Source organism: Vibrio sp. Vb1554 (assembly GCF_033344235.1).
Genome location: NZ_JAWPOJ010000010.1, coordinates 1 through 115,343, shown reverse-complemented (window position 1 = coordinate 115,343; position 115,343 = coordinate 1). Strand labels below are relative to the sequence as shown.

Annotated in this window: 105 protein-coding genes and 1 tRNA gene (1 of these 106 running past the window's edge); 46 read left to right on the top strand and 60 right to left on the bottom strand. The window is 43.3% G+C overall.

The features are described from left to right. The 3 genes from R8N28_RS10840 to R8N28_RS10830 all read left to right on the top strand — a co-directional run. Positions 1-262, top strand: partial view of a hypothetical protein gene (locus R8N28_RS10840; RefSeq protein WP_318183374.1) — the final stretch only. Its footprint begins 386 nt before the window's first position; only the last 262 of its 648 coding nucleotides appear in the window; its start codon lies beyond the left edge, outside the window; its stop codon occupies positions 260-262. A gap of 93 nt (positions 263-355) precedes the next feature. Continuing rightward, positions 356-1,984 carry a relaxase/mobilization nuclease domain-containing protein gene (locus R8N28_RS10835; RefSeq protein ID WP_318183373.1) on the top strand — a complete coding sequence of 543 codons (1,629 nt, stop codon included), beginning with the start codon at positions 356-358 and terminating at the stop codon, positions 1,982-1,984. Between the two features lie 257 nt (positions 1,985-2,241). Further along, a complete protein-coding gene (locus R8N28_RS10830; protein WP_318183372.1) occupies positions 2,242-3,084 on the top strand; it encodes a hypothetical protein in 843 nt (280 codons plus the stop codon). 464 nt (positions 3,085-3,548) lie between these two features. Here R8N28_RS10830 and R8N28_RS10825 read toward each other — a convergent pair whose 3' ends face one another. The 5 genes from R8N28_RS10825 to R8N28_RS10805 form a co-directional block, all read right to left on the bottom strand. After that, positions 3,549-4,466 carry a thymidylate synthase gene (locus R8N28_RS10825; protein ID WP_318183371.1) on the bottom strand — a complete coding sequence of 306 codons (918 nt, stop codon included), beginning with the start codon at positions 4,464-4,466 and terminating at the stop codon, positions 3,549-3,551. A 5-nt stretch (positions 4,467-4,471) separates the two neighbouring features. Further along, positions 4,472-4,807, bottom strand: a complete 336-nt coding sequence (locus R8N28_RS10820; RefSeq protein ID WP_262602292.1) for a MazG nucleotide pyrophosphohydrolase domain-containing protein — start codon at positions 4,805-4,807, stop codon at positions 4,472-4,474. Continuing rightward, positions 4,804-5,685, bottom strand: a complete 882-nt coding sequence (locus R8N28_RS10815; protein WP_318183370.1) for a hypothetical protein — start codon at positions 5,683-5,685, stop codon at positions 4,804-4,806. The genes R8N28_RS10820 and R8N28_RS10815 overlap by 4 nt, the downstream gene beginning before the upstream one ends. 7 nt (positions 5,686-5,692) lie before the next feature. Beyond that, positions 5,693-6,478 (bottom strand): metallophosphoesterase, encoded by a 786-nt coding sequence (locus tag R8N28_RS10810; protein ID WP_318183369.1) that lies wholly within the window; start codon positions 6,476-6,478, stop codon positions 5,693-5,695. 325 nt (positions 6,479-6,803) lie between these two features. Further along, positions 6,804-7,262, bottom strand: a complete 459-nt coding sequence (locus R8N28_RS10805; RefSeq protein WP_318183367.1) for a hypothetical protein — start codon at positions 7,260-7,262, stop codon at positions 6,804-6,806. A 189-nt stretch (positions 7,263-7,451) separates the two neighbouring features. Between R8N28_RS10805 and R8N28_RS10800 the strand changes: the two genes are divergently transcribed. Both R8N28_RS10800 and R8N28_RS10795 read left to right on the top strand, forming a co-directional pair. Further along, positions 7,452-7,859: a translesion error-prone DNA polymerase V autoproteolytic subunit gene (locus R8N28_RS10800; RefSeq protein ID WP_318183366.1), complete on the top strand. Its 408-nt coding sequence runs from the start codon at positions 7,452-7,454 to the stop codon at positions 7,857-7,859. Next, positions 7,859-9,118 (top strand): Y-family DNA polymerase, encoded by a 1,260-nt coding sequence (locus R8N28_RS10795; protein WP_318183365.1) that lies wholly within the window; start codon positions 7,859-7,861, stop codon positions 9,116-9,118. The genes R8N28_RS10800 and R8N28_RS10795 overlap by 1 nt, the downstream gene beginning before the upstream one ends. A 134-nt stretch (positions 9,119-9,252) precedes the next feature. Here the strand turns inward: R8N28_RS10795 and R8N28_RS10790 are convergent, their stop codons facing one another. The 6 genes from R8N28_RS10790 to xseA form a co-directional block, all read right to left on the bottom strand. Then, positions 9,253-9,924 carry a hypothetical protein gene (locus tag R8N28_RS10790; RefSeq protein ID WP_143693470.1) on the bottom strand — a complete coding sequence of 224 codons (672 nt, stop codon included), beginning with the start codon at positions 9,922-9,924 and terminating at the stop codon, positions 9,253-9,255. 3 nt (positions 9,925-9,927) lie between these two features. Then, on the bottom strand, positions 9,928-11,040 hold the full coding sequence (locus R8N28_RS10785; RefSeq protein ID WP_048662307.1) for a hypothetical protein: 1,113 nt from the start codon (positions 11,038-11,040) through the stop codon (positions 9,928-9,930). Then, positions 11,033-12,013, bottom strand: a complete 981-nt coding sequence (locus tag R8N28_RS10780; RefSeq protein ID WP_318183364.1) for a hypothetical protein — start codon at positions 12,011-12,013, stop codon at positions 11,033-11,035. The genes R8N28_RS10785 and R8N28_RS10780 overlap by 8 nt, the downstream gene beginning before the upstream one ends. Before the next feature lie 253 nt (positions 12,014-12,266). Further along, positions 12,267-13,001, bottom strand: coding sequence for an NYN domain-containing protein (locus R8N28_RS10775; RefSeq protein ID WP_318183363.1), 735 nt, complete (start codon positions 12,999-13,001; stop codon positions 12,267-12,269). Between the two features lie 327 nt (positions 13,002-13,328). After that, positions 13,329-13,538, bottom strand: a complete 210-nt coding sequence (xseB, locus tag R8N28_RS10770; protein WP_318183362.1) for an exodeoxyribonuclease VII small subunit — start codon at positions 13,536-13,538, stop codon at positions 13,329-13,331. Next, positions 13,522-15,264 carry an exodeoxyribonuclease VII large subunit gene (xseA, locus tag R8N28_RS10765; protein WP_318183361.1) on the bottom strand — a complete coding sequence of 581 codons (1,743 nt, stop codon included), beginning with the start codon at positions 15,262-15,264 and terminating at the stop codon, positions 13,522-13,524. Before xseA ends, xseB begins: the two co-directional genes overlap by 17 nt. Positions 15,265-15,984: 720 nt before the next feature. Here xseA and R8N28_RS10760 point away from each other — a divergent pair. Beyond that, on the top strand, positions 15,985-16,485 hold the full coding sequence (locus R8N28_RS10760; RefSeq protein WP_318183360.1) for a hypothetical protein: 501 nt from the start codon (positions 15,985-15,987) through the stop codon (positions 16,483-16,485). A gap of 171 nt (positions 16,486-16,656) precedes the next feature. Here R8N28_RS10760 and R8N28_RS10755 read toward each other — a convergent pair whose 3' ends face one another. Both R8N28_RS10755 and R8N28_RS10750 read right to left on the bottom strand, forming a co-directional pair. Then, positions 16,657-16,947, bottom strand: coding sequence for a hypothetical protein (locus R8N28_RS10755; protein ID WP_318183359.1), 291 nt, complete (start codon positions 16,945-16,947; stop codon positions 16,657-16,659). Positions 16,948-17,184: 237 nt separating this feature from the next. Next, positions 17,185-20,133, bottom strand: coding sequence for a UvrD-helicase domain-containing protein (locus tag R8N28_RS10750; RefSeq protein ID WP_318183358.1), 2,949 nt, complete (start codon positions 20,131-20,133; stop codon positions 17,185-17,187). A gap of 943 nt (positions 20,134-21,076) precedes the next feature. On the opposite strand from R8N28_RS10750, the gene R8N28_RS10745 reads away from it, so the two are divergent. The 3 genes from R8N28_RS10745 (at position 21,077) to R8N28_RS10735 (ending at position 24,085) form a co-directional block, all read left to right on the top strand. Beyond that, positions 21,077-21,259, top strand: coding sequence for a hypothetical protein (locus R8N28_RS10745; protein ID WP_318183357.1), 183 nt, complete (start codon positions 21,077-21,079; stop codon positions 21,257-21,259). 245 nt (positions 21,260-21,504) lie between these two features. Continuing rightward, entirely contained in the window at positions 21,505-23,691 is a 2,187-nt protein-coding gene (locus R8N28_RS10740) for a hypothetical protein (protein WP_318183356.1), read from the top strand. A gap of 202 nt (positions 23,692-23,893) precedes the next feature. Then, complete coding sequence (locus R8N28_RS10735) at positions 23,894-24,085, top strand: helix-turn-helix transcriptional regulator (RefSeq protein ID WP_017069162.1); 192 nt, start codon at positions 23,894-23,896, stop codon at positions 24,083-24,085. A 466-nt stretch (positions 24,086-24,551) separates the two neighbouring features. Here the strand turns inward: R8N28_RS10735 and R8N28_RS10730 are convergent. After that, positions 24,552-24,628 (bottom strand) — tRNA-Arg (locus R8N28_RS10730). A 203-nt stretch (positions 24,629-24,831) separates the two neighbouring features. Between R8N28_RS10730 and folD the strand changes: the two genes are divergently transcribed. Beyond that, positions 24,832-25,692: a bifunctional methylenetetrahydrofolate dehydrogenase/methenyltetrahydrofolate cyclohydrolase FolD gene (folD, locus tag R8N28_RS10725; protein ID WP_005382297.1), complete on the top strand. Its 861-nt coding sequence runs from the start codon at positions 24,832-24,834 to the stop codon at positions 25,690-25,692. A 67-nt stretch (positions 25,693-25,759) separates the two neighbouring features. Here folD and R8N28_RS10720 read toward each other — a convergent pair whose 3' ends face one another. The 4 genes from R8N28_RS10720 to R8N28_RS10705 all read right to left on the bottom strand — a co-directional run bounded on the left by R8N28_RS10720 (position 25,760) and on the right by R8N28_RS10705 (position 29,551). After that, positions 25,760-26,959, bottom strand: a complete 1,200-nt coding sequence (locus tag R8N28_RS10720; protein ID WP_005382298.1) for a NupC/NupG family nucleoside CNT transporter — start codon at positions 26,957-26,959, stop codon at positions 25,760-25,762. 257 nt (positions 26,960-27,216) lie between these two features. Then, on the bottom strand, positions 27,217-28,161 hold the full coding sequence (locus tag R8N28_RS10715) for a LysR family transcriptional regulator (protein ID WP_005382299.1): 945 nt from the start codon (positions 28,159-28,161) through the stop codon (positions 27,217-27,219). An 88-nt stretch (positions 28,162-28,249) separates the two neighbouring features. Then, positions 28,250-29,221 carry a lytic transglycosylase domain-containing protein gene (locus R8N28_RS10710; protein WP_005388330.1) on the bottom strand — a complete coding sequence of 324 codons (972 nt, stop codon included), beginning with the start codon at positions 29,219-29,221 and terminating at the stop codon, positions 28,250-28,252. A gap of 48 nt (positions 29,222-29,269) precedes the next feature. Next, positions 29,270-29,551 (bottom strand): YcgL domain-containing protein, encoded by a 282-nt coding sequence (locus tag R8N28_RS10705; protein ID WP_005382303.1) that lies wholly within the window; start codon positions 29,549-29,551, stop codon positions 29,270-29,272. 197 nt (positions 29,552-29,748) lie between these two features. On the opposite strand from R8N28_RS10705, the gene minC reads away from it, so the two are divergent. From minC to minE, 3 genes are read left to right on the top strand one after another with little or no spacing between them, the layout of a single operon-like run. Further along, complete coding sequence (gene minC / locus R8N28_RS10700; RefSeq protein WP_005382304.1) at positions 29,749-30,411, top strand: septum site-determining protein MinC; 663 nt, start codon at positions 29,749-29,751, stop codon at positions 30,409-30,411. 17 nt (positions 30,412-30,428) lie between these two features. Further along, positions 30,429-31,241, top strand: a complete 813-nt coding sequence (gene minD / locus R8N28_RS10695; RefSeq protein WP_005388331.1) for a septum site-determining protein MinD — start codon at positions 30,429-30,431, stop codon at positions 31,239-31,241. A 2-nt stretch (positions 31,242-31,243) separates the two neighbouring features. After that, complete coding sequence (gene minE / locus R8N28_RS10690) at positions 31,244-31,507, top strand: cell division topological specificity factor MinE (protein ID WP_005388332.1); 264 nt, start codon at positions 31,244-31,246, stop codon at positions 31,505-31,507. Positions 31,508-31,584: 77 nt separating this feature from the next. Here minE and rnd read toward each other — a convergent pair whose 3' ends face one another. The 7 genes from rnd to R8N28_RS10655 form a co-directional block, all read right to left on the bottom strand. After that, a complete protein-coding gene (gene rnd / locus R8N28_RS10685; RefSeq protein WP_031777213.1) occupies positions 31,585-32,703 on the bottom strand; it encodes a ribonuclease D in 1,119 nt (372 codons plus the stop codon). A gap of 79 nt (positions 32,704-32,782) precedes the next feature. Next, positions 32,783-34,474: a long-chain-fatty-acid--CoA ligase FadD gene (gene fadD, locus R8N28_RS10680; protein WP_065274268.1), complete on the bottom strand. Its 1,692-nt coding sequence runs from the start codon at positions 34,472-34,474 to the stop codon at positions 32,783-32,785. A 106-nt stretch (positions 34,475-34,580) separates the two neighbouring features. Then, a complete protein-coding gene (locus tag R8N28_RS10675; RefSeq protein WP_005382215.1) occupies positions 34,581-35,435 on the bottom strand; it encodes an alpha/beta fold hydrolase in 855 nt (284 codons plus the stop codon). A 6-nt stretch (positions 35,436-35,441) separates the two neighbouring features. Further along, the gene (locus R8N28_RS10670; protein ID WP_005382214.1) at positions 35,442-35,999 is read right to left on the bottom strand and encodes a Slp family lipoprotein; all 558 of its coding nucleotides are present in this window, start codon (positions 35,997-35,999) and stop codon (positions 35,442-35,444) included. A gap of 41 nt (positions 36,000-36,040) precedes the next feature. After that, the gene (locus R8N28_RS10665) at positions 36,041-36,346 is read right to left on the bottom strand and encodes a hypothetical protein (RefSeq protein WP_017819942.1); all 306 of its coding nucleotides are present in this window, start codon (positions 36,344-36,346) and stop codon (positions 36,041-36,043) included. Positions 36,347-36,406: 60 nt separating this feature from the next. After that, a complete protein-coding gene (tsaB, locus tag R8N28_RS10660; protein WP_017819943.1) occupies positions 36,407-37,108 on the bottom strand; it encodes a tRNA (adenosine(37)-N6)-threonylcarbamoyltransferase complex dimerization subunit type 1 TsaB in 702 nt (233 codons plus the stop codon). A gap of 29 nt (positions 37,109-37,137) precedes the next feature. Continuing rightward, positions 37,138-39,078: an ATP-dependent DNA helicase gene (locus tag R8N28_RS10655; RefSeq protein WP_005382210.1), complete on the bottom strand. Its 1,941-nt coding sequence runs from the start codon at positions 39,076-39,078 to the stop codon at positions 37,138-37,140. Positions 39,079-39,296: 218 nt separating this feature from the next. Here R8N28_RS10655 and purU point away from each other — a divergent pair, with 218 nt between their 5' ends. From purU to R8N28_RS10640, 3 genes are all read left to right on the top strand, one after another. Further along, positions 39,297-40,130 (top strand): formyltetrahydrofolate deformylase, encoded by an 834-nt coding sequence (gene purU / locus R8N28_RS10650; protein ID WP_065274267.1) that lies wholly within the window; start codon positions 39,297-39,299, stop codon positions 40,128-40,130. A gap of 206 nt (positions 40,131-40,336) precedes the next feature. Continuing rightward, a complete protein-coding gene (locus tag R8N28_RS10645) occupies positions 40,337-41,956 on the top strand; it encodes a serine protease (RefSeq protein ID WP_065274266.1) in 1,620 nt (539 codons plus the stop codon). Between the two features lie 4 nt (positions 41,957-41,960). Continuing rightward, positions 41,961-42,329: a hypothetical protein gene (locus R8N28_RS10640; protein WP_017819944.1), complete on the top strand. Its 369-nt coding sequence runs from the start codon at positions 41,961-41,963 to the stop codon at positions 42,327-42,329. A gap of 72 nt (positions 42,330-42,401) precedes the next feature. Here R8N28_RS10640 and R8N28_RS10635 read toward each other — a convergent pair whose 3' ends face one another. After that, entirely contained in the window at positions 42,402-42,998 is a 597-nt protein-coding gene (locus R8N28_RS10635; RefSeq protein ID WP_065274265.1) for a VOC family protein, read from the bottom strand. 220 nt (positions 42,999-43,218) lie between these two features. On the opposite strand from R8N28_RS10635, the gene argS reads away from it, so the two are divergent. From argS to R8N28_RS10620, 3 genes are all read left to right on the top strand, one after another. Then, complete coding sequence (argS, locus tag R8N28_RS10630; protein ID WP_054576704.1) at positions 43,219-44,952, top strand: arginine--tRNA ligase; 1,734 nt, start codon at positions 43,219-43,221, stop codon at positions 44,950-44,952. 146 nt (positions 44,953-45,098) lie between these two features. Then, the gene (locus tag R8N28_RS10625) at positions 45,099-45,527 is read left to right on the top strand and encodes an HIT family protein (protein WP_005446436.1); all 429 of its coding nucleotides are present in this window, start codon (positions 45,099-45,101) and stop codon (positions 45,525-45,527) included. 150 nt (positions 45,528-45,677) lie between these two features. Continuing rightward, entirely contained in the window at positions 45,678-46,199 is a 522-nt protein-coding gene (locus R8N28_RS10620) for a YqhA family protein (protein WP_042523163.1), read from the top strand. 108 nt (positions 46,200-46,307) lie between these two features. Here R8N28_RS10620 and R8N28_RS10615 read toward each other — a convergent pair whose 3' ends face one another. From R8N28_RS10615 to znuA, 5 genes are all read right to left on the bottom strand, one after another. After that, complete coding sequence (locus tag R8N28_RS10615) at positions 46,308-46,538, bottom strand: FeoC-like transcriptional regulator (RefSeq protein ID WP_005382192.1); 231 nt, start codon at positions 46,536-46,538, stop codon at positions 46,308-46,310. Next, positions 46,535-48,811: a Fe(2+) transporter permease subunit FeoB gene (feoB, locus tag R8N28_RS10610; RefSeq protein ID WP_065274264.1), complete on the bottom strand. Its 2,277-nt coding sequence runs from the start codon at positions 48,809-48,811 to the stop codon at positions 46,535-46,537. Before feoB ends, R8N28_RS10615 begins: the two co-directional genes overlap by 4 nt. Then, positions 48,793-49,038 carry a FeoA family protein gene (locus R8N28_RS10605; RefSeq protein ID WP_065274263.1) on the bottom strand — a complete coding sequence of 82 codons (246 nt, stop codon included), beginning with the start codon at positions 49,036-49,038 and terminating at the stop codon, positions 48,793-48,795. The genes feoB and R8N28_RS10605 overlap by 19 nt, the downstream gene beginning before the upstream one ends. Before the next feature lie 833 nt (positions 49,039-49,871). After that, positions 49,872-53,249 (bottom strand): AraC family transcriptional regulator, encoded by a 3,378-nt coding sequence (locus tag R8N28_RS10600; RefSeq protein ID WP_065274262.1) that lies wholly within the window; start codon positions 53,247-53,249, stop codon positions 49,872-49,874. Between the two features lie 202 nt (positions 53,250-53,451). Next, positions 53,452-54,339, bottom strand: a complete 888-nt coding sequence (gene znuA, locus R8N28_RS10595; protein WP_065274261.1) for a zinc ABC transporter substrate-binding protein ZnuA — start codon at positions 54,337-54,339, stop codon at positions 53,452-53,454. 78 nt (positions 54,340-54,417) lie between these two features. Here znuA and znuC point away from each other — a divergent pair, with 78 nt between their 5' ends. Together znuC and znuB are read left to right on the top strand one after the other, a co-directional pair. Further along, positions 54,418-55,206, top strand: a complete 789-nt coding sequence (gene znuC, locus R8N28_RS10590) for a zinc ABC transporter ATP-binding protein ZnuC (protein WP_017634809.1) — start codon at positions 54,418-54,420, stop codon at positions 55,204-55,206. After that, a complete protein-coding gene (gene znuB / locus R8N28_RS10585) occupies positions 55,199-55,984 on the top strand; it encodes a zinc ABC transporter permease subunit ZnuB (protein ID WP_005382183.1) in 786 nt (261 codons plus the stop codon). The genes znuC and znuB overlap by 8 nt, the downstream gene beginning before the upstream one ends. Positions 55,985-56,103: 119 nt before the next feature. Here znuB and sucD read toward each other — a convergent pair whose 3' ends face one another. The 8 genes from sucD to sdhC all read right to left on the bottom strand — a co-directional run bounded on the left by sucD (position 56,104) and on the right by sdhC (position 65,813). Then, complete coding sequence (gene sucD / locus R8N28_RS10580) at positions 56,104-56,976, bottom strand: succinate--CoA ligase subunit alpha (RefSeq protein WP_005382181.1); 873 nt, start codon at positions 56,974-56,976, stop codon at positions 56,104-56,106. Further along, positions 56,976-58,142 carry an ADP-forming succinate--CoA ligase subunit beta gene (sucC, locus tag R8N28_RS10575; protein ID WP_005382179.1) on the bottom strand — a complete coding sequence of 389 codons (1,167 nt, stop codon included), beginning with the start codon at positions 58,140-58,142 and terminating at the stop codon, positions 56,976-56,978. Before sucC ends, sucD begins: the two co-directional genes overlap by 1 nt. Before the next feature lie 213 nt (positions 58,143-58,355). Then, positions 58,356-59,564 (bottom strand): 2-oxoglutarate dehydrogenase complex dihydrolipoyllysine-residue succinyltransferase, encoded by a 1,209-nt coding sequence (gene odhB, locus R8N28_RS10570; protein WP_318183355.1) that lies wholly within the window; start codon positions 59,562-59,564, stop codon positions 58,356-58,358. 28 nt (positions 59,565-59,592) lie between these two features. Beyond that, positions 59,593-62,418 (bottom strand): 2-oxoglutarate dehydrogenase E1 component, encoded by a 2,826-nt coding sequence (gene sucA / locus R8N28_RS10565; protein WP_005382176.1) that lies wholly within the window; start codon positions 62,416-62,418, stop codon positions 59,593-59,595. Between the two features lie 171 nt (positions 62,419-62,589). Next, positions 62,590-63,300, bottom strand: coding sequence for a succinate dehydrogenase iron-sulfur subunit (locus R8N28_RS10560; RefSeq protein ID WP_005382174.1), 711 nt, complete (start codon positions 63,298-63,300; stop codon positions 62,590-62,592). 15 nt (positions 63,301-63,315) lie between these two features. Continuing rightward, the gene (sdhA, locus tag R8N28_RS10555) at positions 63,316-65,082 is read right to left on the bottom strand and encodes a succinate dehydrogenase flavoprotein subunit (protein ID WP_005382172.1); all 1,767 of its coding nucleotides are present in this window, start codon (positions 65,080-65,082) and stop codon (positions 63,316-63,318) included. Then, positions 65,083-65,427 (bottom strand): succinate dehydrogenase, hydrophobic membrane anchor protein, encoded by a 345-nt coding sequence (sdhD, locus tag R8N28_RS10550; RefSeq protein ID WP_005382169.1) that lies wholly within the window; start codon positions 65,425-65,427, stop codon positions 65,083-65,085. After that, positions 65,421-65,813: a succinate dehydrogenase cytochrome b556 subunit gene (gene sdhC, locus R8N28_RS10545; protein WP_017634811.1), complete on the bottom strand. Its 393-nt coding sequence runs from the start codon at positions 65,811-65,813 to the stop codon at positions 65,421-65,423. The genes sdhD and sdhC overlap by 7 nt, the downstream gene beginning before the upstream one ends. Before the next feature lie 396 nt (positions 65,814-66,209). Between sdhC and R8N28_RS10540 the strand changes: the two genes are divergently transcribed. Next, a complete protein-coding gene (locus R8N28_RS10540; protein WP_017819951.1) occupies positions 66,210-67,499 on the top strand; it encodes a citrate synthase in 1,290 nt (429 codons plus the stop codon). Positions 67,500-67,591: 92 nt separating this feature from the next. On the opposite strand, the gene R8N28_RS10535 is transcribed toward R8N28_RS10540, so the two are convergent. After that, positions 67,592-68,350 (bottom strand): Nif3-like dinuclear metal center hexameric protein, encoded by a 759-nt coding sequence (locus R8N28_RS10535; protein ID WP_005382162.1) that lies wholly within the window; start codon positions 68,348-68,350, stop codon positions 67,592-67,594. A 232-nt stretch (positions 68,351-68,582) separates the two neighbouring features. Here R8N28_RS10535 and R8N28_RS10530 point away from each other — a divergent pair, with 232 nt between their 5' ends. Further along, positions 68,583-69,356, top strand: a complete 774-nt coding sequence (locus R8N28_RS10530; RefSeq protein WP_065274260.1) for a DUF1853 family protein — start codon at positions 68,583-68,585, stop codon at positions 69,354-69,356. A gap of 61 nt (positions 69,357-69,417) precedes the next feature. Here the strand turns inward: R8N28_RS10530 and pgm are convergent, their stop codons facing one another. Next, complete coding sequence (pgm, locus tag R8N28_RS10525) at positions 69,418-71,064, bottom strand: phosphoglucomutase (alpha-D-glucose-1,6-bisphosphate-dependent) (protein WP_065274259.1); 1,647 nt, start codon at positions 71,062-71,064, stop codon at positions 69,418-69,420. A gap of 93 nt (positions 71,065-71,157) precedes the next feature. Next, positions 71,158-71,700 (bottom strand): replication initiation negative regulator SeqA, encoded by a 543-nt coding sequence (gene seqA / locus R8N28_RS10520; protein WP_005382149.1) that lies wholly within the window; start codon positions 71,698-71,700, stop codon positions 71,158-71,160. Between the two features lie 92 nt (positions 71,701-71,792). Here seqA and R8N28_RS10515 point away from each other — a divergent pair, with 92 nt between their 5' ends. From R8N28_RS10515 to fldA, 3 genes are all read left to right on the top strand, one after another. Then, positions 71,793-72,560: an alpha/beta fold hydrolase gene (locus R8N28_RS10515; RefSeq protein WP_017819953.1), complete on the top strand. Its 768-nt coding sequence runs from the start codon at positions 71,793-71,795 to the stop codon at positions 72,558-72,560. A gap of 112 nt (positions 72,561-72,672) precedes the next feature. After that, positions 72,673-72,894 (top strand): DUF2788 domain-containing protein, encoded by a 222-nt coding sequence (locus R8N28_RS10510; protein WP_005393038.1) that lies wholly within the window; start codon positions 72,673-72,675, stop codon positions 72,892-72,894. A 48-nt stretch (positions 72,895-72,942) separates the two neighbouring features. Beyond that, on the top strand, positions 72,943-73,476 hold the full coding sequence (gene fldA, locus R8N28_RS10505) for a flavodoxin FldA (RefSeq protein WP_005382146.1): 534 nt from the start codon (positions 72,943-72,945) through the stop codon (positions 73,474-73,476). A gap of 52 nt (positions 73,477-73,528) precedes the next feature. Here fldA and R8N28_RS10500 read toward each other — a convergent pair whose 3' ends face one another. Continuing rightward, positions 73,529-74,032: a DUF4442 domain-containing protein gene (locus R8N28_RS10500; protein WP_005382144.1), complete on the bottom strand. Its 504-nt coding sequence runs from the start codon at positions 74,030-74,032 to the stop codon at positions 73,529-73,531. Between the two features lie 200 nt (positions 74,033-74,232). Between R8N28_RS10500 and fcrX the strand changes: the two genes are divergently transcribed. Next, entirely contained in the window at positions 74,233-74,682 is a 450-nt protein-coding gene (fcrX, locus tag R8N28_RS10495) for a ferric iron uptake transcriptional regulator FcrX (RefSeq protein WP_005382141.1), read from the top strand. A gap of 222 nt (positions 74,683-74,904) precedes the next feature. Here the strand turns inward: fcrX and glnS are convergent, their stop codons facing one another. Both glnS and nagE read right to left on the bottom strand, forming a co-directional pair. Continuing rightward, a complete protein-coding gene (glnS, locus tag R8N28_RS10490) occupies positions 74,905-76,575 on the bottom strand; it encodes a glutamine--tRNA ligase (RefSeq protein WP_005382124.1) in 1,671 nt (556 codons plus the stop codon). A gap of 276 nt (positions 76,576-76,851) precedes the next feature. Continuing rightward, on the bottom strand, positions 76,852-78,345 hold the full coding sequence (nagE, locus tag R8N28_RS10485) for an N-acetylglucosamine-specific PTS transporter subunit IIBC (protein ID WP_065274258.1): 1,494 nt from the start codon (positions 78,343-78,345) through the stop codon (positions 76,852-76,854). Between the two features lie 489 nt (positions 78,346-78,834). Here nagE and nagA point away from each other — a divergent pair, with 489 nt between their 5' ends. The 4 genes from nagA to asnB all read left to right on the top strand — a co-directional run bounded on the left by nagA (position 78,835) and on the right by asnB (position 84,754). Continuing rightward, positions 78,835-79,971: an N-acetylglucosamine-6-phosphate deacetylase gene (gene nagA / locus R8N28_RS10480; RefSeq protein WP_065274257.1), complete on the top strand. Its 1,137-nt coding sequence runs from the start codon at positions 78,835-78,837 to the stop codon at positions 79,969-79,971. A gap of 2 nt (positions 79,972-79,973) precedes the next feature. Next, positions 79,974-81,188, top strand: coding sequence for a DNA-binding transcriptional regulator NagC (gene nagC / locus R8N28_RS10475; protein ID WP_053307520.1), 1,215 nt, complete (start codon positions 79,974-79,976; stop codon positions 81,186-81,188). Positions 81,189-81,269: 81 nt separating this feature from the next. Continuing rightward, positions 81,270-82,859 (top strand): cation:proton antiporter family protein, encoded by a 1,590-nt coding sequence (locus tag R8N28_RS10470; RefSeq protein WP_005384981.1) that lies wholly within the window; start codon positions 81,270-81,272, stop codon positions 82,857-82,859. Positions 82,860-83,089: 230 nt separating this feature from the next. After that, a complete protein-coding gene (gene asnB, locus R8N28_RS10465; RefSeq protein ID WP_005382100.1) occupies positions 83,090-84,754 on the top strand; it encodes an asparagine synthase B in 1,665 nt (554 codons plus the stop codon). A gap of 115 nt (positions 84,755-84,869) precedes the next feature. On the opposite strand, the gene rfaH is transcribed toward asnB, so the two are convergent. Next, entirely contained in the window at positions 84,870-85,370 is a 501-nt protein-coding gene (gene rfaH, locus R8N28_RS10460) for a transcription/translation regulatory transformer protein RfaH (RefSeq protein ID WP_054701866.1), read from the bottom strand. A gap of 334 nt (positions 85,371-85,704) precedes the next feature. Between rfaH and R8N28_RS10455 the strand changes: the two genes are divergently transcribed. After that, complete coding sequence (locus R8N28_RS10455) at positions 85,705-87,093, top strand: peptide MFS transporter (RefSeq protein WP_065274256.1); 1,389 nt, start codon at positions 85,705-85,707, stop codon at positions 87,091-87,093. Between the two features lie 49 nt (positions 87,094-87,142). Here the strand turns inward: R8N28_RS10455 and hemH are convergent, their stop codons facing one another. The 3 genes from hemH to htpG all read right to left on the bottom strand — a co-directional run bounded on the left by hemH (position 87,143) and on the right by htpG (position 91,142). Then, positions 87,143-88,105 carry a ferrochelatase gene (gene hemH / locus R8N28_RS10450; protein WP_053303297.1) on the bottom strand — a complete coding sequence of 321 codons (963 nt, stop codon included), beginning with the start codon at positions 88,103-88,105 and terminating at the stop codon, positions 87,143-87,145. A gap of 167 nt (positions 88,106-88,272) precedes the next feature. Next, complete coding sequence (gene adk / locus R8N28_RS10445; RefSeq protein ID WP_005382094.1) at positions 88,273-88,917, bottom strand: adenylate kinase; 645 nt, start codon at positions 88,915-88,917, stop codon at positions 88,273-88,275. 320 nt (positions 88,918-89,237) lie between these two features. Continuing rightward, positions 89,238-91,142: a molecular chaperone HtpG gene (gene htpG / locus R8N28_RS10440; RefSeq protein ID WP_053303298.1), complete on the bottom strand. Its 1,905-nt coding sequence runs from the start codon at positions 91,140-91,142 to the stop codon at positions 89,238-89,240. A gap of 271 nt (positions 91,143-91,413) precedes the next feature. Here htpG and R8N28_RS10435 point away from each other — a divergent pair, with 271 nt between their 5' ends. From R8N28_RS10435 to R8N28_RS10420, 4 genes are read left to right on the top strand one after another with little or no spacing between them, the layout of a single operon-like run. Beyond that, on the top strand, positions 91,414-92,292 hold the full coding sequence (locus tag R8N28_RS10435; RefSeq protein WP_005382092.1) for a transcriptional regulator: 879 nt from the start codon (positions 91,414-91,416) through the stop codon (positions 92,290-92,292). An 11-nt stretch (positions 92,293-92,303) separates the two neighbouring features. Then, positions 92,304-92,819, top strand: coding sequence for a transmembrane regulator ToxS (gene toxS / locus R8N28_RS10430; RefSeq protein WP_005382091.1), 516 nt, complete (start codon positions 92,304-92,306; stop codon positions 92,817-92,819). Positions 92,820-92,865: 46 nt separating this feature from the next. Continuing rightward, on the top strand, positions 92,866-93,621 hold the full coding sequence (locus R8N28_RS10425; RefSeq protein WP_053307523.1) for a sulfite exporter TauE/SafE family protein: 756 nt from the start codon (positions 92,866-92,868) through the stop codon (positions 93,619-93,621). A gap of 21 nt (positions 93,622-93,642) precedes the next feature. Further along, positions 93,643-93,921, top strand: coding sequence for a SelT/SelW/SelH family protein (locus R8N28_RS10420; protein ID WP_005382088.1), 279 nt, complete (start codon positions 93,643-93,645; stop codon positions 93,919-93,921). 39 nt (positions 93,922-93,960) lie between these two features. Here the strand turns inward: R8N28_RS10420 and yfcE are convergent, their stop codons facing one another. The 6 genes from yfcE to R8N28_RS10390 form a co-directional block, all read right to left on the bottom strand. Next, positions 93,961-94,506, bottom strand: a complete 546-nt coding sequence (gene yfcE, locus R8N28_RS10415; protein WP_065274255.1) for a phosphodiesterase — start codon at positions 94,504-94,506, stop codon at positions 93,961-93,963. Between the two features lie 75 nt (positions 94,507-94,581). Beyond that, positions 94,582-94,791 carry a hypothetical protein gene (locus R8N28_RS10410; protein ID WP_005382086.1) on the bottom strand — a complete coding sequence of 70 codons (210 nt, stop codon included), beginning with the start codon at positions 94,789-94,791 and terminating at the stop codon, positions 94,582-94,584. 149 nt (positions 94,792-94,940) lie between these two features. Then, the gene (locus R8N28_RS10405) at positions 94,941-95,348 is read right to left on the bottom strand and encodes a CBS domain-containing protein (protein WP_031781352.1); all 408 of its coding nucleotides are present in this window, start codon (positions 95,346-95,348) and stop codon (positions 94,941-94,943) included. Next, positions 95,345-95,695 (bottom strand): P-II family nitrogen regulator, encoded by a 351-nt coding sequence (locus tag R8N28_RS10400; protein ID WP_005382084.1) that lies wholly within the window; start codon positions 95,693-95,695, stop codon positions 95,345-95,347. The genes R8N28_RS10405 and R8N28_RS10400 overlap by 4 nt, the downstream gene beginning before the upstream one ends. After that, complete coding sequence (locus tag R8N28_RS10395; protein WP_005382078.1) at positions 95,685-96,476, bottom strand: DUF1538 domain-containing protein; 792 nt, start codon at positions 96,474-96,476, stop codon at positions 95,685-95,687. Before R8N28_RS10395 ends, R8N28_RS10400 begins: the two co-directional genes overlap by 11 nt. Further along, positions 96,473-97,207 carry a DUF1538 domain-containing protein gene (locus R8N28_RS10390; protein WP_005382077.1) on the bottom strand — a complete coding sequence of 245 codons (735 nt, stop codon included), beginning with the start codon at positions 97,205-97,207 and terminating at the stop codon, positions 96,473-96,475. Before R8N28_RS10390 ends, R8N28_RS10395 begins: the two co-directional genes overlap by 4 nt. Before the next feature lie 255 nt (positions 97,208-97,462). On the opposite strand from R8N28_RS10390, the gene R8N28_RS10385 reads away from it, so the two are divergent. From R8N28_RS10385 to R8N28_RS10365, 5 genes are all read left to right on the top strand, one after another. Next, the gene (locus tag R8N28_RS10385; RefSeq protein ID WP_065274254.1) at positions 97,463-98,377 is read left to right on the top strand and encodes a TIGR01777 family oxidoreductase; all 915 of its coding nucleotides are present in this window, start codon (positions 97,463-97,465) and stop codon (positions 98,375-98,377) included. A gap of 44 nt (positions 98,378-98,421) precedes the next feature. Further along, complete coding sequence (locus tag R8N28_RS10380) at positions 98,422-99,249, top strand: SDR family oxidoreductase (protein WP_025766996.1); 828 nt, start codon at positions 98,422-98,424, stop codon at positions 99,247-99,249. A 472-nt stretch (positions 99,250-99,721) separates the two neighbouring features. Next, positions 99,722-100,576: a co-chaperone YbbN gene (locus R8N28_RS10375; RefSeq protein WP_005388628.1), complete on the top strand. Its 855-nt coding sequence runs from the start codon at positions 99,722-99,724 to the stop codon at positions 100,574-100,576. 159 nt (positions 100,577-100,735) lie between these two features. Continuing rightward, positions 100,736-101,653 carry an SPFH domain-containing protein gene (locus R8N28_RS10370; RefSeq protein WP_047102903.1) on the top strand — a complete coding sequence of 306 codons (918 nt, stop codon included), beginning with the start codon at positions 100,736-100,738 and terminating at the stop codon, positions 101,651-101,653. A gap of 3 nt (positions 101,654-101,656) precedes the next feature. Next, positions 101,657-102,118, top strand: a complete 462-nt coding sequence (locus R8N28_RS10365) for an NfeD family protein (protein WP_047102904.1) — start codon at positions 101,657-101,659, stop codon at positions 102,116-102,118. An 840-nt stretch (positions 102,119-102,958) separates the two neighbouring features. On the opposite strand, the gene R8N28_RS10360 is transcribed toward R8N28_RS10365, so the two are convergent. The 3 genes from R8N28_RS10360 to zipA form a co-directional block, all read right to left on the bottom strand. Next, complete coding sequence (locus tag R8N28_RS10360) at positions 102,959-104,368, bottom strand: hypothetical protein (RefSeq protein WP_005382055.1); 1,410 nt, start codon at positions 104,366-104,368, stop codon at positions 102,959-102,961. 510 nt (positions 104,369-104,878) lie between these two features. After that, complete coding sequence (gene ligA, locus R8N28_RS10355) at positions 104,879-106,891, bottom strand: NAD-dependent DNA ligase LigA (RefSeq protein WP_065274253.1); 2,013 nt, start codon at positions 106,889-106,891, stop codon at positions 104,879-104,881. Positions 106,892-106,981: 90 nt separating this feature from the next. After that, on the bottom strand, positions 106,982-107,938 hold the full coding sequence (zipA, locus tag R8N28_RS10350; RefSeq protein WP_065274252.1) for a cell division protein ZipA: 957 nt from the start codon (positions 107,936-107,938) through the stop codon (positions 106,982-106,984). A gap of 251 nt (positions 107,939-108,189) precedes the next feature. On the opposite strand from zipA, the gene cysZ reads away from it, so the two are divergent. From cysZ to crr, 5 genes are all read left to right on the top strand, one after another. Then, the gene (cysZ, locus tag R8N28_RS10345) at positions 108,190-108,933 is read left to right on the top strand and encodes a sulfate transporter CysZ (RefSeq protein ID WP_025998633.1); all 744 of its coding nucleotides are present in this window, start codon (positions 108,190-108,192) and stop codon (positions 108,931-108,933) included. Positions 108,934-109,097: 164 nt separating this feature from the next. Then, positions 109,098-110,066 carry a cysteine synthase A gene (gene cysK / locus R8N28_RS10340; protein WP_262635451.1) on the top strand — a complete coding sequence of 323 codons (969 nt, stop codon included), beginning with the start codon at positions 109,098-109,100 and terminating at the stop codon, positions 110,064-110,066. A gap of 300 nt (positions 110,067-110,366) precedes the next feature. Next, the gene (locus R8N28_RS10335) at positions 110,367-110,624 is read left to right on the top strand and encodes an HPr family phosphocarrier protein (protein ID WP_005382043.1); all 258 of its coding nucleotides are present in this window, start codon (positions 110,367-110,369) and stop codon (positions 110,622-110,624) included. 140 nt (positions 110,625-110,764) lie between these two features. Further along, the gene (gene ptsI / locus R8N28_RS10330; RefSeq protein ID WP_065274250.1) at positions 110,765-112,489 is read left to right on the top strand and encodes a phosphoenolpyruvate-protein phosphotransferase PtsI; all 1,725 of its coding nucleotides are present in this window, start codon (positions 110,765-110,767) and stop codon (positions 112,487-112,489) included. Positions 112,490-112,610: 121 nt separating this feature from the next. Continuing rightward, on the top strand, positions 112,611-113,120 hold the full coding sequence (gene crr / locus R8N28_RS10325; protein ID WP_005382041.1) for a PTS glucose transporter subunit IIA: 510 nt from the start codon (positions 112,611-112,613) through the stop codon (positions 113,118-113,120). A gap of 94 nt (positions 113,121-113,214) precedes the next feature. On the opposite strand, the gene R8N28_RS10320 is transcribed toward crr, so the two are convergent. Continuing rightward, complete coding sequence (locus tag R8N28_RS10320) at positions 113,215-114,339, bottom strand: flagellin (protein WP_065274249.1); 1,125 nt, start codon at positions 114,337-114,339, stop codon at positions 113,215-113,217. 116 nt (positions 114,340-114,455) lie between these two features. Then, positions 114,456-115,343, bottom strand: an 888-nt coding sequence (locus tag R8N28_RS10315; protein WP_318183354.1) for a flagellin, incomplete at its 5' end; no start/stop codon positions are given.

Sequence of the window (115,343 nt, the reverse complement as noted above, 5' to 3'; positions counted from 1 at the left end):
ATCAATATATGAAGATATTCAGTTCTCAAGCATTCAACTGATGCAAGCCTTACAGGAAAATGTACTAGATAAAGAGACAGTAAGCCTCATCATCGAATACCTATCTCTGATTCAACAAAAGCTTGCAAAGCGAGAACAACAGGAGTTAGCAGAATACAACTCAGATTTCGCTTTGGTGCTAGCGAATAGACACTTGACCCAAGAGCAGCTTCAAAAACTCGCTGACTTTAAAGAGCTACGCCAAGAAGCAACTTACATATAAACCCGTGGGCGACTCTGTCGCTCCCTTCCGACCCCGTCGGGTCGAACCTACCGATTCCACTCACCACATTACAATTATAAAAAAGGTGTAACCATGGCTATTCACAAAATTTTCAAGACTAAAAATCCAAGCAAAAAGCAATCCATTGAAGAACAGTCTGCTGCAACTACCAGCTATGCAGCAGGCACAACCAAAGATCTCCAGAAATGCGTACGAGTCGAATACTCTTCTGGCAAGTTCAAACCCCACGAAGAGAACGACATCATCAGCGAAAAAACACAGTTTCTTATGGCTCATAATATATCCTCACAGCTCCCAACCTTAAAAACACCACACCTTAAAATCCATGAAATGGACTGGTCTGAAATTGGACGTGAGATAGCGAGCTATAAAAGCAAAACTGGCATGCAAAAACCAACCAGCCACCGAATGATATCTCTTCAAAAAGGCGAGCAGCTTAGCCATAACCAATGGCGCAAGCTCGTGAAGAAGTATATGAGTAGGATGGGGCTTCAACACACAAAATATGTTGTGTTTATTCACCATGACACTGACCATAGCCATATCCACATCAACTGCGGCGCTATCGATGTTAAAACCAAGAAAGTCGTTAACGAATGGCAGAATCACCGTAAAGCCACGACGGTCATGCGTGAAATTGAAAAGGAATTTGGACTCGGTAGCATCGCCAATCCAGGCGATAAGATTAACAAAAGGGATGAGAACTCTAAACTAAAGTCCATTCACATTACACCAAACAAACAAGCTAAACGGGGCGATAAAGCGCAAATACTACGCAAACTAGACTTTGTTCTTGAGCAAAACAGACTTCTTAATGCAAGGCCAACCCTCCCTGTTTTTCTAGAGCAGTTAGAAGCCGTTGGTGTGCAAGTTAGGCTTAGTTACAAATCTCAAACAGACAAGTTACCCAACGGTATGTCCTATCGTTTGAGTAAGTCCAATAAATCACGAAACAAGACTAACAGGCCAGCCTTGTACTTTCCTTCTTCAAAGATGGGACACGGCAACGCATACTCCCTAAAAAACCTGCTGAATAACGGCCGATTTACAATGACTGAAAGTGACAGTCAAAGCCTTAAACAGTTAAATATTCTTGAATCTAAGCGTGCTTATGCCATTGTCAAAGACCCAATCCAGACCATAGAGAATGAGCACGGTCATCTTCTGAGCCATGATGACCGTCACTGCAACGTGGTGCTTCGCTTCAAAGCGAGAGACTTCACAAAAATCAATAAAGCTCTCAAGTACTCACACCTCCGCACTTACCTTCAACTTTACAACGAGGGCGGTTCTAGGGAATACAACTCCAAGCTTCATGCCTTTGTTTTCAGGGTGAAAATCAATCAAAAATGGCATAAGGAACGCTACAGCAAATCTTGGTTCAATTCTCCCAAAATGACTCGTGATGAATACTCTGCATTGGTCAATCAACATCTGGCAGAGCTATTGATTGAGTTCATTGAATCATTGCTGCATATGTTGGGCTTTGGCTCCCCTTCTATTGATGCAGAAAGCCATCTGGGAGACTACAAAGAGCAACAAGACTTCCAGTTAAGGCGCGACGATGGACTACATACCATCCACACCATCCCCCAAATTCTAAATGCCATACAAGATGCAAACGCAAGCGGACATATCGAACGCTACTTAGAGATGTGCAAGGAGCAAGGGCTAGATCTAACCTTAAAAAGTAAGCTCTAGCTGACTAATTTTAGTCAACTTATTATGGCTCATAATCAGAATAATAAGTTGACTAAAATTCTTTTTCAAATATAAATAAATTAATTACCAAACAAAATAATACAGAGTAATCATTAACTTAACAATCCAAGAATAAAAACATCTACGAATTCATATTCAATAATAAAAATATGTCAAATAACTTTTTATTGCATAGATAAAAATAAGAATTTACTATTTAAATAACCTTAAAATAAATATAATAAAAAGGACAACTTATGCTCAGTGTAATTGAAGCAAATAAAATCATTTCCGACATGAGAGAAGAAAACGCAAATACTGCAAACATTAAGGTATGGTATCAATTGCGTCTACCACGTGATAATGGTAAGTCTATATCCGTAAGAGGCACTGTTATTGATAGAGACTCTGTCGTCTCATCTGAGGTTATCTTCCAGATCCCACTTGATACCGCTACTAAAATACCAAACTCAAAGTACGACATAGAGCGTAGATACGCCACAGAGCACTTTCAACCGCACATCATGTCTCTAAAAGACAGCTACTTCGAGAAAATTCAGGTGTATCTCAAACTAGCAGTCAAAGAAAACCTCGAACGCGTGGCAAACATTGAACGAGGAACTGTTACTCTCGAAAACGGCGATGACGTCCATCAATTTGCGTCCCCTATCCACCATTTGTGTGAAACCATTGGCCAGATCGAGCGTGTTGATGGCAGTCGCACTATTGAGTCAAGAGGATTAGAACTAAAAGCGGATGAGGCCGAAGACATTCAACAAGCTCTGGCTCGTCTAGAATCAATACTGGCGAATATGGGGTACGGCTGCAAAAGCTTCAATGTAGAGAAGTATCAAAATGACGAGATTGCCCAGTTTATGGATAACAAGTATGACATGGGCCGAATGATTGGAGGCCTAGATAAGCTTGAGAAGCAGTCAAAGTTCGAACAAGACTGCTTAGCCCGTTTCAGTAACTGCGATGAAAGCTTATTGACGCCGCTTTCAGAGAACGCTACTTCCAACACTACATCTCGCGTTAGAGCAATCTTTGAAGCGTTAAGGGGAAGAGCCGTAAAAGTAGGCAAAAAGTCTAATCCATGACGATACATGGGGCTCTTTCGAGCCCTTATTTCACACAGTGCAGTAGGTTCAATACGTTTTTGGACAAAACTGAGTCAGCGTATTTTCTAATTTGGAAAATAATGGATTAGCTAAGATATGGTGAAGCTCTCAATGAAGTCACTTTATATCTATCAAAAGATAGATATAAAGTGAAAGTTATGCCATATAACAGATAGAGGAAAGCTGATGGCTTGAAGTTCGTTACTAAATCCACGTTTTTTTGTAAATCAGCTTACTGAAACTCGTGATGTGGTCACAAAGAGCACATCAAATACGTTACAAAGTTGCTCATACCCAATCATATGCCACCTGTAGAGCAAGTGTCACATTAACTCCATTATAGGGAGTCAATGTGAGTTTTATTTTAGTGCAACATTTCAATCATATAAACAATATATAGGCTGTAAGTGTACGAAAAAGAGTTGTATGAAATATGACAAAATCTACTTTGCGTACTTCATCGACCAATCTTCAACAAGGAAGTTTAGCCATTGGTTCCCAGTGTCTGTATTAAAAGCTGCTTTGCTTCCTTCGTTTTTGTACGTGCTATACATCAACATTGTTTCTTTGAGTGCGTTGTCGTTGATAGCAGAAAAATCTCTTTGGTTTATATTCTCTATGTTGTCAATAATTGCATATAAGAGTTCGATAGAGTCAGATTCAAAATCTGGAATTACGACATTGTCTAAAATGGCCGTTGCTTCATTAATGCTGTGTTCATATAAATGTAATGAATCAGTAAAATGTCGTTGAAAACCTAATTCAACACCGATTTTACGAGCTAAGTAACAATGTAATACTTGAAAAACAAAAATGTTATAAGGAATGCCCCAATGCACATCGTTTGAACGATTAATCACTGTTAAATCTAGAGCGCCTTCCCTAATTTTTAGCATTATAGAAGTGTTACACGGTATATCTTTAGAAGTGCTATTCCGTAAGTCATCAACTGAGTACATATTTAGAACACAGCGTCTAGAGCCAGGTGAATTTTTTAATTCTTGAATAGCAAAATCAAGCTGGTCATAACCTAAACAACTTCTCAGCCTAAAACCATATGCACCGTTCAAAGTCATTCCATCATCCGAAAAAGCGTCATATTTTTTTAGGTAATAGCTAAGTATATCTAGCTCATTATGTCCACCAATTACCCAAGCAGCTTCTGCAATAGCAAAAAACGGGTTCAAAGCCCTATTTTTTAAGGTAAGTAGGTTGAGTTTTCCAGGCTCAAATTCAAAGGCTACAGGGCCAAGATCATAAACATTACCGACTCTAGAAGGAGTGGTTGATGAAACGGATAGACAGTCTTTAAGCGCCTGAACATAGAGCTGATTACACGCATTATTCTGATATAGCTTCATATCTATTAACCAAACCTATTTTTGTTTTTAGACAATTTTTCTAGGAATCCTTTTTCTAGGTCTACATCAAATTGATTAGCAATCTTTATCAAATAAATAAATGTATCAACTAATTCTTCATCTAAGTTACTTTTCTCTTCACTAAAAAACTTATCACCTCTAACTATTTTCTTTGTTAAATTGGAGAATTCCCCTAGCTCTCCAACCAAGCAAACTATTAAATGCTCCAATTCTTGGATGTTTTCTTCATTAATTTGTGTATAGAAAGATTTTCCGTTTATAGATGTCTTCTTATCAAAATTCTTCTGTTTTTGACAAATTTCTTTCAATGTTAAACTCATCTAGAAAACTCCTCAGCTAAAGTTCTAAGTTTTTGTGATATCTCCGCACCAAGTGAGCTAACACGCGTATCATGTGAGTGTTGCTTTCTTAGTTCAATTAGCTCATCTATTGAAGAAATCGTTTCTGTAAGCAACGATACAAGCCTAACTTTGTTTGCACCAGGCCATTCACCTTCTACTAGCTCCAAAATATGCTTTATAGATCGACTACTCATTACTGTGTGAACTTCTGACATTTTCCGCAAATTTCGAATAAAGTCTTCACGATCGTCGTTCATCATCTTCATGATTTGATACTGACTCATCAAATCTAATTTTGGCTTTTCCAGAGGATTGAAGTTTGGAACATGATGAGCTCGACATGCAAGTATAACTAATCTTACCTTCGAGAATCTCAAAGTTGATTGAGATATCTTGTTAATATTGAGCCTAATTTCCTCCAAGTTAATTCTTAGAAATTTACTAACCTCAAGTGCTCTTAGATACACATTACAGTACAAAGTATCATCATCTAATATACTCTGAAAAATCATAAAGGATGGGATAGGTTTATCTCCTGAATCCATTATTGTACTTTGATCAATCAAAGAATATAGAGCCCTGTTACTAGAAGGCTTTTCTTTCAATTCATTGATGATGTTATCTACACCGCCTACTTTGTACTGACCATGATTGAAGTATAAATTGTCAGGACATACATCGGCAGCCCATTGTTTAGCCGTTTCTTGAACATCTAGTAGTGAATGTTCAACAATAGCTTGTGTTGGAAGTTCATATGCTAAAAGCAAGTTAATTTCATATTGATTAGCAGCTATTCGTTCACATGCTTCTGACGCAATAGCTTCTAAAGAATGTACTTCTTTGTATTGTATTTCCATATTCTAATTACCCAGTTACTCTTCTAACAATTACAGTTCGACTAGAACGTTCAAAGACCAAACTTGCAAAGAAAATGTCTTCACCAGTTAGCGAGTAATGATTGAATGCGTTTAAATACCCAGATTGGTTGAAGTTGCCACTACGAGCGGATACAACTGGTGTCGCATTCTTACCAACGTGATAATGCTGATCAGTATGCTGGTGTCCATGCACAGCTAAACAAAATCCATTTTTTTCAATGAATTGAACTAGATCGTAGCCATTTCTTATTGCAGATGTATCACCATTAAACTGGTTTAGAACATGGTGGTGGAATACTAAGACTTTTCGCTTGTCTTGGTATGCACTTAGATCTAAGTTGAAAACACCATCATCGATCAATCCAAACTGATGGTTCAGATGATAAGAGCTGTTCAATGCGAGCAAAATAGTATTCTGACTTTCCATTAATCTGTAACTTGCGTTGCTGAAAGTAAACTCGTGATCTCTTCTTGCTCCATAAGAAAACGTGTCAAACTCATTAAAGCTATTGTTGACAATGTCATGGTTTCCTGGGCAAAAAAGCAAATTACTCCTTTTTACACCTCCCTCAGAAACTAATCTCTCAATAAATGTTGTAGCATGAGCATACCCATCCTTTTGCCCTCTACTTGTTACATCACCACTCAATATTATGATTGGTTCATCAGTATTATCCGTTATGTAGCTACATAGAGCTCCCGATAACTCATCCTCGTTAAACAGTGCTTGCGAATCCCCAAAATGCAAATCTGATAAATGTATGATATCCAATGAAATAACCTCCAAAATCGATGAGTTATGATAACACAAAATCATAGTTGCATAAGCAATTAAGGGATTAAGTTAACTCTTGAATAAAGGATATGGATTATTGGCTTTAATAGGCTATTCAGTGGCGGTAGATCAGAATGTAGTGGTTACATAGTTAGATTAGAAAAAGCAAGTCAGATGAAGCTTTGGTGATGTGCGTGCTGAATCAGTTGAAACAAGGAATGGGGCAAAGGTGTGTTTGCTGTGAGTGGCTTCAGGCAACAATGAGCCAGCAACTCCCCCACAGGCTCAAAGTTACGCTTCGATGTTTTCTGCTTCAGCTCCACTAACCCGAAATGCCCCTAACCGCTTTCCTAGGGATCATTCGATAGTCCCCTAGCTTCCAATCGTCGACAAATACGTCGAATTCGTCCCTACCAAGCAAATCAATAGGACGAGTGGTCAAATATTCACTCTGGCTAGCTTCTGCCGAAACTAACGCATCGTAAGATTTTAGATCACCATTACCCAAAGCTTTCTTTACCAACTGGTAAGGCGCAACCGCTTTGCACATCAGCACGGTTTTCTCAGCCAATAGCCAGTAGAGGACATCAATGTCATCTCGGCCTCTTCTTAAGTCATCGAGACGTCTCTTTAGTTGACTTTGTAATTCCATGTTTTCATCAAACTGAAACACTGGGTAAAGGTGCCAACCGTTTATATCTATACACAACCCTTTTCGCCCCCCCTCTTCGATCACCTCACCAGTGTAAAACTCGAGCTGATTAAGCAAATTCTTAACCACTATAAGTCGCCTTTGATCTAATTCCATCACTACGTTTGTCCTCATAAAATACCGATTATCAGAAACATAGAAACAAACTTTCAAATCGCCAAATTATATTTGCTTAGATAATGGTCAAACAGTTCACACCCACTTGCCAAAATGGCTTTTTGACACCAAAATAATACTGTCTATTTATACAGTATTATTATGCAAGTTATCCCAATCAGCACACAAGCTGGCATCACTGGATTTGAGTCGCCAGCTACCGAGTACAGTCAACTATCTCTAGATCTCGATGAGCTTTTAGTCGAGCACCCCAGTGCAACTTTCATCGGGAGAGCATGTGGTGATTCCATGCAAGGGCTAGGTATATTTGACCAAGATTTGCTGATCGTTGATCGACATGTTGATGTGAAACATAACGACGTTATTGTCGCGAATCTTAATGGTGAATTCATATGTAAGCAGATTGATATCCATCGCAAGATGCTACTGTCAGCAAACAATAAATATCAACCAACCCTGATTACCGAATGTGACTCCTTCTCGCTAGAAGGTGTGGTCATCCGTTCGATACGTTGTCACAGACCAAGTCACCTGCTGAGAACAAAATAATGTATGCCTTAGTCGATGCGAACTCATTTTATTGTAGTGCTGAGCAAGTCTTCCGTCCCGACTGGCGAGGTAAGCCCGTAGTTGTTCTTTCCAACAACGACGGGTGCGTAGTGGCTGCAAATCGACAAGCCAAAGAAGCGGGCATTGAGAAGTTCAAACCATTCTTTCAAGTTAAAGCACTTTGTGAGCAGAAAGGAGTCATTGCCTTATCATCCAATTACGAATTGTACGCCGACCTCTCGTCCAAAATGATGCAAGTAATTGGTCGATTCGCTCCAGAACAACACATCTACAGTATCGATGAATCTTTCCTATCATTCGAACGTTGTTACCCTGCCATTCCATGCTTGAAAACGCATGGAATGAAGCTGAGACAAGCGGTTTGGAGAGAATGTCGCTTACCTGTTTGCGTTGGCTTCGGCGCAACTCTTACACTAGCCAAAATCGCTAATCATGCCGCCAAGAAAATACAGGGATATAACGGGGTCTGTGTACTCGATAGCGAACACGAGCGTAGAACCATACTGTCGAAGCTCAGTGCAGGTGACATCTGGGGAATAGGAAAAAAAATACAAGCTCGCTTGAAGTTTATGGGTATCAATACAGCACTAGAACTGTCTGACTATCCACCAGCATTAGCTCGTAAAGAGTTTAACGTCGAAGTCGAACGCACTATCCGTGAACTCAACGGCCAACCATGTAAAGCTTGGGATCAATCAAGGGCAGACAAAAAACAAATCTATTCTACGAGAAGCGCAGGTCAACGTATTACCGACTTGGAATCATTACGCCAGGCTTTGGCAAAGCATGCGAATATAGCCTCGTCAAAGGCGCATCAGCAAAATAGCTTGTGTAAGATGATGTTATGCTTCGCCAATAGCTCTCCCTTCGATGAGAAGGCTGTAACGCGCAGAGCGATACATAGGTTTGCCTACCCTACTTCAGATGTCACACAGCTCACCAAAGCTGCCACTTTACTCGCAGAAGAGTTATTTTGTAAGGACGTTCGCTTCTACAAGATTGGCGTAGGATTACTGGACTTAACCGATGGGAAGCATGAGCAATCAGATCTGTTTAACCCTATGCCCAACGACCCAAAACTCATGTCCGTGTATGACTCGCTAAACCAACGTTATGGATCTGATACCTTATTCCTAGGAGCACAAGGAATAGCCCAGAAATGGGGCATGCGACGTGAAATGCTAACGCCCCACTACACAACGAAGTGGCAAGACTTACCAGTTATCAAGTGCGGGTAAAGTCATGGTTAACGCTGTAGGGTTATGAAGACTTTGTGCATGCTCACTAACTACCGTAGCTAGCATGGAGTGGGTAGCTCCGAACTTGCAACTAGGTAGAGCTCTAATTTAGTGTGCCACTGAAACAGGGAGAGCTACACTCCCTCTAGAGCCTCTCTAAGCTTGTCTAGCACAAAATTAACATTGGCAGACTTTAAGCGACAAACACCTAGCCTAGTCAACTCACACAATAACTCTAAACTGCCAAACTCAGCCTTAAATTTCACGCTATCAACCAAATATCGCTTATCTGAAATGATAGTACTGAAATCATCTCTAATGTCTTTTATACCATTCACTGTAATTTTCGCAGAAGCACCCTGAGAAACACGGATGCCATATGAGGACAATTGAGTAACTTTCAAAGAATCAGCCGAACGCTCCAAGTAACCAACCCAACGCTCGGGGGCCACGTTAACTTCGGATAGCACTAACCCCAAACCAGTCATGTCGTGTAGTTTGTTTAAAAACTTCCTTAACGAGCGAGGAGGATTAGTGATGTACATATATTTAGAACTCGAAGACCAGTTAAACTGACATGTGTAATAGCTTACTGATTCAACCTCAGTAACCTCGCCAAATGGATCTTCAACCACACTTCGTTGGACTTGCTTCTCAACGTATTTACCTGAAAGCTTCGACGGAGTAGATACAGAAAGCAAAAAGCCCAAACCAGTTTCTTCTGAATATTGTTGTTCCTTCATCAGTCTTGACAACTCGATAAGAGTTAGAGGAAGTTCAGAGTATAGCCATTTTGCTTTAATCATTATCTACACCTTCTTGTCATACGCTTCAATGGTTTTAGCCAAAGCCTTCTCTGATGCATCTCTCAGACTGACATTGTACTTCTCATTTTCATAAGGAGTCGCAGCTTTTCTGGTGACGTTGTACTCGACAGTTCTAGAGTTGTACGGATATAGTCCTCTAACGGTGTACATAAATTCCGTGCATAAATCAGGTCGACCAAAACGAGCTTCAAATTCCACCTTAGGCCCTTCATGAGCACTATCTATTGCTGTCCAGATAATTTTGTAAATATAAAAGCCTCGTTTATGAAGCTGCTTAAATTCTGTTGAATCTAACACTCCTTCTCCTGCCAGCGCTGCTTTATTGATATAGGAAGCTAACCTTGCTTCAACAGTATCATCCTCATCAAGCTCGTCTTTCTCTTCCTGTTCCAAATGATAAACATCCACACTAGAAACATTATCAAACTCAAAGCCAGGAACATTGCGAATTAAGCTATCAAAGAATTCACTTCTACATTCAGCATCAGTGATAGATTGTAACGAAATGGAGAACTCTTCTAGCTCATTACCCGTGGCTTTTATTACTTGTGCTTGAACAGCTTTTTTAAGTGTCTCAGAAACTTCTTTAGCTTTTTTTGTGGATGGAAGTTTCATCACAACTCCGTCTTTACCTTTCTCAAGCTTTATTTCGCAAGTCTTAAGGGTGCGCTGACGCATCTCTGTTTTTGTGAAATCATGGTCAACATAACTAACTGTTAGCGTAGTTGTATCACCACTTTTAGTAACCTTTACAGAATCATCACCAATTGCGGTCAAATTCGCTTTTACTGCTGAACAAGCAGCTTGGATTTGTGAGTCCTCGATTTCTCCTTTAAGTTTAGAGTGCGTTGTTTTGTCTTTTCTGTTTGGATTTTCTAGTAGCTTACCAATCCAGTTGAAATCAGAGTAGCTAAGGGTCAAAGAGCTAATTTTTTCAATTAGCGCATCTTTAGAAGTGCTACTGGAGACTAAAATACCTCTTCCTCTCAGGAATAAAACTAGCTCACTGTGAGTTACCTTTTTGTGCTGTAAAGCGTCAAATATGTTCTTATCTGTAGGGATATAAATAGACGGGCCAGTTTTGAGTTTAGACATCTTCTCGCATTCCTATTTCCATTGGATTAAAGCAAGTTGTGAACTTAGTGATAGTTTCAGCTTCAATAGCCGCCATCTGCTTCTCACGGGCATCGTCATTACCCCACATTTTTAGATACTCACGTTTTGCTTTGTCAAAATTGACTGAGGCATGCTTAGTTGCATCAGTAAACCGAACTCGTATCGTATAATCACTGCTGAGCATCTGATAATGCGACATAGCGTCGATAAGATAAATAAACTCATCAACCGTTTCCCCTGACTGGTGGTAATAGATGACAAAACCACTATCAAAGTCATCCCCCGAACGATGCTTAATAATTAACCAAGGTGATGTTAGTGCTTCAACCGTAGCAGGCTTATCCCATTCGTCGCCACAACGACGAGCACGAATCAAATCAGGGTAAAAGAAAGTGAAATCTTTAGGACTAGGGAAACTATCATCAGCCTTCAGCTTTTGCATATCACTTACGACGTCACAAAGACGCTTAATTAAGTGTGGCCCCATTACAACAATTTCTTTGTCTTCCAAAAGTGGGATTTCCCGATAATCCACTCTTCCCATCAAATCAGAAAAGTCGTAGTCGTATTTGTCATCATGGTTGTAGATGAATAATAATCCTGCAACACTCCCAAAACCCACATCGTCGAGAAGAAATGTACTTTGCCAACTTTCACTGATGTTTGCGCATTCAACAGACATTGCAAGTGATTTAAGAGCTTTTGAGACAGAGCTTGTATTAATAGTCCCAGCCTTGTAACTCTTAAGGTCAGTGTTTAAATATTTAGTATCACCCGAGTATGGGTCATCATAATAAAACACAACATCTGACGGGTGAGTAGTTTTGCCATGATGATCTGTCACACATTCCCAGTTCTCATCCTTTGGCAAACAAGTTTCCCATTTGAACCACTTAAATATGTCCTTGGAAACTAATTTTGCTAGCTTCTCTATGTTCCCAGTTTCTGCCATTACTCATATTCCCACACAAGCACCGCAATACGATGCGTACTAAATAAGTTTTATAAGGCGATATTAATTCATTCTTAAGTTTGCAACAATTGACTTTGCGCAAATATCAACACTGAACTGCACCAGCAGCTCTGGAAGGCAGGTTTAGTGATTTAAAATACCTGTAGTTATTCATTTATTGCTAATGTTCAATTCTCCGAAACTGATTTTGTCCACCTGCGAGCTACGATCCGTGCGCAAAACCAAATCACACTTACTGCTTACTACCTTTAGTCACAAGTCTAAATTCCAAACCAGATTGCTTGGATTGACGTGTAGAGTAACGATTAGGGAACTTGTCGAAAAAGTCAGACAATTTCTTGAGGCCGTAATTGCGCGGGTCAAAGTCAGGCTTCAAGCGTTTGAGGTACTGCCCTACTTCACCCAGCTTGGCCCAGCCAGATTCATCACGATAGTTTTGCCATGCGCGATGCATTAGCTGCCAAATTTCCCTCTCTAAACCATTGATTTGATTGGATTGTTGAGGAGGTTGCGGGGACTCTTCCTGTGCCTTATCTCCGTTGAGGTTTTCAATGGCGACAAAGTCATCACAGGCATTTTTAAACGAAGCTGGTGTCATTGCCTTACCGACACCTATCACAAACATTTCAGACTCCCTCAGCCTTGTTGCAAGGCTAGTGAAATCACTATCACTTGAGATGAGCGCGAAAGCATCGAACCGCTGGCTATAAAGCAGATCCATCGCATCAATAATCATCAGTGCGTCAGTCGAGTTCTTGCCTGTAGTGTATGCAAATTGCTGCTTCGCCTGAATAGCGAGTTCATTGAGTGGCTGCTTCCAATTTTTGAGTTGCTCAGTCGAAAAGTCGCCATATGCACGCTTGACGATGATTTGTCCGTAGCTTGAGAGCTCTTCGATGATAGAGCTCAATTTAGAATGTGGCGTGTTCTCTGAATCAATGAGAACGGCAATTTTACGACTTCCCATGTACCATTTCCTTCTTCAATACAAGGACATAGTATCCAAGCCATCAGTTAAATGCCACTGCATGCTTATGAGATTAAATAAAAATTGAAAGTACTTTAATTCCATGGGCTTACGCCCATGAATTAGTCGATTTGTTCAAAGCGCAGCTTTGGCTAAAGAAAAAGCCACTTTTACTCTTTTATATATAAATAGAGAAAGTGGCCTATAGACGTGCAGCGGCTAGAGTCGTTCTTAAAATCGTCGGCTAGGGAACTGAACGATGTTTTCGGCATAATGGTGCTCCTAGTCCTCTCCATAATGCTACAAACCACTAATACATAGTGAGTGTTAGCTTTCTCGGCTTGTTTGTTGCTCAATTTCTTGCAGCATTTTTTCCACCTGTTGAATACGGCTCATGCAATGCTGATACGCCTGAGTCCCTTGTTTTACCAATGGAATAATGCGATCAACATCAGGAACATTTTGCTGAGAAAGCTCCTCTGATGCTGATTTTAGCTTTGAGTAATTATCAATGTAACTGCTAGTTTGTTGGTTCATGTTGCGCATCCTTCTGAAACGAATGGTTGGTTACCGTAGTACTGCCATCATGCAATTGGACTGTATACTGTTGGTTATTTTGAAGTTGTTTAGTGCTTTTAATTACGTGGCCTTCATCATTACACATGAGCGCGTAGCCACGCTCTAAAACCCTTTGTGGGTCATAGGCATCAATTAATCGCTTGTCATTTCGGATTAAATCTTGTTGAGTAGCCAAACTCCTCTTCGCGTTCCCAAGGAGGATGTTTTTGTCTTGTTGGGTTTGATTCTGTTGGCTTTGTACATGCATACGCGCATACATCACCAATTTATTTGAGGCAGAAATCGTCTGATTACTGGCAATATGTATCGCGGTTTTAGAAGACTTGCTCAAGCTGAGCCAAAGTTGACGATTTGCTTGTTTGTGGTTCTGAACATGATGTTTGGATGACTGCTTTAAGTTACTATAATCCGATAAAGTATTGTGCTTCGCCAACATCAAAATAGCAGTACTAGATTGTTTCAGTATCTGCTTATCAGCAAGAGCGGCAGATTTGGCAAAACTCAATGCCTTATTTGCTTGATAAGACACTTGCTCATGAAGGCGATTAAGCGCGATACGTGATCCATTAAACTTCTGATTTGCATTGGCACTAAGATATTGGAGCCGTCGATTAACTAAGTCACAGCTCTCTCTCACTCGGTTTTGGGCTCGCTCGAACAAACGATGTCCGAACTCTTCAACGTGATTACGCCAACAGGTTAAAGCGTTACTTTTCCCTTTCTCTATACGTTCACTTTGCTGCGCAATAGACTGTCTCTGATGGTTACATAACGATTGCGCTGAGTTATGCAGCTTAGAATAATTCACGCTAACAGACTGCGCGTTTTGAATTATGGTGAATTTGATGTGCTCAATGACCTTAGTCGGCGTCGCAAAGGATTGATTAGCAAATTCATCAAGGATAACAGAGTCAGTGCTGTGACCTATACCTGTGAAAACAGGGTATGGACAACGGCAAACTAACCGAGCAAGCTTTGCTTCACTAAGTTCATTGAGGCCTGCTTTTTCACCACCTCCTCGAATCACGCACACGGCATCATAGGTATGTTCATTTTGAACCAATTCACTAAACGCCATCTCAATAGCGCGTATCCTCGCTTCACCTTGGAATGGTGCGTAGAAATAGTCGAACTGACATAAGTCGTGCTGTTCGAGCAAGTGTGCAACACTTCGAAAGTCACTTAAGCCAGCGGCATTTTGCGGTGCAATCACGGCAACCCTTGCAAACTCCGTCGGTGTTCTCAAGCATTGATTTAACTCTGCTTCGCCCTTATCGGCTAGCCAATTGCGGATCTTCTGTAGTTTTAACTCAAATGCCCCAATCGTATAGCTGGGATTAATATCTACGATGGTTAAGTTGAGTCCATACTTGGTATGAAACTGAACTTCTACTAAACAAAGAATGCTCAAACCTTCTGCAAATGTCATTTGAGTACTCTTCTCAAACGCATCAATGATAGTGGTTTTATTTGACCAAACAACCGCACGCGCTTGCGATTCCGACCCAATATCGTTATCTGATAACTGCAAATACACATTACCAGAGCGATTTCGATTCACGCTGGTTACTTCAGCAGTCACCCAATGTCGACCATGAACACCTCGACGAATGACGCCCGCAACATAATCAAGTAACTCACTTAGGCTTCGCAAACCTATTTGTTGCTCCTGGCTTATCAACATGATTATATCCTCAAAAACGAAGAACTAAGATAAGACCGTAAATGTCCCATTAACACCGCGGCCTTGGCGGTATTGAAACATAGAAATAAATTTCAATTTGAGTAGTGATTTATACGACTTTTTTCTATTAACTAAAAAATCCGTGATCATAATCACCATATCGTATGGTGTTTCTTACTGGTATTAAGAATTCTTAAACTCGCTAAGAATTACTAAGAAGTTCCCCATGAACTGCGTTCATGAACCAATCGACTCTCTTCAAAGCGGAGCTTTGGTTGAGCCACTTTTTGGTATTTATATATAAATTGAGAAAGTGGCCCCTCTTATCAAGTGGCAAAAATGGCTTGAGCAGCTTAAAGCAACCACCAACAATTTAGAGATCTAAATCACAACTATGAATTTTTTGCTCACTCAGCCTTGTCGATGAAATTTTACTGACTACGTTAATCTTATCCAAAGGTTACGCTTTGGTGTTCAGATATACCTTTCCATTGATTCGTGTATCCGACTGTTAATAAAAATACTAATAACTGAATTCTCGATTCGTCGAGTAAGTGTGAACTGTATTTTTATTGGCAAATTGGAGACACGATGTACAACTTAGCTATCAAACTCAGACATCCATTTCGACACTGCTCAATAGCGGTGGCTTTGTCGTGTATGAAAGAAATTCAAGTATAGAAATCAACCTAAGATAACAATCACAGGAGTAAGAGAAGTATGATCAAATTTGACATCAGTGGAGCAACGAAAATAACCTATTTAGCCATAGACTCAAACTCAAACGTTTACATTACCGACAAGAGACCAATTTATGCTTCAGCTTATATCAAGGCTCCAGAAGTCGTCTGTAATATCCTTTTGGTTAAATTGTTAAATGTGCTAGCTATTACCGACTTTGATGTCAAAAACAACAAGTATACCTTTCTAACCGAGGACGCTGATAGCGTTCACGAGCTACTCGAACTTTACTCATCTCAGTTTGGCTGTTATTCCCAATATCTTGTTATTCTTGATGAAGATTGCTACGGCAAGCCTAGGGATCGATTTGAGTTCGATCTAACTCTAAAGAAGCAATTATTGGATGATTATTGTCGACTGGGCAAAAACCTAGATCTACTTCAGGTAGCCAGTGGAATCGCCATTGACGCTTTAAGTATTAGGAAGTTTGGCGGACATGTCGAAGTAATCAATCGGCTTGGTGCTAACTACGCAGTTTAATAAGTACTTCGTGTTCACTTGTGACATATTCACGAACAAGAGTCAGTCAGTTATTGGCTGACTCAATTTAGGGTAGCACCAGCAACACCAAGAACGGTGAGCAAGAATCGTAAGCTGCTCTGGCGTTAGAAGACGATATGAAAGAGTAATAAGAAAGTACTTTCGTGCAACCTAGTATTCCAACCTTTTAGTTGAAAAACCTTGCTCGTGGGCAAACTGTTTGAGCAACTCCTCTCCAATATCGATGTATTGAGAATAGCGGCAACACAGCATAATGAGCCCCTTCTCTGTATCAACAATAGCGCGAATGTTATTCATCCCATTGTCTATCACGAATTGGGCGTAATTCCATTCACATTGAACAGCGCCACCAGTTTTGAATGTGGTGCGGGCAAATTGATCTAGTACTTCTCTAGTATTCATTTGCTTAGTAATGACTATGGCAGTTTTGCAATATGGCACCACTGTTACCTTAAACAAGATATCTGAGTTTTCAGACTATCAATTCATCCCAGCAGTATCAACGTTTAAGCCGTGTATCAAAAGAAATGCCAATAACTTGTAGGTAATCCATTCTGAATATCAAAACCATTACCGATTATCACTAAAGTTGTCACGCCAATACTCCCCTGTAGATAATATCTCAAAGTACAAGTTGCATAGTATAGCAAGTAATAATCGCATAATATTATGATAATTCTACAAAATTCCAGAGTACGGAATACGTTCATTCACCCCAATATTGCCCTTCAATTTAGGAGGCAGCTTATCCCTAAATTTACACGAATCCTCATTTTCCTCCCCTTTGTAACCAGAACAAGCTACATACACACCATACCTGCCTAGCCTTGTAATTTTGGGGGATGTACAACGAAGACATAGCTGGAACTTAGCCTTACAACTTAGACACTCACCATACCTCCGTTTCTTTACCGCTAGACCATCAGCACAGCATTCGCAGTCAACAGCTTCCGTTAGACAGCCTAGTCCTGTAGAACAGACGTAAGTACCACGCTCACCTTTCTTTGGCTTGAGGTATCCTGTTTTACAATGAGGGCATTTCTTTGCAGCCAACTTCTCAGGAGTGAAGTGTTCTGACACTATATTAATGTCATATTCAGGACTGAGTAACTCAAGAACAAATTCAGACGGCTCTTTCGGGTCAGCAACCAAATAGCATCGTTTCTTTGAGCGGGTGATTGCTACATAAAATAAGCGTCTTTCTTCAGCATGTGGATACACATCTTCTGTAGGCATTAACGCACTTACAATCTCGTTCTCTTTCCTATCTGTGGGGAAACCAAAGTACCCTTGGTTTAAGTCCAAAATAAAGCAATAATCCGCCTCTAGCCCCTTCGAACCATGCAAAGTCCAGAACTTAATATTCTTGAACCCACGCTTCTTAGTGAAACGCTGAATAGCTGCTGTTTTGCTCTTACGGTAACGAGTCAAGATACCGATTGAGGCATTTGGGTCATCTGCATAGATTTCCTCTATGGCTCTCTCAACAGCATTCAATGCTGCTTCAGTGTAGTCTTTTTCATTGGCATCATGATTATCAATTAGAAAGACCTCAGGAGATTCAACTTGGGTATGCGTAACGATCTGCTTCTGGTATTGCTCTGGGTTTTTCATTACAAAGTCACCAGCAGTGTCAGCAATACTGTTGTTGTATCGGAACGTCTTTTGGAGCTTAGTCAAAGCATGATTGCCAACATTAGTTTGAAATCGTGTCGTGTATGTGAGCTTGCCACCAACAAACGCATAAATAGCCTGCCAATCATCCCCTACTACAGTGAGACTTGAGCCTGAAGCTTTCAGCAATTCCATCAAGAAGTTCCACCTAGAAACGGATATATCCTGAAACTCATCAACAAGAATGTACTTCCACTGTGGCTTATACATGCCATCTTTTACGTATTGAGTTGCCAAGAGAATCATGTCATCGAAATCAAGGTGGTTTCGACTACGTAATTCACCTACGTAAGCTTGTCTCAGTCCCTCAATCAATTCCATATGACTTCGAGCATTTTGAATTCCAACTTCTTTCAAACGACGCTGGATTTCATAACCATCAATCGCCTCTGAACGAACGGCTGATAGTGTTTCGGAAAGCTCATTAACCGCATTTTTAATGAAGTCTTGCTTTCTTACAGCTTCAAGAATATCTTTTTTGGATATTGGTTCAGGCACAACCTCTAATGCCCTTAACTTTGCTTCTAGAACGGTTTCAAGATTCCCCTCACACCAATCATAGTGATAAGTATCTACTAGTTCAGTGCTCATCCGTTCGTGGAGATCTTTTTTATCTTTGATTCCCTGGTTGTATTTGTCTTTATTGATATCTGCCCTTGTGTTGCCCTGTCTATCGATACCAAAATGCTCAATGTAAATCTGATCGCTTATTGCTCCCTCAACTGGCTTTACATAAAAGTCTGGACGGTATGGGAAACCAATATCGGTTCCAAGACGATTGCTATAGTCAGGCTCATACACATATTCAATGCCATTCTTAAATAGCCAGTTGCCAATCAGAACCTCTTGATAGCCCTTTACCTCGATACCATTCAATGTGATGTATTTCTTACCTTTCAAAGCTTCTTGGTGAGCTTCTTCAGACTCAGATAGGAATGGGTTGTATGCGTAATATACAGTCTCAATGAAAGTGTTAAGATTTTCCTCACTTTCTTCGATGAAAGTAACGAGCCAATTATTGATGAACTCGAGCAATGCAGGTTTTTCTACTAACCAGCTCATGTTCAATTTTCGAAACTCTTCCACGGATTGCTTTTGAGCTGCGGCAACAATCTGGAAACCTCGACTATGAAAAGTAGAGATTTGCTTATTGAGGTCATAATCATGGATATTTGCGGCTTTCAGTCGTTCTTTGGAGCGAATACGAAGTTCATCTGCCGCAGCTTTACCATATGCTAACACCATTACTTCTTCAGGCTTGGCCAACTTTCTTTCCAGAATATCTGCTGTCTTCGCAACCATAACAGAAGTCTTGCCTGTTCCAGCGGCAGCAAGAACCATATTGAAGTCATCGTGCTGAACTACTGATAATCGTTGCTCTTCAGTAAGTGGATTGCTTTCAATGCTATCGTAGAAGGTTTTACGAGCATTTAGCACTCTACCAACGTGCAGTTCTCTCAGATAATCCGCAGATTTTGAAATTGGGCTTAACTCGGATAGCTTCTTAATCTTTTGTAGAGGTTCGCCTGATAAATGCGATTCCCAAACATCAGGGGTTTTGTTGAATAACCGAACCATAGGTTCAATGATCGCTTGAACCTCAGAGATCCCCGACTCACGCAGATATTGACCAACAGCAGCTTTTGAAAATCGAGTATAGGTATCCGAGATTTTAGATTCGATCGCTATTAGAATTTCTCGGTTAATAGCGTGGAATTGTGGAATTGTCTTCATATGGCTCAAGCCACCAATTACAACCACCCTGTCGTCAGTAGTGATTTGAATCTGATGACCAAAAATCGAACGTTTTATGGTGCAGAAACCAAGGATCTCAGAGTACTTGATTTTTTTTGTGGATGCCCCCTCAACCACCCTCAGGGAATGCTTACCAAATACGATTCCTTTTTGTTTTCCAAGCAAATTGACTCTTGACTTTATGATCTTACGAAACATTCAACATTCCTGTACCTCTATACAGCAAACCATGATGCCATACATTCAATAAGCAATGAATCAGAACTCAATTAAATAAACGTAGCTATAAGTAGATTCCAATCTCTCTAAATGAAACTCAAACAAAGAACCTAACAGATGACTGGGACAATCGAGACTGAGTTCTTACAACTAAAAAGTCTCGAACACACTATGGTAGAACTGTGTACCTCATTTAAGAGCCACACATGACGCGGAACATGACTTGCTAGCATGTAAAATTCCGAACTTGGTTGAAACCCAGTTCTCCTGCATGGTGCGATTGTACTCAAACAGCCTAAATATTAATGTGCCTTGTTTTAACTGAATCTATCAGGCTAACCAGTTAGCCTGATGATTTCCAAAACTCGAGCTCTTATGTCCCCATAAGAACTTGTAAGAGAAACACCATGAGCTCCGCTCATGAAAAAGTCTAGCCTCTTCAAAGCGCAGCTTTGGTTTAGCCACTTTTCTCTATTTATATATAAATAGAGAAAGTGGCTCATTTAGGAAAACACTCAAACTCAAGCGACCTACGGGCAGCTATCAGATCTTTGGTGTAAAAAAAGTTTGATTGAATGTCTTTCAGCCTCCCTCTCACCAGTTCCTAAATCCCGAACCGCACTTTGCGAACTACTAACTTCCTCGTGTGAAGTACTGAAAAATATCGTTCTAACTTTGATTTCCTCAATCCAAAAAATTCATCAGATAAATGGTTGATTACACACTGAATCCAAAAATAATTTCCTAATTCATTGATTTTATAAGTAATAGCGAATTGACGGCCATATTTCAGGTGATTATGATTTACTCAAATAAACGAAATGTAATCATGCGAAACCTTGAAAGAGTCTCCAGAGCTCACCAATTTTTAATCGATTTTAGGATCTACCCTACCCACGCAACCAGAGAATACTCCTCTCTTATGGAGCACATTATCGTCAAGTCGAAAGCTTGGCTCGCGGCTGGTTGCCAGCGTCTTCTACCCAACGACATGGACTATCTCAAAACTAAGTTATGGCTTGGCTGGTTTCGAGATGACTTGCTTCTACCCAATGCCCCCTCAAACTGGTTCAACGATTTGAGTGGCGCAGCTCTGCTTACATAGCAGACTTAGTTCGACAAACATTCAATCTTCTTGATCTAGCGTTCAGATACTGAGTCATCGTGTATCTGGCGTCAGACAAACTTTACCCAAAAACCACAAAAATAATAAATTACACCATGAAAATTCTAAATAAATCAACAACTAGTGAACACATCGGAATCAAAAACCTCCAAAAACATAAAGTCTCCATTCTCATCTCTAATGGTATTAATTATGAGAATCCTGACCGAAGGATCGTTGCTCCGATGTATGGAAGTAACAATATTTTTGAGATAGCAAAGTCTTACAAACAAGCCAATATTCGTGACGTTGAAATAGTAATCGATTCTACGAAGCACCCTGACCTTTCAGAGAAAGTACTCGCACAGAACGCCGAAGAAGGTCGTTTGCCTATATTTGATTTGGCAACGGGAATCCATTTTGACAGGCTCAGCACCGTCCAAACACTACTAGAAGGCTACAAAATTTTCGAAAGCACTCAGCTCGCAAACTCCATATCTAAGAGTCTGATTCAAAAAATTCCACTCCATTTCGAGACTTCAGAATCTTGCCTATCTCACTACCTAGATGCTGGTTCGAATAGCTATCAGAAGCTACTCAAAGCCTTAAAGAAAACAAAAGCCAATTATGAATCGATGCTTAGTGATGCGACGAAAGTGACTGAATTTGACCAGTTAGTTGACGTTGAGTCGTTCGACAATATCAGCTACCTCATTGAAGACAATCAATATGATACAACGGTATTGCTAGGCCAGACTGGCTCAGGGAAAACAAAACACGGATTGCAGCCGCTGATAAGGTCGGCCAATAAAGACAAAAAGGTAGTCTATCTCTCGTACCTCATTCCTCTAGTAAAACAGCTGTGTGAATCTGTTGGAGCAGAAAATTACAAAAATTCCTCATTATTTGAGATAGAAAACGCAGCATCACTGGGTGTTGTCGTTAACAGTGTCTATAAAGATCATCTGGCTTCAGTCATCATCAATTGCGACATACTCATTATTGATGAATTCGAAAAAGTTATGACGAATGTCTGTGGGCATAACGACACAATGCGTGACGAAGTATTTGACGTTCTGACTCTAGCTATCCAGCAGGCTCCTAAGGTCGTTGTCGCAGACGCAGATGTTACAGATACCACTTTACGATGGTTGCGTAAGAATCGTAATAGTGTCCTAGTCATCCGTTCGATGCAAAACCCATACGCCAACATCAACGTAACTATCGCAAATAAGTTTGCCGCTTTTAGCAACACATCTAACAAGCTCAAAGATGAGAATGTCATCCTTTTCGACTCTCTAAAGTCAATGCGCATGACAATGATAGACATGGGGTTGACGGATAAGAGTGGGCAAGCTTGTGAAAAGGTTGCATTAAAAAACAAGGTGTTAGTACTCACTGGCAGCAATAAAAACATGAAAGCTCAATCGAATTTCCTGACATCACCGTCAGAAGAGTGCACCAAGTACAACATGATTATGGCATCACCGTGCCTGGCTTCTGGCTACTCATGTGAAGCTGAATATACAGACAATGTTAACGTTGTCAGTGACCTAGTGCTGGGGATTGATGAATTGGTGAATTTCTCAAGGCGTTTCCGTGCAAGTAAAAATATTACGTTTTACTTGACTCAAAATGAATATTTCAATTATGTCCCTACTCTTCCTTGTAACACTGACTCCGACCGCGACATCCTTCGTAATGAGTTTGAAGAGAAGAAAAAACTATTCAATGCAAATCAACCCCTTAGCATGATGTGGAATCTAAAGCGGCTTGGTTTGAATGTCCAAGTACAGCAATCGAGCAAAGAAGAACTTGAAGAAGGTCTATTTAAATTCAACCTATTAAAGGCTAGGGATCTCAAAGCACGAATTAAGGCTATTTTGGCCGCACGCGTCATAACAAGAGCCGAGGCAGACAGGCTAATCATGAGCAACCAAGTCGGGTTTGAAGAACTGGCAATGCTCAAGAAATTCGAGATTATGCGCGACTACCAACTCGAGAAGATAACTAAAGAAGATATTCTTTTTGATGAGGTATTTCGGAACAAGGCTTTATTCAAACAAATTTGGAATCCTAGTGGCGCAAACCTAAACAAGCACCTCGTAGAACCAGCAAAATTCATCAAATCACAAGTTTTACAGAATCCAAAGTACAAAGGTGAAAACGAAACTCTCATATTAACGCGTCCTCAAGTGAAGTCTATCGCCATCGAAATCTACGAGAATCAGAAGACGTATGAGCACTTACTACCAGACATCAAATGGAAAGATTATTGTACGCAGCATTCTGCTACTAAGCTCTTCAAGTCGTTAATTAAGTCATTAGGGTATGTGTGGCCAGAAGGTGATTTCCAAGGTGAGCCTAAGAAAGTGAAAATTTCACTGGATGCGCGGGCACTAGCTTGCAAAGAAATGATTCAACTAAGTTAAAAAATAACATCAAATGGCTAAAGTTCAACCAAATATAAGTAGTGGTGAATTGAGTAACTGATTGAAATCATGGATCATTACAACACTAGCAAGGGGTTCAAAAACTCATTTGAATTCTTAAGAAAACTTCGGCTAACCACCGAAAAGGAGTCATCTATATCTGACTCTCCATAACGACAATAACTAAACGACGAGAGACTAAATGAAAAACAAAGAATTTATTCGAATCAATGATCTAGCTGACTACCTTGGTATCAGCAAAGTGACAATATGGCGCTGGAGAAAATCTGGGCAACTACCGAAACCAACCGCTATAAGCCCGAAAATCGTAGGCTGGAAAAGAGAAACAATCGAAGCTTGGATAGAAGAAAGTGCAGGCGCAATGCCGTACTAACACTTGAATCCGAGATCTATAAAAACACAGACTTTACGTACAAACATGAAGAGCTGTGGGAAGGGGCGAACAACTCAATTCGCCTATAAAGCATATTCATGGACAGCCTCCAAGAAGCAATAAACTAAGTTATGGGGCATAAATGTCACTTACACAACATTCTCATCCAAGCCTAGTAATACAGCTCTAGTATGAACTGGGCAACCATCCACCCCGCCTCTCTAAAACGTTCCATCAAACTCACGGCTCGCTCAGCCACTCTCAATTATGCTTGTTAACATTCGTCCGTAAGCGAGTCACGGCTAAACACAAGCATTAGAAACTACAGTGTGTTAAGTGACCGTCTGTAAAAAGGATTACATCCGATTTCGTTTAGCTACACGCTTACTTGACTAGTAACTTGACTAGAAATACCAGAAATGAAAAAGGGGTTAGCAAGTACTAACCTGCTAACCCCCAAAATAAATGGCACGCCCTGTAGGATTCGAACCTACGACCACATCCTTAGAAGGGACGTGCTCTATCCAGCTGAGCTAAGGGCGCGCTACAGGGACAGGATTATACGAGTTCAAACGGGTAAATCAACGGGTTTTCATAACATTCTGATCTGAATGCCTAAAAAAAGTCCATTAAAACGCTTAATGTTCAAAAACACCACAAAGCAAACGTTTGCGTATGGATGTTGATAAGAAATTCTGCGACAATGCGCCGCAGATAATCTGCCTTCTTAATTTATAAGGAAAGTCATGACTGCTCAAAATATAGACGGAACTCTCATTTCCCAAACTGTTCGATCCGAAGTGGCTGCACGTGTTAAAGCACGTGTTGAAGCTGGGCTACGTGCTCCTGGTTTAGCAGTGGTTCTAGTTGGTGAAGATCCTGCTTCTCAGGTTTATGTCGGTAGCAAACGCCGTGCATGTGAAGAAGTTGGGTTTGTTTCTAAGTCTTTTGACCTTCCTGCGTCTAGCTCAGAAGAAGAGTTACTAGCTCTGATTGATGAATTAAACAACGATGATGAAATTGACGGCATTCTAGTGCAATTACCCCTTCCTGCGGGCATAGACACAACACATGTTTTAGAGCGCATTCACCCAGAGAAGGACGTGGATGGCTTCCACCCTTATAACGTTGGCCGTCTTGCGCAACGTATTCCAAAGCTTCGCTCTTGCACGCCAAAGGGCATCATTACCCTACTCGACCGTTACAACATTGAGCTACGTGGTAAACATGCGGTTGTGGTTGGCGCATCAAACATTGTTGGTCGTCCAATGACACTTGAGCTGCTGCTTGCGGGCTGCACAACAACAACATGTCACCGTTTTACCAAAGACCTAGAGAGTCATGTGCGTCAAGCTGACGTTGTCGTGGTTGCGGTTGGTAAGCCTAACTTCATCCCTGGTGAGTGGATTAAAAAAGGCGCAGTGGTGGTCGATGTCGGTATTAACCGTCTTGATTCAGGCAAACTAGTTGGCGACGTGGAATACGACAAAGCACGTGAAAGTGCGAGCTTTATTACTCCTGTTCCTGGTGGCGTTGGCCCAATGACCGTCGCAAGTTTAATTGAGAACACGATGCTCGCTTGCGAACAGTTCCACACAGACAAATAACGTAAATTTCAGATACGAAAAAGGCTCCGCAAGGAGCCTTTTTGCTAATTGTTGATATCTATTTCAATTACAGACTTAAAATCACGCCCGCAATAGAAGCGCTCATTAAGTTCGCCATGACACCAGCGATAATCGCACGGAAACCATGCTTAGAAACAAATGCACGCTTTTCTGGTACCAAAGAGCCCAACCCACCAATCAGCATCGCCATGCTTGAGATATTTGCAAAGCCACACAAAGCAAACGTCACGATTGCTTGTGAGTGTTCACTAAGTTGAGACTTCACTTCTGCAAGCTGGATGAAAGCGACGAACTCATTCACCACAATCTTGTTACCAATCAGCGAGCCTGCTGTGGTTGCTTCTTGCCATGGTATACCCAACAACCAAGCGACTGGCGCAAACACAAAACCTAGGATGAGCTCAAAACTTAATGGTGTCCCAATCAGATCACCTATCCAGCCTAACATGCCGTTTAGCATTGCAATGACACTAATAAACGCCAGTAACGTACCACCGACCGATACAGCAATGCGTACACCCGCCATGGCACCATCGGCTAATGCTTCTACTACGTTGGTTGCACGTGGAATTTCAACTTGGCTAATGTCGATATCTGCTGCTTTATCCGTATCTTCTGGCATTAAAATTTTTGCCATCAACAAGCCGGCAGGTGCTGACATAAATGCAGCAGCAATAAGATAGTTGAGATCGACACCCAGTGATGCGTAACCAACCAACGTTCCGCCAGCAACTGACGCTAAACCACCTGTCATAACTGCAAAGAACTGCGAGTCAGTCATGTGTTTTAGGTAAGGCTTTACCATTAATGGTGCTTCAATGGTGCCAACAAAGATATTCGCCGTAGCAGACAAAGACTCAGCACGACCGATACCTAGCAGCTTTTGAATACCACCACCGATAAAGTTAATGATTTTTGGCATCACACCAATGTGATAAAGACCTGAGATAAGAGAGGAGAAGAAAACGATGATACCCAGAACATTGATCGCAAAGGTGAAGCCCCCTGTCGCCAAATTACCGAATAAAAACGCAATGCCCTCTTGACCATAGTTGATCAAATTCGACACAACACTGCTCACTGAATTCAGCGCATCTCGTCCTGCTGGTACATATAAAACCAACAACGCAAACAGTACCTGCAAAGCAAACGCAAACGACACTGTTCTCAGCTTTATATTTTTTCTATTTGTAGAAAGTAGCCATGCTAGGAATAGTATGGCTACGATACCAATAATTGAGTTCATAAAATGAATCCGACAGAAGGGGGATATGGAAGGCACCGGATTGTATAGCGGACTCAAAATGCTGCAAGTTGAGGATGTTAACAGTGTGAAAAGTTTAAGCGACCAATAACTGACCAACAAAATAACAAATTGAATTTATTAAAGATAAACGTTTGCTTATTTTAATTATTTCCATATGGAAAATATGTTTCTGGTTCAGGAAAAATTTTTGTGAAGTGAATCACCTTATGTGTCGTTCTAAAACGTCATTGATCCTGTTATTTAGGAATAGAGATGTAAGGCGCCAAACGTTGGTCCCAATGACAAGGGTTGCCGATCTTCTGTTTGATAAAGTTAATCACTGCGGATATTTTTTTTGGCATATGCTGCCGGCTTGGGTATACCGCATAAAACGGCATCGACTGGCTGGCTTTCCAGTCAGGTAACAGCTGTATTAACTTACCCGTTCTAAACTCATCCCCCAGCAAGTAAGTGGCAAGGTAGGCAATACCCCAACCTGCAATAGCCGCATCCCGAACGGCTTCTGCCAGATCCACTGAATAGTTACCCGAGACTTTTACGTTCAATTCTTGCTGATCTTTGGTAAACGCCCACCCCGTATAGTCACGCTCCCAGCTTCTGTATATGAGGCAGTTGTGAGCAGATAGGTCATCCGGTTCTGCTGGCGTGTCATGTTTCAATAAGTAATCTGGCGATGCCGCAACAACAAACTGGCAATCCGTCAAACGCTGCGCAATGTAACCTTCAGGCAAATGCTCGTTGTTGGTTACCCATAAATCGAGCCCTTCGGCTAACATATCGACCTTATAGTCAAACAGATGTACTTCCACTTGAAGTTGAGGATACAGTTCGCGTAACTCTTGAATCGCTGGAATAATGTGTAAGGTACCAAATGATTGCGACAACCCAAGACGTACCAAACCTGCTACTTCATCCCGCTGGGTTTCCATCTCTAATGTGGCGCTGCTCACCGCTTGTACCACTTGCTCACAGTGATGAAAAAAGGTTTTCCCTGCCTCAGTCGGCGTAAAGCTTCGCGTAGTGCGTTGAACAAGCTTGATACCAAGAGACGCTTCTAACTGACTCAACTGTTTACTCACATGAGACACCGACACGCCTAAGCTCTTTGCAGCAGCTGTGAAGCTTTTGTGTTTAAGAAGAGCGGAGAAAATCACCATTTGTGCGGCACGTTCAGATAACACGCTTTACCTCGATTTGGTTATAGAAAAAACAAAGGGCTCCGAAGAGCCCTTGTATTGAAGACTGAATGCCAAATTGTTTGATGGCAGATCAGTATTTAATGCGGTCAGCCAAGTGACTCACAGCAAGTGCGAAGTAGTAAGAGCGGTTCCACTTCATCAATACGTTGTAGTTATTGTAAACCAGATACGTACGACCATTCTCGTCGTCCGGCATGATCAACCATGCTTTGATGTCTTCATCCAGTTTTGGCAACGGGCTACCGTCATATTTTGTGATACCTAATTGGCTCCACTCTTGAAGGTATTTGCCTTTTTCAGCCGTGCGCCCTTCTAGGCTGCGATCAATATTTTTAGGAACCTTAACTTGGCGACCCCAAGTATATTTATCATCCCAACCAGACTTGCTCAAATAGTTAGCGGTTGATGCAAACACGTCCGCTTCAGATTGCCATATGTCTTTTTTACCATCACCGTTGCCGTCAGCAGCAAAACGAAGGAAAGAGCTTGGCATAAACTGGCATTGACCCATCGCACCAGCCCATGAGCCTTTAAAGTTCTCTAGCTCAATATGGCCTTGATCGAGGATCTGAAGTGCCGACATAGTCTCTTTACGGAAAAACTCTTCACGACGGCCTTCAAATGCCATTGTGGATAGTGCATCAATCACTTTAAAGTTGCCGGTAAACTTACCAAAGTTACTTTCAACTCCCCAAAGTGCCACAATAAAGCGCGGGTGGACACCGTACTCATCGCCTATACGCTTTAGCTCGGTGTAATGCTCTTTGTAGAGTTGTCTGGCTTGCTTCACCTTCCATTCAGGCACCGCGCGAGGAATGTACTCATCCAATGTCAGTTTCTTTTCTGGTTGGTTTCGGTCCGCTTTTACTGCTCGGGGCTTGTACTCAACATTAGCAAAAGCAGCACTAATGACCTGCTCTGAGATACCTTTATCACGAGCTTCAGCACGCAGCTTATTCAAGTATTCATCAAAACCCTCGCTACTTGCAAAAGCCGAGGTACACATACCAACGCTAAGCATGGTAGCCAGTATCTTTTTCATATTGCCCTCCTTGAGCAAGGCAGAAATCCCAGATGAAAAACGATGACGTTATTCGCCTTTCTGCTGGGCTTTTTGTTCTTTGTACTTTTCTAATAGGTTCTCCGGCGGCGGTGGAACCTGAAGAAAGAAGCCATCATTTTGTAATGAAGCCTTCACTTTTTCGATATCAACTTGTGCCAATTTACGGCCATCAAGTTTAATCGTCATGACAGCGATAGGCTTACCGAACATCTGCATTAAGGTGTCAGGAACCTGTGAAAAATCATCCTTTTTCGGAATATAGAGATAAGTACCTTCTTTTTTCGAGCTTTTATAAATTGAACAAAGCATGACACGCCTTTTATGCTGATTTAGCCGCGTTGAGTGCGGATTAGGTTGAAAACGTCAAATTCTCGCAAACTTAATAGCAAATTTGAGATTAATTCACCTATTTGCCCACGAGAGAACTTGCTGCGTCAAAGGATGAAATATAACATGACATACCTAGTTTAAGGCAACGCTCTTTCAATAAAGGCAAGAAGTCCACGATGACCCATTCACCAGACCTTAAAGGTAGCAGTTTTACATTGTCAGTTTTACACCTTTCTGACAATGAGATCGCAAAGACTGTCGAATTTTTGCAAGAAAAAGTTTCTCAAGCACCTTCTTTTTTTGCATCCGCGCCTTTGGTAATCAATATAGCAAAAGTACAAGGCGACATTGATTTCCCTAAGCTTAAACAAGGCATCTCAGATGCTGGTTTTATTCCGGTCGGTGTAACGGGCTGTAAAGACAAGCGTGTACAAAACCTTGCTTCCGAAGCTGGCTTCGCCATTATGTCGGCGAGCAAATCACCAAGCCAAGCACCTGCCAAAATGGCACCAACGAAAGTAGTTCGTACGCCTGTCCGCTCAGGACAACAGATCTACGCAAAAGATGGTGATTTGGTGGTGCTAGCGCACGTAAGTGCAGGTGCTGAAGTCATTGCTGACGGCTCTATTCATATCCATGGCACACTTCGAGGTCGTGCGATTGCAGGAGCAAGTGGTCAGCAGGAAGCGCGTATTATTTGCCACGATTTACAAGCAGAACTGGTATCCATTGCGGGTGACTACTGGTTAAGCGATCAAATTGAAAGCGAGTACTGGCAAAAGAAAGTAATGATCAGTAAAGCCGATGAATCATTACATTTAGAAGTTCTCGCGATTTAATCTAAAAAGGAAAAAAAATGGCACGCATTATTGTAGTAACGTCTGGTAAAGGTGGCGTTGGTAAAACCACTTCAAGCGCAGCCATCGCCTCTGGTCTAGCTCTTAAGGGAAAAAAGACCGCGGTGATCGATTTTGACATCGGTTTGCGTAACCTCGATCTAATCATGGGCTGTGAGCGCCGCGTCGTGTATGACTTTGTAAACGTCATTAACGGTGAAGCGACATTAAACCAAGCGCTGATCAAAGATAAGCGCACAGACAACCTATTTATTCTTCCTGCTTCTCAAACTCGTGATAAAGACGCACTGACAAAAGATGGTGTTCAGCGCGTATTCGGCGAACTTGATGAAATGGGCTTTGATTTCATTATTTGTGATTCACCAGCAGGTATCGAGCAAGGCGCGTTAATGGCCTTGTACTATGCCGATGAAGCCATTGTCACAACGAACCCAGAAGTCTCTTCTGTACGTGACTCTGACCGCATTCTCGGTATTTTAGATTCCAAGTCACTGCGTGCAGAACAAGGGCTAGAGCCAGTAAAACAGCACCTGTTACTGACTCGCTACAACCCATCTCGCGTCACTCAAGGCGAAATGCTAAGCGTTGAAGACGTAGAGGAGATCTTACATATTCCACTACTAGGCGTGATTCCAGAAAGCCAAGCCGTGCTTAACGCGTCAAACAAAGGTGTGCCAGTCACTTTTGACGATAACACCGATGCGGGTATGGCTTATTCTGACACCGTTGATCGCTTATTAGGCAATCAGGTTGAATTTCGTTTCCTTACTGAGGAGAAGAAAGGACTCTTTAAACGACTCTTTGGAGGCTAGACATGTCATTATTAGAATTTTTCCGTCCACAGAAGAAAACTTCTGCGAATCTAGCTAAAGAGCGTTTGCAAATCATTGTCGCAGAGCGCCGCAGCCAAAATGATCCTGCGCCGTCTTACTTGCCTCAATTAAAAGAAGACATCTTGAAGGTGATAAGCAAGTACGTGGCAATTGATCCAAATATGGTTGACTTAACATTTGAGCACAAAGACGACGATATCTCAGTTCTTGAGCTGAATGTGAAGCTACCAGACGAAGAAAAGTAATCAGTTTCTCTCGCAAGACGAATGCTCTAATTAGAACGAAAAAGGTTGGCATCGAGGCCAACCTTTTTCATCTTTCATTACTTTAATGCTTTGTTCATCTTGTCGCCGAGTAAATCCAAACGCCACCCTTGCATCAAATCAGGCAATACTTCTGGGTCACGATCTTTTTTCCAAACCCAACTGATCAACTGATTGATCTGCTTTTTAGAGGCAAGGAACTCCGTGGCTAAACCTGACTTCTGCGAAGCCGATTTCACCAAGTCTTTCATATTTTTGAAGACCTGCTTGTAACCCGGATAGTCCATTAAACGCTCAATTTTCGCAGGATACTCTTCAGAAGGTGTTTGCTTCGCTTGTTTAACAATCGCGGCAATCTTCGCGCCATGGCGGTTAATCGCTCGGATATCAATATCTTCTGCTTCCATCTTCTTAAAGTTCGTTAAACCAAGACGAGCGACCGTTAATAGATCACCTTCTTTGAAGATAAAGTTCAGCGCTAAATCTCGTTTGATTGCTTCACGATAACGCCACGTCGCCAATGGCTTTAAAATCGCCAGCTCAGAAGGTTTTAATTGCCAAGCGCCCTTAATATCAAGGTAGGCATTCTCTTCATTGGTTACGCGAATACGTTTCGAAACGAGTAAATCACTTTCTTGCTGTACAGCTTCCCACCAACCTGCTTGCGTCACCTTATCGAACAGCTTTTCGTATAACGGTAGCAAGTAATGAACATCTGCGGCAGCATAATCTAATTGCTTTTGTGTCAGTGGACGAGCCATCCAGTCGGTACGTGATTCACTTTTGTCGAGCTCTACGCCTAAATATTCTTCCACCAGCGATGCGAAGCCTGTCGATAAGCCGTGACCGAGAAAAGCGGCCATCAGCTGCGTATCCACCATAGGGAATGGTGTACAACCAAAAGCGTTTTGGAAAACTTCTAAATCTTCACCACATGCGTGCAGCACTTTTAGCACAGAAGTATCTTTTAATAGCGCTACAAACGGCGTCATATCCGTTAATTCAGTCGGATCAATCAGCGAGAGGCGATTACCATCGAAAAGCTGAATCAGACCTAACTGCGGGTAGAAAGTGCGAATACGAACGAATTCGGTATCCAGCATCACTACGTCTGCCTCTCGGGCATGAGTGCAAACCTCTTCTAGGTCTTTGTTTTTAGTAATAATTTGATAGTTCACATACTTCTCGCTATAAAAAATGCCAGCAAAACGCTGGCATTCTATCATTTTTTAAATCTCTCGACTCGACGAAATCGGCTTATGCGCTTTTCTTCGCAAGTTCAGCGTCATTCTCTTCGCGTAAAACACGACGCAAGATCTTACCGACATTGGTTTTAGGTAAGTCTTCGCGGAACTCAACCAACTTCGGAACTTTGTAGCCAGTTAAGTGTTCTCGACAATGCGCGATCACTTCGTCTTTGGTCAAGCTCGGATCGCGTTTCACGACATAAATCTTCACTAATTCACCAGACACTTCATGCGGCTGACCAATAGCAGCAACTTCAAGTACTTTGCCGTGAAGTGCTACAACGTCTTCGATTTCGTTCGGGTAAACATTAAAGCCTGATACTAAGATCATGTCTTTCTTACGGTCAACGATATGCAGGAAGCCTTCGTCATCGAACTTAACGATGTCGCCAGTTGATAGCCAGCCGTCTTCGTTAATCGTATCTTTCGTTGCTTCAGGTCGTTGCCAGTAACCTTGCATAACCTGAGGACCACGAACTTGAAGTTCGCCAGTTTCAGTATTCGAAAGAGCGTTACCTTCTTCGTCCACGATACGAACTTCTGTTGATGGTACCGGCAGACCAATAGAGCCATTGTATTCAACAAGATCATGCGGATATGCCGCCACCAACGGAGAACACTCTGTTAGACCGTAACCTTCGAGCAAATAGCAACCCGTGGTCTTTTGCCATCTTTCTGCCACTGAGCGCTGCACTGCCATGCCGCCGCCAACGGCTAAACGTAGATTACTGAAATCCAACTCGTGGAAATCTTCATTATTGACCAATGCATTAAATAAGGTATTCACGCCCGTAATCGCAGTAAACGGATGCTTTTGTAACTCTTTCACGAACCCTGGAATATCTCTAGGGTTCGTAATAAGTAAGTTACGACCACCCATTTCAACAAACAGCAGACAATTTACGGTAAGAGCAAATACGTGATACAGCGGTAATGCTGTCACGACTAATTCACGCCCCGGAGATAAAACCGGTCCGTACGCGCCTTTTGCCTGTAGAACGTTCGCAATCATGTTGCGGTGAGTCAGAATCGCGCCTTTCGCGACACCTGTCGTCCCCCCCGTATATTGCAGGAATGCAATGTCATCCCCAGACATAAACGGTTTAACGTATTGTAGACGACGACCTTTACGTAGAGCCTGACGCATTGAGATTGCACCAGGTAAATCGTACTTAGGCACCATGCCCTTAACGTACTTCACGACAAAATCGACAATCGTACCTTTCGCTCGTGGCAGCATTTGACCAAGACTGGTTAACACTACGTGTTTGACTGGTGTTTTATCGACGATTTGTTCTAGCGTATTCGCAAAGTTAGACACAATCACAATCGTCGTCGCACCTGAGTCATTCAATTGGTGTTCAAGTTCACGAGGAGTGTAAAGTGGGTTAACGTTTACGGCGATACAACCTGCACGCAAAATACCAAATAATGCTACTGGGTATTGCAGTAAGTTTGGCATCATCAGAGCAACGCGGTCACCCTTTTGCAGTTTTAACTCGTTTTGCAGATACGCTGCGAATGCGCGACTACGCTCTTCCAATTTACGGAAGGTCATAACCGAGCCCATGTTCATGAATGCTGGTTGGTCTGCATATTTTTGTACAGACTGTTCAAACATTTCTACCAAAGACTCATATTGCTCTGGATTAATGGTTTCAGGTACGTCACTTGGATAACGTGAAAGCCATGGTTTATCCACGATGTTACTCCTCGTTTATAACTGGCTAAAAAATAGCGTCCTTTTTATTTTGAAAGCTATTACAGCACAGCGAACGTGCTTGAGCACGCAACTCTCAAACACTTGTTTAAATTTTGTTAACTACACCAAGAATTCGCGTTGCGACCTCGAGTATTTGCTCTAAATGACAGTGATGACCACCCTTGACAGACACCACTTGCGGTGGGTTCTCTCCCCAATCAGCTTGGTTAGATGGTAAATTCTGAAATCCTTGATCGCCTAATACAATCAAATGAGGACAACGTATTTGGCTGGTAATCGAGTTAGCATGCGCTTGCGCCATTCGGTAAAGCGACGCACATTTTAACTTGGCGTCATGCCGCCAATACCATTTATCTCCTCGCTGCTCTGTTCCACGCTCGACTATCGGTAGAAGCTGCTCAGCGGTTAATTGGTTGGCTTGCATGCGTAATTTTAACGCCAGATCGAAGGAGGCAATGGCTCGCTCTGGCTTGTTTTGCTGTCTTATTCGACTTAAAACGCCATCGCGAAGACGAGGCAAACTGTTAGTAGGATCCTCATGAAGAGGTCCTGCTCCCTCAATTTGCACAAGAGCTTCGACCTGCTCTGGAAACGCTGCACTATAGCAACTTGCGATTAAAGCACCAAGTGAATGCCCTACTAATATCAGTCTGTTTGGTGATAATTCGTCCAAAAACTGATACAAATCGGCAATATAGTCGTGAAAGGGGTAATAATTATCGTGAGATTTATGACTCGATAAACCGTGACCAAAATGATCGATGGCGAGGAGGTGTAAGTGAGGATTAAGTTGATTCAACTGCTCCATGAGCGCTTTAAAGCTGCCCGCATTATCTAACCACCCATGAAGAAAAACGACTGACAAGTCAGCCGTTTTCTCGTTCCCTATCTCAAGGGCTGCCATTTTGCCGGCAGGAAGCTCGAATTGACGCTCATGCATCGCAGATTATTTGACCTGTTTTATCACTTTACCGTCTTGCGGGAAATCATTACGCCACATGCGGCAGTTAATCGAGTAACATGGGTAAAAGTAGGTTGGCGAGTCATACATGCGTACACGTTCTTCAATTTTCCATAAACGGTACCCTTCCCCCTTAATTACTGGGAAGATGTAACCGTGCTCACCGATCTTTCCTTCTTCTTCCCCTGCTCCTTTGCCTACAACCGTCACCAAACGGCCTTCACTAAAGGCGACAGGCTCTAAATAGCCATCAAAATAGGCGACAAAACGCCCCGTAGGCTCTTCATCAATATCAGGTTTACCAGACTTACTGATAGGAAGGTTTACAATCTCTAGACGCGTTTTATCTTTAAAGTTATCCACTTTAGCGATGATTCCACCAAGGCGAACATCTTCACTCACTTGCCCCTGAGACTCAGCAAACGCTTTATAGTCTGTAACGACCAATTCTGTGCTTGCATTTAGCTCCTCTGGCAAAGAGCTACACGCAGACAAACCAACCGTAGCAAATAATGCGAGAAAAAACCGTCCAAAAACCTTCATAAACCACCTTTCAATATTAGTAACCCCAAGCTGGGGAGATCTCACACGTAAATATCGACACCAAGTAATTGAGCCAGTTCCTCTTTTTTAGCTCGATTCATGACATCCATGTACTGCTCCATTGCTTTACGTGCGCCCCCTTCAGGAAGGTCATATTGCACTTGAGCTCGGTGAATTTGGGACTCATCCACGTGTTTTATGGAGTGCGCCACGGCGTTAGCAACCTTTGAAGGCTGACCTACGGGCTGCTTTGTTTGTGATTTATTTACCTGCTTCTTTTGACTGGCTTTATGAGTGCGATTTGCACCGGGAATCAAAGAAGGAGGCAAGCCATTAATCGACGCCATAGCACTCCATAAAAATACAGGGCAAACGCCCTGCTTTTTGTCAGGTTAATGAAAAACGGACTATTCGCGACCAGGAAGTTTTTTCCATGTCACATTATCACGTAAATAAACAGGGCTCGAATCTTCGACCGGCACGGTATTACCCTTTTTAAATTCTTGTTCAGCAAGAATCACGATGTCTTGTGAATCAGGGTACAGAACGTCACTATGCGTCAAATTAAACGGTAGGTCTGCTAATACTTCTTGGTAAGCATCCCAACCAGTACCTGCTGTCGTCCACGTTTTGTCGTCTGCTTGTGCTTCTTCAACGAGACGTGCTGGTGGAATTACGCACTCTGCATCCATCTCTGCCCACTCACCGTTTGCTTGGCGAGTGTAACGTGCCCAGTAAACTTCACCCATACGTGCGTCAATAGCCACAGCGACATCGGTCACACCATGCAAGCGATAGCTACCTTGAGCCATTGCAGCCAGCGTTGAAACGCCGATCATAGGTAAGTCAGCACCGAACGCCAAACCTTGTGCGATACCAATACCGATACGAACGCCAGTAAAGCTACCTGGACCACGTCCAAACGCTAACGCATCCAGCTCTTGTAGAGTCAGGCCAGCTTCTTTGAGTACTTCATCAACCATTGGCAGTACTTTTTTGGTGTGATCGCGTGGTGCAACCGCGCTACGTGAAATCACTTGATCATTAGCCAACAACGCAACTGAACAGTTTTCAGTCGCTGTATCGATAGCAAGAATTTTTGCGCTCATTTAACTCTCTACAACTCTCATTTATTGGGTTATGCCTCAGCACTTGCGTCTGTGACAGATTGTTCTGCTTTCAGGAATGCTTTGATTCCATCTAAGTCTCGCGTCCTTGGGATAGGTGGTAGACTTCCGAGGAAAATACCACCATAGTCTCGCGTGACGAGGCGATTATCACAAATGATCAACGCACCGTGATCCTTCTGATCTCGAATTAATCGCCCGACTCCCTGCTTTAACGTAATCACTGCATCCGGGATTTGTACTTCAGCAAATGGTTCACCGCCACGTAATCGACAATCCTCGATACGGGCTTTGAGTAACGGATCGTCAGGGGCGGTAAACGGTAATTTGTCGATAATAACACAGCTCAGCGCATCACCTCTAACATCAATCCCTTCCCAGAAAGCGCCCGTCGCCACGAGTAAAGCGTTACCCAGTTCCATAAACTCCGCCAAGGTTTTCTGCTTACTCATCTCCCCTTGCATTAACACAGGCAGCTCAAGTACTTCTCGGAACTTCTCACCTAGTTCACGCATCATGCTGTGCGAGGTACATAAAAAGAAGCAGCGACCATCATTTTCTTCAATCACCGGAGCAAGCATTCGGACTAACTTATCCGCTAAGCCGTTACTGTTTGGCTCTGGCAAATACCTTGGCACACAAAGGCGCGCTTGCTTTTGATAATCAAAGGGGGACGGCAGAGAAAATTGCTTTGTAGGCTTGAGGCCAAGGCGCTCAGTAAAGTGCTTGAAATCGCCCGATACGGCTAGGGTTGCTGACGTGAAAATCCAAGCGCCTTGTTTAATCTCTATTTGCTCATGGAACTTGTCCGCGACAGAAAGAGGCGTAATGTGCAGAGCGAAATGACGAGGCGAGGTATCGTACCAGTATGAGTAACCGGTAATATCGACATCACATACCCGGTCGATACGGCCTTTGATCAAATTGGCTCGTTCAAAGGCGGTATCCAGTAATTGACTGCGCCCTAAGGCTATTTTGAGTACATCAATCGCCAATTCGAGGCTGTCAGTTAAGCGCAATAATTCTCGCTTAATAGAACCTGATTGCAACGCCTCACGCCAGTTGCCACGAAAGCCTGGCTCACCCAATACAATCCGCATGTCCATTGCGCTTTGCATGAGTTTGTCGCCCACTTTTTGCAATTGACGCATATCTTTGGCTTCGGTGCGATAGGCTATTTCAATGTCTTTGGCAAGATCGTGAATTTGGCGGCTTGAAACTGACTGGCCGAAATATTCGCTCGCAATATCTGGCAACTGATGAGCTTCATCAAAAATAAACACATCGGCTTCTGGAATCAGTTCACCGAATCCTGTTTCTTTGATCGCTAAATCAGCAAGAAACAAGTGATGGTTCACTACAACAATGTCGGAATCCATGGCTCGCTTACGCGCTTTCAATACAAAGCAATCAGTGTAGCTCGGACATTCTTTACCTAAACAGTTATCATTGGTTGAGGTGATAGTCGGAATGATCATGCTGTCTTCTGGCAGATCATCACAATCACCAAGGTCACCTGTTTTGGTTTCTGATGACCAAGCACGCACTTTAACCAGTTGAGTTAATAACGTCGGGTCAGATTCATTAGTGTGGCTTTCGACCATTTGGCGGCTCAAACGATCCAAACACAGATAATTAGAACGCCCTTTTAATAACGCCACTTGGCCATAAAAACCAAGCGCATTGACCATGAGCGGTAAGTCACGATGGTACAACTGCTCTTGCAAGTTTTTCGAGCCTGTACTGATGATCACTTTTTTACCGCTTAACAGCGCAGGGACTAAGTAGGCGAAGGTCTTACCGGTTCCGGTTCCTGCCTCCACCACCAACTGGGTTTGATCTTTGATCGCACTGCTGACGGCTTCCGCCATATCGATTTGTGGCTGACGAGCTTGAAAGCCAGGAATGGCCTTACCTAACGCGCCATCAGAGGAAAAAGTTTTTGCGATCATGCTTGGTATTGAGTTTGAAAAATTATCGAGAGTATATCAGAGGAATAGGAGTGACATCAGCCCACAATCTGACCAGCTTGCGGCGACACGCGGATATTTTGTTGAAACCAACGTAAGAATAGATTATTTATGGTGAAACATGGCAGTACAGTTACACCCGCCAGGGAATAATAACAAATTCGTACGCTAAAATATTAATGCATGGAAGTACCTGATTTATGGAAAAGAAAACACTGTTGACCCACTGTTCTGACGCCCCGGGTCTCATCTCGAAAATTACTAATATCTGTTACAAGCACCAACTCAACATCGTTCACAATAACGAATTTGTTGATAATACCAGTGGCCACTTTTTCATGAGAACGGAGTTGGAGGGGTACTTCAACGATCAAACGTTTCTTGCCGACTTGGACCAAGCTCTCCCGCAAGGTGCTAAGCGTAAATTGGTTGGCTCTCGCCGTAAGCGCATCGTCATTCTCGTCACAAAAGAAGCGCATTGTTTAGGCGATATTCTGATAAAAACCTACGATGGAAGCCTAGATGTTGAGATCGCCGCTGTGGTGGGGAATTACGACAAACTGCAAACTCTCACTGAACGCTTCGACATTCCTTACCACCATGTGACCCATGAAAACCTTAGCCGTGAAGAACACGAGCAGAAGATGCTAGAAGTGATCGATCAATACGATGCTGACTTTTTGGTGCTAGCTAAATACATGCGCGTATTAACGCCGACGTTTGTTGAGAAATATCACCACAAAATCATTAATATTCATCACAGCTTCTTACCTGCTTTTATTGGCGCGAAGCCATATCAACAAGCTTACGATCGCGGTGTGAAAATCATCGGTGCAACAGCACACTTCGTGACTAATGATTTAGATGAAGGGCCGATCATCAAGCAAGACGTAATTCCTGTCGACCATACATTCAATGCCCAAGATATGGCGCAAGCGGGACGCGATGTAGAGAAGAACGTATTGAGTAAGGCTTTGAATAAAGTGATCAATGACCACGTCTTTGTTTATGGGAATAAGACAGTGATCCTGTAATCCCTCCGTACTAGTTACAACGATAGTGAAACCCGTCCAACTTGGCGGGTTTCATCTTTTCAGAAGATCCCCCCTCCAATTCTAACCATCAAAGTTAAACCGATACGTTATAATTTTTCATTTCTCCACAACTATTTACTGAGAGAATGATTCCGTTTATCATTTGCCCTCCTTATAATAAACCACGTTAATATTACGGAATTAAAATGAAAAAAACGTTAGTGGCTTTTCTGATTGGGCTGACTTTACCAGCAACCACAATCGCAGATACTCTTGAGCCTGTTCAGAATGATGTATCCACTCGCATTATCGGCGGCGAACCTGCCAACACTTCCGACTGGAAATTTATTGCTTCACTGGTACGTAAAGGACAACCTACATCTATTGGTCACTTTTGTGGTGGCAGTTTCCTAGGTGGAAAATACGTATTAACTGCTGCGCACTGTGTGGAAGGTCTTAATGCGGACGATCTGGATATCGTTCTTGGTCTTTATGACAAAAACAGAGAGTCTCAAGCACAGCGCATCGCCATTAAAAATATCTATTCACATGATGAATATAACAACATAACAACGAACAATGACATCGCTCTTATTGAATTAGAACGCAATATCGATAGCGCAACTATTGACCTGGCAACGCCAGAACTTTTAGATAGCGTACGCGTAGGAGACAAGTTGCACGTGGCTGGATGGGGAAATACGTCCACGACAGACCGAATATACCCAACCGTTTTACAACAAGTAGATTTGGAATACGTAGATCGAGCTACCTGCCAAAACCTACCAGGAAACTACTCTAATGTATCAGATGACGGTATTTGCGCCGGATACTATTGGGGAGGTAAAGATAGCTGCCAAGGAGATAGCGGCGGTCCACTCATCGTTGATGATAACGGTATCAACAAATTGCTAGGCGTGGTCAGCTGGGGGGATGGATGTGCTCAACCAAACGCTTATGGTGTTTACGCCAACGTCGCTCATTTTCAACACAATGGATGGATAGATAGCCATCGCAATACTATCAGCTTCACTAAGTACCGAGATCTTCGTTTCGTTGAGCGAAAAGCGCAGCAAGAGACCTTTACTATTCGTAATGACGATACTATCCCATTAAACATCTACGAAAGCACAATATCATACGGAAGTACCATCGAGAAAAGCACTTGTACTGGTACCTTAAAGCCTTCGCAAAGCTGTCAAATTACCGTCGGCTACCAACCTAGCTATTCGGGATCAGAAACAACGATAGAGCTCTTTACCGATCATCCGAAACTGTCCAGACTCACAACAACTTTCGAGTATTCAGGTGTAGATAAAGCAAGCAGATCAGTGCGTAATGCCATTCCGCTAGCAGACGCAAATGTTTATACCGGTCAAAACGCTTGGACGGCTGAAAATGGTGAACTGCAATCAGCGGATATGGGAGCTTATCCTGGTGTATCTGAGCTGGTTTTGACCGATCTTCCGAAGGGCAAACTTACCATGGATCTCAAAGTAATGTCCGATGGTTTTGATTACTTGTTCATCTTAGTTAATGGTGAAATTTACGATAGCACCAACCAACTCCTCGATTATAAAGAGATCCAGATCGATCTTTACAAAGCATCTAATACGATAACGTTTGAATACGTCCAACACCCGTTTTCAAGTGGCATTTACAGCGCGCAAGCATTTGTTCGCAACATAAATATGTCAGTCAGCACAGATAATACGGGCGATGCTGGTAACGACGTTAATAAAAAGTCTAGTTCAGGCGGCAGTTTATCTATTGGCCTACTGGTGTTAATGGCTGCAGGTTCATTCGTACGACGCAAAAAAAGGTAACGAGATGAAACATAGACTCAAGATATTCCTACTTGGTTTGGGCACTATCAGTTTAACTGCATGTTCAGCAAACGCAGGACTGCAAACAAACCAGACGTCTGAGCACCAAGCAATGATGGTAGAGACTTATAGGACAAGTGAGAGTCAAATTTCATTTATCACAGAGTCTAACGGCTGCAGTGAAAACGAGGACTTTAGCCTAAAAATAGAGCAAAGCTCACAGACAGAAGCTCTTATTACTATCGTTAGAGACAAGGCGGATCATTGTAAACGAATGCCGTTTGCCAAAACTTTTACACTGCCTTTAGATGAAGAGTTGAAAGGCAAAAAACTTTCCATTACCAACCCAAAAAGCAAGTCACTGGCTAAATAGTGATTCGCTTACGAAAGGGAGCCTCGGCTCCCTTTTTGCCTATCGCAACTCAGCAATTCTCACCCTAGCGTTTTACGCCTGCTCAGACTCCACAATACGCTTAAGTGAATGCGGGTGCAGTTTGATACAAATGCCTTGGTACTTAAACGCCACTGTTGGGTTATTCAAGCGTTCGCCATCCCCTTTCGGGCTCGACAGTTTGATCTTCACACCCAGCTCTTCTAACTCATTAAAGCGTGCGCCAAACGCTGGATAAGTGTGTCTCAAATCAGCAAGAAACTCATCTGCGGTTTCGGCATGAGACGGAATCACAAACTCCACATGTTCCCAGCTTTCAGTTGGGTAGATTTTGCCTTCCGCAGGGTATGGCAGTTCCAGACACTCTATCTTCCAGCCACGGCTTTCTAACGCTTTGTCGAATTCAATAACAATAATCGGGCGACCGTTGATTTTCGCTTGTGAAATCACCTTACCGTATTGATTCCATGCTTCATGCGCGGCTTTTGCTGTTTCAGTATCATTAATTCGCAGCGCAATATGGTCAGCTTGAGCAAAGCTCAGATCCAGTTTTAACAGGGATGCAAGCTCTTCAATCTTCGCCATAAATGCATCCAGATCTTGGATCATCAATTTAGGCGCTAGGCGTTTTTCAACTAGTTGAGTCGTCATTGTGGTTCTCTTTTGGGGCGATTTATCTCATTACTCTGAGCGCAATAGTAAACGCAAACCAAACCACATTTCCATTCAATCGAAAAAGTATAAATTTCCCCAATTCCTCTCTGTATGAAAAGCAATAAAGTTGTTATCATTAGCCCCATTTTTGTGAACTCCAACAGAACTCGGCACTTACTTCGCCGAGTTCTTCGTCCTTGAATTGAAGGAAACGCGTGTGAATATCCAAGCACTTATTAATGACAAAGTATCTCAGGCTCTAGAAGCCGCTGGCGCACCTGCAGGCAGTCCTGCGGCAGTACGCCAATCAGCAAAGCCACAATTTGGTGACTACCAAGCAAACGGCGTAATGGGCGTTGCTAAAAAACTGGGTACTAACCCACGAGAATTTGCACAGAAAGTACTGGATGTTCTAGACCTAGATGGTATTGCGAGCAAGACAGAAATCGCTGGCCCTGGTTTCATCAACATTTTCCTAAGCGAAGAGTTCCTAGCAAAACAAGCGGAAGCAGCACTGGCTGACTCACGTCTTGGCGTTGCAGAAGACGAAGCTCAAACTATCGTTGCTGACTACTCTGCACCAAACGTTGCTAAAGAAATGCACGTTGGTCACCTACGTTCAACCATCATCGGTGATGCGGTAGTACGTACTCTTGAGTTCCTAGGTCACAAAGTGATCCGTGCGAACCACATCGGCGACTGGGGTACTCAGTTCGGTATGCTTATCGCAAACCTTGAGCGTGTACAACAAGAGTCTGGCGAAGTTTCTATGGAACTTGCGGACCTTGAAGGCTTCTACCGCGAATCGAAAAAGCTGTACGACGAAGATGAAGACTTCGCAGTAAAGGCGCGAAACTACGTTGTGAAACTGCAAAGCGGTGACGAGTACTGTGCAGAAATGTGGAAAAAACTCGTTGATGTAACCATGATCCAAAACCAGCGCAACTACGACCGTCTAAACGTGTCACTGACTCGTGACGACGTGATGGGCGAGAGCATGTACAACGACATGCTTCCTAAGATCGTTGCAGACCTAAAAGAACAAGGTCTTGCCGTTGAAGATGATGGCGCGCAAGTTGTATTCCTAGATGAATACAAGAACAAAGATGGCGAACCAATGGGCGTTATCGTTCAAAAACGCGATGGCGGTTTCCTATACACAACAACAGACATCGCATGTGCAAAATATCGTTATGAAGAGCTAAGCGCAGACCGTGTGCTTTACTTCATCGACTCACGTCAACACCAGCACCTAATGCAAGCTTGGACAATTGTTCGTAAAGCAGGCTACGTGCCAGAGTCAGTATCTCTTGAGCACCACGCGTTCGGCATGATGCTTGGTAAAGATGGTAAGCCATTCAAGACTCGTGCGGGTGGTACCGTTCGCCTTGCCGACCTTCTAGATGAAGCAGAAGTTCGTGCAGCACAACTGATCGAATCTAAAAACCCTGAGCTAGATGCGGAAGAAAAAGAGAAGATCTCTAAAACAGTTGCAATGGCAGCGGTTAAATACTCTGACTTATCTAAACACCGTACGACTGACTACGTGTTCGATTGGGACAACATGTTAGCGTTTGAAGGTAACACAGCACCATACATGCAATATGCATACACTCGCGTAGCTTCTATTTTCGCTAAAGCTGGTGTTGCTATGGACGCTCTCCAAGGTGACATCAAAATCACTGATGAGAAAGAGAAAGCACTTATTGCTAAGCTTATGCAGTTCGAAGAAGCGGTTCAATCTGTCGCTCGCGAAGGTCAACCACACATCATGTGTAGCTACCTATTCGAACTAGCAGGTCAGTTCTCTAGCTTCTACGAAGCGTGCCCTATCCTAGTAGCTGAAGACGAAGCAGTGAAACAAAGCCGTCTGAAACTAGCAGCGCTAACAGCGAAGACCATCAAGCAAGGTCTGTCTCTACTAGGTATTGATACTCTAGAGCGCATGTAAGCGATTCGAGAATCGAGAATCGAGAATCGAGAATCGAGAATCGAGAATCGAGAATCGATATGATTTCAAAAGGTTGGCGTGAAAGCGTCAACCTTTTGTTTTATCTGGCGTATACTGATGTCATTCAATTCAAATCGGATAATATAATGAGTTTTGAACTGCACCCTCAATTGGCAAAAGACACTACCGTTATCGGTCACTTCCCACTGTGTGTGGCACTTCTGCATAAAGACAATGCCGTGCCATGGGTTATTTTGGTACCTAAACGTGCAAACCTAAAAGAGCTTCACCACTTGCCAATGAAAGAACAGCAACAGTTTTTGCTAGAATCTCAGGCAGTAAGCCAAGCACTGGAAGCAACATTCCGTCCAGACAAGTTAAACCTTGGCGCACTAGGTAACATGGTGCCACAGCTGCACATTCACCATATTGCTCGCTTCAAAGATGACGTCGCATGGCCGGGACCGGTTTGGGGTAACACCAAAGGTGAATTCCGTACAGAAGAAGAGCAAAACGAATTACTTGGTCGCATTAAAAACGTGTTGTCACTAAGCTCTATTTTCCAAAAAGCATAAGAACTGCAAGCGAAAATAATTCGCCTTTGAATACGGCTGAAATAGACAGAGAAAGATTAATACGTATTTGTAACAATCTTTCTCATTTTTCTGGGATTATCACTAAAATAAAACTTGTTTAGACTACCAGCTCAGTTAGAGAGGGTCATCATGAAACAAGTCTTCAACACATTCCGATACGTCAGCTGGATCGCCATCATCTGTTCCATGGCTGCTTCATTCTTGCTTTTTCTTATGGGTGCAGCAAAAACCTATTCGGCATTTGCGGTCTTCATTCTCAATCAAACACCTCCAGAAGCACTCGCACATTTAGATAAAGCAGACATCGCGATCGCTTATTTGATCAAGTCACTGGATACGTTTCTTGTCGCACTAGTTTTGTTCATCTTTGCTCACGGCATCTACACACTATTTATTTCCAACAAAGCTAAAGCGAAAACACAAGAGCAGTCGGTTTTGCATTGGATCAGAACCCCGAACATCGGCCATCTAAAAAACATTTTGGCTGAAGTCATCATCGTGATCTTGTTTGTGAAGTTCTTAGAGCTCGTGCTGATTAACTTCGACAGCTTAGATTGGACGATCTTAACATTACCTATTTCGATTTTAGTTTTAAGTCTTGGTTTGAAGTTCCTAGGGTTAGGCGCGACTAAACACTCTGAAGAACATTAATTTCGCTGTATTCACAAACAATAACCAGCAAAATAAAAGCCGCATCATTGCTGATGCGGCTTTGTCGTTTTTACGTGATAATTTTTAGGTGACTAATTTTGATAGTCGCTACATGGTGACTGTCAGAGACAAACCATCTTGTTTAGTCACTGAGTAGCGAACACGAGTCACGTCATGAGCTTTATTAGTGTCGACTAGGCGGCTAATTTTGCCCTTCTTAATCCACACGTTTAACATCGCGTCGGCGCCATCTTCACTCATCCCAAACTGTTTAGCCAGATCTGACTGGGAGACGGTTCCTTTGTCTGCAATGTATTGATAAAGCTCTTTTAAAATCATGCTACTTGCGCCTCTAATGCACCGTTTTGTTTCTTACCAACTTGTTTGAACACACGGTAGGTACCAAAGAAGATAGCAACGATCACAGCCATCCAAATGCCACTTGTCACTGGGCTATCTGCGAAATGCGTCAATTGGTTGTAGAACGTCGCACATAGGTAAGCCAAGCCCATTGTCCAAACCGCAATAAAGCGTGCGAACTTATGACCAAACTCACGTACGTAAGCCCCCACCGCCGCCACACAAGGTGTGTACAGTAGGATAAAGATTAGGTAAGCAAATGCGGCATTGCCAGAAGCAAACTGAGATTTAATGTTACCGAAGATAGAAGCATCGACTTCTTGTTCTTCGGCAACGGCATTTGAGTCAGTTAAGTCACCCACTTCAATGCCTAGTGGATCTGAGTAGCTCAAACCGGCTAAGTTTTCAGGGATACTCATTACTGCCTCTTCTAGGCTGCCCATTAGATCAAATTCTGCGTCTTCACCGTCGCTTGGCGTGGTGTACAGGCTGTTAAGCGTACCAACTACCGCCTCTTTTGCGAAGATACCGGTAATGATACCAACCGTCGCTGGCCAGTTATCTTCTTGAACACCGATTGGCGCGAATACTGGAGTTACAACTTGCGCAGCTTTAGAAAGCACCGAGTTTTCGCTGTCTTCATTACCAAAACTGCCATCAGTACCCAATGAGTTGAAGAAACTCAGAATAGCAACAACGATAACGATGGTTTTACCTGCACCAAGTACGAAGCGCTTTAGCTTTTGCCAAGTTTTGATCACCACGTTTTGTAGCGTCGGAAGCTCATAGTCTGGCATTTCCATTACTAGGCTATCACTGCTACCTGGGTAAAGCGTATGCTTAAGGAAAAGACCTGTGAAGATCGCTGCCACAATACCAAGTAGGTAAAGTGCGAATACAATGTTCTGGCCAGAACCTGGGAAGAATGCCGCAGCGAATAGCGCGTATACAGGCAGACGAGCACCACATGACATAAATGGCGCCATAGATGCAGCCAGTTTACGCTCACGTTCTTGGTCTAGAGTACGAGTTGCCATGATTGACGGTACGTTACAGCCAAAACCAAGAACCAACGGTACAAATGCTTTGCCCGGTAGGCCGATCTTCTGCATCACTTTATCTAGTACGAATGCTGCACGAGCCATGTAACCTGAGCTCTCAAGTACCGCTAGGAAGAGGTACAAACACGCGATAACCGGAATGAAGGTTGCAACCGTCTGGATACCACCACCGATACCATCAGCAAGAACCGTCACTAACCACACAGGCAAATGACCGTCTAACAAGTGATGCCCACCATCAACCAACAATGCGCCCACACCAATGTCAAAAAAGTCGATAAATGCACTACCGATGTTAATCGAGAACATAAACATCAGGTACATAACAACAAAGAAGAAAGGAATTCCAATCCACTTGTTCAAAATAAACTGGTCGAGTCTTTCAGTCACACTACGACTTAACTTGCCTTCGCTTCGGCGAACTTTTTTACACTGTTCATGCAGATGCGTGTACTTAGTATCCGCGACATGCAAATCGATATCCAAATCTAACGTCGTAATGACTTCCAAGACTTTGCTTCTATCAATATCAGAAAGACTATTGAGCACCATTGTGTCTTTTTCAAGCGCACGAATCGCTAGTGCACGATGAGCGACGTTTTGGTCGTTAAAAAGTGCGGAAACCGTTTGAATTGCCGACTCCATCTTCTCACCGTAATGCAAAGACAATTCTTTAAGTGGCACTCCTTGAACGATGGATTTATGGAGCTTTTCTTTAAACTCTGCCACTTGAGTTTTATTGGTTGCAGATAAACTGACAACCGGACAACCTAACGTTTTCTCAAGCTCTGCAACGTTAATCATCTGACGTTCACGCTTTAGCGCATCCATCTTGTTGAGGACAACAATCATAGGGCGACCAAGTTCGCGAAGTTGCAGCGTCATGTATAAGCTGCGCTCTAAACTTGTAGCATCCACCACGTTAATAATGAGATCAACAGGATGAGTTAGAACCGCACGCGATGCGATGGATTCATCAATACTATTACTATCATTACCACTGTCTAATGAGTAAATACCCGGAAGGTCAGTGAGCAAAAACTCATCCCCAGCATGCTTGAATTGTCCCGTTTTCTTTTCAACCGTGACGCCTGCCCAGTTACCAACTTGCTGTTTTGCGCCAGTTAAACCATTAAATAGCGTCGTTTTACCACTATTAGGGTTACCTACGGTTAGCACTTGATATTGCATGACACTCGCTCCACTTCAATTTTCTGAGCAATTGTTTCTCGCAATGCGACAGACACACCACGGACTTCGACTTGTAAAGGATCGCCCATTGGCGCACGTCGAATCACTTTGACTTCTGTATTGGGAAGCAGCCCCATTACCATGAGTTTCTTTCTGATATCTGATGAAAGACCATCTAACAACCGAATCGTCACCGTATCGCCAGGATTAATCTCTGATAACTTCATAGTGGCCCTTAAGAGTATTGCTAATGAGAAATATTATTATTTAATAAGTTTAGGTTGCCAATATTACTCCCCTATACCCCTTCAATCCTTGTGTGAAATCAAAGATTCCGTAAATGTTTTCACGCTTTCAAACGTTAACTTCGTAAATTTCCTCTCGTTATTTACGTCAAAATTAACAATTAAAAATGACACCTAACGAAACAAAAATGTCACAAACCAAGATAGAAAACAAAAAATACAAATTAAAACAATTGGTTAAGTAAAAAACCAAACGTTGTCGCTTTTCTCATATAAACATGGCGTTATTTTTATAAGAAAAATAAGTAACCTCTCGTATAGTTACTCCATCGAGAGGGCAACCTCTCTAATAAATTCCAGAGGTGGCATGGCAACATGTCACTCCGGCAGCAAGCGAAGGTGTCCTTGACACCCGTGGTATAGTCCCCCCGGCTATACCACGATATTTTTTTTCACCTCTTTCAAAACTTCTTTACCTTATTCATCTTTTCAACACAGTTTTCGTTTTCACGAATGTCGCACACCATCATTCACCCAAATGAACAACGCTCTTTTGATACAGCAATACAACTGTCATTTATTTGTTGCAACTATCAATAAATCATTCTCTTGAAGCCATTTATGCTTATTGCTATGAACATCGCGACTAACAGATAGAACGTGATCGTGCTTACGTGTTGAGAATGGATTTGTAGGCTAGATGTGATGAAAAAACAATGAAACTCACTGCGTTAGCAACTGCAGCAATAATAGAGCACTGTATGCAGCTCCCCAGCATCTTAACTATTAACTAGGGAGCTTATAATGAAGGTTTTCTAGTTAATTTCTTGGCTTTCTTGAGTCAAAGCAAACTTGGAAGGGGGCAAACCAAAATGTAGCTTAAACTTTTGGCTAAAGTAAGATGGATCATTAAAGCCACAGTTAAAGGCGACTTCACTGATTTTCTCACCCGCCAATAACTTTTCACACGCCGTTTCCAAACGAACCTCTGTGACATAGTCTTTTAACGTTCTTGACGAGGCAGATTTAAAACGTCTCTGCAAAGAGCGTTCAGACATATACAGCATTTTAGCGGCTGACGCAGTGCCAAATTCAGGATCATGGTAATGCTCTGCCACTAATTGATAGACTTTTTGCAACCACTCTTTCTCTGGTGTGACTTGATCTTCTGCAATAGTTACAGGATTGAGTTCTTGCTGCGGTTCATCCAGATAACTCCTTTCCTTCGCAGATGGCCATGTAATCTCGACTTTGTTTTGAGCATCAGAAGAGAAGACAGCCAAATAACCACCACTCGTTGTCACTAGTTGGGCAAGGTGGTCAATACTCAACTCAGAGTGATTTAAGTTAGATGGAAGCCCAGTCGCGACTTTATTAGGTAATTGCGTCCCGTAATCAAGAAAGCTCAATGACACAATATCATGCCCCTCTTCTAGCATAATTCTAACCGTTTGACCTCGGAAAGAGCGCTTGATGATATTGGCAAAAATGCTATTGAAAATAACATCAAGATTAAAGCTTTCCAGAGCAACCCGGCTCTGCTTACTCTCATCTTCTAGCTCTACCAAAATACCCGCTTTTGCAAAGTCATCTTGCCATACATCAACCACTGACTGAGTTATCTGACTCAAGTTGTAGTTCTGACTCCCACCACTTACATCACTTGGAACGCTTTTGAGTTCATTTAACTGCCAATTCGTTTTAGCCAAATGATCCTCCGTCGCAGTATCGAGAGGCATAGGTAGTTTCGCCACAATAAAGTCGACGCTTGATTTTATGGATAGAGCTACATGGTCTACGAGTAGGTTTCTAACTTGAATCTGTTTACGTAATTGCTGGTTGCTCGTAAGCAACACTCTACTTTGATGTCTTAACTGATTCGTTTTGAGAGTCACTTGAGCTGCTAGATCACGGTTAGCCTGTACAACGTAGCGCGAGCGCCAGAATACGAGTACTGCAACGACCGTAATACTAGCTACGACAAAGCCTAAAATAGCAAATCGCGATAGATACCAAGGATGAAGGACGATAAAGTGAGATTCTAAACCAACGACTCCAGCGGCAACTTGAGACTCATTACTGACCTGCAAGTGATATTCACCGGAACTAAGGTGCTCGAGTGTCAGTTGGCCCCCCTCTAACGTTTGCCATGGGTCATCGTTGTTCAATCGATAGTACAAGTTTTGACTGTCTGGTTTTGGCATCACACCGAATAAAAAACTCAGCGAAGATCCATATGGCAGTGTGAGCCCATTCAGATCGGCACTACCAACTTGCAGAACTTCATTTTCAAGCACAACTTGGCTAACAATAAACTTAGACTCTGGGGGATTAGATACAAGCAGCTTGGATGCTTCTGCTTTTACGAGTCCGTACTTCGACCCCAGAACAAGCTCTCGCTCACCAACTTCTGTCTGCTGTATAACGCTACAAATACCAGGGAGGAACTCATTGTTCATTAAGCCTGATGACGATGAGTAATGTTTCACTAACTCACCCGAAAGGTGGTAATAGCTTAAACCGACAGAGGAAGCTAACCATACACCTTGCCTGTCTCTGATCAAGCAAGCAGGTCTGGCGTTGGGCTCACTCATTTCAACAACACGTTTTTCATCGCTTCGTGTATCTGTTTTAAACACACCATAAGATGAAGCAAACCACTGGCTGCCATCAACCGCCGTGGTCATGTCTAATGATTCACCAAACTTTTCTGAAAAACGGATAAACTGGATGTTGTCATTACTGTATTGGTATACGCCATGATCGGTGCCTATTAATAGGGCATCTTCAGTATCATATAGGCGCGTAACCTTAGCAGGCAAATACTGACTTACTAGCCACTCACTTCCAAAGTTTCGTACGCTTTGTGCAGCAGTATCAACATTGTAAAGATGATATCCGCTTGATACCCAAAGACGGTCATCACCATCAACGGTCACATGCTCTACGGCATGTCCGGCCATAACCTGTAAATAAGGAAATGTAATCTTGTTGAGACCATTTAGATCAAATATTTCCAGCCCTTTTGAGGTTGCAAGCCAAAGCATGCCGTTTTGAAACGCAAATTCATTGATCTGCGACTCCAACTCTAAGACTTGGTTAATCCCACTCTTTCCTGAACGATAAATCTTTCGGTCATCAGCAAACCAAAGCGCACCATCAGGACCTTCAATAGTTTGCCGAATTCGTCCTGATAGGGTGTGTGAGTCATAACTACTAAAGGTCACTCGTTCAAATTTTTTACTAAATAGCGAGTAATAACGAATACCTTGGTTAGTCGCAATCCACATCCCTCCCATATTGTCGCTCAACAACGAATAAATCTTCGTGTTATCTAACTCTAACTCAAGAAAACTTGCAGGCGCGACTTCGGTGACCTCACCTGAAAAAAATGAGTACAAATAAAGGCCATGCTCTGTCCCCACCCAATACTCTTTATTTGTCTCTGCGAATGTCAAAACATGTGAGCCGCCAATTCTAATCACTTCTTTATCAGGCTGGTAAATGTTGAAAATTAAAGCGCCACGCAATGTACCTATCAAAATTTCTCTTCGCGTGTGTGAATAATAGACTTTCTCAATGTAGCTTTGACCTGAGGCAGCGACATGGTCAAACTTATCACCTTCAGAAAGATAGAAGCCGGAAGTCGTTGCTAGTGCCCACTTCGTTTCAACTAGCACCGCATCATTAATGTAAACGTAGCTATTATTACTATGTTGATAGAGCTGCAATAGAGAGAAAGAGTTTAACTCGCTAGTGTCGATATTGTAGGTATAGAAATGCGAGCCATCACTCACCCAAATATAGTTCTTTGAAGACCCTATTTTTCTTATTTGTGAGCCTGGATTTAAACTAAAGACTAAACGTCGTTCCTGATTTGGATAAGTTCGATAGACCTCATTTTCAATAAAGGTCCAAAAAGCACCTTTATGATAAGCCAACTGCTTAGCCGACGTTTGTAGGAAGCTACCTGATTTAGGCAATATAGTTTGACCATCGTAAAACAGGACTCGTCCGTGTACGTCATGAATCCACAAACCGCCCTTTTCACCCAAGAACAACTTTTTAGCCGCGATAAAAGTACCCTTTGCCTGAGTTGGCAAAGGGTAAAAGATTGCATTTGCATTATGAAGCGCAAATGCTTGGTAGGATAAGACAAAGCCCAACAGAGCAAGGGCTAATTGGCGTAGCAAGACGAAAACCTTTTGTATCAATTTGTGCTCTGAAAGTGACCGTTCATCGTTTGTAAAACATGGATTGATACGGTTATTTTGAGCTGATAATTATTGGTAATGATATCTCAATTACTTTCTGAGAAAAGGCTCGCCTTACCAAAGGTTGTAATTCTTACTACTGGATCACGTTAAAAAGACTACTCCTACATTACGACAGCACTTAATCTGACTTTTTGTTCAAGCATTGCTCAAAACTATTCGCCATATTGTTGAGAAAAGTAAAGTAACTGCCAGGTTTTGCTTCAATTGTACTCCCTAACGGGTCAAGCTCGCCTTTAGTGACATCACTGCCTCTCATTACGCTCTGAACGACAGCCGGGGTAAACTGAGGTTCAGAAAATACACAAGCCACATCTCCACCACTTAGCTTTTGACGAATTTGAATTAAGGTCTTCGCTCCTGGCTTGCGTTCCGGGCTCACAGTAAAATGCCCCATTTGATTTAGTTCATAACGATCTTCGAAATAACCGTAAGCATCATGGAATACAAAGTAACCTTTGTTTTTTACTGGTGCCAGCTTCTGCTTTATCTGTTGGTCAGTGTCTTTTAGCTCGAGTTCAAACTTTTTGAGGTTCGCTTGATATTGAGCTGCATTTTCCGGATCAAGTGATACAAGTTGATTCACAACAGCCTTGGCCACTTGTTGTGCTTGGCTTACACCTAGCCAAAAGTGCGGATCATGTGAGCCATGATCGTGCCCATCATGGTCATGGTTGTGCTCACTATCAAATTCACGCAATTCTAGATTTGGAATTTGACTAATAGTCAAAGTATTCGATCTATCCGAAACAACTTTCTCTAGAAACGGTTCAAGATCATGTCCGTACCAGATAACCAAATCAGCCGAAGCGACCTTTTTAACATCCGATGGACGCAAAGCGTAGTCATGGGGTGATGTGTTAGACTGCAATAACACGTCTGGTGAAGTTACTCCTTGAGTAAGCTCTGTTACTAACAACTGAATAGGTTTGATACTCGTCAGTACCGTTACCGCCTGTGCTGGCAGTGTTAACATTGCTGAGGCAGCAAGAATTAATGCTCTTTTCATAGTTTTACTTGGGATATGGCGTGGAAAGTGAGATAATGTTACATTATAACATTATTGATTTGCAAATGAGTTTCATTCATGTCTTCCTTAGTCCATCTTGAGCAGTTATGCGTCGAGTTCGATGGCCGCAGAGTTCTCGATAACATTAGTATGGAATTAGAAAAGGGCAAAATAACTACCCTAATTGGTCCCAATGGAGCGGGAAAATCAACGTTAGTCAAAGTTATCTTAGGTCTTCAAAAGCCAACTAGCGGCAAGTTGAACCGACAAAGAAAACTGAAAATTGGTTACGTTCCTCAAAAGTTGAAGCTCAATGACTCCCTTCCATTGAATGTAACCCGCTTTCTAAATTTAGCAGGAAAATACAGTAAGCAGGAGTGCATTGATGCATTACGGCTTGTTGGCGCTGAACATTTACTTAATAGTAATATGCATCGCTTATCCGGTGGTGAAAACCAACGAGTGTTACTGGCTCGCGCTCTGCTTCAACGTCCTCAGCTATTGGTATTAGACGAACCAGCTCAGGGGGTGGATATCCAAGGTCAAATCGATCTCTATGACTTAATTGAGAGCATTCGTCACCGCTTTGATTGTGGCGTATTTATGGTATCGCATGACTTACATTTAGTGATGGCGAAAACGGACGATGTTATTTGTCTGCATCACCATGTTTGCTGCTCAGGTTCACCTGCCACTATTACTCAGCACCCTTCTTACATCGCACTATTTGGCAATGCAGCGAGAGAGTCTCTCGCGTTTTATCATCACGACCATGAGCACCATCATCACGATTTATCCGGAACGCCAGTAAGCGGTGATGCGATATCATGCTCCCACCATAAACACGGACATCACCATCATGATTGAGTTTCTCCTACCTTCTATTCTTGCTGGTATTGGTATCGCGATCATTGCCGGTCCACTTGGGTCATTTGTCGTTTGGCGTAAAATGGCTTACTTCGGAGATACCCTAGCTCATGCATCGTTAATGGGCCTAGCGCTGGGCTTCTTGCTCAACGTAAATCTCTACCTTGCGCTACTCGTCTGCTGTTTAGCTCTGGCCGTTTTGCTTGTCACTCTGCAAAAGCAACAACTTGTGGCTACAGACACGTTGTTAGGTATCTTGGCACACAGTGCACTCTCTATCGGTTTAGTATCGGTTAGCTTTTTGGAAAACGTGCGCGTCGATTTAATGAGCTACCTATTTGGGGACTTACTTGCCGTCTCTCCACAAGATCTGATGTTTATTTACGCAGGTGTTGTTGCGGTAAGCGCGTGTTTGTACGTCTTCTGGCGCCCACTGCTTTCTAGCACTGTCAGTGAAGAACTTGCCGCTGTTGAGGGCGTGAATACAGACTTAGTTAGATTGGTGTTAATGCTAATGGTGGGTGTAGTAATCGCAGTAGGTATGAAGTTCGTTGGCGCGTTGATCATGACTTCGCTCCTAATTATCCCAGCCGCAACAGCACGTAAAGTCTCTTCATCACCAGAGCAAATGGCATTGTTCGCATCCATTATTGGCTCTGTGGCAGTACTGATGGGGCTTAGCCTATCATGGCACTTCGATACACCGGCCGGCCCTTCCGTAGTGATCAGCGCAACATCCTTATTTATGCTGAGCCAGCTGATTAAAAGCAAAGCATAATCGCATTGAGTATTAAACGCGAAAGACCTTGCTAACAACAAACATAAATCCACGGAAACGGAAAAAGAAAAGCCTGCGAAATCGCAGGCTTTTTAATACTTATTAAGTAGTGTGGTCGATTACCAACCCGTCACTTCACGTAGACCTTGGCCAATCTCTGCTAGAGATTTCACAGTTTTAACGCCAGCCGCTTCTAGTGCAGCAAATTTGTCTTCAGCAGTACCTTTACCACCAGAGATAATCGCACCAGCATGGCCCATACGCTTACCAGGAGGCGCAGTTACACCAGCAATGTAAGAAACCACTGGCTTCGTTACATTTTCTTTAATGTATGCTGCTGCTTCTTCTTCTGCAGTACCACCGATCTCACCGATCATAACGATCGCTTCTGTCTCAGGGTCTTCTTGGAACAGTTTTAGGATATCAATGAAGTTTGAACCCGGGATTGGGTCACCACCGATACCAACACAAGTAGACTGGCCGAAACCTTCGTCAGTGGTTTGTTTAACTGCTTCGTAAGTTAGAGTACCGCTACGAGATACAATACCTACTTTGCCTTTCTTGTGGATGTGACCAGGCATGATACCGATCTTACACTCATCAGGAGTGATAACGCCCGGACAGTTAGGACCAATCATGCGAACGCCAGTTTCTTCTAGCTTCACTTTTACGTCGATCATATCTGTAGTAGGGATACCTTCAGTAATCGTTACGATTAGCTCGATACCCGCGTCAATCGCTTCTAGGATTGCATCTTTACAGAAAGGTGCTGGTACGTAGATGACTGTCGCTGTTGCGCCAGTCGCTTCTACTGCTTCACGAACTGTGTTGAATACAGGAAGACCTAGGTGAGTTTGGCCACCTTTACCTGGAGACACACCGCCAACCATTTGCGTACCGTATGCGATAGCTTGCTCTGAGTGGAAAGTACCTTGACCACCAGTGAACCCCTGACAGATTACTTTAGTGTCTTTGTTAATTAATACAGACATTATTTAGCCTCCGCAGCAGCAACAACTTTCTGAGCAGCATCAGTTAGCGACTCAGCAGCAATGATATCAACATCAGAATTAGCAAGAACTTCGCGACCTAGGTCAGCGTTAGTGCCTTCAAGACGAACAACAACAGGTACGCTTACGCCTACCTCTTTAACCGCGCCGATAATACCTTCTGCGATCATGTCACAACGTACAATACCACCGAAGATGTTAACAAGTACCGCTTTCACATTGTCATCAGATAGGATGATCTTGAATGCTTCAGCAACACGCTCTTTCGTCGCGCCGCCACCTACATCTAAGAAGTTAGCTGGTTTGCCGCCGTGTAGGTTTACGATATCCATCGTACCCATTGCTAGGCCTGCACCGTTAACCATACAGCCAACGTTACCGTCTAGTGCTACGTAGTTCAGCTCCCACTGAGCTGCGTGTGCTTCACGCTCATCTTCTTGTGAAGGATCGTGCATTTCACGAAGCTTAGGCTGACGATACAGTGCGTTTGAGTCGATGTTGATCTTACCGTCAAGACATAGCAAGTTGCCTTCACCAGTAATCACAAGTGGGTTGATCTCTAGCAGAGCAAGATCGTACTGAGAAAACATAGTGCCAAGACCCATAAAGATCTTAACGAATTGTTTGATTTGGTCGCCTTCAAGACCAAGTTTGAACGCTAGCTCACGACCTTGGTAAGCTTGTGGACCTACTAGTGGGTCAATTGCTGCTTTGTGGATGAGTTCCGGCGTTTCTTCCGCAACTTTTTCAATTTCCACACCACCTTCGGTAGAAGCCATGAAAACGATCTTACGGCTAGCACGGTCAACTACCGCACCTAGGTATAGTTCGTTCGCAATATTTGAAGCTTCTTCAACAAGGATTTTTGTTACTGGCTGACCGTTAGCGTCAGTTTGGTAAGTCACTAGGTTTTTACCTAACCACTTCTGTGCAAACTCTTTAACGCCTTCTTTTGTATCGTGTAGCTCTACGCCACCCGCTTTACCACGGCCACCAGCGTGAACCTGACATTTAACTACTTTCTTGGCTGTACTAATACGGCCTGCGGCTTCAAAAGCTTCTTGTGGTGTATCACACGCGTAGCCTTCTGGCACAGGCAAACCGAATTCTGCAAACAGCTGTTTGGCTTGGTATTCATGCAAATTCATTTCGATATTCCGTTTGTTTTTCCCTTAAGGGATTTATTATTTCCATAACGCTGCAGTCTTGGCTGCTTGTACGTCTGTAGGGTCTTCTCAAATCAATCCTTCATCATGAGTTCTCATACTGAAGGATTCAAATGAAGGCCAAACGTTGAGCTAGTCTAGCCATTGAAATTTTTAACGTCTAGCTACCTACGATAACTAGACGTTTTAGCGATATTAAACGTCTAATAGGAGACGTGCTGGGTCCTCTAGTAACTCTTTAATCGTTACTAGGAAGCCAACTGATTCACGACCATCAATTAGGCGGTGATCGTAAGATAACGCTAGGTACATCATCGGCAAGATTTCAACTTTGCCATCCACTGCCATCGGACGCTCTTGGATCTTATGCATACCAAGAATCGCTGATTGAGGTGGGTTGATGATTGGTGTAGACATTAGTGAACCGAACACACCACCGTTTGTGATAGTGAAGTTACCGCCCATTAGCTCGTCTACCGTTAGCTTGCCATCACGACCTTTAATAGCCAGCTCTTTGATGCCTTTTTCAACATCAGCGAAACCAAGCTTGTCACAGTCTTTTAGGACAGGTGTAACTAGACCACGTGGAGTTGATACCGCCATGCTAATGTCGAAGTAGTTGTGGTAAACAATGTCATCGCCATCAATCGAAGCATTTACTTCTGGGTAACGCTTAAGCGCTTCTGTTACTGCTTTCACGTAGAAAGACATGAAGCCCAAACGAATACCGTGACGCTCTTCGAACTGATCTTTGTACTGCTTACGAAGGTCCATGATTGGTTTCATGTTCACTTCGTTAAACGTCGTTAGGATTGCCGTGTTGTTCTTCGCTTCTAGCAGACGGTTAGCGACTGTCTTACGAAGGCGAGTCATTGGAACACGCTTCTGACTGCGAGCCGCTGCCGGCACGTCAACCACTGCTGGCGAGTCTTCTTTTGACGCAGATTTAGCGTTCGCAAGATGCGCTTCAATATCTTCACGCGTAATACGACCACCAACACCAGTGCCTTTCACTTGGCTTGCTTCTAAGCCATGTTCAGCCAACAAACGGCGCACTGCTGGGCTTAATGCGTCATTACTTTCTTCGCTAAGCGCAGCTTTGTGACGCTTATCAGGAGATGCTTCAGTACCTTCTGTTTTGTCTGCAGTTGGTTCACCTGCAACTGCGCCTGGCTTCAATTTAGCAATGATTTGTTTAGAAAGTACTGTCGCACCTTCTGCTTCAACAATAGCTTCTAAAACGCCAGCTTCCGGAGCTGGAACTTCTAGCACAACTTTGTCTGTTTCGATGTCAACCAAAACCTCGTCACGCTCTACTGCGTCGCCTGGTTGTTTGTGCCATGTCGCTACGGTTGCATCAGCAACTGATTCAGGTAAATCTGGAACCAGAATTTCAATTGTCATATCTGTTTCTTCCTTTAACTTCTAATTCTTAATTCGAAGTTTTTGAGTTCACGTTCAGAGCGTCTTCAACCAACGCTTTTTGTTGTTTCAAGTGCACCGACATGTAGCCAACTGCTGGCGAAGCAGAAGCTGGGCGACCTGCGTATTTAAGATTTGCACCTGCAGGAATAGCGGCACGGAAGTTATGTTGGCTACAGTACCAAGCACCTTGGTTCTGAGGTTCTTCCTGACACCACACGAAGTCCTCAACGTTAGTGTATTGAGCAATTGCTGCTTGTACTTCTTCCATTGGGAATGGGTAAAGCTGTTCAATACGCACGATAGCAACATCGTCTTGCTCGTTGTTACGGCGCTGCTCTAGTAGGTCAAAGTAAACCTTACCAGCACAGAACACGACACGTTTCACTTTGCTTGGTTCTAAATCATCTACTTCTGGAATTGCAGATTGGAATGTACCATCCGCCAAGTCTTCAATCGTTGAAGTACATAGAGGGTGGCGCAGCAAAGATTTCGGCGACATAACAATGAGAGGTCGACGCATTGGGCGTACAACCTGACGACGAATCATGTGGTACACCTGAGCCGGTGTTGAAGGAACCACAACCTGCATATTTTGCTCAGCACAAAGCTGAAGGTAACGCTCTAAACGTGCAGATGAGTGCTCAGGGCCTTGACCTTCATAACCATGAGGTAGAAGCATAGTAAGACCGCACAAACGCGCCCACTTTTGCTCGCCTGACGAGATAAACTGGTCGATAACAACTTGTGCACCGTTGGCAAAATCACCAAACTGTGCTTCCCAGATAGTTAAACCACCTGGTTCGGCTGTTGCGTAACCGTATTCAAACGCCAACACAGCTTCTTCTGACAATACTGAGTCAAAGACTTGGAATGGCCCTTGGTTGTCATGAATATTCGCTAATGGAATGTAAGTGCTTGCATCGGTTTGGTTATGAAGAACCGAGTGACGGTGGAAGAAAGTACCACGACCCGAGTCCTGACCAGAAAGACGAATACGCTTGCCATCGTCAACCAATGTAGCATACGCCAATGTTTCAGCCATACCCCAGTCAATGGCTTTTTCACCGGTCATCATTGCTAGACGATCGTTGTATAGCTTATTAACACGGCTTTGCAGTTTATGGCTTTCTGGGTACTGACACAGACGATTGCCTAGCTCAATAAGGCGTGTCTTGTCGTATTTTGAATCCCACTCCATATCCCATTCGTGCCCTAAGTAAGGGGACCAGTCTACAGAGTGCAACGCCATTGGACGCCATTCTTTAACAACCACTTCACCGCGATCTAATGCATCGCGATACTCATTGACTAACTGAGTCGCTGTCTCGATATCTGATTCATTTTTATCGATCAGAACATCTGCATACAATTTGCGTGGTGTAGGATGCTTTTTGATTTTCTGGTACATCAAAGGCTGAGTCGCATTTGGCTCATCCGCCTCATTGTGGCCGTGGCGACGGTAACATACAAGATCGATCACGACATCGCGCTTGAACTCGTTACGGTAATCCAATGCAATGCGAGTAACAAAAGCAACTGCTTCTGGGTCATCTGCATTTACATGGAAAATTGGCGCCTGCACCATCTTCGCGATATCGGTACAGTACATCGTAGAACGCGTGTCACGAGGATTAGACGTCGTAAAGCCTACTTGGTTGTTGATGACGATACGTACCGTACCACCAACTTGGAACCCACGAGCAAGAGACATGTTGAACGTTTCGGCAACCACACCCTGACCAGCGATTGCAGAATCACCGTGGATGGTGATAGGAAGCACTTTGCTACCTTGATTATCACCCAAGCGATCTTGACGTGCTCGAACTGAGCCCATGACTACTGGGTTTACGATTTCTAGGTGCGACGGGTTAAATGCAAGTGCTAAGTGAACATCACCGCCAGGAGTCGCAAAATCAGCAGAGAAACCTTGGTGATATTTCACATCACCCGTACCCCAAGTTTCGTCGTGTTTACCGGCGAACTCATCAAACAGGTCTTGAGGTTTCTTACCAAGTACGTTCACCAGCATGTTCAAACGACCGCGGTGAGCCATACCGATAACCACTTCACGCATTCCACTTGTACCCGCATGACGGATCAACTCTTTCGTCATCGGAATCAGCGCATCACCACCTTCTAAAGAGAAACGTTTTGCACCTGGGAATTTCGCCCCGAGGTAACGCTCCAAACCTTCAGCGGCTGTTAGCTCTTCTAGGAATGTGCGCTTCTCATCTTTGTTGAATGATGGCTGGCCTACGACAGACTCAAGGCGTTGCTGAATCCAACGCTTTTGCTCTGTGTCAGTCATGTGCATGTATTCAGCACCGATGGAACCGCAATAAGTTTTGTTGAGGGCTTCATAGATATCTTTCAACTTCATGGTTTCTTGCCCAACAGCAAAAGAACCTACGTTGAAAGTTTCTTCGAAGTCATCTTCGGTAAGATTATGAAAAGCAGGGTCTAACTCCGCCACTGTTGGGCGTTGCCATAGACCTAGTGGGTCTAATTCTGCAGCTTCATGCCCGCGGAAACGGTATGCGTTGATTAGCTGTAGAACTTTTACTTGTTTTGCATCGACATCTGGGTCACTAACTTGGACATTGTAATGCTTTGTTTCTCTAGCGAGTCGTCGGAAGTAGTCACGGACACGTGAATGTGGTTGTTCTGCCACTTCTTCTGATGGCTTAGGCAAGCCTTCAAAAACACGTTTCCACTCCTCACTTACCAGATCGGGATCACTTAGATACAGTTCGTAGAGGTCCTCTACATACGTTGCATTGGCGCCAGCCAAGTGTGAAGACTCGAGCCATGCCTTCATCACGCCGTTGTGCATATTTTCCCTTAACCAGTAGTTTTCACGTTTGCTTCGGTCTTTGCCGAGCTATAAGAGCCGACTAAAAATACGGTCGGCAATTTTTGTATTCTTTACTCGAATATTACTGAAGCAGTGAAGCGGTCATATCGGGTGATCCGCAACACTGCGACATTCCTAAGAGCGAGTAAATTAAACCGAACGATTAACCAACATCGACTTAATGTGACCGATGGCTTTCGTCGGATTTAATCCCTTAGGACAAACACTTACACAATTCATGATGCCATGGCAACGAAAAACGCTAAATGCATCATCAAGATCAGACAAACGTTCATCTGTTGCCGTATCGCGGCTATCAATTAGCCAACGGTACGCTGCGAGAAGACCAGCTGGGCCGATGAATTTATCAGGGTTCCACCAGAATGATGGGCAAGACGTTGTACAACATGCACACATGATACATTCGTACAATCCATCTAAATGCGCACGATCATCAGGCGATTGTAGGTTCTCACGTGATGGTGGTAATGCACCATCATCAATCAAGAATGGTTTAACTTTCGCATAGTTATCATAGAACTGCGTCATGTCAACGATAAGATCGCGCACGACAGGTAACCCTGGTAGTGGACGAATAACTATCTTATCGCCTTGTAGAGCAGATAACGGTGTGATACACGCTAGGCCGTTTTTACCATTCATATTCAAACCATCAGAACCACATACCCCTTCACGGCATGAGCGACGGAACGCGATGCTTGGATCTTGCTCTTTTAGCAGAATCAATGCATCAAGCACCATCATGTCTGAGCCTTCGTCTACCTCAAGGGTATACTCTTTCATGTAAGGCTTGGTATCCACATCCGGATTGTAACGGTATAAAGAGAAGTTTAATTTCATAGTCGTATCCTCCCTTTAGTATGTACGTACTTTCGGCGGGAAAGCTTCACGATGCGTTGGCGTCATGTTCACATCACGCTTAGTCATCGCTTCTGTTTCCGGATTGTAGATAGAGTGGCATAGCCAGTTCTCATCATCACGCTCAGGGAAATCGAAACGAGCATGTGCGCCACGACTCTCTGTACGGTAGTTTGCTGCAACGGCAGTTGAAAACGCGGTTTCCATCAGGTTATCAAGTTCTAGACACTCAATACGCTGCGTGTTGAACTCTGAAGACTTGTCCGCTAGATGCGCATCTTTCAAACGTTCGCGAATCACTTTCAACTCTTCTAGACCGGTTGCCATCGCATCGCCTTCACGGAATACCGAGAAGCTGTTTTGCATGCATGCTTGTAGGTCTTTACGAATCTGAACTGGATCTTCACCACCAGTGCTGTTTTCCCAACGCATAGTACGCGCTAGAGACGCTTCAATATCAGATTCTGTTGCAGGACGAGCTTCTGCTTGCGCTGCTAGCGTTTCGCCAAGGTGCAAGCCAGTAGCACGACCAAATACGACCAAGTCTAGTAATGAGTTGCCGCCCAGACGGTTAGCACCGTGTACCGATACAGAAGCAATCTCACCACATGCGTAAAGGCCTTGTACTTCCATCTCGCTACCGTCGGCCTTCTGCTTAATTGCTTGGCCAGAGACTTGAGTAGGTACACCACCCATCATGTAGTGACAAGTTGGAATTACTGGAATTGGCTCTTTCACTGGGTCAACGTGTGCAAATGTACGAGACAGTTCACAGATACCTGGTAGACGTGATTCAAGTACTTCTTTACCAAGGTGATCAAGTTTCAACTTGATATGTGGACCCCAAGGACCATCACAGCCGCGGCCTTCACGAATTTCAATCATCATTGAACGAGCAACCACGTCACGACCAGCAAGGTCTTTCGCGTTTGGTGCGTAGCGCTCCATGAAGCGTTCACCATCTTTATTTAGAAGGTAACCACCTTCACCACGACAACCTTCCGTCACTAGAACACCCGCGCCAGCAATACCTGTTGGGTGGAACTGCCACATTTCCATGTCTTGCATTGGAACGCCTGCGCGAAGTGCCATACCAACGCCATCACCCGTGTTGATGTGCGCGTTAGTGGTCGATGCGTAAATACGACCTGCACCACCTGTAGCTAGAATGGTTGCTTTCGATTTGAAGTAACAGATTTCACCCGTTTCCATACAAATCGCAGTACAACCCATGATTGCGCCGTCTTGGTTTTTCACAAGATCCAAAGCGTACCACTCCGAGAAGATGGTTGTTTTGTGTTTTACGTTTTGCTGGTAAAGCGTGTGAAGAAGTGCGTGACCAGTACGGTCTGCAGCAGCGGCTGTACGAGCAGCCTGCTCACCACCAAACTCTTTAGATTGACCACCGAATGGACGTTGGTAGATGGTACCATTATCAAAACGAGAGAATGGCAGACCCATTTTTTCAAGCTCGATAACTGACTCAGGACCATTTTTACACATGTATTCAATCGCGTTCTGGTCACCGATGTAGTCGGAACCTTTAACGGTATCGTACATGTGCCATTGCCAATCGTCTTTGTGCGAGTTACCCAGAGCAACAGTAATGCCACCCTGTGCAGACACAGTATGAGAACGTGTTGGAAATACTTTTGACAACAAAGCACATGATAGGCCTTGTTCTGAAATTTGTAGTGCAGCGCGCATACCTGCACCACCAGCGCCGATTACTACGGCATCAAACTCACGAACTGGAATAGACACTTACGCACCCCACAGAATAAATAGACCAGAGAAGACATAGCCGAATAGCACGGCAATAACACCAAGTTGTAGTGCGCCACGTAGTTTCGCGCACTTAATGTAATCAGTTAATACCTGCCACAAACCAACCCATGCGTGAATCAGGATCGAGACAAGTGCCAACATGGTGAATACTTTAGTGAAGGTACCACCAAAGAATTGGGTCCAAGATGCGTAAGAGATATCTGAAAATGCACAGAAGCTAATCAGATAAATCGTGTATAGCGTCATAATGATTGCAGTTGCACGAATTAGTAGGAAATCGTGTACACCATTACGACCAAATGAAGATACGTGTTTTACCATACCAAGATCCCCGCCAATAATGATAATACTGCTGTTGCACCAAACGCGACTTTAGCGCTCATCGTGCCTGAATCTAGTTCTTCAAAGTGACCTAGATCCATCAATAAGTGACGGATACCACCTGCGATGTGGTAGGCAAGTGCAGTAAGAATTCCCCACAGGATGAATTTTACGAAGAAACTATCGACGATGTCAGCGGCTTCCATAAAACCCATTGGGGATGACAGAGAAATGGATAGTAACCACAGTAATATACCCACCGCAACAAACGTAATTACCCCAGACACACGGTGTAGGATGGATGCGATTGCTGTGATAGGAAAGTGGATGGTCTGTAAATCTAAATTAACAGGTCTTGACTTTCTTTCTTTCACGGGCTTGCTCACTCAGCTCCATTGAGCATTTATTGTTATAACCAATTTCAGCTTCCAAACGTACAAAAGTTAACATCTATTTAACAAATATCGCGAGTAACAACCCAGATAATTGTAAACGGTTTGTTAACAAACGGAATCCAGCAACAAACCTCACTCTTTGTTTCTAGCCCCGAATTTATAAGGATTTAACTAAAATTTTCTTTGCCAATATACGGCGAGCAACATTCTAATACAATTGGTGTAACAAATTATGCTACATAGAACAGATTTTTAACGATTTTCATGAGAAAAATCATAACAAGTGCACACAAAGATGGAGAAAAATTGACTTTAAGCTTTAACAACAGTACAAAAATGGCACATAAACATCCTGGACGGATTAAATAATAAACAAAGGAGATTGTTATGGCGGATAAGAAAGCGACCCTTCATGTTGAAGGTCAAGCGCCAATCGAACTGCCAATTATGGACGGTACGCTAGGTACACCTGTAATTGACGTTCGTAAGCTGGGAGCCAATGGTTACTTTACTTTTGACCCAGGTTTTCTTGCCACTGCATCTTGTGAATCATCAATCACGTACATCGATGGCGGCAAAGGCATTCTTTTGCACCGCGGTTTCCCGATTGATCAATTAGCCAATAACGCAGATTACTTAGAAGTATGTTACATCCTTCTTTATGGTGAAGCCCCTACCCGAGAACAATACGAGCAATTCAAAACGACCGTTACTCGTCACACAATGGTACACGAGCAAATCGCAAGCTTTTTCCATGGCTTCCGACGCGATGCACACCCAATGGCGGTAATGTGTGGTGTAGTTGGAGCACTTGCAGCCTTCTATCACGACTCTCTTGACATTAACAACGACGAACACCGCGAAATTGCAGCGTACCGTCTGCTGTCAAAAATGCCAACACTGGCGGCGATGTGTTACAAATATTCTATCGGTCAGCCATTTATTTACCCTCGTAACGACCTTAGCTACGCAGAGAACTTCTTGCATATGATGTTCGCAAACCCTTGCGAAGAGTATGAAGTAAATCCTGTGGTTGCCCGTGCGATGGATAAGATTTTCACTCTACACGCGGATCACGAACAGAATGCGTCGACATCAACTGTACGTCTAGCTGGCTCTTCTGGTGCGAACCCATTTGCATGTATTGCCGCTGGTATTGCATCCCTTTGGGGACCTGCTCACGGTGGTGCGAACGAAGCCTGCTTGAGAATGCTAGAAGAGATTGGCAGCGTCGATAAGATCCCTGAATATGTAGACCGCGCGAAAGACAAAGATGACCCATTCCGCTTAATGGGCTTTGGTCACCGCGTTTACAAGAACTACGACCCACGTGCGACAGTAATGCGCGAAACGTGTCATGAAGTTCTCAAAGAGCTAAACATTCAAGACCCTCTGCTAGACGTTGCAATGGAACTTGAGCGCATTGCACTTTCTGATGAGTACTTCGTGTCTAAGAAGCTGTACCCGAACGTAGACTTCTACTCAGGTATCATTCTTAAAGCGATTGGTATTCCAGTTTCTATGTTTACGGTTATCTTCGCGATTTCTCGTACCATCGGCTGGATTGCTCACTGGAACGAAATGCACAGCGATCCACTGAACCGCATCGGTCGTCCTCGTCAGCTATACACTGGCGAAACACAACGTGAGTTTTCTCCACTTCACGAACGTGAATGATCTTTTAGTACGAAGATAGACAAACAAAAGGGTTGAGATTTTCGTCTCAACCCTTTTTTCTTTTTTGCGTTTAACGTTATTAATGGAGAACGCTAAACCGGATTATCAATATCGATAAACTCCACATGTAGGCCATATTCATCCGCTAGCCATTTGCCTAAGGCCTGAACACCATAACGCTCAGTAGCATGATGACCTGCAGCAAAGTAATGAATGTCCATTTCACGAGCAGTATAAGTGGTGCGCTCTGAAATTTCTCCAGAGATAAATGCATCCAGCCCGTGCTGTACAGCAAGTTCAATGAAATCCTGCCCTCCACCAGTACACCAGCCGACTGTCTCAATCATCTTATCAGTATTCTCTGGAGCGATATGCAGAGGCTCTCTTTCAAGAACTTGATTGATCTTACTCGCAAATTCAACACCAGACATCGGCTTTTTCAAGCGCCCAAACATAGCAACTGACTGAGGGTGCCCTTCAAGCCCACCTTCTACTTCGATTTCAAGTAAGCGAGCTAATTCAGCGTTGTTGCCTAGCTCTGGATGAATATCTAGAGGAAGGTGATAACCATATAAGTTGATATCATTTTTGATCAGGCTACGAATTCGTTTACCTTTCATGCCACGAATTGGCTCAGGCTCACCTTTCCAAAAATAGCCATGATGAACAAGCAATGCGTCTGCATTAAGCTCAATCGCTTTATCGATTAAGGCTTGAGAGGCGGTTACGCCAGTGATAACACGCTTTACCGCTGATTTCCCTTCTACCTGTAACCCGTTTGGTGCGTAATCTTTAATTAACTGCGGTGACAGTTTGTCATTAAGAATCTGTTCTAGCTTTAAGTTATTCATTATTACTTCCAATTTCTAGCGCATGTAAACCTAAATAACCTCTCGATGAAATCAGACCGAGAGTGTGCAACCTAGTTGATACAACAACGTTTTGACATCTGGCACCTTGATATCATTTAGGTATTTAAAGTGTATCTCGAACCCTAATATCGATGCTAGCCACCCTACCCTCAAAAGCAAATTTAGTTACAATAACAAAGCTTGTCGCCTCACCATACATTTAGGGATACGGATGAACCAACTGCAACGCTTTTACCAATGGATCGCCACTTCACCTCCGCTTTTCAAGTTACGCCCTCCGTTTGCAACCTTAGAAGATGTCTCGGTCAAACCTTTGAATAGCTCAGAACAATACAATGGTAATCCGAGACTGGGTTTTTTATATCAGCACCTATGCACTGCGGCTCTTTCTAATTCAGAACGATATCAGATTATTGCCGAAGAAATTCAGTTAAACGACGCTGAAGGTAAGACCATTGGTGCTGTCGATTTGGTGTTGAGGAATACAGAATCAAATCAGATAGAACATTGGGAAGTGGCGATTAAGTTTTATCTTCTTTACAACGGCATTTGGTATGGCCCGAATGCTCACGACCAGTTACATGCGAAATTGGATAGAATGCTCACGCATCAACTGAAAATGAGCGATCGCCCGGAATTTCAAAAAATAATTCCTTTAAACGAATCTCCAGAAGAGCGCCTAATGATGCAAGGACGACTCTATATTAATCCGTTTACTCCAGAGCCAACTCCTAAGGAGTGCTTGGGTTATGAATTAAATCCAAGTCAGATTAGTGGTTACTGGTGCTATCAAAGTCAATGGGATTTAATTAGTAAACCCCTTTATCATTTACATAAACCATGCTGGGCGACCGGTACAGACGATTTCTCTCAACCTATTGAAAAGCCGTTAGATCGATTCATACACGCACAAACGGAAGACGGTCAATTCTGGTTTGTGGTACCAGATTCATGGCCCGGAGATAAAGCTGTTCGGGGCACTTAAACATGAAAGGGTTGATGTTTTCACATCAACCCTTTGCTAGATACATTGACCATTGGATGTTTTACAAACCAGCGGCTGCAAACACTTGATTAACGATCTCTTGTGCTTCTGCTTCGATTTGTTTTAGGTGCTCTTCACCTTTGAAGCTTTCACAGTAAATCTTGTAGATGTCCTCTGTGCCTGATGGACGAGCAGCGAACCAACCGTTAGCTGTCGTTACTTTAAGGCCACCAATCGCAGCACCATTGCCTGGTGCATGCGTTAGACGAGCAGTGATCTCATCACCTGCTAGAGTTTCAGCCGCAACCATTTCTGGTGACAACTTCTTCAATACGTCTTTTTGTGGGCCATTTGCTACAGCTTGAATACGGTTGTACTTCGACTCACCGTGCTTCGCCGCTAGCTCTTCATAGTAATCTTGTGGGTTCTTACCCGTTACCGCAGTGATCTCTGCTGCTAGAAGGCATAGCAAGATGCCATCTTTGTCTGTTGACCAAGGCGTGCCATCTTTACGAAGGAAAGACGCACCAGCACTTTCTTCGCCGCCGAAACCAAACTTACCAGTGTACAGACCGTCTACAAACCATTTGAAACCAACAGGCACTTCACATAGCTCACGACCTAGATCCGCAACAACACGGTCAATCAGCGCACTTGAAACTAGTGTTTTACCAACAGCGACATCTTTACCCCACGCGTCACGATGACGGTACAAGTAGTCAATACAAACGGCTAAGAAGTGGTTCGGGTTCATCAAACCTTTTGGCGTAACGATACCGTGACGGTCGTAGTCAGGATCGTTACCAAATGCTAAATCGTATTCGTCTTTCAGTGCCAATAGACCCGCCATTGCGTAAGGAGAAGAACAGTCCATACGCACAACGCCGTCTTTATCTAGCGACATGAATTGGAAAGAAGGATCGATCGATTCACTTACTAGCGTTAGGTCTAGGTTGTATGCCTGACCAATTTGACGCCAGTAATCGATACCGCTGCCACCCAATGGATCTACACCAATCTTCAGGTTCGCTTTTTGGATTGCTTCCATATCAATAACGTTCACCAGGTCATCGATGTATGGCTTCACCAAGTCCATCTCTACAAACAGATCCGATGCTTTTGCTTCTGCTAGTGGTAGGCGTTTAACACCTTGTAAACCTCCAGCAATCAATTCGTTCGCACGATCTTCGATAGCTTGAGTCAACTCAGCTTCTGCAGGACCACCATGTGTCGGATTGTATTTGATACCGCCGTCTTGTGGTGGGTTATGTGATGGGGTAATAACGATACCGTCTGCTTTTTCATCGTGTTTGATGTTGTAAGTCAGAATCGCGTGTGAAATACCCGGTGTTGGCGTGTAACCGTTGTCTTGTTGGACAATCACTTTCACACCGTTTGCAATCAGTACTTCAATCACACTTGAGAAAGCAGGCTCAGATAGCGCATGCGTGTCTTTACCCACAAACAACGGGCCAGTTGTGCCTTGCTCAGCACGAACTTCTGCTACCGCTTGAGCGATCGCTAAAATGTGGTTTTCGTTAAAAGTGTGCTTGTCTGCAGTACCGCGGTGGCCAGAAGTACCAAATTGAACTTTGTGTTCTGCGTTTGCCGCGTCTGGTTGAAGTAAGAAGTAGTTAGCAACGAGTGCTGGGATATTGTGAAGATCTTCCTGCTGCGCTTTTTGCCCAGCACGAGGGTGCATAGCCATGTTTGACATCCTTTCTTTCAATACAAATAAAAATTAAAAAAGCCTCATAATATCCGCTCACTGCGACGCATTATGAGGCTTCTATCAGGTTTCTTAGATTGAACCTGTTACTTTTTCTATTAAGTCAGGTTGGAACCCCATGTGTGCCATCACTTGTTCAACCATCTGTCTTTTACGACTTGTATTGTTATTCGTGATAACCCAAAACGGTGTGCCAGGAATGGCTTTTGGCTTGGTCGTATTACCGTTTGCTAGCAAGGTTTCTTCATTATCTGCAAAGTACACGCGTTTGCGTCCTTTTACATTCGTAGCCTGGGCGAAACCTTCTGGATTCAATTTATGTAAGGTCGATAATACTAACATAAAGCGATCAATCGCTTTTTTTAGACCGGCAAACTCATCAGAAATAAGCAGCGAACGCATTTCTTTCACTACATCAACAGATTCCGTTTTACCCGCATCTTTACTTACTACAATCCCTTGTGGCTTCTCTACTACAGGCGCGGCTTTAGCTTCCTGCAACTGACCATCAAGGTTTAAAAGGCGTCGCAAAATATCCGAGGCGCTTTCACCGATATGCTTAGTTTGACTAGCTATATAACGGTATAGATCCTCATCAACCTCAATTGTTTTCATTCGCTTTTCACATTCTCAATGTTTAAACTCTGGGGGATTATAACGAGATCCACGCGGATACTCCACGTTAAACCCATCACGAATAAGATAAAATGTCAGCATTACTCAACTATAAGCAGGAAGGCCAAGGCCAAACAGTTGTTTTGATTCACGGATTGTTTGGTAGTTTAAGTAATCTGGGTCTACTCGCCCGCGATCTTATTAAAGATCACACGGTGATCAGTATTGATCTGAGAAATCACGGCCTCTCTTTCCACTCCGAAGTCCATAACTATACCGATATGGCAAAAGATGTGGCTCAGCTCCTTCAGCACTTAAACGTTGAGCCATCTATTGTTATTGGTCACTCCATGGGCGGAAAAGTCGCGATGGCTCTTGTGGACATTGCTCCAAATGTAGTCAAGCAGTTAGTCGTTCTCGACATGGCGCCTGTAGCCTACACTACGAACCGTCACGATAATGTTTTTAACGGCTTACATGCTGTTATTAATGAAAAACCAGCAAATCGACAGCAAGCCATGGATATCCTAGCTCAACATATTGAACTCGATGGTGTAAGACAATTTCTCTCTAAATCACTGTACAAAAATGGCGATAAGATGGATTGGCGGTTTAACGTACCGAGCCTTTTTGAGAATTATGACCAAATTATTGGCTGGCAAGAAATCACACCAACAGATATCCCAACTTTATTTATCAAAGGCGGCGACTCTGACTACTTAATGCCAGAACATCAGCCGGCAGTGAAGCGACAATTTAACCATGCTAAAGCACACATTATCGCTGGCACTGGTCACTGGTTACACGCCGAGAAACCGACAGAAGTAATGAGAGTCATTCGAAAATACATTTCGAGTTAACAAATTCGAAAAGCAACACTAGATTATTGAAATAACCTTTCTTGTAGTGCATTAACTTTACCGTTTAACAGTGGTATAGTGCGCCCAAGATTTTTCGGCATGAAGGGCTAAAATGCTTTACGACTATATGGATATGCTCGAGTCTATTGGGCTCGATCTTCTTTTTGCTGCTATCTTTTTTTTCATCGGGATGGCGATAAAAGATGTGCTAAAGCAAGGCAATGTACCTGTTTTTGGTCGTCGTATTGTGTGGTTAGTCCTTTTCCTAGGCTGTGCTGGCTTTATTGCAAAAGGTGTAATTCAGCTAACTTGGGAAGGCTCAGGGTTAGGTTAAACCCTTAGTAGCATCGCCAATAACAAACAATGTAAAGGTATAGACTCTATGGCAAGTGTAGGTATCTTCTTCGGTAGCGACACAGGTAATACTGAAGCCGTTGCAAAGATGATTCAAAAGCAACTAGGTAAACATCTAGTTCACGTTCAAGACATCGCGAAAAGCAGCAAAGAAGACATTGATAACTTCGATCTTCTTCTTCTAGGTATCCCAACTTGGTACTACGGCGAAGCACAATGTGATTGGGATGACTTCTTCCCTGAGCTTGAGCAAATCGACTTCTCTACTAAGCTAGTGGCTATCTTTGGCTGTGGCGACCAAGAAGACTACGCAGAATACTTCTGTGACGCGATGGGCACAGTCCGTGATATCGTTGAATCTAAAGGCGGCACAATTCTTGGCCATACCTCGACAGAAGGCTACGAATTTGAAGCGTCTAAAGCACTTGTTGAAGGTGACGAAAGCCAATTCGTAGGTCTATGTATTGATGAAGACCGCCAACCAGAATTGACTGACGAGCGTGTTGAAAGCTGGGTTAAACAGATCTATGAAGAGATGTGTTTAGCTGAGCTAGAAGGCTAATCAAATTGAATGATACAAAGACCTCCACTTGGAGGTCTTTTTGTATGTATTGTCACACAGCATCGGTAAGTACTTCCTCTTCGCGATACTGAGGTTTCTTTCTTACATAAAGCTTGCGTTGAACCTCTGAAACCACATTCCCCTGTTTATCTTTTACATGAGTAATAAACTCAGGAAAACACTTTTCTCCATTCCGTGTCATTTGATAAATGTTTTCCAGCATCCCTTCAGTGACCTCAAATTCTGCAAACAAATCACTTTGCCCCGGCTTAATAAAGTTAATGCTTGCCTCTTTATCCCACACATAATATTCCTCTCGTAGAATCCCCATCAGCATCAACGAGTAAATAGGATCAGTTAAAGAGAAAATACTGCCGCCATATTGGGTGCGATTGGCATTTTTATTCCACCAGCGAAGCTTTAAACGTACCTTTACAGTACGGAAGTCTTGAGAAATATGTAAGATTTTAATACCCGCCCCCCAAAAAGGAGGCCAAATATTGAGTGCGAACTTTACAATTCCTGGTTTGTATATCTTCGCTAGTCGCCTATTCATCGCTATCCCTGCCCTCTCCAAGCTTAATGTTACACAATTGTAACTGGTCAGAGCTGTAATATAATGGACCTGTTTCTAATTTACAAAAAGATTCTATTAACCCTTTGAAGTTCGTGGTTTAATGTTCCGAACGCTTATCCTATAATGGTAGGAAGATTGAATTCTGTTAAATCGCTGCAGATGATCCAACGGGAAAGTATATGTCAGATAATAATCAGGCGCTGAAGGATGCGGGTTTAAAAGTAACCCTTCCGAGGCTAAAAATTCTAGAAGTACTTCAGCAGCCAGACTGCCAGCACATCAGTGCTGAAGATTTGTACAAAAAGTTGATTGATCTAGGTGAAGAAATCGGCCTAGCAACTGTTTACCGAGTTCTAAACCAGTTCGACGATGCTGGTATTGTAACTCGTCACCACTTTGAAGGTGGAAAGTCAGTCTTCGAATTATCGACTCAACATCACCACGACCACCTAGTGTGCCTAGACTGTGGTGAGGTAATTGAATTTTCTGACGATCTTATTGAAGAACGTCAAAAAGAGATTGCAGCTAAGTACAATGTCACACTAACAAACCACAGCTTATACTTGTACGGCAAGTGTAGCGATGGTGGTTGTAAAGACAATCCAGATGCACACAAACCGAAAAAATAAGGGTTTGTTAATTTAAAAAGTAAACGTCAGCACATGCTGGCGTTTTTTGTTTCTAGAAGTCAATACCTTAGACGTCAGTACTTTGGTTACAGAACAAAAGCTACTAAACACCCATCTTTTTTCTCCACAGTTTTGCACATCTATATAGCACTCTGTGGGATTAGGTATAAAAAATGCCAGCGTTTGCTGGCATTTTTTCATCTTTCTCAGCATTAATTGAGATTATTGATTCTCAATTTTTGCCCAGGTATCACGTAGACCAACCGTGCGGTTGAATACTAGATTATCTGCTGAAGAGTCTTTCGAGTCTGCACAGAAGTAACCCATACGTTCAAACTGGTAACCTTTTTCTGCTTCTGCAGAAGCTAGGCTAGGCTCGACGAAGCCATTGATCACAACTAATGATTCAGGATTGATAGTAGAAGCAAAATCTTCCGCTGCGCCTGGGTTTGGCACCGTAAATAAACGATCGTACAGACGAATTTCCGCTGGAAGAGCTTTATCAGCTGACACCCAATGAATAACGCCTTTCACTTTACGACCATCTGCTGGGTTTTTACCTAGCGTATCTGCATCGTAAGAACAGAAGATCGTTGTGATGTTGCCTTCGGCATCTTTTTCAACGCGCTCAGCTTTGATCACGTAAGCACCACGTAAACGAACTTCTTTACCTAGCACTAAACGCTTGTACTTTTTGTTCGCTTCTTCACGGAAGTCTTCACGCTCAATCCACAATTCACGCGTGAATGGCACTTCACGCACGCCCATTTCAGGTTTATTTGGGTGGTTGGCAACTGTCAAGTTTTCTACTGCGCCTGCTTCAAAGTTTTCGATAACAACTTTAACAGGATCCAGTACAGCCATTGCACGCGGAGCGTTCTCGTTTAGGTCATCACGAATACAAGATTCTAATGAACTAAACTCGATCATATTTTCTTGCTTCGTTACACCAATACGCTTACAAAACTCACGAATAGATGCAGGTGTGAAGCCACGACGACGCAGACCTGAGACAGTCGGCATACGTGGATCATCCCAACCATTAACCAGTTTTTCAGTAACTAGCTGGTTAAGCTTACGCTTAGACATCACTGTGTATTCAAGGTTTAAACGACTGAACTCGTATTGATGTGGACGGCTTTCGATCGTGATGTTGTCTAGAACCCAATCGTACAGACGACGGTTATCCATGAATTCAAGCGTACAAATAGAGTGCGTAATGCCTTCTAATGCATCAGAAATACAGTGCGTAAAGTCGTACATTGGGTAAATGCACCACTTATCACCAGTTTGGTGGTGCGTAGCAAAACGCACACGGTATAAAACTGGATCGCGCATGACCATGAATGAAGAACCCATGTCGATTTTAGCACGAAGACACGCTTTACCTTCTTCAAATTCACCAGCGCGCATTTTTTCAAACAACGCCAAGTTCTCTTCAACAGAACGGTCACGGTATGGACTTGGTTTACCTGGCGCCTTTAGTGTGCCGCGGTATTCACGAATTTGCTCTGGACTTAGCTCATCTACGTACGCTAAGCCTTTGTTAATCAATTCAATTGCATATTCGTAAAGCTTATCGAAGTAGTTTGATGAGTAACATACTTCACCACTCCACTCAAAGCCCAACCAGTTTACATCTTTCTTGATAGACTCAACGTATTCGATGTCTTCTTTTTCAGGGTTTGTATCGTCGAAACGCAGATTACATTGACCCTGGTAGTCCTGAGCAATACCGAAGTTCAAACAGATAGACTTAGCATGACCGATATGCAGGTAGCCATTTGGCTCCGGCGGGAATCGAGTATGCACGCTAGTGTGTTTACCATCCGCTAGATCTTTATCAATGATCTGGCGAATAAAGTTTGATGGACGAGCATCAGCTTCACTCATCTATAGCACCTCAAAAATATTAGTATTGTCAGAGAAAACGGAACCCTGTATCCAAGTATGGTTTCACAGAGTACATTGTTCCTAATGATCCACAATTCTAAGCAATTAGACAACAAGAACTCGCTCTAAAACGACAATATTTATCGAGTTGGCGTGAAAGCAAAGCAGATTCAAAGGGCCTAAACGAAAAAAGGCCTCCTGCGGAGGCCTTTTGCGATGTTGTAGTATCAATTGTTTGCAATACCAATAACAAACAATCGCACCACTATTAAACAGTTAAGCTGGTAACTGAACACCACTTAAGTCTTCATCTTTAGATACATTCTTCATCTCACCAGCAACAATCTCTGCTAGTGGACCAAGGATAACTTGTAGGTTGTTTGTACCTAGCTTCACAACTCCCATAGCTCCAAGATCTTTCAGAGTTTTCTCATTGATAACGCTCATATCTTTCACAGAAAGGCGCAAACGAGTAATACAGGCATCGATAGAACTTAGGTTGTCATGACCGCCAAGTGCTTTCAAGTACTGACGAGCAAGCTCTGAAGAATTGCTTGATCCAGCCACGTTAGATAAAGCTTCTTCATCATCTTCACGTCCCGGTGTTTTAAGGCCAAACTTAACAATCACGGTACGGAACACGAAGTAGTAAACCGCAAAGAAACCAAGACCTTGTACAATGAGCATGTACCAATTTACCGCTAGCGGGTTACGAGTCGACAATACTAAGTCGACTAAACCAGCAGAGAAACCGAAACCTGCAATCCACTGCATTGATGCCGCGATATAAACTGATAGACCAGTCAGCGCTGCGTGAAGAACGTACAGTCCTGGAGCAAGGAACATGAATGCAAATTCAAGTGGTTCTGTTACACCTGTAAAGAATGAAGCAAACGCAGCTGCAATCATGATAGATGCCACTTTCTCTTTATTCTTTGATTTCGCAGTATGGTACATCGCTAGAGCAGCACCTGGTAAACCAAACATCATGATTGGGAAGAAGCCCGCTTGGTACATCCCCGTAACACCTACCGTTGCCGTGCCTTCAGCTAATGATTTCGCACCGCCAAGGAAGTTTGGAATGTCATTAATACCAGCAACATCAAACCAGAACACTGAGTTTAGTGCATGGTGCAGACCAACAGGAATTAGAAGACGGTTGAAGAATGCGTAAACACCTGCACCTGCTTCACCCATACCTTGAATGCTTTCACCAAAACTGACCAGACCGCCGTAAACTGATGGCCAAACGTACATCAGGATGAACGCAATAACGATACCAGCAAAAGACGTTAGGATCGGTACAAGACGCTTGCCAGAGAAAAACGCCAGTGCTTTGTGCAGCTCTACGTGAGAAAAACGGTTGTACAACTCAGCAGAAACAATACCAACCAAGATACCGACGAACTGGTTATTGATTTTACCAAATGCAGCAGGTACTTCACTTGGGTCAATGCCTTGAATTTGTGATACTGCACCAGGGGCCAAAAGCGTTGTGACAACTAAGAAGCCCACGAAACCTGAAAGTGCAGCGGCGCCATCTTTGTCTTTAGACATTCCGTAAGCAACACCAACAGCGAACAATACTGACATATTGTCAATGATCGCTGCACCAGCTTTAATAAGAAATGCAGCAAGTGCACTGTTTGCGCCCCAGCCATTTGGGTCGATCCAGTAGCCAATACCCATGAGTATTGCTGCTGCAGGAAGTGTGGCAACCGGCACCATAAGCGCCTTACCCACCTTCTGGAAGTATCCGAGAATGTTCACCTTAAGTTCCCCCTATAGGATTAGATGTTATGTTGAATGACTTATTTCAGCCGTCCAATTTAGTCATCCTAAGTTTATGATATTAATTTTGCTCCGCAAATTAAAAGCTCACCGTTTGTGATCATAATCACCACAATTTGCCCTTTCGAAAGGTTTTTGCTAGCGAGATCATAAAACTTATTTTATTATACGAAAAAATGGCGTTTTAAAGATAATATTCTCGCACTTTATGCAAGGCAGAATCAGTGTTATTTTGGTATCTAGGCGGGTAAATCACTGTAACTTTGCTCTGAAAAAGAATCATAAAAAACCATACAATTATTACTTTTCAGTTAGTTACTATGACAATAACATCGATAAAACGCGACTTGCTGTATGTGACTCGTTATCTAATTCAGTGATACAAACTAAGTACCCATATGACTGAAGCAGTCTCTACTTAGATAACGATATAGAAATTGAATTCTCATCTATAAGGACTAGCTGACTATGTACGCGCTAAGTAACTGTAAAATTTATACCGGTAGTGATGTTCTTACCGATCATGCGGTCATCATCGAAAACGATCTTATTCAATCTATTGTGCCGGTTTCTGAGCTACCTCAAAGCATCGAAGTAAAAGACCTTACAGGCGCTAATCTAAGCCCAGGCTTTATCGATCTGCAGTTGAACGGTTGTGGCGGTGTAATGCTAAACGATGCAATTACCCCTGAAACAATGCAAATCATGCACCAGGCAAACCTCAAATCTGGCTGTACTAGCTTCCTGCCAACACTCATTACGTCATCTGATGAAGATATGCGAACTGCAATTGCTGCAGCTCGTGAGTACCACAACAAGTATCAAAATCAATCGCTTGGTTTACACCTCGAAGGTCCTTACCTTAACGTCGCGAAAAAAGGCATCCATAACGTAGATTTTATTCGCCCTTCAGACGAAAGCATGATCGACCTTATCTGCGCAAACGCCGATATCGTAGCGAAAGTAACACTAGCACCTGAGCATAACGACCCAGAGCATATTGCGCGATTAAAGGCTGCTGGCATCGTAGTTTCAATTGGCCACACAAATGCAACCTACGCCGAAGCACGTAAAAGCTTTGAAGCAGGCATTACTTTTGCTACACACCTCTTTAATGCAATGACACCAATGGTTGGTCGTGAACCAGGAGTTGTTGGTGCAATTTACGATACTCCTGACGTTTATGCGGGCATTATTGCTGATGGTTTTCACGTCGACTACGCAAACATCCGAATTGCTCATAAAATCAAAGGTGAAAAGCTTGTTTTGGTGACGGATGCCACAGCTCCAGCAGGTGCTAACATTGATCACTTTATTTTTGTCGGTAAGAAAGTATATTACCGAGATGGTAAGTGTGTTGATGAAAATGGCACGCTAGGCGGCTCAGCTTTGACAATGATTGAAGCAGTTCAGAATTCAGTTGAGCACGCGGGGATCGCTTTAGACGAAGCTCTACGAATGGCCACGTTATACCCAGCAACAGCAATTGGTGTTGAGGATCGCCTTGGCCGAGTTCGAAAAGGGATGGTTGCAAACCTGACTATTTTCGATCGTGACTTTAAAGTAAAAGCGACGGTTGTTAACGGACAATACGAGCAAAATTAAGCATGAATGGCGGACAGATTGGTAATGTAGATTTAGTAAAACAGCTTAACAGCGCTGCGGTATATAGGCTGATTGATCAGCAAGGTCCTATCTCCCGTATTCAAGTCGCGGACGTGAGTCAGCTCGCGCCTGCTAGTGTTACCAAAATAACCCGCCAACTTTTAGAGCGCGGCCTTATTAAGGAGGTCGCCCAACAAGCTTCAACTGGTGGTCGTCGTGCGATCTCTTTGACTACTGAAGTCAAACCTTTTCATTCGATTGCCGTTCGCTTAGGTCGAGATTACGTACAGTTCAGTTTATACGATTTAGGTGGTACCGCGCTGGCAGAAGATCAGCATGAACTGCACTACACTAACCAAGCAGACTTAATCGCAGGACTTATCGATTTATTAAAAGATTTCGTAAGCCGATGCGAAGACAAAATTGATCAACTCATCGCTATCGGCATCACTTTACCGGGCCTTGTTAACCCAACAACTGGCGTGGTCGAATACATGCCTAATACCGATATCGATAATCTTGCTCTCGGTGAAATTGTTGGAGAGAAGTTTAATACAGCATGCTTTGTTGGCAACGACGTACGTGGCATGGCGTTGGCTGAGCACTACTTTGGAGCAAGCCAAGACTGCCAGGATTCTATTTTGGTTAGCGTCCACCGCGGTACTGGCGCAGGTATTATCGTTAACGGCCAGGTTTTTCTTGGTTTTAACCGCAACGTCGGTGAAATTGGTCATATCCAAATTGACCCGCTTGGTGAGCAATGCCAATGTGGAAACTTTGGCTGTTTAGAAACCGTAGCTGCAAACCCAGCGATTATTCAACGAGTGAAGCAACTGATTACTCAAGGATACGAATCAAGCTTAACCGACCTTGAAAACATCACAATTGAAGCGGTATGTCAGCACGCAATGAATGGTGATGAACTTGCGAAACAGAGTTTAGTGCGAGTGGGCAACCAGCTAGGTAAAGCGATTGCGATTACGGTTAACTTATTTAATCCACAGAAAATTGTAATTGCTGGCGATATTACTGCAGCACAAGATATTCTTTTCCCTGCAATTCAACGCAACGTAGAGAATCAATCTCTTAAAACTTTCCATAACGACCTCCCTATCGTGGCTTCTCACATTGATAAGCAGCCAACGATGGGCGCATTTGCGATGATTAAACGCGCTATGCTAAACGGAGTTTTGTTACAAAAGTTACTGGAAGACTAAGTTTATACAACCAATTGAGTTACAATCTCGGGCTGTGTTTTCACAGCCCGTTTTTGTATATCAGGAATACAGCTCAACAGTATGGAAATTATTCTAATTACAGCCGCTTTTTTAGCTGGTTTTATTGCGCTTAAATGCAGCCTCCCTCCCCTCGTTGGTTTTCTACTAGCTGGATTTGGCTTGCATGCATTTGGTTACCAAAGCAATGACGTTATTGTCACTCTCGCAGATCTTGGTGTTACTCTTCTTCTGTTTACTATTGGACTCAAACTCGATGTAAAAACCCTGCTGTCCAAAGAAATATGGGGAGGGGCAACCGCCCACAACATACTCTCTACCGCTTTTTTTGCCCTAGCGTTATCCGGCTTAAAACTACTGGGCTTGACTTCGCTAGCCAGTATGGACGGCAGCCAAATCCTGCTTTTAGCTTTTGCACTATCGTTCTCTAGTACCGTTTTTGCCGTAAAAGCATTGCAAGAAAAAGGCGAAATGAACGCGACCTACGGCACACTCGCGATCGGTATCTTGGTTATGCAAGATATTTTTGCCGTAGTATTCCTGACTGCTTCAACCGGAAAAGTCCCAGAATGGTATGCCATCGGTTTGTTCGCACTGCCTTTCCTTCGTCCCCTATTCTATAAGCTGCTCGATAAAGTTGGCCACGGCGAAATGCTGGTGCTATTCGGTATTTTCTTCGCGCTTGTTGTCGGTGCTGGGCTATTCGAGTTGGTCGGGATGAAACCAGACTTGGGCGCGCTAATTTTAGGCATGCTACTCGCAGGTCACCCAAAAGCCTCAGAACTATCCAAGTCATTATTCAATATGAAGGAGCTCTTTTTAGTCTGCTTCTTTTTGAACATTGGTTTATCCGCCTCATTGAGCGTGAATGGCGTCGTTCTCGCCCTGCTATTTATCTTACTGCTACCAATCAAAGGACTCTTGTACTTCGTCACTATTAATCATTTTAAGTTTCGAGTACGTACCTCTTTGCTCGCCTCTTTATCACTATTTAACTACAGTGAGTTTGGTCTTATTGTTGCTGGGTTGGCCTATAAAATGGGCTGGATGCCAAGTGATATGCTTGCTGCGATTGCGGTTGCGGTGTCGGTATCCTTTGTAATTTCCGCGCCACTTAACCGCCTTAGCCATAAAATTTATCAACATTCAGGTAAGTGGCTGCAAGAGACAGCGGTAGAAAAGCTCAATCAACGCGACCAACTCATCAACCCAGGTCATGCCCAAGTATTGATCTTAGGTATGGGGCGTATTGGGACGGGCGCTTATGATGAGCTACGCTCACGCTATGGCAAAATTTCATTGGGTATAGAAATTCGTGAAGACGCTGCACATCATCATCGTTCAGAAGGAAGAAATGTTATTTCTGGTGATGCCACCGACCCGGATTTCTGGGAGCGAATTTTAGATACAGGTCATGTAAAACTGGTTCTGCTTGCAATGCCACATCATCAAGGTAACCAAACAGCACTTGAACAGCTTAAACGCAGAAAATATAAGGGGCAAATTGCCGCTATCGCCGAATACCCAGATCAATTGGAAGGCTTACTTGAAAATGGCGTTGACGCAGCATTCAATATATATAGTGAAGCTGGTAGCGGTTTTGCTCGACACGTCTGTAAACAACTTCAGCCTAAATTCACACCAATTAAATAAGCAACAGCACTGATATTTTTTGAAAGGCTTTCTATTGATAGAAAGCCTTTTTTGTATAGTTTTTATACCAAACCTTGATCTCATTCACCAAAACAACGGTTGAGTTAAATATTTTCCATACAACAAGGCCTTTTATAATTTTTTTAATCACAAAACGTTGCTTTTTTTATTAGTAATGGCAAATTTAAACCATACCGATTAGAAATTGTTTAGTTTAGTAAGGATGTAGTATGTGTTCAGTATTTGGCATTTTAGACATTAAAAGCGATGCAGCCGCATTGCGCCCTATCGCATTAGAGATGTCGAAAAAACTTCGTCACCGTGGCCCAGACTGGTCTGGGATTTACTCTTCAGAGCGTGCTATTTTAGCGCACGAGCGCTTGGCGATTGTTGGTCTAAATAGTGGTGCACAGCCGCTATACAGCCCTGATAAGAAGCTCATCCTTGCCGTCAATGGTGAAATCTACAACCATAAAGAAATTCGTGCTCGTTACGAAGGAAAGTACGAATTTCAAACCGATTCAGACTGTGAAGTCATTCTTGCACTTTACCAAGATATGGGTGCAGATCTCCTTGAAGAACTAAACGGTATTTTCGCTTTTGTGCTCTACGACGAAGAAAAAGATGAGTATTTAGTCGGCCGTGACCATATTGGTATTATCCCTCTTTATCAAGGTCACGATGAGCATGGTAACTACTATGTGGCATCAGAGATGAAGGCTCTTGTTCCAGTATGTAAAACAGTAAGTGAATTCCCTCCTGGTAGCTACTACAGCTCTAAAGATACTCAGCCAACACGTTACTATGTTCGTGACTGGAACGAGTACGCAGCAGTACAAGGTAACAGCACTAGCAAAGAAGAATTGACGGAAGCGCTAGAAGCGGCTGTTAAACGCCAACTAATGACTGACGTGCCTTACGGTGTGCTTCTTTCAGGTGGTCTAGATTCTTCTATTACATCTGCGGTAGCAAAACGCTTTGCAGCGATGCGTATTGAAGATGATGAAAAGTCTGAAGCTTGGTGGCCTCAACTGCACTCTTTTGCTGTTGGCCTAGAAGGCGCGCCTGACCTGAAAGCAGCTCGCGAAGTTGCCGACCAAATTGGTACCGTTCACCACGAAATGACGTACACGATTCAAGAAGGTTTGGACGCGATTCGTGACGTGATTTACCACATTGAAACGTATGACGTGACGACTATCCGCGCATCAACACCTATGTTCTTAATGGGTCGTAAGATCAAAGCGATGGGTATCAAGATGGTATTGTCTGGTGAGGGCGCTGACGAAATCTTTGGTGGCTACCTTTACTTCCACAAGGCGCCAAACGCGAAAGAGTTCCACGAGGAGACAGTGCGTAAACTGCTTGCTCTGAACATGTTCGACTGTGCTCGTGCTAACAAGTCGCTGGCAGCATGGGGAGTTGAAGGACGCGTACCTTTCCTAGATAAAGAGTTCATAGATGTAGCAATGCGCTTGAACCCAGCAGACAAGATGTGTGGCAACGGTAAAATGGAGAAACACATCCTTCGTGAGTGCTTCGAGCACTACCTGCCAGAATCGATCGCATGGCGTCAAAAAGAGCAATTCTCTGATGGCGTTGGCTACAGCTGGATCGATACGCTGAAAGAAGTAGCAGAACAGAAAGTGACAGACCAGCAGATGGAAACAGCTCAATATCGATTCCCATACAACACACCAACGACAAAAGAAGGCTACGTGTACCGTGAAATCTTTGAAGAGTTATTCCCACTTCCATCAGCAGCAGAGTGTGTACCAGGAGGCCCTTCAGTAGCGTGTTCTTCAGCGAAGGCGATTGAATGGGATGAATCGTTCCAAAACTGTGTTGACCCATCAGGTCGTGCAGTACAGACCGTTCACAACGACTCATACTAATTCTCTACGATAAAGATAAGGGTCGGTTCGTCCAACCCTTTTAAAACAGACAGAAAATTAGATACGATCAAAAAGAGGTGCTTTTGCACCTCTTTTTATGTTTGATGGAATTAGGCTATTTTAAATCTAAATCACTATTGTCGATGCTGACAGGCACACGCTTGGTGATCATCTGAACTAGCATAATTGAGCGTTTCTCACCATCTTGTTCTTGGAAGATGGCATCTATGCCCGCAAATTGACCGCTTTTAACTCTAATTTGATCGCCTGGTTTTGGCATGCATTCAGAAACGGTATTGTCATTACAACACTTTTCTAGCTGCATCAATTCGAAGACCAAGTCACCTTGAACTTCTTTCGGTTGAGCACCAAAACGCACAAAGTCAACAACACCTCGAGTAGAGCGGACTGAGGTGAAGTTTGGCCCTTGCTCATAATCAAAGTAAGCGAATACGTAACAAGGAAACAGCGGTTCCTCGACTTTTTGTCTTTTACCGCGCAAAATCTTTTCAACTTCTACAGTTGGATAAAAGCACTCTACACCTTGGTTTTCAAGGTGGTGTTTCGCCCTAACCTGCTCCCCACGTTTACAATAAAGTAGATACCAACGTTTCATCTTTTTACTAGCCAATTCTATTTTGTTTTTATCCTAGCATTAAGCCAAAGTTGAGTCATTGATATTCAGTTTATCTATAAAAGTATGATTATACATCGCTCGCATTAACGACATTTTTTCAGCAACTTACGATAAAGAAGTCCATATGCAAAAATGGAAATTAAGTTTGTAACACAACCAATACACCATCATATAATCTGCAAATTCAATCAAAAACAGCCACTTAACAAACAAAAATAGTCGAATGGCAAAATTTTATTATTTGTCACTCGTTGAATTGCATTGTATACGTAGAAGTCGTTAAAAAATGTAATAACTATTATTAGAAGAGCTTATGTCAAACCAACATCAATATTTTGGTCATCCACGTGGCCTGTTCTTATTGTTCGGTACTGAACTGTGGGAACGCTTTTCTTACTACGCAATGCGTGCCATTCTCGTGCTTTACCTTACTGATACAACAATGAATGGTGGCCTTGGCTGGTCAACCAAAGACGCATTAGACCTATACGGCATATACACAGGGCTTGTGTATATCACGCCTCTTATCGGTGGTTACCTAGCAGATAACTATTTAGGTCAACGTCGCTCAATTTTGCTTGGTGGCGCGTTAATGGCCATCGGCCAGTTTACTCTTGCACTTCCTGCTGATGCTTTAGGTATTGGTTCGCTACACAGTTTCTATTTAGGTCTTGGCCTACTTATCACTGGTAACGGTCTCTTTAAGCCAAATATCTCAACCATGGTTGGCGACCTTTATCAAGAAGGTGACAACCGTCGTGACGGCGCATTCACTATCTTTTATATGGGTATCAACTTAGGTGCATTACTTGCCGGCGTCGTTTCTGGCTCTGTGACAACCTCTTACGGTTGGAAAGCTGGCTTTGTTGCCGCTGGTGTGGGTATGCTGGTTAGCCTAGTGATGCAAATGGTACTGGCTCAATCATGGCTTGGTGATATTGGTCGCGAACCAGCGGCGAAACGAGATCTAAACAACAAAAACGCCACCACGAAGCAGCCACTCACCAAAGAAGAAGTGAATCGACTAAAAGTAATTCTGGTCATGAGCTTATTCACTATTGTCTTCTGGGCAGGCTTTGAACAAGCTGGTGGTCTGATGAACATCTACACTCAACAATATACTGATCGCATGATTGGTGGTTTCGAAGTTCCTGCTGCGTGGTTCCAATCACTAAACCCATTTTTCATTATTACTCTAGCGCCAGTTCTGGCTGTCCTTTGGGTAAAATTGGGTAAACGTGAACCTACTTCGCCAGTGAAATTTGCGATGGCACTATTTTTCTTGGCGATTGGTTTCCTTTGTATGGTTGGCGCAGTGCTAGAACAAGGTGGAGATACAACAGTAAAAACATCGATGTTATGGTTGGTCGGCGCTTTCTTCTTCCACACATTAGGCGAGCTGTGTTTATCACCAATTGGTCTTTCATTGGTGACTAAATTAGCACCGCTTCGCTTAGCTTCACTTATGATGGGTGCATGGTTTGGCTGTAATGCGGTTGCTAACTATGTTGCGGGCTATGTGGGCTCTCACGTAGGCGAGTTAGGCGCTATGGCTATCTTTAGTGGTATTGCGGTCAGCGCAACCGTAAGTGGCGTAATTTTGCTCCTATTCTCTAATACACTCGTTCGCTGGATGCATGGCGCTGAAAATACGCACAGCACGGCAGAGCAAGTAGAAGAGCAGCAAGTACAAGTTGCTTGATCGCTAAACTAAACGTAGAAAGGGTCGCTATTGCGACCCTTTTTTGTATCTAAAGTTTAGATTGAACTAACTCAACCATCATCTCGATATGAAGTTCACTATCGTTCAAACAAGGGATGTAGGTAAAGTTTTCGCCACCAGCTTCAAGGAAAATCTCTTTACACTCTTCCGAGATCTCTTCCAACGTCTCTAAACAATCTGACGAAAATGCAGGGGTCACAACATTAATATTTTTCACACCCTTTGCAGGAAGTGCCTCTAGGGTCTTATCGGTATAAGGTTGAAGCCACTCTTCTCTCCCAAATCGGGACTGATACGTCATGCCAATTTGTTGGTCGCTTAAACCTAACGCTTCCCCAAGCAAGCGAGTCGTCTCTTCACAATGCTGTGGGTAAACATCACCATTGTCAGCATAGCGTTTTGGAATACCATGATAAGAACACAGCAGGTAATCTCCCTGACCATTCTTTTGCCAATGTTCACGAACTGAATGCGCTAACGCTTCAATATATTTCGGGTGATTGTAATAATCACGAATAAAGCTAAAGCCTGGCATCACCGGCAGGTTTTTAAATGCTTTAGTGATTCCGTCAGAAACCGCTGCCGTTGTTGTGCCCGAGTATTGCGGATACAAAGGTAAAACAATGACTTCATCAACGCCTTGCGCCAATAGGGCTTCAAAGCCTGATTGCAAACTTGGGTTACCATACGTCATACCAAGCTCTACAGGTATATCAAGCTTTTGTGCTAACTTTTCCGTTTGGCGTTTAGAGTACACCATCAACGGCGAGCCCTCTTCCATCCATACTGATTGATAGAGTTTGGCAACTTTAGGAGCTCGGATAGGAAGGATAACGCCGTGCAATAGTGGACACCAAAGCCATCGAGTCATGTCTACCACTCGGTGATCATGAAGAAACTGACTTAAAAAGCGCTTTACGGCAGGAGCGGTTGGTGCGTCAGGAGTTCCCAGGTTAACTAGGAGTACACCCTGTTTATTATTCTCTTTCATAACATCCTATTCATGGTAAACGGCTTGGTTCATATATTTAAGTAACCTCGAAGTAACGAATAGCCGAGCTGAAGTTAATTAGATATATGTTTACGAGTAAACTAAAAAAAGCGACCACTTGGGCCGCTTTCAATATATCAAAATATTAAATTTTTGACTTCAGCAAATTAAGATAGTGCTTTCTCGATATCCGCACTAACTTCAGCTACTTGCTTAGTACCATCAAACTTAAGGTACTTAGTCTTGCCTGCTTCAGCTTCTTTGCCGTAGTAGTTGATTAGCGGCGCAGTTTGCTCGTGGTAAACACCTAGACGAGCACGTACTGTTTCTTCTTTGTCGTCATCACGAACAACAAGATCTTCACCAGTTACATCATCTTTACCTTCCACTTTAGGCGGGTTGTAAACCACGTGGTAAGTACGACCAGAAGGAAGGTGAGCACGACGACCAGCCATACGCTCAACAATTACATCGTCTGCAACGTCAAATTCGATAACGTAGTCTACGTCTACGCCCATTTCTTTTAGGCCGTCAGCTTGAGGGATAGTACGTGGGAAACCATCTAGTAGGAAACCGTTTGCACAGTCTTCTTGAGCGATACGCTCTTTGATAAGACCAAGGATGATTTCATCAGAAACTAGCTGACCAGCGTCAATAACAGCTTTAGCTTGTTTACCAAGCTCTGTACCTGCTTTGATAGCAGCACGAAGCATATCACCAGTAGAGATTTGTGGAATACCGTATTTTTCCATGATGAAGTTTGCTTGTGTGCCTTTACCTGCACCTGGAGCACCTAGAAGAATGATGCGCATGATTTATCCTCTTTAATATTTAAGATTTATACCGAAGCTCACAATAGCTGACCTCTTAGACATCAAACCTGAGAAGCACCTGCAACGATAAGTTTCGGTATAACGTATATAGGCGAGCAAAAATACACGCCTTATTACTCACATTCAAGTCGCAGATTCTATCACAGGTTCTCTGAGCAAAGAGTGTATTAAGACTAAAGAATGTTAACAGTACCCTCTTTCACGCCCTATTGATTATTAACTCAGCACTTGAGATGCAAAATTTTGCGACAACAAACAAAAAGCTCGCGAAATGCGAGCTTTTTGATTTGCAGAGGTTATTACACCTTAGTCAAAAGTTGATTAACGGCTCCTAAGAACTCTGTTGGATCCTCAATAGAGCCTCGCTCCGCTAGCATTGCCTGACCAAGCAGAACTTCAACCCAGCGACCAAACGCTTCTTCATCGGCTTCGTCAGCCATACGCTTAACCAATTTGTGCTCAGGGTTTAGCTCAAAGATGTATTTAACTTCCGGCACAGCTTGACCAGCTGCCGCAAGAAGCTTCGCCATTTGAGTACCCATTTCGTAATCGTCCGTTACCACAACAGCAGGCGTAGATGCGAGTTTGAAGGTGGTACGAACTTCTTTCACACGATCGCCTAGGTAAGACTTCGTGCGCTCTACAACCGACTTAAACTCTTCTTCGGTTTCTTTTTGCTTCTCTTTTTCTGCTTCATCTTCAAACTGACTTAGATCAAGCCCAGCTTTAGTGATTGACTGGAACTGTTTACCATCAAACTCAGTTAAGTAGTTCATCAGCCACTCATCAATGCGGTCGTACATCAAGATAACTTCAATGCCTTTCGCTTTGAACTGTTCTAAGTGAGGGCTGTTTTTCGCAGCTGCATAGCTGTCTGCCGTCAAGTAGTAGATCTTATCTTGACCTTCTTTCATGCGCTCAACGTAAGACGCCAAGCCCACAGTTTGCTCAGAAGAGTCCACTTCAGTTGAGGCAAAGCGCAATAAACCTGCAACTTTCTCTTTGTTTGCAAAGTCCTCCGCAGGGCCCTCTTTCATCACAAGACCAAACTCTTTCCAGAATGATTGGTATTTCTCTTCGTCATTCTTGGCCATACGTTCAAGCATCGTTAGCACGCGCTTAGTACAAGCATTACGTAGAGACTGAGTCACTTTATTGTCTTGTAAGATCTCACGCGATACGTTTAGCGGTAAATCGTTTGAGTCTATTAAACCACGTACGAAGCGTAAGTATGACGGCATAAATTGCTCTGCATCGTCCATAATGAATACGCGCTGTACGTACAGTTTCAAGCCTGATTTGTGGTCGCGGTTCATCATATCCCAAGGTGCTTTCGATGGGATGTATAGTAAGCTCGTGTAGTCGTTTTTACCTTCTACACGGTTATGACTCCAGACCAAGGGATCGGCAAAGTCATGTGATACGTGCTTGTAGAACTCTTGATACTCTTCTTCTGAAATGTCAGATTTGTTACGCGTCCACAGTGCTTGGGCTTTGTTGATTTGCTCCCACTTCTTCTCATCTGTTTCCTTGCCTTCGTCATCACGAACGACAGTTTGGATTGAAACAGGAATGCCGATGTGATCAGAGTACTTACTGATAACGTCACGTAGACGCCACTCATTCAAAAACTCTTTACCCTCTTCACGCATATGAAGAATGATGTCGGTACCACGTGACTCTTTGGTAATGTTTTCGATGGTGTACTCACCTTCACCCGCTGAGTGCCATTGTACCGCTTCATCAGCGGCTAGACCCGCAGCGCGAGTGCGCACGGTAACGGCGTCAGCAACGATAAATGCCGAGTAGAAACCAACACCAAACTGACCAATAAGCTGAGAGTCTTTGCTCTGCTCTTCAGATAGCTTTGAGAAAAACTCGGCTGTTCCAGATTTTGCGATTGTTCCTAAGTGCTCAATCACATCATCACGGCTCATACCGATACCGTTATCAGAAATGGTTAAGGTATTTGCGCTTTCATCAAACGACAGTTTCACGCAAAGGTCTGCATTACCTTCGTATAGATCTGGGTTAGATAACGCCTGAAAGCGCAGTTTGTCTGATGCATCTGATGCGTTAGAGATCAGCTCGCGCAAAAAGATCTCTTTATTTGAATAAAGAGAATGGATCATTAAATGCAGTAGTTGTTTTACTTCTGATTGAAAACCACGAGTTTCTTTATTTTGAGATACGGTTTCGCTCATGTGTGCTCCATAACATCTAAACTAATTGGCTTTTTCATAGGGACAAGTTTGTGACTTTCCCCTTGAAATCACCTTACCGAGATGTCATTTAACATGTGGCTGACAAATGTAAATTCAAGGTCAATATTGCTAAAAACGGTGTTTTTTTGGAAAATTTTAATTATCCTACCCGTCTAAAAGCATCTAAAATGTCGTGCGCACTCCAAGCGCCCCGGTAATTTTGTGACATAAATCACCATAATTACAACATCATCCATCTAAGAAGAACTAAATGACTAACATTGGCACCAAATTTCTACTTGCTCAAAGGTTCACCTTTGATCCAAATAGTAATTCGCTCGCTGACCAACAAAACGGCAACGACGTTGTACGATTAGGAAGCAACGAAAGCCGTATACTTCTGATGTTGGCAGAGAGACCAAACGAAGTTTTAACCCGTAACGAGCTTCACGAGTTTGTTTGGCGTGAGCAAGGTTTTGAGGTGGATGACTCAAGCCTGACTCAAGCGATTTCTACTCTGCGTAAGATGTTGAAGGATTCAACAAAATCTCCAGAGTTTGTTAAAACGGTACCTAAACGTGGCTACCAACTCATTTGTTCAGTGGAACGCTTGAGCCCATTTTCTACTGACTCTAACACTGACGTTGAAGAAACCGCTTCTGAACAAGAAGCGCCAGCAGTGGAGTTAGAAGCGAGCGATACACCACCAACAGAGATAGTGACCGATACTACTGCTGATCTTGAGCCTCAAGTAGAGCCGACTAAAACTCAGCCGAAGCCAGCATCTAACACGATTAACTGGCTACCGCGTGTCATTATCTTTTTGTCTCTGCTGCTTCCTGTTTGCGTATTGTTATTCACGAACCCTGCGGAATCCCAATTCCGTCAGATTGGTGAGTATCAAAGTGTACCGGTGATGACACCTGTAAATCACCCTCAAATCAACAACTGGTTGCCTTCAATAGAGCAATGCATTGAGCGCTACGTGAAGCACCATGCAGAAGACTCGTTGCCAGTGGAAGTGATTGCCACTGGTGGACAAAATAACCAGCTGATTCTGAACTACATTCATGACAGTAACCACTCTTACGAGAACGTAACACTGCGTATTTTCGCAGGTCAAAACGATCCAACAGACATCTGCAAATAAAGGAGGCCAATATGAAGATTAAATTAGCATCTGCGGTTTTGGCCGTATCCGTTCTTTTCAGTAGTTGGTTGTATTGGGGAAGTGACCTAAAAGTGGAGCAGCTCCTCACAGCAAACGAATGGCAGTCGACCATGGTGACAGTCATTACAGACAGCTTGCCTGACGATACTGTCGGCCCACTACGCCGAGTTAATGTTGAATCAAACGTGAAATATCTCCCTAATGGTGACTATATTCGCGTAGCAAATATAAAACTATTCGCTCAAGGTTCAACCGCAGAATCAACGATAAATATCTCGGAAAAAGGCCGCTGGGAAGTAAGTGACAACTATTTGTTGGTCTCGCCTTCGGAGTTTAAAGATATTTCATCTTCTCAATCAAAAGACTTTTCCGAAGCACAGCTACGTTTAATTACTCAAATTTTTAAGCTAGATGCGGAGCAAAGTCGTCGTATTGACGTCGTGAACGAAAAAACACTATTGCTCACTAGCTTGAACCACGGTTCTTCGGTACTGTTTAAAAACTAATTTTGATTGGATGATAAGGGGGCAAGACGCCCCCTTTGTTTTGCTTATGGATTGGCTAGATACCACTACTCTCTTTTTCGGTTCACTAATCGCCAACACGCTGGCTTCACTTTCCGGTGGCGGAGCAGGCTTGCTTCAATTCCCTTTACTCATCTTTCTCGGCTTACCGTTCTCCGTTGCGCTAGGCACACATAAAGTGGCTTCGGTCGCTTTAGGCTTAGGCGCAGCAAGCACGCATTTAAGATCAGGCACTATTAAATGGAAAGTCGCGCTCTACCTTATCTTGTCCGGCAGTATTGGCGTGATTTTAGGGGCTAACTTAATTGTACAGATCCCTGATGGTATCGCGGAAAAGATGCTCGGCACGATGATCCTAGCGCTGGGTATCTACTCGCGATTTAAGACATCGCTAGGCCAAGCTGAAGTAATACGCAACCGTCATCCTATTGGTTGGGTTATTGGTGGAATTGGCTTGCTGTTCATCGGCATCATTAACGGATCTCTTACCGCAGGTTCTGGTTTGCTCGTGACACTATTTTTGGTGCGCTGGTTTGGTTACGACTACAAACAAGCCGTTGCTTACACCATGATTTGTGTCGGCCTGTTTTGGAATGGCATCGGAGGCATTGCCGTCGTACAGGCAGGGGCGCCTATTCACTGGGCTTGGTTACCTGTTTTATTGTTAAGCTCTTTTCTAGGCGGCAGTTTAGGCGCATGGGCCGCGACTCGATACAGTAACAGAGTGATTAAAGTTGCATTCGAAATTCTCACGTTTGCGGTGGGCATCAAGTTGCTGGTTTAAAAAGATTAAAAGGAAAGTTTCATGGATAAAGCAATCATTGATATTTATTACTGCCGCCAGTGCAACTGGATGTTGCGTTCAACTTGGCTATCGCAAGAATTACTGCATACTTTTAGTGAAGAAATAGAAACAATCAGCTTACACCCAGACACAGGTGGTCGCTTCGAAATTTTCTGTAATGGCCAGCAAATTTGGGAACGGAAAAAAGACAGCGGCTTTCCTGAAGCCAAGGTGCTAAAACAGCGCGTTAGAGACATTATCGACCCAGAACGCGATTTAGGACATTCAGACACAAAATAGGGAGCAATTCGCTCCCTATTTTTTTACTTAGTAAAACCGTTAAATCATGGTTTGTGCTAATACTTCGCCTTCTGGCGTTTTTACCGTTAGCTTATTGTCTTCTAGAGTACCAAAGCTTCTCGGTAAGCCATTACGTGGGAATGTCATCGAGCCTGGGTTGAATATAATGGCTCCGTATTGCATCTCTGCGACGGGAACATGTGTATGACCGTGGGCGATGATATCACCTTCACGCAGTGGCGGCCGTTTTTCAGAGTTGTACAAGTGACCATGAGTCAAAAAGATTCTCTTGCCAGATTCAAGTAGCACCCATGAGTAATCCATCATCATTGGAAACTTCAATAGCATTTGGTCCACTTCACTATCACAGTTGCCACGTACAGAAATAATTTGATCACTGTATTGGTTCAATAAGTCTGCTACCTGTGGAGGGTTGTAGCCTTCTGGAATAGGGTTTCGCGGCCCATGGTTTAGCGTATCTCCTAGCAAAATCAGGTGGTGCGCACCAGAGGCCAAAAATAGATCAATGGTTTCTTTAGTTGCTGGCAAAGAGCCATGCAGGTCTGAGGCAAAAAATAGTTTCACGACATCGTCTCCTCAAAAAGTATGAGGTCATTCTACGGCATTTTTTTAGCAGCTCAACCTACGACGGTTTGAATACTACTGATAGCGCAATGATTCAATGACCATAGGCAAAACATAGAACCATGCTGCATACGCTGTTCCAACCAACACCAGTATCCAAAACACCATCGACATAAATTTTGATTTGGCTAGATGGTGCAGCGGATCGGGCTCTCCGCATCCTGGACATGCATGAGCGCGTTTTGAGATTTGTTTCTCACACACGGGGCAAGAGACTAAAGGCATGATACAGATTCCTCGACATTAGGCTTAGGGCGCAAAGAATAATGGTGAATTAACACATATGCAACCTAACATATATTAAATATTTTAGTTCTTTGTAACAGTCGCTGACTTGAGAAAAAATTCGTTGATTTTTCATTTATATCAACCTATTACACTTCTTCTCGCACCATACCATTGATGACAATATTGTTATAACTCACCATCCCAATGACCTCGCCACTTTCAATGACCGGCGCTCTGCTTATGCCAAATCGCTCAAACAAACGTGCACAATATTTTACGTTCATATCTGGTTCGACACACAAAGCGGGCTTGGTCATGATTTCATAAATATTTGTGCGCTGAGGAGAACGATTATTCGCCAGCACCTTTTTGGCGATATCATTCATCAACACGATGCCATATTCATCATTATCATCTCGCTTTTTCACCACCAGTGCTTTGACTTGGTATTTTTTCGCTAGCGTTATGCCTTCATAAACTGTCATTAGCCCATCAACCATGACATAAGTAGCCGCCATTACATCTCGAACTCTAATTATCGTTTGACTGCTCATAACTCATCCTCAACCACTTTGGTCAACGTTTCTACTTGATGCGCGACACCGACTGCATCTTCAATATCGATCTGAATAGCAATGCCCTGCCCCGACTCTCTGTCGAATTCACCAACCTCATTAATGGTTTCTAATATGTGTCGAGAAAGATGTTCCTCGACCACAAACAGCAGCACATCTTTTTGCACTTCTAGCGTTAAACCAAAAAACGTTCGCTTTTGATTTAAACCTTGCCCGCGAGCATTGTTAATCACTGTAGCACCGGTCGCACCAGCATCGCGTGCAGCGTCCAACACCTTGTCTGTTTTGCTGTCTTCCACAAACGCAAGTATCAATTTAAAGCGCATTTTCTTCTTCCTCCGAGACGTTTTTATTCAGCCACTGGGTTATTTGCGCATAGCCCATCACAGAGATCATAGGAAATAGACTGGCAAACGCGATCAAGCCAAAGCCATCAATCATTGGGTTTCTTCCAGGGACGGTCGAAGCAAGCCCTAACCCTAATGCAGTTACAAGTGGGACAGTGACGGTAGAAGTTGTTACGCCTCCAGAATCGTAGGCGAGTGGAACAATAAGCTTAGGAGCGTAAAACGTTTGAATCACAACGACGATGTAACCCGCGATGATGTAATAATGAATGGGATCGCCCACGACAATCCGGTAACTCCCTAATGCAATACCAATTGCCACCCCAAACGCAACGGCTACGCGCAAGCCGTTAATACTGATACTGCCTCCAGAGACTTGGTTTGCTTTTATCGCTACAGCGATTAAAGAAGGCTCTGCAATCGTGGTACTAAAGCCTATAAAAAAGGCGAAGGTATAAACCCAATAATAGTCGACCCACATTAAGGCTTTCCCTACAGATACTTTGAACTCTTGTAAAAACTCCGGCGCCGTTAATTGCACAGCCATCGTCTCCCCAAGTGGAAACAACGCCATTTCTAATCCAAGTAAAAAAAGAGCTAGCCCGAAAATCACATAAACGAACCCAAGCAAAACTTTCTTAAGGTTGCTAACAGGACGCCTTAACACGGCTAACTGAAAACCAAAAATAATGCTGGCGATGGGAACGACATCTCTAACGGTCGATAATAAAGTGTCTAGGAAATGATCAATTGAAATCATGTTACGACCATTCCGTAAACCATCACAAACATCATCGGTAACAGCGAGGCAAAAGCAATTAAACCAAAGCCATCCACCATAGGGTTGCGCCCTTTAATAGAAGACGCTAAACCGACGCCCAGAGCAGTGACCAAAGGTACTGTTATGGTGGACGTGGTTACACCTCCGGAATCGTAAGCGACGCCAATAATGGCTTCAGGTGCAAACCACGTCAGTATTACAACGCCTACATAGCCACCAATGATCATGTAATGAATCGGCCACCCTTTTAAGATACGCAAAACGCCGATAACGATGGCTATCCCCACAGAGAGAGCTACTGTTACTCGAAGTCCTTCTCCGTAATCCTGCATGGACTGCTCTGAGTTAGCGATCATTCCGCCCTCAGCCGCAACTTCTGAGGCTTCTTCCGCTACCGCGGTTAATGCAGGTTCAGCTATCGTGGTGCCAAACCCCAAACAAAACGCAAAGACTAATAACCAAAACACGCTGCCTTTTTTTGCAAAGGCTTGAGCCATACTCTCTCCGATAGGAAAAAGACCAAGTTCTAGGCCAAAGATAAAAAAGGTTAATCCTAAAACGACAAGCAACAAGCCAAAAAGAATGGAGACCAGGTTGGGCAGCGGCTCTTGCAAAACGACTAATTGGAAAAAAGTGATAACAATGATGATGGGTAATAAGTCACGAGCACTATTGAGGAGCGCTCGAAAAAGCGCAACAAATGCTTCCATGCCTATCCTCCTTGATTGTGCAAACTGATTACGCTCGTTCCAATGAGCGATAACTTCTAGTCTGGCATAGATTTCACTCTTCTACCGTGAATGCACTAGCGCCATCTATAACATTTAGTTACATATTTTCTAATATGTGAAGTTAATAGCCTCTCTGTCAGCTTGTCACTATCCTAGAAATAATGGTGTTGAGATGATCAAGCTAAGCACAAAACGACTATAATGTTCTAATACGTGTACATTCAAAGAGATAACATGAAGATATTACTCACAGGTGGCACTGGGTTTATTGGCTCGGAGTTGCTCAAGCTGCTATCAACTCACCAAGTTATGCTACTTACACGCTCTCCAGAGCGAGCAAAACAACGCCTACAGCATGCTGATCTGGGTAATATCGAATACCTTGACTCGCTCGAATCGTTCGCCGATCTCAATCACGTTGATGCCGTCATTAATCTTGCAGGTGAGCCTATTGCGGATAAAAGGTGGACCAGCGAGCAAAAAGAAAAAATCTGCAAAAGTCGTTGGAAAATTACCGAGCAAATTGTTGAGCTGATCCACGCAAGTACCGAACCTCCCTCTGTTTTTATTAGTGGCTCGGCAGTTGGCTACTATGGTGATCAACAAGATCATCCGTTTGATGAGTGCTTACATGTTAATAGCGACGACTTTCCTCACGAGGTTTGTGCAAAGTGGGAGCAAATAGCCAAGCGCGCAGAGTCGGAGCAAACTCGGGTTTGTCTAATGAGAACTGGCGTGGTACTCGGCCTCAATGGTGGTGCGTTGGCAAAGATGCTATTACCTTACAAGCTTGGCGTAGGCGGCCCACTTGGGAACGGTAATCAGTACATGCCTTGGATTCACATCCTAGATATGGTCCGCGCCATCATGTACTTGCTTGAAACACCACATGCCCACGGTGCATTCAATATGTGCGCCCCCCATCCTGTGACTAATCGTATATTCAGCGGTACACTAGCTAAAACGCTCAAACGTCCGCATATCTTGTTCACGCCTAAATGGGCGATTGAACTCCTAATGGGAGAATCTTCCTGCTTATTGTTCGATAGCATGAGAGCCAAACCCAAAAAACTCACCGAACTGGGCTTTAAATTTAGCTACTCCAGAATAGAGCCAGCACTCAAGCACTTGCTTCATGACCGGAGCTGATGAATGATGGCTCTAATCAATGTTTCTGAGTCTTAAATTAAATTATGAAAAAGTCGATTCTTATTACGGGTTGTTCAACCGGCATCGGTTACGTGTGCGCTCACGCCCTACAAAACAAGGGATTTAATGTCATTGCATCTTGTAGGAAAGAACAAGATGTCCAGCGCCTAATTAATGAAGGGCTAACCTGCATCAATCTAGACCTAAATAGCCCAGAAAGCATTTCTTCGGGCGTGAAGCAAGCGCTAGAGTTAGCAGAAGGTAAGCTTTACGCAGTGTTCAATAATGGTGCCTATGGTCAGCCCGGAGCACTGGAAGACTTACCCACCGAGGCTCTTCAAGATCAATTTCAGACCAACTTTTTTGGTTGGCACCAGTTGGTCAGAGAGGTGCTTCCTCATATGCGCCAGCAAGGCGAAGGACGCATCATACAAAACAGCTCTGTTCTTGGTTTTGCCGCAATGAAATACCGTGGTGCCTATAATGCATCAAAATTTGCCTTAGAAGGCTGGACAGATACGCTCAGGCTAGAGCTTGCGGATACGAATATCAAAGTGGCATTGATAGAACCAGGACCGATCGAAACTCAATTTAGAAACAATGCATTACGAGCCTTTGAGAAGTGGGTTGATATTGAATCTAGCCCCCATCGTCATGCTTATGAAGGACAAAGAGAGCGACTCAACAACGACAAGTCTAATAATCGATTTGTTTTGCCTGCAGAGTCTTGCATCGCACCAGTTCTTCATGCATTAACTAGCGTTTCACCGAAAATTCGTTATCGAATTACTACACCGACTAAATTATTCGCAGTCTTGAAAAGACTATTACCAACCCGTGTACTTGATAAAATTTTGCGACAGGCTGCATAAAAAAGTTTTGTCGAAATGTAATTTCACCGTAACAATGTGATGTCATTATGAACATGTAGGTTAAAAAAACCTCAACTAAACGAATCAATTTCTACGCAATTCAACGGGGATTCTTTCGCCCAAAGTGATTGAGTTGCTTAGATTTGGTATCGCCACCCATTACGTTTTGTAGCAATGTTTATACTACTGCGAGGCAACAATGACATTAAATCAGCTTAACTGGCTTAGTGTGGGTGTAGTGTTGACCATGTTCATCCTATTTTGATACCGCACTAACAAATAGCATTAGAATTGCGCTGCTTCGGCAGCGTTTTCTTTTTATCTAACACCTGAGCAGCAATAACCTCACTCTATTACCTCACGTTTTCTCAAAATAGAATGATTCATTATTGATGGTGAATGTCGCTTGAATTTCACCTAAATCAACTCCATATCTAATATCAACGACAAGACACAAGGCAAGGATACTCTGATGCAATCCCCATTTATCGTTGAGATAACAGAACAGAACTTTCGCGAAACGCTTGAAGGATCAATGAACACGCCCGTTTTGATCCACTTTTGGGCCAACGCTCAGCCAGAAAGCGCACAGATACTCCCTGAGTTGCAATCTCTTGCTCAACAGTACAACGGTGCATTTACGCTTGCTCTACTAAATTGTGAAGATCAGCCCGCTTTAGCGTCTCAATTTGGCGTGCAAGTATTGCCAACTATCGCGCTGTTTATAAATGGTCAAGCCGTCGATGGTCTGGGAGGCCCCCAGCCAATTGATGCCATTGCTACCATGCTACAAAAGCATTTGCCAAGCCCAGATGAACAACTATTAAAACAAGTCAGTGAACTTCTTCAGCAAGGTGAGCATGCTCAGGCTTTGAGCATCATCCACACTTTGCCGCCAGAGCTGCAAGAGCGTGGTGATGTGAAACTCGCGATGGCTGATTGTTTGCTAGAAACCAAACAATTTGATATTGCCCAAGAACTACTGAACGCTATCCCTCTCGAGTATCAAGATAACTACTACAAGAGCCTAATAGCCAAGCTCGAGCTGCATTTGCAGGCTGCAGATAGCCCTGAGTTACAGCGACTAGAACAAGCATACGCAGCAGACATGGCAAACTTCGAACTCGCTTGTGAATTGGCGGTACAATACAACCAAGTTGGTCGGGATGAAGAAGCGTTGGAACTGCTGTGGAATATTCTTAAAAAAGACTTGGGCGCCCAAGACGGTGACGTGAAGAAGACTTTTATGGATATTCTCAGTGCGCTAGGTCAAGGTAACGCATTAGCAAGCAAATATCGTCGCCAGCTTTACTCAATTTTGTACTAAGCGCCGCATTCTTCTAGGAATAAGACAACAAAGGCCGGTGTTTCCGGCCTTTGTCATATAAAAGACCAATAACCTCTCAAAGGTCTCAGAACTTCAATTGTCTATTGTCTATAAATAGGTAAAAATGGATCGAATATTATGCACTTAAGGGAATAACTTATGCCAATTGATTCACTGATCACCATCGGTATTTTCGTCGTTCTTGCTGTCGTTATCTTATCTTCAGCCATTAAAACGGTTCCGCAAGGAAACAACTGGACAGTTGAACGCTTCGGACGCTACACCCACACATTAAAGCCGGGTTTAAACTTGATCATTCCATTCGTTGATAAAGTTGGTCAAAAAGTAAATATGATGGAGCGCGTTCTCGATATTCCTGCGCAAGAGGTCATTTCAAAAGATAACGCTAACGTGGTTATTGACGCTGTCGGATTTGTTCAAGTGATCGATGCTGCCAAAGCGGCTTATGAAGTCAACGACTTAGAACACGCTATTAGAAACTTGACCCTTACCAACATTCGTACCGTTTTAGGTTCAATGGAACTGGACGAAATGCTGAGCCAACGCGACATGATCAACTCTAAGCTGTTGGCGATTGTTGACCAAGCAACAAACCCTTGGGGCGTAAAAGTCACACGAATTGAGATTAAAGATGTCCAGCCACCAGCCGATCTGACCGCTGCAATGAATGCGCAAATGAAAGCCGAGCGTAATAAGCGTGCGGAAATTCTTGAAGCAGAAGGAGTTCGCCAAGCTGAGATATTAAAGGCCGAAGGTCATAAACAATCAGAGATATTAAAAGCTGAAGGTGAAAAGCAGTCTGCTATTCTCCATGCAGAAGCACGTGAGCGTGCCGCGCAAGCAGAAGCAAAAGCGACTTACATGGTTTCCGAAGCCATTGCAAAAGGTGACATGCAAGCCGTCAATTACTTCATTGCACAGGGTTATACCGAAGCGATCAAGAGCATTGGTCAAGCCGAAAATGGTAAAATCATTATGCTTCCATTAGAAGCAACCGGACTAATGGGCTCGGTTGCAGGGATAGCAGAAATGTTTAAACAGCAAGGTAAAGAATAATTTATGGATTTTTTTAGTTTGCTGGAAGGTATCTCTTTCTGGCATTGGCTAGCGTTTGGCTTTGCTCTTTTAGCAGTTGAGCTACTTGGTACCGCAGGGTATTTTCTCTGGCTCGGGGTGTCTGCACTTATCGTTGGAGCAATCATGACCGTTTTGCCAATGAGCTGGCAATTACAATGGCTTTGCTTTGCAAGCTTCAGCTTAATCACCACCTGGCTTTGGTGGCGACGACAATGGTCTAAAGACAAGCAAGAAGACCAAGAAAGAGATCTGAACCAAAAGTACAAGCAGTTAATTGGGCGTACTCTTATCCTTGAAGAAGACTTTTCCGTCGGGCTCAATCGCATCAAGGTAGCCGATACCACATGGTCCGCACAATCGGATCAAGCACTTCCAGCCGGTACCCGCGTAAGAATCACCGATGTTGAAGGTATTATTTTAATCATTGAGCCTGATTCTAATTAATTTATGCCAAAGTAATGGGGCAAATCATGCTCCATTACTTTAATCTAAACAACTGCTTTCATTTCATTACCTTAATTAAAATCGAGAAAAAAATAAGTATTAGTAATATTATTAATACCCTACCTACCATTTCCTATTATTTAATTATTCAACACACGACAATCAATAAGATAGAAATATATCTAGGTAAATTATCGATCTAATTTTATTTTAAAAAATAAAACTTTATTGAATTATTTTTTGATCTTTTTATCCTCGGATACATACTTAACGCATAAGCATTTAAGTTGAGTGCTTTTTATTTGGTAAGTAAGAGGATGTACTATGAATAAGCTTCTCTTTTTAATGTTGTGCGGTATTTTTTCTTTTTCTTCCTTTGCCTACAACAACGGAAACGGCGGTACAACTAATTTGGGACCTATAGTCGAATGTAAGATGCCAAGTGGCGACGTTACGAATATTCCAAGTGAAATGTGTCGATTTAGAGGTGGGGAATGGGAATAGTAAAGAAGTAAGAGCTTAGTTTGATATAAGAGCCCTATTCAACCTTGCCTTTCTGCGTAGTCACGGTTTATACAAGCACGTAGATATTTAAAGTTTATATTAAGGTGATTATTATGAGATTTTTATCTGGTCTATTAGTAATATCTTTTGCCATAATTCCGTTAACCACTAATGCTAATGGTGCATCCGGTGGTCGTACGTTAGGCCCAGAGATAAAGTGTGAGTTGCCAAACGGTAATGTACATATGTTGCCACCGTTATATTGCAAAATATACGACGGCCGAGAAGTGAAATAGAAAAGGAGCCTAGCGGCTCCTTTTATTATCTCATTAAGTATTAGTGGAAGCTGTAAGGGATAAGAACTTGTAGACGTAAGTCTGTTTCATCCGCATCGCCAGCACCTGCGTACTCATCACGTTCTAGGATTGTACCGTGTAAACGAATGGTAGAACCTTTAAGCGCGCCACTTTGTAGTGAGTAAGATACTGTTGCGTTAACTGCGTATTCGCTTTCGTAATCCCAGTCACCTGATGCTCCGCTTGCTGCAGAGTCAGCGCCAGTACCGTAACCAAAGCCTAGGTAGTAGTTCCAGCCGTTACCTTGATTGTAAGATAGACGGTTGTACCATGCTAGCTCACCCGCTTTGTTCCAGTCAGATAGCGCGTCCCACCACTGAGACCAAGTACCATTGTTCATACCATATGTATGAATAGTACGAGGAACGAAGTCCGCACGGTTATCTGTGTCTGTGTAGCGCAACTCAGACATCCAAGCTAGCTTGCCGAAAGATTGATTCAAAGATAGACCAGTGTGGAAACCTAGACCATCGTATTTCACATCATCGTCAACACCGTAGAAATCAAATGCTAGAGTTGTACGGTCACTAACAGTGTACTTCAAGTAAGCCTTGTAAGAAGTGTTGTCAGTTTCGTTGTGGTAGCTAGTTACTTGACCTGCACCCCAGTCAACACCATTTGCATATTGAACGCCAGTAGCTTGACCCAAACCAAGTTGCATAAACAAGCTGTCAGTTAGGTTACCGTTTAGGCCTAGAGAGTGTAGGTAGCTCCATGAAGTGTCAGACCAAAGCGCTGGTGCGTAATCATCTTCGTGAAGCAGCCAAGGTGCTGTAAATTGGTCTGCGCCAAAGTAGCTTAGGTTGAAATCACCAAGTTTAGCGTTTAGTTCGAAACCACGGTAAGTACCAGGTACAAAGCTCCAAACGTTACCGATTGTACCGTTACCACCAGCCTGTAACATACCGAAACGAGCATTAAAGTTTTCGTTTGCTTTGAATTTCAGCGCTGCTTTGTAAACTTTAAGCTGCTGACCATCACCTGCACCCCAGTCTAGGTTGTTACAAGTTGAGATTTCGTTACATAGGTAGCCTTCGTTTGAATTGTAAAGACTATCGTTGTAAAGATCGCCAGAGTAGTAAGCCGCAACATCTGCGCCCACCCAACCATCGTGGTAGCCAGAAGTGAAGTCTAAAATTGCGTTGTAAGAAGAGTAGTTTAGACGACTCCAACGGTCACCATTTTCACCGCCGGGCTTACCTGTTGTACGAGTTCGTGAACGAGTATCAACTATAAATAATGCATTCAGACTTGAGTCTTGCATAAATTCGTTCACTTTCTCTACGTACTCGCCACCTGCTGCACTTTCAGTAGACGCTGTAGCTGGAGCGACAGCAACAACACCAAACATTGCTGCGGTTAACGCTGAAACCTTAAAAAATTTGTCCATGGAAAAACTCCTAAAAATGGATATAGCTGTATTTTTCTATCTCACCTTTAGTTGGCCGCCGAAGGAGAGAAGTAAATTCCTGATCAAACCTCATTATTTCTAATTTGGCTTTTTTTAGTTCCTGCATACACACCGTGTATCCAGGTGATTAAGACTAACTTCGCAGCTAAAAACATCCAAATGGAACTTATTTTTTTTCTAAAAAAATATGAGCCACTCCAAAGTTCCATATAACTTATTGATCCAGATCTTATTTTTAACAACAACAACACAACGCAATAAAATGTCACTTAAAATCAAACACTTAAATTTAACTTAAAAGTATCAACTTGAAGTCACTCGCAGACTAAAAAAGCCAAAAAAACCAATAACCCAAGGTTCGATCTTGATCACTGAAAAGAACAAAGGCATCAATTACTCAATAAAAAAACACTTAATTATGAACAAGAAAAAGCCCCGCATGCTTACCATACGGGGCTTTTAGTTATTTTTTAGCTTTTTTGAGAAGACTTAATTCATCAGTTCGAGTAAGTCTTGTTCTGTTTTAATTTCGATACCCAGTTCTTGTGCCTTTGCGAGCTTCGAGCCTGCATTTTCACCAGCAAACAAAATATCGGTTTTCTTAGAAACACTACCCGTCACTTTAGCCCCCAGTGCTTGGAGGGCTTCTTTGGCTTCTGTACGCCCCAGTTGAGAAAGTGTTCCCGTTAATACTACTGTTTTACCTTCTAATGGTAATTCCCCCACCTGCTCAGTAGTATTAATCTCTGGCCAATGAATTCCTTGTTCAAGCAAATCTTTAACCACCGCTTGGTTCTGTTCTTCACTAAAGAAAGTCGTAATATGTTGAGCAACCACAGCACCGATGTCTTGCACTTCAATCAACTGCTCTTCGGTAGCATTTTGGATCGCTCCCAACGTTTTAAAGTGCATTGCTAAGTTTGCTGCGGTTGCCTCGCCAACTTCACGGATCCCCAGTGAATACAAAAACCGAGGTAAAGTTGTTTCTTTAGATTTTTCTAACGCATTCACAATATTCTGCGCAGACTTTGGCCCCATGCGATCTAGTACGGTTAAAATCCCCGCTGATAACTTAAATAAGTCAGCAGGAGTTTTCACCATCTCACGATCAACAAGCTGCTCGATCACTTTATCGCCTAAACCGTCAACGTCTAACGCTTTACGAGAAACAAAGTGCTTTAGCGCTTGTTTGCGTTGGGCTTGGCAAACTAAGCCCCCCATACAACGTGTTACCGCTTCTCCTTCGATCCGCTCAACATGCGAGCCACAAACAGGACACTGAGTTGGGAAAACAATATCTCGAGCTGTTTCTGGTCGACGCTCTTTGATGACAGATACGACTTGCGGAATAACATCGCCAGCACGGCGGATCACAACGTGATCACCAATCTTGACCTGCAGACGTTCTATCTCATCTGCGTTATGAAGCGTCGCATTACTTACCGTTACCCCGCCAACAAATACAGGCTCTAGCTTAGCAACAGGTGTAATCGCACCAGTGCGACCGACTTGGAACTCCACTTCATTCAGTGTCGTCATTTCTTCCTGTGCTGGAAATTTGTAGGCAATCGCCCAACGTGGAGCGCGAGCAACAAACCCCAGACGCTCTTGCACGGCAATATCGTCAATTTTAATAACGACACCATCGATCTCATAAGGGAGGGCATCACGACGCTGCAATATATCTTGGTAGTAAGCTTTTACATCCGCCAAGCTTTCAACTCGCTTAGTTTCCGGACACATTGGCAGTCCCCAAGATTTGATTTGCAAAAAGCGTTCGTAATGACTTGCTGCCAATTCTGCGCCTTGCACCACGCCTACACTGTATGCATAGAAGCTAAGCGGACGAGAAGCCGTAATACGTGAATCCAATTGTCGTAAGCTACCTGCCGCAGCGTTACGTGGATTCACAAAGATTTTCTCGCCTTTCTTCCTTGCTAATTCATTGAGCTTTTCAAACCCAGCTTTCGGCATAAAGACTTCACCACGAACTTCAAGACGATTTGGCCAGTCATTACCCCTGAGTTTTAAAGGAATAGCTTTAATCGTACGCACATTCTCTGTGATGTTTTCACCCGTAGTACCATCGCCTCGAGTGGCCGCCTGAACTAACACGCCATTCTCATATAACAAACTTACGGCGAGTCCATCCAATTTAGGCTCACAACAGTATTCTTTCACACTCTGGCTGCCCACGCGCTCTTGTGCGCGCTTGTGGAAACTATCGAGTTCACTATCATCAAACGCGTTATCAAGCGAAAGCATCGGTACTTCATGTGTCACTTGGCTAAACGCAGAGAGAGGCTGTCCACCGACACGTTGGCTTGGCGAGTCTACGGTTATTAAGTCAGGGTTCTCAGATTCAATATCCAGTAACTCTCGCATTAAACGGTCGTACTCGGCATCAGGGATCTCTGGGTTATCTTCCACGTAGTAACGCACAGCGTGGTAATGCAACGACTCTTTTAGTTCTTCTAGTCGCTGAAGTACTGATTCAGACATAGTAAAGCCCCGTGTATTTTCAATCGGTGAGGTTGGGAAATCCAAGAAAAAGGGCTCCATCCGGAGCCCTATTATTATTTGCTGTTAAGATTATGCGTTAGCGGCATTAAACTCAACTATTTGACGTCGATAAGATGCTAAACGATCTGGCGTCATTAAGTTGCGCTGGTCATCAAGTACGTTACCACCTAAATCATCAGCAATTTGCTGCGCAGTTCGGAGCATTAAGTTGAAGTTCTGTTCAGCCTCGCCATAACAAGGCAATGTCATGAAGAATGAAATACCCTTCGTTGTAAACTCAGCAGGATCAGCATGTTCAAACGTACCAGGGTGCATCATATTAGCGACGCTAAACAGCACTTTGCCGTTACCGGACAAGTCGACATGACGGTGGAAAATATCCATCTCGCCATAAATTAGACCGTTTTGTTGCATACTTTCAAATAAAGCAGTACCAACAAATGGCTCTTCACCAGCACAGTGCACATTCAATACAATCACTTGCATTTCAGGTTCTGGCTTTGGCTCTTCCTTAGGCTCTGCAACGACAGGCTCACTAACCGTTTCGACTTGCTGTTCTTTCTCCGTAATATCAAACGCGGCGGGAATAGCGTCTTCTTCCACAGCGGGCTGGAATGGCTCTTCAGCTACTGTTGCTTGAACAACAGGCTCAACGTCCTCTTCTTTATCTTTTTCTGCAACAAATGAAGGGATGTCATCCGGCTCCTGCTGCGTCTGTTTGACTTCAGATGGGCCACCGAATAACGGGTCAGATTCAAACTTGTTGTCGAAAGAATTCGCCATCCCAAAATCTGGTTCTTTGCGATCTTTGCGAATGATCTCAAAGTCATCTTCAGGAGCGGGAGCGAAGTCTCGTTCTTTCTCAACAAGATCATTTTTGTCTTCTTGGTCAACATCCAGCTTACCAAGTGGCTTGTTACCAAACTTTGCTTTGCCTTCTTTTTTACTGCTCCATAAACCATGAAACAGTAATGCCGCGATGGCTAATGCGCCAACAACAATGAGTACGAATCGCAATTCCTGCATTATTTACTCTCAATATACTTGTTTTTACTACTCGCAGTTCCTTGAGCAGCAACCCAAGTGCAATAAATCTGAATGATACGTTTACTTTACCAAAACTATATGTAGATTTAGAACAACTTAATGCAAGAAGTTCCGTTTTTTGTTGTGATTCTTGCCACGATTCCACTTAACAAGACGTCATTTGTCAGGGCATTGAAAGAAAAGTCCTCACAGGTACAATGAGTTTTCATTTACACGAAGCCAAAATAGACATGAAGCAAAACAATCAGCAGAGAACCGGGTTCGGTTATTTTCTATACGGGATACAATTGGCACTTGCCCCTAAAATCAGGCGCTTTGTCATCTTACCTCTACTTGCAAATATCTTGCTTGTAGGTGGTGCCATCTTCTATCTATTTTCAAACCTTAATATATGGATAGAAGGCTGGATTGGACAGCTGCCTGAGTTTTTATCCTGGTTAACTTACATTCTTTGGCCTTTACTCGCTCTGACGATACTCGCTACTTTCTCCTATTTTTTCAGCACGCTCGCGAACTTTATCGCCGCGCCATTCAATGGCCTCTTGGCTGAAAAAGTGGAAGAGTACTTAACGGGACAAAAAGTAAATGATGATGGTTTCACCGCCGTCCTGAAAGATGTTCCTCGCGTTTTAGCTCGTGAGTGGAGAAAGCTCCTTTACATTTTACCTAAAGCAATAGGCCTATTCCTGTTATTGCTCATCCCTGCCCTTGGACAAACAGTAGGCCCATTTTTATGGTTTATCTTTACCGCCTGGATGCTCGCGATTCAATATTGTGACTACCCGTTTGATAACCATAAAATCCCATTTAACGACATGCGTTACAAATTGAAACAAAAGCAAGGTAAGGCCTATGGCTTTGGGGTATTGGTGTCTGTGTTTACGACGATCCCAATTTTGAACCTCATTGTCATGCCTGTAGCAATATGTGGTGCAACCGCTATGTGGGTCGCGGAGTTTAAGCACCAACGATAGTCGATTAGAGATTAAGGAAAGGGATCAGCGCCAGCTTTTCCCTTTTCTTTTATCAAGTTCTGGGCCAACCTAATAAGATATAACTTTTTAATCCTTTTCCCTTTTTTTCATACCGCATATTCTTCTATCCATATTCACACAACGTGTAATGAAGGAACATCACTATGATCAAAATCTACGAAGATAACTCTCTTACTATTGGTAATACACCTCTCGTTCGTCTAAACAAAGTAAGTAAAGGCAAAGTTCTCGCGAAAATTGAAGCGCGTAACCCTAGCTTCAGTGTTAAGTGCCGTATCGGTGCAAACATGATTTGGGAAGCAGAGAAAGCGGGCCTTCTTAAGCCAGGTGTAGAGCTTGTAGAACCTACCAGTGGCAACACAGGTGTTGCTCTAGCATTCGTAGCGGCTGCTCGCGGTTACAAGCTAACATTGACCATGCCTGAATCAATGAGCCTAGAACGCCGTAAGCTACTAAAAGCACTAGGCGCGAACCTTGAGCTGACTGAAGCGGCGAAAGGCATGAAAGGGGCGATTGCTAAAGCAGAAGAAATCGTAGCAAGCAACCCTGAGAAGTACCTACTTCTTCAACAATTTGACAACCCAGCGAACCCAGAAATCCACGAAAAGACTACGGGCCCTGAGATTTGGGAAGCGACAGACGGTGAAATCGACGTATTCGTTGCTGGTGTTGGTACGGGCGGTACTATCACAGGTACAAGCCGTTACATCAAAGGTGAAAAAGGCAAAGCCATCACTTCTGTTGCAGTTGAGCCAGCAGAGTCTCCGGTTATTGCACAAGCACTTGCTGGCGAAGAAATCCAACCTGCCCCACACAAAATTCAAGGTATCGGTGCTGGTTTCATCCCTGGTAACCTCGATTTAGACATTATTGACCGTGTTGAGCAAGTTACCTCAGAAGAAGCGATTGAGATGGCTCGTCGCCTAATGGAAGAGGAAGGTATCCTAGCTGGTATCTCATCTGGCGCAGCGGTTGTTGCAGCGAACCGACTTGCGGAACTACCTGAATTTGAAGGAAAAACAATTGTAAGTGTCTTGCCAAGTTCCGGTGAGCGTTACCTAAGTACAGCACTCTTTGCAGGTATCTTTACCGAAAAAGAGAACCAACAATAATATGTGTTCAAATCAATTTTTAGTTTAAAAAAGCCCCGTTTAGGGGCTTTTTTGTTGATCCCTGCCCTACCTTTGGTAATATCAGGGTGTTTTATTTCTAGCTTCAAAATAAAGAAGCAGAACACAAAAAGGTTTCAAAGTGATTACGCACGCAAACAGTTGCGTAGTTACCAAACTTTTGACTAGTATCAGAACTGACGCGCTTTGAACTCTTCCCGTGCTAGCGCACAAGATGTAAAGCAGTTAAGCTAAAATCTGGTCACAAACTAACAAAAAAATACATTTATTGGGGTATATCACATGTACGAGAAGCAAGTAGAAATCACAGCAGAAAACGGCCTTCACACTCGTCCAGCTGCACAGTTTGTTAAAGAAGCAAAAGCATTCGACGCAGACATCACTGTGACTTCTAACGGTAAAAGCGCTAGCGCTAAGAGCCTGTTCAAACTACAAACACTAGGCCTAGTAAAAGGTACTCAAGTTACTATTTCTGCTGAAGGCCCACAAGCTCAGCAAGCAGTTGACCACCTAGTTGCTCTAATGGACCAACTACACTAATCCGGTCTCCTACTCCAGAAGCCATTTTGTGAAAGCAAAATGGCTTCGTTGGAAATAGGCTCAAAACTAAGCTAAAACTATTCGTTAGCGCACCCATTATTCTCCCGTTTTATAAAGTTGACCAAACTTAAGGTAAGGCTATGATTTCAGGCATCCTAGCATCTCCTGGTATTGCAATCGGTAAAGCACTACTACTTCAAGAAGATGAAATTGTCCTAAACACAAACACTATTTCTGACGATCAAGTAGAAGCTGAAGTTCAGCGTTTCTTTGACGCTCGTAACAAATCTGCAGCTCAGCTAGAAACTATCAAGCAAAAAGCGCTTGAAACGTTTGGCGAAGAAAAAGAAGCGATCTTTGAAGGTCACATCATGCTTCTTGAAGACGAAGAGCTAGAAGAGGAAATCCTAGCACTTATCAAAAACGACAAGATGACTGCTGATCACGCTATCCACTCAGTGATCGAAGAGCAAGCATGTGCTCTTGAGTCTCTAGACGACGAATACTTAAAAGAGCGTGCAACTGACATCCGCGATATCGGTTCTCGTTTTGTTAAGAACGCACTAGGCATCAACATTGTTTCGCTTAGCGATATCAACGAAGAAGTAATTCTTGTTGCTTATGACCTAACGCCATCTGAAACTGCACAAATCAACCTAGACTACGTGCTTGGTTTTGCTTGTGATATCGGCGGTCGTACTTCTCACACTTCAATCATGGCTCGCTCACTTGAGCTTCCAGCTATCGTTGGTACTAACGACATCACGAAGAAAGTTAAGAATGGCGACATGCTGATTCTTGACGCAATGAACAACAAGATTGTTGTTAACCCATCAGAAGCTGAGCTAGAAGAAGCGAAAGCGGTTAAAGCAGCATTCCTAGCTGAAAAAGAAGAGCTAGCGAAACTGAAAGACCTACACGCAGAAACGACTGACGGTCACCGTGTAGAAGTTTGCGGTAACATCGGTACAGTGAAAGACTGTGACGGTATCCTTCGTAACGGCGGTGAAGGTGTTGGTCTGTACCGTACTGAATTCCTATTTATGGACCGTACTGCGCTACCAACTGAAGAAGAACAGTACCAAGCGTACAAAGAAGTTGCGGAAGCAATGAACGGTCAAGCTGTGATCATCCGTACTATGGATATCGGCGGCGATAAAGATCTCCCATACATGGATCTTCCAAAAGAGATGAACCCATTCCTAGGCTGGCGCGCTGTACGTATCAGTCTAGATCGTCGTGAGATCCTTCGTGATCAGCTACGTGGCATTCTACGTGCTTCTGCACACGGCAAACTGCGTATCATGTTCCCAATGATCATCTCTGTCGAAGAAATCCGTGAGCTTAAGAAAGCGATCGAAGAGTACAAAGAAGAGCTACGCGCTGAAGGCCACGCGTTCGACGAAAACATCGAAATCGGTGTAATGGTTGAGACTCCAGCTGCAGCAGCTATCGCGCACCACCTAGCGAAGGAAGTTGCTTTCTTCTCTATCGGTACAAACGACCTAACTCAGTACACGCTAGCGGTTGACCGTGGTAACGAGATGATTTCTCACCTATACAACCCACTATCACCAGCTGTACTTACTGTGATTAAGCAAGTTATCGACGCTTCTCACGCAGAAGGTAAATGGACTGGTATGTGTGGTGAACTTGCAGGTGACGAGCGTGCAACACTTCTACTTCTAGGTATGGGTCTGGACGAGTTCTCAATGAGCGGCATTTCAATCCCTAAAGTGAAGAAAGTAGTTCGTAACTCTAACTTCGCAGAAGTGAAAGCAATGGCTGAAGAAGCCCTTTCTCTACCGACAGCAGAAGAAATCGAAGCCGTGGTAGAAAAGTTTATTGCTGAGAAAGCTCAGTAATCGGTAGTACCAAGTAATTCAATACTTAATGGCCATTAGACGGCGAAAAAAGTCGTCTAATGAGCTATATTGGTATACTATAATTCGACAGAATAAAACCAAACCTTAGGAGCATGACACAATGGGTCTGTTTGACAAACTTAAGAAGCTTGTATCTGATGACAGCGCTGACGCTGGTGCTATCGAAATCATCGCGCCACTTTCTGGTGAGATTGTAAACATCGAAGACGTGCCAGATGTTGTTTTCGCTGAGAAAATCGTTGGTGACGGTATTGCTATCAAGCCAGCAGGCAACAAAATGGTAGCTCCTGTAAACGGTACTATCGGTAAGATCTTCGAAACTAACCATGCGTTCTCTATCGAGTCTGACGACGGTGTTGAGCTTTTCGTTCACTTCGGTATCGACACAGTTGAACTAAAAGGCGAAGGCTTCACGCGTATCGCTGAAGAAGGTCAAACTGTTAAAGCTGGCGACACTGTAATTGAATTCGATCTAGCTCTTCTAGAAGAGAAAGCGAAGTCAACGCTAACTCCAGTTGTTATCTCTAACATGGACGAAATCAAAGAGCTAAACAAGCTTTCTGGTTCTGTAACTGTTGGTGAAACTCCAGTTCTACGTGTAACTAAGTAATTTTTACTTAATCGAACACGAAAAAAACGCTGCCAATGGCAGCGTTTTTTATTATCTGACTTTTTTCTGAGCGATGGGCATCGCTGAAACCCGCTCAGCTAAGTAATCCAAGTGCCGAACTCGGCCTTTGCTTTGCCTGAGCCAATAACGCAGTTGTCGCATCTTGGAGCACTTGAGAACGCACCATTTCCGTAGATTCTCTTGCGAAGTCTGTATCTCTTATTCGACTCTTGGATTCTGTAACACTCCGATTCACAGTATTTAAGTTATCCATCGAGCCGTTTACACGGTTCTGAAAGCTGCCAATTTCACTTCGGTGCGAATCAACGTACTTAATTGCTGCATCAATCACCCCAATTGAAAGCTGCGCCTTACCTGCCGTCGACATATCGATGTCATCAATTGTGACTAATTGACCAGCGCTCACATCAAGCTCATCCGCTAAACTCCCTTCGAGAACCACACCCTCTGGCGCCTTCATCGTAGAAGCGAAGAATTGCAGTTCATTGTTTTCCGTTACTGAAGCATTCACTATCGATTGTTGAGCATTGATGTAAGTGGCGACCTGTTCTATACGGTCACCCAATTTGAGTCCAATGGATTCCGTTTGGGTTTGCCCTTTACTGTCTTGGTATTCGACTTTGAGAGTTTGGTTATCTCCAGTGACTCGCCAATCTTTATCGACCGCATCACCAACATAATGCTGCCCTCCCATCTCTGGGATGTGGCTACGCATGTTACGTAACGTCAAAGAGATTGAATTAGCGTTCGCGCCAATATGGAAACTTTGTGAACCGTAAGATCCATCAAACAGGTTTTTATCCGCAAATGTTGTCGTAATCGCGACACGATCAAGCTCATCTTGCAGCGCTACGACCTCATATTGAATACTTTGCCGATCACTTGAGTCATAACTGCCGTTTGCTGCTTGAAGCCCCAGAGAGCGTAAGCGTTGCAATATGTCACTGCTTTCGTGCAATGCTCCCTCCGCTGTTTGAGCAACAGAAAAAGCGTCGTGTGCATTTCTTAAGGCGACATCAAGCCCTCTCGTTTGTACATGGAGAGTATTCGATATCTGTAAACCTGCCGCATCATCGCTCGCCGAGTTGATTCGAAACCCCGAAGTTAGGTTGCGTTGTGACTCAACATTTTGCGCAGCTGCTTGACTCAGGTGTCTCTGCGCCACCATCGCAGAAACATTGGAATTTAAAGAGATCATCTAATCGATATGAATGCCTTATCGAACATACTGTCAGGACACATCTGAATCGTTATAGCCAATAAGCAAAAAGCCAGGGATGAGCCTGGCTTTGGTTTCTTGCTTTGTTAAATTGATTAACCTAGCAGACTTAGCGCTGAGTTAGGCGCTTGTTTCGCTTGCGCTAGAATTGAGCTTGACGCTTGCGATAGAATTTGTGATTTGGTCATTGCCGTCGTTTCTTTCGCGAAATCTGTATCTTTGATACGGCTCTTCGACGCATTCACGTTCTCGTTAATGTTGTCCAAGTTGCTGATTGCGTGGTTGAAACGGTTCTGGAAAGCACCCAGCTCTGCGCGGTGGCTATCTACGTATTTCAGTGCCGCATCGATGATAGCAACAGATTCTTGTGCGCCACCAACTGAGGTTACGTCGATAGTATCTACCGTTACTTTTTTGCCTTCGCCCAGACCTAGTTCACCAGATAGACCGCCTGAAAACTCGACCTCGCCCTCAACTTTGTTGTTGCCAGCGAAGATTTGCAGTTTACCATCTTGGTCTACTGATGCTTTCACTAGGTCAGTTTGGCCGTTAATGTAAGTCGCAAGCTCTTCGATATCGTCACCCGCTTTTGCGCTGATGTTGATTTCTTGCTCTTGGCCGTAGCTGTCCGTTAGGTTGATTTTTAGGTCATTCTTGCCTTGGGCAACGTTCCAATCTTTACCTTTACCGCTTTCTGCTTGGTAGCTTACACCGCCCATCATTTTGTTGTCTGAGCGCATGTCTTTTAGCTCAAGCATTACCGCTTCGCCGTTATCCGCACCGATTTGGAACGATTTCGCGCCGTGGGTACCGTTTAGCAGCTTGTTACCACCGAAAGAGGTTGTTTCTGCGATGCGGTTTAGTTCGTCGTTGAGTGCGGTCACTTCTTCTTGAATCGCAACACGTTCTGCTTTCGAGTTTGAACCGTTTGCTGATTGCAGAGACAAGTCACGCATACGTTGAAGAATGTTAGTGGTCTCATT

Excerpts from the sequence above, each read along its gene's own strand:
- toxS (WP_005382091.1), top strand. The coding sequence starts at position 92,304 with ATGAAGATTAAATTAGCATCTGCGGTTTTGGCCGTATCCGTTCTTTTC.
- R8N28_RS10735 (WP_017069162.1), top strand. The coding sequence starts at position 23,894 with ATGAAAAACAAAGAATTTATTCGAATCAATGATCTAGCTGACTACCTT.
- R8N28_RS10535 (WP_005382162.1), bottom strand. The coding sequence starts at position 68,350 with ATGAATAACTTAAAGCTAGAACAGATTCTTAATGACAAACTGTCACCG.
- R8N28_RS10365 (WP_047102904.1), top strand. The coding sequence starts at position 101,657 with ATGGATTTTTTTAGTTTGCTGGAAGGTATCTCTTTCTGGCATTGGCTA.
- R8N28_RS10510 (WP_005393038.1), top strand. The coding sequence starts at position 72,673 with ATGCTTTACGACTATATGGATATGCTCGAGTCTATTGGGCTCGATCTT.
- zipA (WP_065274252.1), bottom strand. The coding sequence starts at position 107,938 with ATGCAGGAATTGCGATTCGTACTCATTGTTGTTGGCGCATTAGCCATC.
- R8N28_RS10835 (WP_318183373.1), top strand. The coding sequence starts at position 356 with ATGGCTATTCACAAAATTTTCAAGACTAAAAATCCAAGCAAAAAGCAA.
- crr (WP_005382041.1), top strand. The coding sequence starts at position 112,611 with ATGGGTCTGTTTGACAAACTTAAGAAGCTTGTATCTGATGACAGCGCT.
- R8N28_RS10670 (WP_005382214.1), bottom strand. The coding sequence starts at position 35,999 with ATGAAGGTTTTTGGACGGTTTTTTCTCGCATTATTTGCTACGGTTGGT.
- R8N28_RS10335 (WP_005382043.1), top strand. The coding sequence starts at position 110,367 with ATGTACGAGAAGCAAGTAGAAATCACAGCAGAAAACGGCCTTCACACT.
- folD (WP_005382297.1), top strand. The coding sequence starts at position 24,832 with ATGACTGCTCAAAATATAGACGGAACTCTCATTTCCCAAACTGTTCGA.
- purU (WP_065274267.1), top strand. The coding sequence starts at position 39,297 with ATGGAAAAGAAAACACTGTTGACCCACTGTTCTGACGCCCCGGGTCTC.
- R8N28_RS10790 (WP_143693470.1), bottom strand. The coding sequence starts at position 9,924 with ATGATTAAAGCAAAATGGCTATACTCTGAACTTCCTCTAACTCTTATC.
- R8N28_RS10705 (WP_005382303.1), bottom strand. The coding sequence starts at position 29,551 with ATGCTTTGTTCAATTTATAAAAGCTCGAAAAAAGAAGGTACTTATCTC.
- ptsI (WP_065274250.1), top strand. The coding sequence starts at position 110,765 with ATGATTTCAGGCATCCTAGCATCTCCTGGTATTGCAATCGGTAAAGCA.
- R8N28_RS10380 (WP_025766996.1), top strand. The coding sequence starts at position 98,422 with ATGAAAAAGTCGATTCTTATTACGGGTTGTTCAACCGGCATCGGTTAC.
- R8N28_RS10320 (WP_065274249.1), bottom strand. The coding sequence starts at position 114,339 with ATGATCTCTTTAAATTCCAATGTTTCTGCGATGGTGGCGCAGAGACAC.
- nagA (WP_065274257.1), top strand. The coding sequence starts at position 78,835 with ATGTACGCGCTAAGTAACTGTAAAATTTATACCGGTAGTGATGTTCTT.
- minC (WP_005382304.1), top strand. The coding sequence starts at position 29,749 with ATGACCCATTCACCAGACCTTAAAGGTAGCAGTTTTACATTGTCAGTT.
- R8N28_RS10780 (WP_318183364.1), bottom strand. The coding sequence starts at position 12,013 with ATGGCAGAAACTGGGAACATAGAGAAGCTAGCAAAATTAGTTTCCAAG.
- tsaB (WP_017819943.1), bottom strand. The coding sequence starts at position 37,108 with ATGAGCGCAAAAATTCTTGCTATCGATACAGCGACTGAAAACTGTTCA.
- R8N28_RS10640 (WP_017819944.1), top strand. The coding sequence starts at position 41,961 with ATGAAACATAGACTCAAGATATTCCTACTTGGTTTGGGCACTATCAGT.
- fldA (WP_005382146.1), top strand. The coding sequence starts at position 72,943 with ATGGCAAGTGTAGGTATCTTCTTCGGTAGCGACACAGGTAATACTGAA.
- adk (WP_005382094.1), bottom strand. The coding sequence starts at position 88,917 with ATGCGCATCATTCTTCTAGGTGCTCCAGGTGCAGGTAAAGGCACACAA.
- R8N28_RS10375 (WP_005388628.1), top strand. The coding sequence starts at position 99,722 with ATGCAATCCCCATTTATCGTTGAGATAACAGAACAGAACTTTCGCGAA.
- fcrX (WP_005382141.1), top strand. The coding sequence starts at position 74,233 with ATGTCAGATAATAATCAGGCGCTGAAGGATGCGGGTTTAAAAGTAACC.
- sdhD (WP_005382169.1), bottom strand. The coding sequence starts at position 65,427 with ATGGTAAAACACGTATCTTCATTTGGTCGTAATGGTGTACACGATTTC.
- minE (WP_005388332.1), top strand. The coding sequence starts at position 31,244 with ATGTCATTATTAGAATTTTTCCGTCCACAGAAGAAAACTTCTGCGAAT.
- R8N28_RS10395 (WP_005382078.1), bottom strand. The coding sequence starts at position 96,476 with ATGATTTCAATTGATCATTTCCTAGACACTTTATTATCGACCGTTAGA.
- R8N28_RS10775 (WP_318183363.1), bottom strand. The coding sequence starts at position 13,001 with ATGGGAAGTCGTAAAATTGCCGTTCTCATTGATTCAGAGAACACGCCA.
- R8N28_RS10360 (WP_005382055.1), bottom strand. The coding sequence starts at position 104,368 with ATGGACAAATTTTTTAAGGTTTCAGCGTTAACCGCAGCAATGTTTGGT.
- R8N28_RS10405 (WP_031781352.1), bottom strand. The coding sequence starts at position 95,348 with ATGAGCAGTCAAACGATAATTAGAGTTCGAGATGTAATGGCGGCTACT.
- R8N28_RS10425 (WP_053307523.1), top strand. The coding sequence starts at position 92,866 with ATGGATTGGCTAGATACCACTACTCTCTTTTTCGGTTCACTAATCGCC.
- R8N28_RS10435 (WP_005382092.1), top strand. The coding sequence starts at position 91,414 with ATGACTAACATTGGCACCAAATTTCTACTTGCTCAAAGGTTCACCTTT.
- rfaH (WP_054701866.1), bottom strand. The coding sequence starts at position 85,370 with ATGAAACGTTGGTATCTACTTTATTGTAAACGTGGGGAGCAGGTTAGG.
- R8N28_RS10740 (WP_318183356.1), top strand. The coding sequence starts at position 21,505 with ATGTATGGAAGTAACAATATTTTTGAGATAGCAAAGTCTTACAAACAA.
- R8N28_RS10455 (WP_065274256.1), top strand. The coding sequence starts at position 85,705 with ATGTCAAACCAACATCAATATTTTGGTCATCCACGTGGCCTGTTCTTA.
- R8N28_RS10675 (WP_005382215.1), bottom strand. The coding sequence starts at position 35,435 with ATGCATGAGCGTCAATTCGAGCTTCCTGCCGGCAAAATGGCAGCCCTT.
- minD (WP_005388331.1), top strand. The coding sequence starts at position 30,429 with ATGGCACGCATTATTGTAGTAACGTCTGGTAAAGGTGGCGTTGGTAAA.
- R8N28_RS10390 (WP_005382077.1), bottom strand. The coding sequence starts at position 97,207 with ATGGAAGCATTTGTTGCGCTTTTTCGAGCGCTCCTCAATAGTGCTCGT.
- R8N28_RS10825 (WP_318183371.1), bottom strand. The coding sequence starts at position 4,466 with ATGAAGCTATATCAGAATAATGCGTGTAATCAGCTCTATGTTCAGGCG.
- pgm (WP_065274259.1), bottom strand. The coding sequence starts at position 71,064 with ATGGCTATGCACCCTCGTGCTGGGCAAAAAGCGCAGCAGGAAGATCTT.
- sucD (WP_005382181.1), bottom strand. The coding sequence starts at position 56,976 with ATGTCTGTATTAATTAACAAAGACACTAAAGTAATCTGTCAGGGGTTC.
- cysZ (WP_025998633.1), top strand. The coding sequence starts at position 108,190 with ATGAAGCAAAACAATCAGCAGAGAACCGGGTTCGGTTATTTTCTATAC.
- sucC (WP_005382179.1), bottom strand. The coding sequence starts at position 58,142 with ATGAATTTGCATGAATACCAAGCCAAACAGCTGTTTGCAGAATTCGGT.
- R8N28_RS10785 (WP_048662307.1), bottom strand. The coding sequence starts at position 11,040 with ATGTCTAAACTCAAAACTGGCCCGTCTATTTATATCCCTACAGATAAG.
- xseA (WP_318183361.1), bottom strand. The coding sequence starts at position 15,264 with ATGTTGATAAGCCAGGAGCAACAAATAGGTTTGCGAAGCCTAAGTGAG.
- R8N28_RS10655 (WP_005382210.1), bottom strand. The coding sequence starts at position 39,078 with ATGATCGCAAAAACTTTTTCCTCTGATGGCGCGTTAGGTAAGGCCATT.
- R8N28_RS10500 (WP_005382144.1), bottom strand. The coding sequence starts at position 74,032 with ATGAATAGGCGACTAGCGAAGATATACAAACCAGGAATTGTAAAGTTC.
- R8N28_RS10470 (WP_005384981.1), top strand. The coding sequence starts at position 81,270 with ATGGAAATTATTCTAATTACAGCCGCTTTTTTAGCTGGTTTTATTGCG.
- R8N28_RS10385 (WP_065274254.1), top strand. The coding sequence starts at position 97,463 with ATGAAGATATTACTCACAGGTGGCACTGGGTTTATTGGCTCGGAGTTG.
- R8N28_RS10370 (WP_047102903.1), top strand. The coding sequence starts at position 100,736 with ATGCCAATTGATTCACTGATCACCATCGGTATTTTCGTCGTTCTTGCT.
- R8N28_RS10515 (WP_017819953.1), top strand. The coding sequence starts at position 71,793 with ATGTCAGCATTACTCAACTATAAGCAGGAAGGCCAAGGCCAAACAGTT.
- R8N28_RS10710 (WP_005388330.1), bottom strand. The coding sequence starts at position 29,221 with ATGAAAAAGATACTGGCTACCATGCTTAGCGTTGGTATGTGTACCTCG.
- cysK (WP_262635451.1), top strand. The coding sequence starts at position 109,098 with ATGATCAAAATCTACGAAGATAACTCTCTTACTATTGGTAATACACCT.
- feoB (WP_065274264.1), bottom strand. The coding sequence starts at position 48,811 with ATGCAATATCAAGTGCTAACCGTAGGTAACCCTAATAGTGGTAAAACG.
- R8N28_RS10750 (WP_318183358.1), bottom strand. The coding sequence starts at position 20,133 with ATGTTTCGTAAGATCATAAAGTCAAGAGTCAATTTGCTTGGAAAACAA.
- R8N28_RS10635 (WP_065274265.1), bottom strand. The coding sequence starts at position 42,998 with ATGACGACTCAACTAGTTGAAAAACGCCTAGCGCCTAAATTGATGATC.
- znuC (WP_017634809.1), top strand. The coding sequence starts at position 54,418 with ATGTCTTCCTTAGTCCATCTTGAGCAGTTATGCGTCGAGTTCGATGGC.
- R8N28_RS10400 (WP_005382084.1), bottom strand. The coding sequence starts at position 95,695 with ATGCGCTTTAAATTGATACTTGCGTTTGTGGAAGACAGCAAAACAGAC.
- R8N28_RS10420 (WP_005382088.1), top strand. The coding sequence starts at position 93,643 with ATGGATAAAGCAATCATTGATATTTATTACTGCCGCCAGTGCAACTGG.
- R8N28_RS10620 (WP_042523163.1), top strand. The coding sequence starts at position 45,678 with ATGAAACAAGTCTTCAACACATTCCGATACGTCAGCTGGATCGCCATC.
- asnB (WP_005382100.1), top strand. The coding sequence starts at position 83,090 with ATGTGTTCAGTATTTGGCATTTTAGACATTAAAAGCGATGCAGCCGCA.
- R8N28_RS10760 (WP_318183360.1), top strand. The coding sequence starts at position 15,985 with ATGATCAAATTTGACATCAGTGGAGCAACGAAAATAACCTATTTAGCC.
- R8N28_RS10540 (WP_017819951.1), top strand. The coding sequence starts at position 66,210 with ATGGCGGATAAGAAAGCGACCCTTCATGTTGAAGGTCAAGCGCCAATC.
- R8N28_RS10605 (WP_065274263.1), bottom strand. The coding sequence starts at position 49,038 with ATGAAGTTATCAGAGATTAATCCTGGCGATACGGTGACGATTCGGTTG.
- R8N28_RS10830 (WP_318183372.1), top strand. The coding sequence starts at position 2,242 with ATGCTCAGTGTAATTGAAGCAAATAAAATCATTTCCGACATGAGAGAA.
- R8N28_RS10645 (WP_065274266.1), top strand. The coding sequence starts at position 40,337 with ATGAAAAAAACGTTAGTGGCTTTTCTGATTGGGCTGACTTTACCAGCA.
- odhB (WP_318183355.1), bottom strand. The coding sequence starts at position 59,564 with ATGACAATTGAAATTCTGGTTCCAGATTTACCTGAATCAGTTGCTGAT.
- R8N28_RS10720 (WP_005382298.1), bottom strand. The coding sequence starts at position 26,959 with ATGAACTCAATTATTGGTATCGTAGCCATACTATTCCTAGCATGGCTA.
- ligA (WP_065274253.1), bottom strand. The coding sequence starts at position 106,891 with ATGTCTGAATCAGTACTTCAGCGACTAGAAGAACTAAAAGAGTCGTTG.
- R8N28_RS10795 (WP_318183365.1), top strand. The coding sequence starts at position 7,859 with ATGTATGCCTTAGTCGATGCGAACTCATTTTATTGTAGTGCTGAGCAA.
- R8N28_RS10530 (WP_065274260.1), top strand. The coding sequence starts at position 68,583 with ATGAACCAACTGCAACGCTTTTACCAATGGATCGCCACTTCACCTCCG.
- glnS (WP_005382124.1), bottom strand. The coding sequence starts at position 76,575 with ATGAGTGAAGCTGATGCTCGTCCATCAAACTTTATTCGCCAGATCATT.
- R8N28_RS10665 (WP_017819942.1), bottom strand. The coding sequence starts at position 36,346 with ATGGCGTCGATTAATGGCTTGCCTCCTTCTTTGATTCCCGGTGCAAAT.
- R8N28_RS10745 (WP_318183357.1), top strand. The coding sequence starts at position 21,077 with ATGGAGCACATTATCGTCAAGTCGAAAGCTTGGCTCGCGGCTGGTTGC.
- R8N28_RS10410 (WP_005382086.1), bottom strand. The coding sequence starts at position 94,791 with ATGCCTTTAGTCTCTTGCCCCGTGTGTGAGAAACAAATCTCAAAACGC.
- R8N28_RS10815 (WP_318183370.1), bottom strand. The coding sequence starts at position 5,685 with ATGGAAATACAATACAAAGAAGTACATTCTTTAGAAGCTATTGCGTCA.
- znuB (WP_005382183.1), top strand. The coding sequence starts at position 55,199 with ATGATTGAGTTTCTCCTACCTTCTATTCTTGCTGGTATTGGTATCGCG.
- hemH (WP_053303297.1), bottom strand. The coding sequence starts at position 88,105 with ATGAAAGAGAATAATAAACAGGGTGTACTCCTAGTTAACCTGGGAACT.
- R8N28_RS10560 (WP_005382174.1), bottom strand. The coding sequence starts at position 63,300 with ATGAAATTAAACTTCTCTTTATACCGTTACAATCCGGATGTGGATACC.
- sucA (WP_005382176.1), bottom strand. The coding sequence starts at position 62,418 with ATGCACAACGGCGTGATGAAGGCATGGCTCGAGTCTTCACACTTGGCT.
- znuA (WP_065274261.1), bottom strand. The coding sequence starts at position 54,339 with ATGAAAAGAGCATTAATTCTTGCTGCCTCAGCAATGTTAACACTGCCA.
- R8N28_RS10800 (WP_318183366.1), top strand. The coding sequence starts at position 7,452 with ATGCAAGTTATCCCAATCAGCACACAAGCTGGCATCACTGGATTTGAG.
- xseB (WP_318183362.1), bottom strand. The coding sequence starts at position 13,538 with ATGAACCAACAAACTAGCAGTTACATTGATAATTACTCAAAGCTAAAA.
- R8N28_RS10625 (WP_005446436.1), top strand. The coding sequence starts at position 45,099 with ATGAGTTTTGAACTGCACCCTCAATTGGCAAAAGACACTACCGTTATC.
- seqA (WP_005382149.1), bottom strand. The coding sequence starts at position 71,700 with ATGAAAACAATTGAGGTTGATGAGGATCTATACCGTTATATAGCTAGT.
- htpG (WP_053303298.1), bottom strand. The coding sequence starts at position 91,142 with ATGAGCGAAACCGTATCTCAAAATAAAGAAACTCGTGGTTTTCAATCA.
- nagC (WP_053307520.1), top strand. The coding sequence starts at position 79,974 with ATGAATGGCGGACAGATTGGTAATGTAGATTTAGTAAAACAGCTTAAC.
- R8N28_RS10820 (WP_262602292.1), bottom strand. The coding sequence starts at position 4,807 with ATGAGTTTAACATTGAAAGAAATTTGTCAAAAACAGAAGAATTTTGAT.
- R8N28_RS10615 (WP_005382192.1), bottom strand. The coding sequence starts at position 46,538 with ATGATTTTAAAAGAGCTTTATCAATACATTGCAGACAAAGGAACCGTC.